Raw genomic sequence first — 108929 nt, forward strand, 5'->3', positions numbered from 1 at the left:
GGAAATTCTCAGGGGCACGTCACCGCCCTGGGCGACCCGCCGCGCCACCCGCATGACCGAGAAGTCGGCCGAGGGCGGGCGCAGATAGATCAGTTCGACCCGGTATCCGGCGGCCTTGAACCGGCGAATGCGCGGGGCGTGGGAGCGGGTGGCCAGGGTCGTCTCCAGCACCACGTCGGCCCGCTCGACGAACAGGGCGTCCAGCCGCTCCAGCACCAGCCGCCCCGCCGCCAGATCGCGCGCCGCGCCTTCCCCCGCCAGACCCCGCGCGACCTCGTCCGGGTTCACGAACCGAAACGCCTCCGCCCGCTGACGCAGGAAGCGGTTGATGAAGGTGGTCTTGCCGGCCCCGTTCGGTCCGGCGAGGAGGACGAGGGTGGGCATGGAGAGTTGCCCCAATCAGAAGCTGATTTCATCATCGACCCAAATGTCAACGGGTACATACTCGCTGTCATCTACGTCATCGTAGTCTGAAGTATATGCCTCGATAGCTCTCTTCGACTTGCCCGATTTTGAGAAAACGGCGGGCCCAGCCGACCAGTGGAAGAGAGATAGCTTTTTATCATGGAGAGCTCGGATAGCAGCCTCAGCGCCGGTGACTACCGATGCATTTGCGTTGGCTACATCGAGGTGCATGAGTTCCAAGCTGAGCGGCCAATAGGGTCCGCTGAAAGTGTTGCCCTCTACACGATCCCAAAGCGACTGGCCAATCGTCTTGTCGCTGGTAAGTCCGTTCGCAAACATATGCGCTAAGAATGCTAAGGTAAGCGCGTTGTTGTTCTGAATGATCGATTCACTCAGGATCTTCGGCAAGCGCGACTTTAGCTCTTTCAAAGCCCACAAACTCCAGAGCACTTCCGAGTCACGCCCCAATCCGCTTGCTCGGACGATTGATCGTCTAAAAATATCGATCCATAGCGGTCGATCGACGTCCATATCTGACCTGATGCGCCATGCAATGACCCGAGCAACGTAATCGAGGCTATGTGGAAATTGTACCGCACACTGAGCTAGGAAATGTTCCAAGACCTTCCATTGGACATCCCAGGATTTACGCTCATCGACCTTTTTGATGACATGACGAATGATACCTTCGTCTTCAGCGGAATTAGCTAGCTCTAGTATTCCTCCAAAAGTAGAAACTATGTCAGTATTGGCGTGCGGATATGGAACCAAAACCCGGTCGATTTCCCGAACGATTTCAACTGGCCATTTCTGCCCTAACACAGCGTCACATCTAACAATCTTTGTTTTTAGCTCATTGATATCGAGCTCATACGCGTTAAGTGCACGGCGAAGGCGTCTTAGTTGGTCTTCGGCATCTTCTACAGAATTTGCTCCAATCCAATAGTCATCGACGTGTCGAACGTAGGCCGATTTTGACGCGCTGTTATTTTTTAGAAATAGTTCATCCACAGCGCTAAGTACTATTTCCGATGTGACCCGGGATGTATCAGGCCCGATAGGCAGTCCCATTGTCTGACGATCTTGTGCTTGTCGGAAAGCGGCGTCGAGACGATTTGCGAATACTGTAGCCGATTGCGATTTTGTATCAGATTTCGACGCATCTTTTCCGTGAACCGCCCACGGTATGCTGTGCGTGTATATCGACGGAAAGCACCGCGACACATCAGCGACTAGACAAAACTTGTACCGCGATAGCTTTCGAAGGCGGATTGCAGGTAGTTCTGAGTGAGGCGTAATCCTTGTGGCTCGTGGCCCCGATGTCGGGAAGCTTGGTATCGACTGACTGCCTGGGGAGCGGCTAAAGAGCGGGACGATGTCGTTCCAGTTTTTTTCTAAGAAAGCCGCTTGCTCATACACAAAAGCTGGATGCGATAGCGCAAAACCCCGGCGCTGATTTCCTCGCTTGCTAGCATCATAAGGGGAAAGCCAACCGACGCACTTCTGGTTTAGAATGTATGCGCCGTTGTAGGCGCTAAAGTGCTGCCATAGGCCAGTCGATGAAATGACAGGTGGAAGGTTTTCGGGAAGCAAGCCGTAGCTGATGAATGGCTGAATCGTTGGGTTCGCTGTCATGTCATGCCATCAAGCTATCAATGAGCAACCAGAGCGCGAACGGATTAGCTTAGTCAAGCTTTGCCCAGCTCACACCTTCACCTCCACCACCCCACCCCCAGCCCGGAACTTCGCGCTCATCTCCGCCATGCCGGCTTCGGCTTCCGACAGGGAGGCGCCGGCGTCGTTCTGGGCGGCGGCGGCGTCGCGGATGTCCTGGCTGATCTTCATCGAGCAGAACTTGGGACCGCACATGGAGCAGAAGTGGGCGGTCTTGTGGGCCTCCTTGGGCAGGGTGGCGTCGTGGTATTTGCGGGCGGTTTCGGGGTCCAGGCCCAGGTTGAACTGATCCTCCCAGCGGAACTCGAACCGGGCGCGTGACAGGGCGTCGTCGTGCAGGCGGGCGGCGGGGTGGCCCTTGGCCAGGTCGGCGGCGTGGGCGGCGATCTTGTAGGTGATGACGCCGTCCTTGACGTCCTGACGATCGGGCAGGCCCAGATGCTCCTTGGGCGTGACGTAGCAGAGCATGGCCGTGCCGAACCAGCCGATCATGGCCGCGCCGATCGCGGATGTGATGTGGTCATAGCCCGGCGCGATGTCGGTGGTGAGCGGGCCAAGCGTATAGAAGGGCGCCTCGTGGCAGTGCTTCAGCTGCTCGTCCATATTCTGTTTGATCTTGTGCATCGGCACGTGGCCGGGGCCCTCGATCATGACCTGGCAGCCCTTGGCCCAGGCGATCTTGGTCAGTTCGCCCAGGGTGCGCAGCTCGGCGAACTGGGCCTCGTCATTGGCGTCGGCGATGGAGCCGGGGCGCAGGCCGTCGCCCAGGCTGAAGCTGACATCATAGGCGCGCATGATGTCGCAGATGTCCTCGAAATGCTCGTAGAGGAAGCTCTCCTTGTGGTGGGCCAGGCACCATTTGGCCATGATGGAGCCGCCGCGGCTGACGATGCCCGTCACCCGCTTGGCCGTCATCGGCACGAAGGGCAGGCGCACGCCCGCGTGGATGGTGAAATAGTCCACGCCCTGTTCGGCCTGTTCGATCAGGGTGTCGCGGAACACCTCCCACGTCAGGTCCTCGGCGACGCCGCCCACCTTCTCCAGCGCTTGATAGATGGGGACGGTGCCGATGGGGACGCTGGAGTTCCTGATGATCCAGTCGCGGATGTTGTGGATGTTGCGGCCCGTCGACAGGTCCATGACGTTGTCGGCGCCCCAGCGGGTGGCCCAGACCAGCTTGTCGACCTCGTCGTCGACGGAGCTGAGGACCGCCGAGTTGCCGATGTTGGCGTTGATCTTCACCAGGAAGTTGCGGCCGATGATCATCGGCTCGACCTCGGGGTGGTTGATGTTGTGCGGGATGATGGCGCGGCCGCGCGCGATCTCTTGCCGCACGAACTCGGGCGTGACGAAGTCGGGGATGGCGGCGCCGAAATCCTCGCCGTCGCGGATGCAGGGGCTGTTCTGCTCGCGGCGCAGGTTCTCGCGGATGGCGACATATTCCATCTCGGGGGTGATGACGCCGGCTTTTGCGTATTCGTACTGGGTGACCGGGCGACCCTCGACGCCCTTGAAGACGCAGTGGTTGGAGGTGTCGAAGCGCGGGGCCAGGTGGCGGCCGGACGCGTGGCCGTTGTCCTCGGGTTTGACCTCGCGCGGATTGGCGACCGGGGCGATGTCGCCGCGGTCCAGTTGCCAGCTGGATTTGACGTGGGGCAGGCCGCGCTTGATGTCGATGGTCACGGTCGGGTCGGTGTAGGGGCCCGAAGAGTCATAGATGGTCACCGGCGGCTCGTTGGCCGAGGGGTGGACGGCGACCTCGCGGAAGGGGACTCGGATGTCGGGATAGAGTTCGCCGGCGACATAGACCTTGCGGCTGCCCGCCCGTTCGCCGGTCGGGATGGTCCCGGTCTCCTTCATCACCTGTTCGCGCGCGTCCTTGAGGGCGAGCTCGATGTTTGGCTCTTCGGGCAGGGCGGGGGGCGTGACTTGGATGTTCATGGCGGCCTCAAACGGTTTGAGGTCCGCCGACGTCGGGCGCGAGGGGTCCTGTGACGTCAGGACCGATAGCGTTACTCATCCCTTCGCCGGCATGACCCGGATCAGGTTCGACGGGTCAGAGGAGAAACCTCAATCTCAGCCGCTCGATTGCGACCCCCCGGAGAACGCATGCAGGCTAACCCGCGTCGCGACGGATGTCGAGTTGTCCGGCGCCACACATAAGTCGTTGTAGGCGCGGCGGATTTATTGGGCTATGCGCAACGCCTGGGCCGGGCGCCGGCGTCGGCGGAGTGAAACGAGGATATGAGCCTGAACCTGGAACGCGTCCTCTACACCAGCCGCGCGCGGGGCAATTCGGACAGCTTGCTGATGCAGGTGGACATCCTGGCCACGTCGCAGCGGAACAATGCGCGCGACGAGCTGACCGGGGCGCTGCTGATCCACGACGGACGGTTCCTGCAGGTGCTGGAGGGCGCCGCGCAGGATCTGGACCGGCTGATGACGCGGCTGGCGGGCGATCCGCGCCATGACGAGGTGGTGGTGATCGAGCGCAAGCCGATCCCGGCGCGCGGCTTTTCCGGCTGGGCCATGGCCAGCGTGCGCGTGACTCCGGCGCTGGAGGAGACGCTTCGGGCCACGGTGGACGGCGCCGGCGCGCCCCAGCAGACGGTCGAGCGGATGCAGGACGCAGTGCTGGCCCAGGCGGCCTGAACGCCCCCTAGGGCGCCGACCAGCCCTTGACCGAGACGGCCGCTGCGCGCGGATCGGCGTCGAAGCGGAGGTAGGCCTTGGCGTGGCCGTGGCCGGGGACGTAGTCCAGGCTGGCGGTCGCCGTCTGGTCGCCCAGCACCCCTTCGATATCCACGGCGGCGGCGGTGTCGTCGCCGTCGTTCTGGACCCGGACAGTCGCGACCTGACCTGCGGCCGTGACGTCTACGGCGACGATGCGAGCGCTGAGCGCGGGCGGGGCCGTGGGCTGGAGCGCCTCCCACACTACGATGCCGATGGCGGTCAGGGTGATGACGGCGCCGAGCAAGGCCATGCCCCATTGCAACAGAGGGCGGGTCGTTGCGGCGGGCTTCTTCCTTGTGGGCATGGGTCAGACCAACAGACGGGCGGCGGCGGCGCCGATGGCGGCGGGGAAGCCCAGGACGACCATGGTCTGGACCACGCCGGCGACGGCATGGCCGTCGGTGCGGCCGAACAGGAACAGGGTGAACAGGCTGACGGCCAGGGCGATGGCGTAGCCGGGCAGGGTGAAATGCAGGAAGGCCTTGATCGGATGATCGGCCTCTTCCTGACCGGCGAAGCCCGCCTTGAAGACGATCAGGTGCAGCAGGAGGATGGACACGGCGATCAGGGCCAGGATGTGGGCGGGCGTCGCCTTGTAGGCGATCAAGATCATCTCCTCGGTCGGGGCCACGTTCAGGGCGAAGAACAGGGCGCCGGCCGCCATCAGGAACAGTTCGCCGAAATAGGAGGCCTGATCCTCATCCGTGTCGCCTCCGCCATCCCCGCTGAGCTGACGCCGGGCCAAAAGCGCGCCCATGGCGCCGGGAATGGCCTGAAGCGCGACCATGCCCAGGCCCTCGCGCGGCGGCGCGTCCCATTCGACGACGCCGAACAGGATCAGCAGCACCGAGGCGGTGATGAAGCCGACCGCCAAGGCCACGGCGGTGTCCAGCGCATCGTTGACCGGCCCGCGTCGCTTGGAGAAGCCGGCGTAATAGGCCAGGCCGTAAAGCAGCGGCAGGCCGGCGACAATGAAGGTCAGCAGCCGCCAGCGGTCCATGATCACGCCCTGCGCCCACATCTCCATCGTCATCAAAAGCGGGATGTTGAACACCAGGGCGCCGGCGAAGGCGCGGCCCAGATCGCGGACATAGGCGCGCTCGCGTTGCAGATCCAAGGGCGGCGCGGCGGCGGTCATGCGGCGGCAACGCTTGGACATCGGCTTTGGCTCCGGGCCGCTTGTCGAACGGCGTTCAGGCGGCGTTCATTCGCAGCCAAGCTTAGTCGCGTCATCGAGGGAGAGGGGACGATGAAACAGATCAAGACGACCGCCATCCTGGCGGTCATGGCGTGCGCGGGATTGACGGCCTGCGCCTCGGTGGAGGTCGGCGGCGAGCCGATGGCCCTGTCGCCCGTCATGGCCGAACAGGCACGGATCGGCAGCGTCACGACCACGACCGGCTGGCTGGATGCCGAGGACGACTTCGCCGACACCTTCAACGACGAGGTGCTGAACGAAATGGGGCTGTGCGCCGGCGGCCGGCATCGGCTGAACCTGAGCATCCATGTCGAGGCGCTGAGCCGGGCGCCGCGCCTGGCCATTCTGGCCGGCGATCGCGCCGAACACCGGATGCGGGCGACCGCCGAATTGCGCGATCCGGCCCAGGGCGGTCAGGTGGTCGGGCGTTATCCGCTGGTCGTGACCGTGGATGCGGGGGCCGGGGTGCTGGACGCCCTGATGGACCGGCAGGCGGTCACGTCCCACGCCTTCGCCCAGGCCCTGTGCGACGCCGCCTTCGTCGCGCCGACGCGGGTGGCCGAGGCCGGCGCGCCTGGCTGAGGCCGAGGGCGGGGCGAAGGGGCGGGCGGCCTGGGCCGGTGGGCTGGGCTGGCGCTTTTGAATGTCACGGGCGCGGGCTATCAAGACGGCGAACAGGAAACCGTCCCATGCATCTCGCCCGTTTCGCCCGCATCCGCCTGGCCCATCTGCCGACGCCGCTGGAGCCGCTGCCTCGGTTGTCGGAAGAGTTGGGTCTGGATCTGTGGATCAAGCGCGACGACTGCACCGGCCTGGCCGGCGGCGGCAACAAGACCCGCAAGCTGGAGTTCCTGCTGGGCGCGGCGTTCGAACAGGACGCCGACACCCTGGTGACGCAAGGGGCGGTGCAGTCGAACCATGTGCGCCAGACGGCGGCGGCGGCGGCGGCCCACGGTCTGGCCTGCGAGATCATTCTGGAAGAGCGGACGGGGTCCAGGGCGACGGACTATGTCGGCAACGGCAACGTGCTGCTGGACAGGCTGTTCGGCGCGACCCTGCGCACCGTGCCGGGCGGGACGGACATGGTCGCCGAGCTGGAGAAGACGGCGGCCGAGGTGCGGGCGCGGGGCGGCAAGCCCTATGTCATCCCCGGCGGCGGATCGAACCCGGTCGGGGCGCTGGGCTATGTCGATTGCGCGCGCGAGATCGTGGTCCAGGCCGACGAGATGGATCTGGAGGTGCACCGCATCGTGACGGCGACGGGCAGCGCGGGCACCCATGCGGGCCTGGTCGCCGGACTGGCGGTCATGGGGGCGGACATTCCCGTGCTGGGCATCGGTGTGCGGGCGCCCAAGGACAGGCAGGAGGCGAACGTCTTCAAATTGGCCGAAGAGACGGCCGCCCTGCTGGGCCAGCCGGGCCGGGTGACGCGCGAGATGGTGGTCGCCGACTGCGACTATGTCGGCGAGGGCTACGGCCTGATCGACCAGGGGGTGATCGACGCCCTGACCCTGGCCGCGCGTCTGGACGGGATCGTGCTGGACCCGGTCTATTCCGGCAAGGCGATGAAGGGGCTGATCGCCCTGGCGCGCGCCGGCCGGTTCAAGGGTGAGACGGTGGTGTTCCTGCACACTGGCGGAGCGCAGGGGCTGTTCGGCTATCAGACCGAGATCGAAGGGGCGCTGTAGGCGCGCCGTCCGTCATGGACGCGCGCGAGGCGACGCTGGCGCTGCTGGCCGCGCGGGCCGAGGACGCCACCGTCTGCCCCAGCGAGGTCGCGCGGGCGGTTGCGGGCGAAGACGGCGCCTGGCGCGAGGCGATGCCTGACGTTCACGCCGCAGTGGACGCCTTGGTGGACGAGGGCGCTGTGCGACTGAGCTGGAAGGGACGGCCGCTGGCGTTGCGTGCGGGGCCCTATCGGATCGCTAGGGCTCGAGGCGGTGAAGACGGGGGCGGCGGGTGACGGTGCGCGAGATCGAACCTGTCCCGCCGGCGCTGTCTTTGGCGGCGGTGTTTGTGCGGTTCTTGCGGTTCGGGCTGCTGGCTTTCGGCGGGCCGGTGGCGCAGATCGCGATGATCCGGCGCGAACTGGTCGATCAGGATCGGTGGATGTCCAGCGCGCGCTTCAACCGGCTGCTGGCGGTGTTGCAGGTCCTGCCGGGGCCGGAGGCGCACGAGCTGTGCGTGCACATGGGCATGCGGGCGCGGGGGCGGATCGGCGGCCTGCTGGCGGGGCTGGGGTTCATGCTGCCGGGGCTGATCCTGATGCTGGGGATCGGCTGGGCCTATGTGGCGCTGTCGCCGGTCGTGGGCCTGCTGGCCGGGGCGTTTCTGGGGGTTCAGGCGGCGGTGGTGGCGGTGATCGTGCGCGCCGTCTGCAAGATCGGATCGCATATTCTGGAGGATCGCTGGCTGTGGGCCGTCGCCGTCGTCGGCTTTGCGGCGACCCTGGCCGGGGCGGCGTTCTGGATCGTGCTGGCGGCGGGCGGGGCGGCCTATCTGCTGGTCCGGGCCGGGCGGGTCGGCCTGGCCGTCGGGGTCGTGGCGCTGGCGGTCCTCGCAGCCTTGGCGATGCACGGGCTAGGGGACGGCGGGCCGGTGTTTGGACAGACGGCGGGGCAGGGCGGCGACGGCGGCTGGGTCGCGATGTTCTGGACGGGGCTGAAGGCGGGGCTGCTGACGTTCGGCGGCGCCTATGCCGCCATTCCCTATGTGCGCGCCGATACGGTGGGGCGCGGGCTGATCGACGATGGGACGTTTCTGGACGGGATCGCCTTTGCGGGCGTGATCCCGGCGCCGCTGGTGATCTTTTGCACCTTCGTCGGCTTTGTGGTCGCGGGCTGGGGCGGGGCGCTGGCGATGACGGCCGGAGTGTTCGCACCGGCCTTCGCCTTTTCGATGATCTTCTATGAGCGGCTGGAGGCGGTGGTCGAGGACCGGCGGCTGCACGACGGTCTGGCCGGGGTGGCCGCCGCCGTCGTTGGGATCATCGCCGCGACCAGCGTGGAGCTGGGCTGGGCGACCTTGCAGCGGGCGCCGTCGATGGGGGCGGCCGTGGCGATCTTTGCGGTCGCCCTGGCGGTGGCGTGGGCCTGGAAGAGCCGCTACGCCGTGCCGGCAGTTCTGGCCGCCGCGGCGGTCGTGGGATGGGGCGTGATGCGATGAGCAAGATCCTGGGCGTGATCGGCGGCATGGGACCGGCGGCGACGGTGGCGTTTCTGGCGCGGGTGCAGGCGCTGACGCCGGCCGAGGGCGACGCCGATCACATCCGGGTGGTGATGGACCTGAACCCCCAGGTGCCCGATCGCAACACGCGGCCGGGCGAGGCCGAGGTGGTGCTGGGGCAGATGGCCGAGGGGCTGGTGGCGGCGGGGGCCGAGGTGATCGCCATGCCCTGCAACACCGCCCATGCCCAGGCGGGAGCCATCCGCGCGGCGTGCGAGGCGAAGGGCCTGGGCTTCATCGACATGATCGCGGCGACGGCGGATGCGGCGGCGGCCTCTGGAGTGAAGCGGATCGGCGTGCTGGCGACGCCGGGGGGCGAGCGGCTTTACACGCAGGCGCTGGCGGCGCGCGGTATCGAGACGGTGCTGCTGGAGGGCGCTGACCGCGAGGCCTTCATGGCGCTGGTCTATGGGGTCAAGCGCGGCGATGTCGGCGAGGCGGCGCGGGCGGGGATGTCGCGGCTGGCTCAGACCCTGGCGGACGCGGGCGCACACGGGCTGATCGCCGGCTGCACGGAGGTGCCGCTGCTGTTGAGGGCCGAAGATGCGCCGGTCCCCCTTACGGATTCGGCCGAGGTGTTGGCCCAGGCGTGCGTGACGGCGTGTCGGGTCTGAGGCGCGGTTGCGGCTTGCTCCGCGCGGCCCGCCTGCCTAGTCATGAGCTGTGTCTATTCAGTCCCTGATCATCGATTGCGACCCCGGCGTGGACGACGCTGTGGCGCTGTTTCTGGCCTTCGCCGCGCCCGAGCTGGAGCTGCTGGCCGTCACCACGGTCGGGGGCAATGTCCCCGCCGCCAAGACCCAGCGCAATGCGCGCATCATCCGCCAGATCGCCGGGCGCGAGGAGGTGCCGGTGTTCGGCGGGGCGGAGCGGCCGCTGAAACGTCCGCCGGCGGGGGCGAGCGAGTTTCACGGGGTCGAGGGTCTGGGCGATCTGGAGCCGTTCGAACCGACGGGGATCGTCGGCGACGGACCGGCCGCCAACGCCATCGTCGATCTGGTGATGAGCCGGCCCGAAGGTTCAGTCGCCATCGCCGTTCTGGGGCCGATGACCAATCTGGCGCTGGCGATGCGGCGCGAGCGGCGGCTGGCCGAACGGCTGGGGCCGGTGGTCGTGATGGGCGGGGCGCGGTCGGAAGGCGGCAATGTCACCGCATCGGCCGAGTTCAACATCTGGGCCGATCCCGATGCGGCGGCGGTGGTGTTCGGATCGGGGTGTCAGGTGGTCGCCTTCGGCCTGGACGCGACCCATCAGGTGCGCGCGACCGAGGCCCGGATCGCGGCGATAGAGGCCATCGACAGCGAGGCCGCGCGGGCGGCGGCGTCGACGCTGCGGTTCTCGCAGCGGGTGGAGCGCGAGATCGTGGGCTGGGATGCAGCCCCCTTGCATGACCCGTGTCCCATCGCCTGGCTGATCCAGCCTGATCTGTTCGAAACCAAGCCCTGCCGGATCGAGGTGGAGACGGGTTCGGACCTGACGCGCGGGCATACGGCGGTGGAGTTCCGGATCGATCCGGCGACGGCGCGGCATCGCTGGGCGGTCGCGGCGGACGCGCAAGGGGTGTTCGATCTGATCGTCGCCAAGCTGAAGGCCCAAGCTCTGGAGGCTGAGGCGCTGGAGGCCGGCGCATGAGGATCACCGTCGTCGGTTCGATCAACCTGGATCTGGTGGCCACCGCGCCCCAACTGCCGGCGCCGGGCGAGACGGTGACCGGGGCGACCCTGGCGCGGCATCCCGGCGGCAAGGGCGCCAACCAGGCGCTGGCGGCCGAGAAGCTGGGGGCCGAGGTCTGTCTGATCGGCCGGGTCGGCAACGACGCCATGGCCGGCGAGGCCCTGGCCCTGATGGAGGATCTGGGCGTCGATCTGGCGGGGGTGGAGGTGGATGTGGCGGCCCCGACGGGCGTCGCCCTGATCGCCGTCGATCCGACCGGCGAGAACCAGATCGTGGTCGCGGCCGGCGCCAACCACATGGTCACGCCCGAACAGCTGCCCCAGCGGATCGAGGGGGCGCTTATTGTACAGCTGGAGCTGCCGATCGAGACGGTCGAGGCGGCGGTGGGCCGGGCGACCGGCTTCGTCTGCGCCAATCTGGCGCCCGCCGCGCCGGTGTCGGAACTGCTGCTGCGCCGCGCCGACCTGATCGTCGTCAACGAGACCGAGGCGGCCTTCTACGGCGACGGTCTGCATCGGGGCGGCGGTCGAGTGGTGGTGACCAAGGGCGCGCGAGGCGCGGCCATGTATCAGCGCGGCGTCGAGATGGCCTGGGCGACCCCGCCCGCCGTCGAGGCGGTCGATGCGACGGGCGCAGGCGACGCCTTCGTCGCCGCCATCATGGTGGCTTTGCTGGAAGGCATGGACCCGGCCGAGGCCCTTCGCTTCGCCTGCGCCGCCGGAGCCTTCGCCGCGACCCGCCCGGGCGCGCAACCCTCGGCGCCGGAGCGCGATCAGGTCGAGGCGCTGCTCAACGCTCAATAGACGCGGGCGCTGACGGCGCCGCGTCGGCGCATGCCGGGATGAACCAGATTACCGCACGCCTTCACGAAACGGCTGCGCCAGGGTTCGGAAATTGTCGGCGCTGAAATGGTCTGGCCATCAAAGGTGAAGGCGATGGATGCGCCCTGCGCCAAGGGCTCCAAAATCTCGTCTGCGATCGAAAATGCGTATTCAAGGGCGGGATCGTCAGCATCGCCTTTCACCCGAGGTGAGCCTGTTCTGACCACCCCGTCGCCGACCCGCAGGTCCATTTCAGGTTGGGGCCATGCATCGCGGGGTGAAAATCCCCGCACGATGGCGGTCATGGATAGGCCTTTGCAGACTAGCATGACCTGCGGGGTCGCACTGTACGGTTTGGACGGATTGGGAACCAGGAAGGCGACGGCCGGGACGTTAGGGCTAAAGAATCCTCTCCATTCCTCCCCTCCAGAGCTATGCGCGGCCGACCCTAGCGGTGATGTGGGTTGAGAGGATGAGACAGCCGGATATTGAAACCTGCTGGTGACGAGGCCCGCCAATGCGGCCGCAAAAATTACTCCGAACGCCATCGCTGTTTTCCACAAACTGACCTTGCCGGTCGCTGCTCGATACGAGCCCGACCAGTGCCGCTCGGGCGTCTGGCGGCCAACACCGAATAGTTTGGGCCGAATTTCTTGTGGCGGCTGTGGAGCTTGATCGGCGAGACGGCGCGCCAACTCGCGGCTGCTGACTGCGCCGGTTTTACGCCGTGCCGATCGGAGCCTTTCGTTGACGCTATTGACCGACAGGCCCGTCAGATTGGCGATGGTCTTGGCGGTGTGACCCTGAGCCAGAAGACGCAGCAGGTCCTGTTCCTGGGCGGTGAGACGGTCGAGATTTAGAGACATGGAATGGCGCCGAACGGACATGCCTGTCGTTCCTAGGCAAAGGCGCCGAGAGCGGAAACTCCGAAGACGCCGCAGGCCGCTACGATTTTCTTGTGGCAGTCGAAATCGAGTCGATGCGCAACAAGGCCGAAAGAGGCACCGTTCACACGCAAACCTTCGGCGCGGCGACAGCTCGCCATATTTCCGCCAAGCACAACCTGCGATTTAAAGGAAATGGAGGGGCGAATGCTGACACGACGAGGATTAGGGCTGGCGGCCGTTGCGACGGGCGCGCTGGCTGTGCGACCTGCTTGGTCGCAGACGCCATTGAGCGCCGAGCAGCAGTTCATGGTCGAAGGGCGGTATCTGCCGCAGTACCTCGAGCTGAAGGCGCAGGCGGCCGCAGGCCGTCCGGCGGCGGGAGGCTTCCTGGCGCAGTATGCCGCCTTTCTTGGCGACGAGGCGACGGCGATCGGCGGCGATGAAGAGGATCGGCCGGCCGACGCCGAACTGCCAGACCTGTCGGATGCCGAGAGCCGCGATGCCCTGTACGCCATCGTCGAAGCCGCGACAGCCAGGCAGATCGTCATACTCAACGAGGCGCACAACATATCGGGCCATCGCGGTTTCGCGACGCGCGTCATGCGGGCGTTGAGACCGCTGGGTTTCGACACCTTCGCCGCCGAGACCTTCGTTCAGCCGCAGCAAGAGGCGGCGCCCACGATACGCAGATACAGGCGCGGCGATCCCTTCCATTCCGGTTTCGGATACTACATCGCCGACCCGGTCTATGCGGAGGCCGTAAGGGAGGCGGCGGCGCTCGGTTACACATTCGCGGACTACGAATGGCGCTGGGACCAAAGGCCGCCGGCGACGGTGTCAGGAGATGAGCAGATCGCCGCGCGAGAAGCGGCGCAGGCCAAAAATTTGGTCGAGACCGTGCTGAAAGACCGACCGGATGCGCGAATCTTCGTCTTGTGCGGCTATAGTCATGCCATGGAGCTTGAAGGGCGCGGGGGCCTGTGGTTCGCCGCTCGGCTGAAGGCGCTGACCGGCATCGATCCCCTGACGATCGAGCAGTCCTGGAACTGGCCTGCAACGCGGCCGCAAGCCGATGCGCCGCATGTCGCCGCTGTCTTGAAGCGCTTCCAGCCGACCGCGCCTATCGTTGTGTCGCGCAACGGGATCGCCTTCGCCAACAGCGATTTCGAAGGTCGAGTGGACCTGAGCGTCTTTCATCCGAGACTGGAGCGCGTGGCTGGACGGCCGGGCTGGCTTGCGGCTGACCCCCTGCGAAAGGCGGTCGAGGTCTCGATCCCGGCTTTTGAAGGCCCGGCCCTGGTGCAAGCGCTGCATATGCAGGAAGGCATGGTCATCCCGGCAGATCACTTTCTGCTGGAGGCGGGCCAGGCGCGGGGGACCATGATGCTCAGGCCCGGCGACTATGTTCTGCGGTTGGAAACGACGCGAGGGATTGAACCGGCGTTCGGGGAAATCGTCGTCTGATGCCGCCAGCGACCTAATGACCGCCTGACCCAAAACGGGTTGGCGCTGGCGCGCAGGCGGGGTTAGGTCTAGCCCACGGGTTTTGTGGGGACTTCAGACGATGATGATGCGTGGACGTGGGGTTGGGCTGGTTCTGGCGGCGGTGCTGCTGAGCGGCGTGGCGGGTGCGGCGTTGGCCCAGAACGCGGGGCCGGCTGCGGGACCGATGGTTTATCAGCAGCCGCCGGCGCCGATCGCGGACATCCTGGACGCCAAGCCGACGCCGTCGTCGATGCTGAGCCCGGATCGGCGGACGCTGGTGCTGATGGATCGGTCCAACCTGCCCAGCATCAAGGCCCTGGCCGAGCCGATGCTGCGGCTGGCGGGGACGCGGATCAATCCCAGGAACAACGGCGCGGCCGAAAGCCGGGTGGCGTGGCTGACGGGGCTGAGCCTGCAGGCGGTGGACGGCGGGCAACCTCGCGTCGTGGCCCTGCCCGACGGCGCGCGATTCACGGCGCCGCGGTTCTCGCCGGACGCCAAGTCGCTGGCCTTCGTGCTGGACCGGCCGACGGGGCTGGAGCTGTGGGTGGTGGATGTGGCCACGGCGCGGGCGCGTAAGCTGACCGATCCGGTGGTCAATATGACGGGCGGGACGGGTTATGAGTGGCTGCCCGACAGTTCGGGCCTGCTGGTCGAGGCGGTCCCGGCCGGGCGTGGTCCGGCGCCGGACGTGACGGCGGCGCCCACGGGGCCGAACATCGAGGAGACGGCCGGGCGGGTCGCGCCGGTGCGGACCTATCAGGACCTGTTGTCGAACCCCGGCGACGAGGCCCTGTTCGACCATTATTTCACCAGCCAGCTGACGCTGGTTCCGCTGAACGGCCGTGCACGGACGATCGGCGCGCCGGCGGTCTATCTGGATGCGTCGGTGTCGCCGGACGGCCAATACATCCTGCATGAGATCGCCAAGCGGCCCTATTCCTATGCGGTGCCGGACGACCTGTTCCCGACCGAGATTGTGGTGACGGATCTGAACGGTCGTGTGGTGCGCACGGTCGCCGACCTGCCGCTGCGGGACGACGTGCCGACCGCCTTCGACGCCGTGGCGCCGGGGCCGCGTTCGGTCGGCTGGCGCGCCGATGCGCCGGCGACCCTGACCTGGGTCGAGGCGCTGGACGGCGGGGACATTCGGCGTGAGGCCGAGTTCCGGGACCGGGTCTTCATGCAGGCCGCGCCGTTCACGAGCGAGCCGGTCAAGCTGATCGATTTGAAGGAACGGTATGGCGGGATCGTGTGGGGCCGGGACGACCTGGCCATCGTCAACAGCCGCTGGTTCAACACCCGGCACGAGACGCGCTTCGTGGTCGATCCGTCCAACCCCGGCGAGGGCCGGGTGTTGCTGGAGCGGAACTATCAGGCGCGCTACGACAATCCGGGTCAGCCGGTGACCCAGCCGAATGCTCAAGGGCGCTCGGTGATCCGCTTCGATCCGCAGGGGCGCATCCTGATGTCGGGCGCGGGGGCGACGCCGCAGGGCGAGTTCCCGTTCCTGGCCGCGATGGATCCGGCGACGGGACGCAGCGAACGGCTGTGGACCTCGGCCAATACGGATTACGAGGCGGTGGTCGGTTTCCTGGACGCGGACGGCAAGCGGGTGGTGACGCAGCGCGAGACGCGGCTGGATCCGCCCAACCTGCAAATCCGCGATCTGACGACGGGCCAGACGACGCGGCTGACCAACTTCCCCGATCCGGCGCCGCAGCTGGCCGAGGCGACGCGGCAACTGGTGACCTATGAGCGGGCCGACGGGGTCAAGCTGTCGGGGACGCTGTATCTGCCGGCCGGTTACGACAAGGACCGCGACGGGCCGCTGCCGATGCTGATGTGGGCCTATCCGGCCGAGTTCACCGACGCGGCGGTGGCGGGCCAGACGGTGGACGTGCAGAACCGCTTCGTGCGGCCGGGCGGGTCCAGCCATCTGTTCCTGCTGACCCAGGGCTATGCGATCTTCGACAACCCCTCCATGCCCATCATCGGCAAGGACGGGGCCGAGCCGAACGACACCTATGTCGAGCAGCTGACCGCCGACGCCCAGGCCGCCGTGGATGCGGTGGTGGCGATGGGGGTGGCGGATCGCGACCGGATCGCGGTCGGCGGCCACAGCTACGGCGCCTTCATGACGGCGAACCTGCTGGCGCACAGCGATCTGTTCCGCACCGGGATCGCGCGCTCGGGGGCCTATAACCGCACCCTGACGCCGTTCGGCTTCCAGTCGGAGCAGCGCAACTATTGGGAGGCGACCGAGGTCTATACCGAGATGTCGCCCTTCACCTATGCGAACAAGCTGAACGAGCCGATCCTGCTGATCCACGGCGAGGCGGACGACAACTCGGGCACCTTCCCGGTGCAGTCCGAGCGGTTCTATGCGGCGCTGAAGGGGCTGGGCGCGACCGCGCGTTACGTCACCCTGCCGCTGGAGGCGCACGGATACCGCGCGCGGGAATCGGTGGGTCACACCCTGTGGGAGATGACCCGCTGGCTGGACCAATATGTGAAGAACGCCCCGCCGAAGCCGGCGACGAACTGAGACGCCGCTCCAGGTCCGCTGAACTGCGTCATTCCGGGGCGTCCGAAGGACGAACCCGGAACCCAGGGGACTGTTTCCGGTGGCTGACGCGGCAGGCACCGCAGATGCTGACCTGGGTTCCGGGTTCCTCGCTCTGCTCGGCCCCGGAATGACGATCAGCGCCGGGTTTGTGAACAGGCCCGCGTCTCGTCACGGTCGTACGATCAGCCGCACCACCTCGCCGGCGTGGAGGCGGTCGAAGCCGGCGTTGATGTCGTCCAGAGCGATGACGCCGCTCATCAGGCGATCGACGGGCAGGCGGCCCTGGCGGTAGAGGGCGACGTAGCGGGGGATGTCGCGGCTGGGGACGCAGGTGCCGATGTAGGAACCCTTCAGCGTGCGCTCTTCGCCGACGAGGGAGACGACGTTGACGGCGAAGGCCGCGTCGGGCGGCGGCAGGCCGGCGGTGACGGTGGTTCCGCCGCGCCGGGTCATCTTCCACGCCGCCTCCAGCGCCCGGACCGAACCGGCCATTTCGAAGGCGAAGTCGGCGCCGCCGTTCGTCAGGGCGCGGACCTGATCGACCGCATCGGGGTCGGCGGCGTTGACGGTTTCGACCGCGCCGAGGGTACGGGCCAGGGCCAGCTTGTCCTCGGACAGGTCGACGGCGACGACGGGGGAGGCGCCGCTGGCCAGGGCGCCCAGCACGCTGGCCAGGCCCACGCCGCCCAGGCCGATGACGACGACGCTCTGACCCGCGCGGACCTGGGCGGTGTTCACCACGGCCCCGACGCCGGTCAGGACGGCGCAGCCGAACAGGGCCGCCTCCTCGAACGACAGGTCGGGATCGATCTTGACCAGGGAGCGGCGCGAGACGACGGCGCGCTCGGCGAAGGCGGAGCAGCCGAGGTGGTGGTTGACCGGCTCGCCCTGGCGGAAAATGCGCCGGGCGCCGGACAGAAGCTCGCCCCGGCCGTTGGCGGCGGCGCCGGGTTCGCACAGGGCGGGACGACCGCCGGCGCACGGATTGCAATGACCGCACGACGGCATGAAGACCATGACGACGTGATCGCCGACGACGAGATCGGTCACGCCGTCCCCGAGGGCCTCGACCACGCCCGCCGCCTCGTGCCCCAGGGCCATGGGCAGAGGACGAGGGCGGTCGCCGTTGATGACCGACAGGTCCGAGTGGCACAGGCCCGCCGCCTTGATCGCGACCAGCACCTCGCCGGGGCCGGGCGGGTCCAGCGTGACGGCCTGGACCGACAGGGGGCGGCTATCGGCGTAGGGGCGGGCGGCGCCCCTGTTGGACAGGACGGCGGCGCGAGTCGTGAGGATCATGTGGTCAAGCCTTCGTCATCAACAACCTACCGATAGGCGCTTGACCTAACGTCGTCCAAGCTAGAGCGTCGTCATCGAGAGCGACGGTTCGCGTCGCCGAGGGAGACGACGATGCCGAAACGAGACGAGGGCGCGCTGGCGCAACGGGCGACCTACAAGGCCTTTCACATGGTCTCCACCCGGTGGGCCGACAACGATCAATACGGCCATATCAACAACGCCAAATTCTACGAGTTCGTCGACTCGGCGGTGAACGCCCATCTGCTGATCGCCAATGCGCTGACGGAATCGATCGGCCTAGTGGTGGATTCGGGCTGTCGCTACACCTCGTCGCTGAAGTTCCCCGATGTGATCGAGGTCGGGATCAAGGTCGATGCGATCGGCACCTCCAGCGTCACCTACGGCTTTGCGGTCTTCAAGCGCAGCGTCGACGTCCCCGCCGCCATCGGCCATTTCGTCCACGTCTATGTCGACGCCGAAACCCGCCGGCCCAAGCCGCTGCCGGCGCGGCTGAGAAGCGTGGTGGAGAATCTTCGCGCGGGGTAGGGGCTTTCGCCTTTCGCCTGAAATCCAGCGCCTGTTCCCGTGATGCCAATGTCTTCCGACCCCGCCGATCTCGATGACGCCTTCTATCTGAGCCTTACGGAGGCGGATGCATCAACGACCGGGGACGATCCGCGCGGAAGCCTGGAACTGGTCGTGTCCATGCGCATCGCCTTCGTGGCCCGGGCGTGGATCACGCGGGCCAATGCGCTGTTTCGCGGCCGAGGCTATACGGCGGCGCAGCGCGCGCACCTGTATGTTCTGGCGTCCAAGCCCAAGGGGCTGACGCAGTCGGAGCTGGCGGCGATCCTGCGAATATCGGAGGCGTCGCTGTCACGCCGCATCAAGCTGTCGATCGAAGAGGGGCTTGTTTCGCGCCATCCGTTTTGCGGCGACGGACGCGCCAACCTGATCCGGCTGGAGCCGAAGGGACTGGACGCGCTGAACACCTCCGATCGTTTGGCGCGCGAGGATCGCACCCGACTGCTGGCCGGCGTCACCGACGAGGAACTGGCCATCACCGCCAAGGTGCTGAAACTGCTGACGGACCGTATCCCGCAGACGCCCGAACGGCCCGACGCCTAGTCGTGTGGATCAGTCGTCCAGACGGCCGATCAGGAACAGGGCGCCGACGGCGGTCAGGGCGCCCAGGGTGAAGGCGGTGACGATGGCGCCGGCGGCGACGGCGGTGGGGACGGTGACCGGGCGGGCTTCGTACCACTCGACGATGTCGGCCTCGTGCAGGTCCTCGTCCATATAGCCTTCGGCTTCATAGATGGTGTCGTCGGCGGTCATGACTTTACGCTCCGTCTGTCTCGCCCGGATCAATACGCCCAAACGGTCGAGGTTCCACCCCCGCTGCCTATCGTGACAGGATGACGCTCTTCGTTTAGGACCGCCCGCTCAGGTTCAGAACGCTCAAAGACGATCCCATGGCCGGCCACTCGAAATTCAAGAACATCATGCACCGCAAGGGGCGCGCCGATGCGCAGCGCTCCAAGCTGTTCTCCAAGCTGTCGCGCGACATCACCGTGGCGGCCAAGTCGGGCCTGCCCGATCCGGCCGCGAACCCGCGCCTGCGCCTGGCGGTCAACAACGCCAAGGCCGAAAGCCTGCCCAAGGACGTGATCCAGCGCGCGATCAACAAGGCCTCGGGCGGCGACGTCGATACGATGGAAGAGGTCCGCTACGAGGGCCGGGGTCCGGGCGGCGTGGGCATTATCGTCGAAGCTTTGACCGACAACCGCAATCGCGCGGCGTCCAACATCGGCGCGGCCTTCAAGAAGAACGGCGGCGCGCTGAGCGAGATGAACTCGGTCGCCTTCATGTGGGACAAGGTGGGCAAGATCACCTACGCCGCCGAGGCCGGTTCGGAAGACGCCGTGATGGAGGCCGCCATCGAGGCCGGCGCCCAGGACGTCGAGAGCGACCTGGTCAAGCCCGATATCTATGAGGACGCGCCGGGCCACACGATCTGGACCGCCTTCGAAGACCTGAACGACGTGGCCGAGGCCATGTCCAAGGTGCTGGGCGATCCCAAGTCCACCGCCATCGTCTGGAAGCCGCAGTCCGAAGTGCCGGTGACCGGCGAGGCCGTCGGCACGCTGTTCAAGCTGCTGGACGCGCTGGACGCCGAGGACGACGTGTCGGCGGTCTATTCCAACGAGGACATCTCCGACGAGGACGCGGCCAAGTACGCGGGCTGACGTCAGGCGGGTTCGGCCGTCGCCCTTGACGGCCGAACCGGCGACCGACGCGGCGGAACGCGTCTCCACGCCAGAACGAGCGCCGCCAGCGCCGCCGCCATCGCGGCGAGGGCGAAGGGGGCGACGGGCAGCGTGCTGAAGCCTACCGCGATCCGCGCCCAGGCCGTCGAGGCCCCGATGGTCTCGAACAGCAGGATATGGACCACCATGATCGCAGCGACGATCAGGAAGGGCCAGCGCCCGCGGGGTTCGACCCAGGCGGCTGCAAGCGCCACGGCGATGGCGCTCAGTTCGCCCGAATGGAAGAAGCGTGGGATCGGCAGGCGCGCGATCACCGGCGGCAGCACCAGGATCGCCGTCGAGAGCAGGCAGGCCGCGTGGACGGCGATGTTGCGGCGTCGCGCCATGGCGACAGACACGAAGCCGACCAGGGCGACGGTCGAGACGATGTCATGCAATCCCAGACGGGCGCCCAGGGCGGCGTAGAAGGGATCGGTCTTCAGCGCGAACTTGGTCGCCATACTGTGCAGCACAAGAACGGCCGCGCCGGCGAACAGGGGCACGACGGCGAACACGGCCAGACCCGCCGCGCGATGAAGCCGACGATCCGCGCGGTGCGCGCTCCAGCTTTGAAGGCCGATCAGGGCCAGCCAGACCGTCGCGGTCATGCCGTGGGCATGAAAGGCGAAGGAGGCGGACGGCAAGACGCCGAAATAGGCGGGCCAGAAGGCCAACAGCACGACCGGCGCCAGCAGCAGCATGGCCCATGCGGCATGACGATACGGCATTTCTCTTCCACCAGCTTCCGACGGAGGATGTCACGCAGACCGCTGTTCGCCAAGGCGACGGGCCACGCGAGTCGTTCGCACGGAACCGGGTCGTGCGCCGGGCGTAACGAGGCTTCACCGTTACGCCTGGAGCCCCCTATGGACATCACCCAGCTGATCCTCGACGACCATGCCGAACAGCGTCGACTGTTCGCGATCATCGAACAGATCGACCCCAAGGACACCGATGCGCTGAGCGCCGTCTGGTCGCGTTTGTCGGCGTTCCTGGATGTGCACGCCGAGGCCGAGGAGCGGTTCTTCTATCCCGAGCTGCTGAAGCAGGGCGAGGGCGCCAATGACGCCGAGGACGGCACGGTCGAGGGCGAGACCGAGGACGCCATCGAGGACCACAACAAGCTGCGCGACGCGGTCAAGGCGGTCGAAAAGCACAAGGTCGGGACCAAGGCCTGGTTCGACGCCGTGGGCGAGGCGAACGTCGTCAACTCCAAACACATGGGTGAGGAAGAGCGGCAGGGGCTGACCGATTTCCGTATGAACGCCGACGTCGAGACGCGCCATGCGCTGGCGGTCAAGTTCGCCGCCTTCGAGGCCGAGCACATCACCGGCGTCAAGCCGGTGAACAAGGACCCCGAGACCTATATCGAAAAGCACGGCTGAGGCGGCCGCTGCGACCACGATGTCGCAGCATCGTCCGTCCAAGGAACATCAGCGCCCGGCGCATCGTTGAGCGCGGATGAATCTGGGTAGTCTGGAAGGCGCCGTCCTGCCGATCCTCGGCGCGGTGATCGCGGGCGGGGTCATCGGCTTCGAGCGCGAATGGCGAGGCCGGGCGGCGGGCCTGAGAACGCATATCTTGGTCAGCCTGGCGTCGGCCCTGCTGATGCTGGCGGCCATGTCGCAGGCGGATTGGGCGTTCCGCGCCCTGCCCGACGAGAACATCGTCACAGACCCGACGCGGATGGCGCACGGCGTGCTGACGGGGATCGGCTTCCTGTGCGCCGGGGTCATCTTCCGCACCGGGTTTTCGATCCATGGGCTGACCACGGCGGCGTCGCTGTGGATCACTTCGGCGATCGGCATTCTGTTCGGGGCGGGCCTCTATGCGCTGGGCGCGGCGGCGACGGTGGTCACGGCCCTGATCCTGATCGTGCTGAAGCTGATCAGCGGGCGCTTGCCGGCGCGCACGGTGGTGGACGCCGAAGTGTGCTGGGAAAGGCGCGAGGCGTCGCCGGAGCCGGCGATCGAGGCGGCGCTGAAAGCCATCGATGCGGACGCGCGACACGACCGGTTCGAGCTGATCGATGGCCAGACCGTTCGACGGACTTGGCGTTTGAAGGCTGCCGAGGAAAGCCAGCTGAAGCGGCTGGCGGAACAGCTGTGCGCCATACCGGGCGTGGTCGCCTACAGCCTGGACCCGCGCGACGACTGAAAGCGTTCATTGCCCGATAACCCTCTTTGCGGCATGAGGGGAACGGATGGCGAACGAACCTGTCAGTATCATCGGCCTGGACCCCGGTCTGCGACGCACCGGATGGGGGGTGATCGCCTCGGACGGCGCGCGCCTGCGCTGGATCGCGCACGGGGTGGTGGCCCCGCCCGAGACCGCGCCGTTCAGCGAGCGGCTGCTGCATCTGTTCGAGGCGCTGGCAACGATCTGCGCCGAACACGGCTGCGAGGAGGCGGCGGTGGAAGAGGTCTTCGTCAATGTGAACCCGTCCTCGACGCTGAAGCTGGGTCATGCGCGGGCAGCGGTGATGCTGGCGCCGGCCAAGGCGGGTCTGACGGTGGCGGAATATTCGCCGAACCTGATCAAGAAGGCGGTGGTGGGCGCAGGCCATGCCGACAAGAGCCAGATCGCCTTCATGGTCAAACGGCTGCTGCCGACCGCGGGCGACGTGAAGGCGGATGCGGCCGACGCCCTGGCCGTCGCGATCACCCATGCGCAACTCAGGAAGCGGTCCCTGCTGGAAGCGATGCACCGGGGGACGGCGTGATCGGGCGGTTGAGAGGCGTGCTGGCCGAGGTCGGGGAGGCGGAATGCCTGATCGACTGCGCGGGCGTGGGCTATGTCGTGTCGTGCGGGGCGCGGACGCTGGGGCGACTGCCGGCGCCGGGCGACGAGGCGACGGTGCATGTCCATTCCCAGTGGAGCGAAGATGCGGGGCCGCGCCTGTATGGATTTCTGACGCGCGACGAGCGGCGGGCCTTCACGACCCTGCTGGCCATTCAGGGCGTGGGGCCCAAGGCGGCGCTGGCGGTGCTGGACGTTCTGCCGCCCGGCGAACTGGCGTCAGCGGTGGCGCGCGAGGACAAGGCGGCGGTGGCGCGGGCCAACGGCGTGGGGCCCAAGCTGGCGTTGCGGATCGTGACCGAGCTGAAGGGCAAGGCCTTGGGCGACGCCACCTTTGCGCCTGTCGCACCCGGCATGCACGTCGAGATCGCACCGCCCGTTTCGTCCATCACCGGCGAGGCCGTGTCGGCCCTGCTTGGACTGGGCGTCGCCGAGGTCAATGCGCGCCGGGCCGTGGATCAGGCGTTGATCCGTCTGGGCGAAGAGGCGGAGCTGTCGGCGGTGATCCGCGCGGCGCTGCAGGAGTTGGGGCGGTGATTGGAAGGGAGTGGCGAGTGGCGAGTGGCGAGTGGCGAGACGTGAGAAGTGCTAGTGAGCAAGAGGTGAACTGCGGCGCGTCTGCGGTCTTCCGGATCCGCTCACCCCTGCGCTCACTTCCCGGCTCACTCTTCACTCTTCACTCGCCACTCGCCACTCGCCACTCAACAGCCACTCGCCACTCGGGCCAGCCATGACCCGCGTCATCTCCCCCGAGGCCGAGACCGGCGAAGCCTTCGATCGCGCGCTGCGGCCGCAGACCTTGTCGGAATTCGTCGGCCAGTCGCAGGCCAAGGGCAATCTGAAAGTCTTCATCGATGCGGCGCGCGGGCGGGCCGAGGCGCTGGACCATGTGCTGCTGTTCGGACCGCCGGGACTGGGCAAGACGACGCTGGCGCAGATCGTGTCGCGCGAGCTGGGCGTGGGGTTCAGGGCGACCTCGGGACCGATCCTGGCCAAGGCGGGCGATCTGGCGGCGATCCTGACCAACCTTGAGCCGCGCGACGTCCTGTTCATCGACGAGATCCACCGCTTGAGCCCCCAGGTCGAGGAGATTCTGTATCCGGCCATGGAGGATCATGTGCTGGACCTGATCATCGGCGAGGGGCCGTCGGCGCGCTCGGTGCGAATCGACTTGGCGCCGTTCACGCTGGTGGGGGCGACGACGCGGGCGGGCCTGCTGGCCACGCCGTTGCGCGACCGGTTCGGCATTCCGCTGCGACTGGAGTTCTACACCCCCGACGAACTGACGGCGGTGGTGCGCGGCACGGCGCGCAAGATGGGCGCAGCCATCGACGAGGCGGGCGCGCGCGAGATCGCGTCGCGGGCGCGCGGCACCCCGCGCATCGCCGGGCGCCTGCTGCGCCGGGTGCGGGATTTCGCCTCGGCGGAAGGGGCCGAGACGATCTCGAAACTGGTGGCGGCGCGGGCCCTGGCGCGGCTGGAAGTGGACGAGGCCGGGCTGGACAGCCTGGACCGGCGCTTCCTGAAGGCGTTGATCGAGAACTATGGCGGCGGGCCGGTCGGGATGGACACCCTGGCGGCCGCCATCGCCGAGGCGCGCGACGCGGTCGAGGACGTGATCGAACCCTATCTGCTGCAACAGGGCTTCATCATGCGCACCCCGCGCGGCCGCATGGCCTGCGCCAAGGCCTATGCGCATCTGGGCCTCAGCGCGCCGACGCAACCCGCCGCCGGACCCGTGCCGGGCGACCTGTTCGAATGAAAGACGGCCTTTTCGAATATGATCCTGAAAAGGATGCAGCCAACAGGCTGAAGCACGGGCTGTCGCTGGAGGTCGCGCGTCGCATCGATTGGAACCACGTCACGGTCATACCGGACAGGCGTCACGACTATCAGGAGCCTCGGTACCAGATTTATGGTAAGGTGCTGGATAGGCTGCATGTGTTGATCGTCACGCCGAGAGGCGGCGTGTTGAGGATCATCAGCCTCAGAAAGGCTAATCGGCGCGAGGTAATCCAATATGGCTGATCCCAAGGACGACTGGCTGAACCCGGATCATTATGATGACGTCGATATCGACGATCCCGAGAACCCTGAACTAACCGAGGCGGATTTCGCCAAAGGGCGGCCGTTCCGGGACGTGTTCCCCGATATGTTCGCCAAATTGACATCGCAGGCCGTTGCACTCGAACTCTCTCCCGAGACCATCGCAGCCTTCGCCGAGGAAGGCGACGACTGGAAAGAGCGGATGGCGGCGACGCTTGCGGCAGCCGCTCAGGCCAAGCGAGCCGCCTAATCTCCGGTAGGCGGTTGCCAAGCGGGGCGGGCGGGGGTTTGCTGGGGGCGAACCGGAGCCGTCGTCCCATGATCCTGCGCACCCTGGCCATGATGGCGTTTGCGGTCGGCCTGACCGGTCTGGCGCCGCCTGCAAGAGCGGCGGCCCCTGTCTTCACCGACAAGGCCTGTCCCGGCGATTGGCCGACGGGTCTGCGCGAGGTGCGGTGCGGGACCCTGACGGTGGACGAGGCGCGCGAAGGCTCGGTCAGCAACCGGCGCATCGACATCGCGGTGGTCATTTTCAAGGCCAGCGCGCCCTACAAGGACGCCTCGGGCCAGGCGCTGCCGCCGATGGTGTTGTTCCACGGCGGGCCGGGCGGGGCCCTGACGCCGGGGGCGGGGCGGATGCTGGCGGCGCTGCGTCGCAATCCAGAAGCCTTTGCGGTGGATCAGGATGTGATCCTGTTCGACCAGCGGGGCGGCGGGGCGAGCAACCCGTCGATGGACTGTCCGGGCGTCGAACTGACCGATGCGGGGCCGCCGTCCGACAAGGACCGCGACGGGCTGATCGCCTGTCTGAAGGGCTATCAGGCGCAAGGGATCGACCTGAACCAGTACAACGCCGCCGCCATCGCCGACGATGTGAAGGACATGGCCCAGGCCCTGGGTCTGGCCAAGATCGATTTGTGGGGCGGATCGTACGGGCCGCGTATCGAGGCGGCGGTGATCACTCATCAGCCCCAGATCGTGCGCGCGGCCGTGATGGACAGCCCCTGGCCGCCAGAGGGCAACTGGGCCGTCGGCACACCTGAACAGGTGTCGGCGGCGGTGAAGATCATCCTGGCCAAGTGCGCGGCCCAGACGGCCTGCGCGGCGCAGCATCCGAACCTTCAGGCGCGGTTCGAGACCGAGGCGCGCAAATGGCTGGCCGGTCCGGTGACAGGCAAGGACCGGCGCACCTTCAACGTCGACGACCTGTCGGCCTTCCTGATGGACACGACCTATAGCGCGGCGGGGGTGCGCAGCCTGCCGGTCGATCTGGACAAGATCATCGCCGGCGACCTGACGCCGGTCGCCGAGATCGCCGAGGACCGGACCTATTATTTCGAGGGCCAGCACATGGCCCATCTGTGCAAGGAAGAACTGCCGTTCGAATCCAAGGCGCGGCTGGCGGCCGGGGCGGCGGGCGATCCGGTGGCTGAGGTGCTGGTCCCGTCGCTGTCGCGGCTGTTCGACGTCTGCGCGGCGGTGGGCGAACGGCCGGCGGCGCCGATCGAGAACCTGCCGGTCCAGACCGACATCCCGACCCTGTTCGTCGCCGCCGAGATCGATCCGAGCTGTCCGCCGCCGCTGACCGAGGCCGCCGCCAAGGGCTATGCGAACAGCCAGGTCGTGATCGTGACCAATGCGACCCACGGCGTCATCAACGCCAGCCCCTGCACGCGCAAGATGGCGCGCGACTTCCTGCGCGATCCGTCCAGGCCGGTGGATCGAACCTGCCTGCCCGCCGCCGACACGCCGCTGGACTTCACCCTGGAAGCGCCCGCCGCATGAGGGTGATGCGCCATCGCAGCCCGCTTCAGCAGCGTCTGATGATCGCGGCGGCGCTGGTTCTGGCCCTGTGCGCGGTCGGCGTCTGGGTGCTGATGCAGCCGGCGAACACCCCGTCGCCCGAGCCCGCCGATCCGCGGGTGATGCGCCAGATCCGCACCCAGGCGGGGCGCGGCGCCGAGCTGCGCTACGCCGAGAACGGCGAAAGGCGATCGGTGTGCGGCTATGTCGGGCGCGTCGCGGGCGGACCGGCGGTGGGCTTCGTCTCCATCCCCAACCGCATCCTGTTCAGCGACGACCCCCTGCCGACCGAGTTCCGCGAAATGCGCCAAAGCTACTGCCCCGGTTTCATGGCCGCGCCGAACCGCCAGCCGTGATCCGTCGTCGGTTGAAGGGGCCAGCACTCGCCCTGATCGCACAGATCACGGCGACGGCGGCGATCAGCCTGCTGGCGATCCGGGCGGCCGGGGCGGGGGCGGCGTCGGTCGTGGTCCAGGGCGCGGCGTTTCTGATCGGGGCCGTGGCGCTGTGGGCGGCGTCGCGGACGGCGCGGCCGGGCCGGGGTTCGAGGCTGATCTCGGCGGCCGCGATCCTGGTCGTCGCCGTCCTGATGCTGACGACGGGCGTGGAGATGCAGGGCGCGCGTCGCTGGCTGGCGCTGGGGCCGGTGCTGATCCATCCCGCCTCGCTGCTGGGCGCGCCGCTGCTCTGGCTCGTGGCGCAGGATGCAGACGATGTGTGGACGGCAGGCGTCGCCGCCCTGGCGATCCTGACGTTCGGCCTCGGCTTCGACGGGGCCGCCAGCCTGGCCTTTGCGGTGGGAACGACCGGGTTGCTGACGGCCGCGAGAAGGTCGTGGAAGACGCTGGCGCCGCTGGCGGCCCTGTCCTGGATTTTGGCGCTCTGGAGCCTGACGCGTCCGGAGGCCCTGCCGCGCGTTCCCCATGTCGAGGATGTCGTGCCGACGGTCTGGGCCGTGGCGCCGGTCCTCGGAGTGGCGGCGGGCCTGGCGTTAGTCGTGCTGTCGGCTCCGTTGCTGTGGATGGGATGGCGCACGCGCGGCGCCAGAGCCGCCGTCGGACTGGCCATGGCCGGCTTCTGGATCGGTCTGTCGGCGGCCAATCTGTTGGGCGCCTATCCGGCGCCGGTGGTGGGATATGGCGCTTCGCCCGTGATCGGATGGCTTGTCGCGGTCGGACTGGCTATGGCGTCTGCACGACGCACGAGGTTTCAGTGACCGCAATCTCCGACCAACCCACCGCCGGCCGTTTCGAAGGGCGCGATCACCTGTTGCCGGTGCGCGTCTATTACGAGGACACCGATTTCACTGGCCTGGTCTATCACGCCAACTATGTGCGCTATTTCGAGCGGGGGCGGTCCGATTTCCTGCGCGCCATCGGGGTGGGGCACGCCGATCTGCTGGAGGAGGCCGAGCCGCTGGCCTTCGTGGTGTCCGAGTTAAATATCAGATATCTGAAGCCCGCGCGGATCGACGACGCCCTGGTGGTGCGCACCGTCTACGAGCAGGTGAAGGGCGTGCGGCTGATCATCCGCCAGAGCGTGGAGCGGGCCGGCGAGGTGTTGTGCCGGGCCGAGGTGACGGCGGTGTGCATCCATCTGGACGGACGGCCGCGACGGCCGTCGAAGGGACTGGTCGAGAAGGTCACGCCGTGGCTGGCGGCCAGTGGAACCGCCGACTAGGATCGCGCCAACGAGGGGGAAACGTCATGGCCGCAGAAACCTACAAAATGTCCGCCAGCGCGGTGATCGTCACGATCCTGCTGTTCGTGCTGCTGATCGGCGGCGGGCTGGTGGGCTGTCCCTATTACAAGGTCTGGGAGCGCAAGATGGCGGGCCAGGCCGAGCTGCAATACCAGCAGGGGGCGCGCCAGGCCCTGATCGCGCAGGCCGCCGCCGAGGACGAGGCGGCGATCAAACGGGCCGAGGCGGCGACGCGCCGGGTCCTGGGCTGGACCGATGCGGCCAAGCGCGGCTGCGCCGAACTGGGCCGGGCGGGCGATCGCCAGTGCGAGGAGCAGCTGCTGAAGGACGCCGCCACCTATTCCATCGCCAAGGAAGGCCACGAGGGCGTCATCATCAGCGTCGGCGCCCCGGTCTCTGTCGCGGTCGATCCGAACGCGCGGCGGACGGCGTCCGAGTAACCTGCCGTTAACCCTTATGACGCGCCTGTCAGATGACGGGCGGACGGGTCGGGGCTAAACGGGCCGGACGCCACACAATGGTCACGTCCGCTCGGTCGAAGAGGGGACGTGACGATCTCGATTCCGCCCGGAGCGCCTGAATGACCACGCCTGTCGACGCCGCGATGATGAACCCGGTCGAGCTGTTCATGACCGCCGACTGGGTGGTCAAGAGCGTGATGATCGGGCTGGCGGCGGCCTCGATCTGGTCGTGGACGATCATCATCGACAAGGCGGTGCGGTTCACGGCGCTGAACAAGCGCGCCGATGAGTTCGAAAAGTCGGTTCAATCGGGCCGGTCGCTGGAAGAGGTGGCGTCGCAGGCGGGACCGGATCCGGACCACGCCCTGCCGCGCATGCTGGTGATCGCCCTGTCGGACTGGCGCGAGGCGCGTCAGCGCGGGGCGCTGAACGAGCACCAGGGCGAGCTGCTGCTGGTGCGGATCGACAAGGCGATGAACAGCCTGATCTCGCGCGAGGGCCAGCGGATCGAGAACGGCCTGGGCGTGCTGTCGGTGGTGGCGACGGCCTCGCCCTTCATCGGCCTGTTCGGCACGGTGTGGGGCATCATGAATGCGTTCGGGCGGATCGCGGCGGCGGGCAACACCAATCTGACCACGGTGGCGCCGGCCATCGCCGAAGCCCTGTTCGCCACGGCCATCGGCCTGGCGGCGGCCATCCCGGCCTATATCGCCTACAACAAGTTTTCGATCGACGCGGGCAAGTTCACGGGGCGCCTGGAAGCCTTCGCCGACGATCTGCAGGCCGCCGTGGCGCGCCGCCTGGGCAGCCCGTCGGCCCCGCCGCCTCCGCCCCCGCCGTCCAGCGACCTCAGCCTGAAGCGGGGCGTCTGAGCCATGGCCCTGGGCGGTGCTGCGAGCGGCGGCGGGCGCCGGGGACGCAGGGGGCGTAAAGGGCCTCTGACCGAGATCAACGTCACGCCCCTGGTGGACGTGATGCTGGTGCTGCTGATCATCTTCATGATCTCGGCGCCCCTGCTGACGGTGGGGGTGCCGGTCGAACTGCCCAAGACCGAGGCCAGCGCAGTCGAGATCAAGTCCGAACCCCTGTCGGTCAGCATCGACCAGCAGGGCGCGATCTTCGTCGGCGACAGCGAGACGGCGTTCGACGTCCTGTCCACGCGCCTGCTGACCGAGGCGGGCGGCGCCGACAAGGCGGCCGAGCGACCGGTGTTCGTGCGGGCCGACGGGCGCGCGCCCTATCAGGCGGTAGCGCGGGTAATGGCGCGGTTGAGCGCCTCGGGCTTCACCAAGCTGAACCTGATCACCGACACGGCGCCGGAGGCCTGAACCCTTTGCGTCGGCCGAGCCCCGCCATCCTCGGATCACTGGCCCTGCACGCCGGGGTGATCGCGCTCGCCTTCGTGACCTTTTCGCACAAGATGGACGAGGACGAGACGCCGCTGGTGGCCTCGGTGCCGGTGACCATCGTGTCGGAAGAGGTGATCCAGGCGGCGCCGGCGGACAATCCGCAGCCCGAACTTTCGCCTGACGACGCCGCAACCGCCCCGGTGCAGCAGCCCGATCCCGTGCCGCCGACGCCGGAACCGACGCCGCCGCAACCCCAGCCGCGCCCGACCCCGACGCCGCCGCGGCCCACGCCGCCGCGCCCGGCGCCGACGCCCACGCCAACGCCGAAGCCCACGCCGACCCCGACGCCGCCGCGTCCGACGCCTCGACCCCAGCCGCCAACGCCTGCGCCGCCGACCAAGGCCCAGCCGACTCCGCGCCCGGCGACGCCCGCGCCCGCCCGCCCGGCGCCCCAGCGCACAGAGCCGAGCCTGGATCTGGACGCCCTAGCCGGACCGACGCGCCCGACCAACAATCGCGGCCGACCGGCGACGGGGCAGCAGGGGGCGGGCGCCGCGTCCCAGGCCACGGGCCCGCAGCTATCCGCGCTTGCTGGTCAAGTAAGCCCGCACTGGAACATCAACTGTGAAATGCCGGGCATGGACAGAATGGTCATCAGGGTGACTGTTCGCTTGACGGCAGATGGAAATATTGTGGGTTCTCCCACTTTGCAGAATCCACAAAGTGATGCGTCGTGGCGTGCAGCATCGGACGCAATGCTCAGAGCATTGCGCGCTGCCTCTCCGTTTAGGGTGCCCGCAGGTTTTCAGGCACAAGAAGTGCCCTTCCGGTTTGAAACCGCTAGAAAATGCGGAAATCGATAGAGGTCAGGTAAAGAGGCCTGTTCCCGACCGAATGTCGCCCCAATCGCCATGAAGCTGGCGGTTGTCATAACGTCCGATGATAAGGGCGAGACTGTCTTTCCAATGCTTGGGAGCAAATTATGCGTCTGAACCTTTTGATGGCATCCGCCGCCGTCGCCCTAGTCGCTGGGCCAGTATCGCTTAATCCCTTAAACGCCCAAGCTGCGCCTCAGAACGCGCAGACGCAGGATGTGGTGGTTGATGACGGCGTGCTGCGTCCCCTTCAGATCGCGGTTGTGCCGTTCGCCGGGACGCACGGGTCGGACATCTCCAATGTGGTCAGCGCCAATCTGAAGCGGTCGGGCTTCTTCGAGCCGCTGAACCCGTCCAGCTTCATCGAGACCGGCCTGACCCTGGCCAATGCGCCGAACTTTCCCCAATGGACCCAGATCGGCGCGCAGGCGGTGCTGTACGGCGGTGTGACGACGCGCGGCGACGGGCGGCTGGACGTCGGCTTCCGGCTTTATGATCCCTATCGCCAGTGCCAGCTGGTCAGCTATCAGTTCACCGCGACCCAGGAGCAATGGCGCCGGATCGCGCACAAGATTTCCGACGTCATCTATCAGCGCATGACCGGCGAGGCCGGCTTCTTCGATTCCCGCGTGATCTTCGTGTCCGAGGAGGGCACGCAACTGAACCGGATCAACCGCCTGACCATCGCCGATCAGGACGGGTTCAACCCGACCTATCTGACGCAGGGCGACGAGGTGATCATGTCGCCGCGCTTCTCGCTGTCGCAGCCGGATGAGATCACCTATGTGGCGCTGGGCAAGGATTACAGCCGCATCTACCTGTATAATCTGACGACCGGCCGGCGCGAGAGCCTGGGCGAGTTCGACGGTCAGGTGCTGGCGCCGCGCTTCTCCAACGACGGCAACAAGATCGCGTTTTCGATCATCCGGGGCGGCAACACCGACGTCTATGTGATGGACCTGCGCAGCCGCCAGATCACGCGCCTGACCAGCGACCCGGGCATCGACACCTCGCCGTCGTTCAGCCCGGACGGCAGCCAGATCGTCTTCACCTCGGACCGTTCAGGTTCGGCGCGCCTGTATGTCATGCGGTCGGACGGATCGGGCCAGCGGCCGATCTCGCGCGGCGGCGGCATCTATACGGCCCCGTCGTGGAGCCCGACCGGCAATCTGATCGCCTTCACCAAACAGGGCGGCGGCCGGTTCTCGACCGGGGTGATGAACGCCGACGGCTCGGGCGAGCGCATCCTGTCGTCCAGCTATTTCGAGGAAGGCCCGAACTGGGCGCCGAACGGTCGTTACGTCATGTTCGCGCGCCAGACGCCGGGCGGCGACACGCGTCTGTGGACCGTGGACCTGTCGGGACGCGTGGTGTCGCAGGCGGGCTATAACGGACGCGGAACCGACCCGGCCTGGTCGCCGCTGCTCGATCGCGGCCCGAGCAATCTGGGCGTGAACCAGGGCGCCGACAGCTGCCCCGCCTAAACGCCGCACCGACACCGTCGGAGCCTTAAAGCTCAACTGTGCGTTATCGCCTCTAGCGTCGAAAAATCGGCCGAGGCAGACAGTAAAGCCAAGCTTGAGGCCCGCCCTTGCCAGAAACGATACGTCAGGAGACGACCCCATGAAGACTTCCCGCATTCTCAAATTGGCGATGGTCGGCTGCGCCGTCGCCGCCATGGCCGCCTGCACCCGAAAGCCCCCGGTCGAGACCGGCGTGCCCGGTCCGAACGACGGCACGACGCAACCGACGGGTCCGGCCTATCCGACCGCGCCCACCGGGCCGGTGACCGGCGGAAACATGGGTTCGGCCGCGCCGGGCACCGAACAGGACTTCGTCGTCAACGTCGGCGACCGCATCTATTTCGACCTGGATTCCTATGAGGTCCGTCCCGAGGCCATGCCGCGCCTGGACGCCCAGGCTCAGTGGCTGCAGCGCTATCCGTCCGTGACGGTCCGCATCGAAGGCAATGCCGACGAACGCGGCACGCGCGAATACAATCTGGCGCTGGGCGCCCGCCGTGCGGAATCGGTGCGCACCTATCTGATCAACCGGGGCATTCCGGCCGGCCGGATCGACACCATCAGCTTCGGCAAGGAACGGCCGATCGCGGAAGGCTCGAACGAAGACGCCTTCGCCCGCAACCGTAACGCCCACACCGCCATCGTCTCGGGCGCGCCGCGCTGACGACCGGCTGATCGGCTGATCTGAAGGAGGCGCCGGCCGCAGGGTCGGCGCCTCTTTTCGTTTCCGCGCTTGTCCTGACGCGGGGCTGGCGGCAGAACCGTCATCACAGGGATCGGGGGATCAGCGGATGGATATCGAAGGGGCGGGCGCCGTCGTCACGGCCGGACTGGTCGCAGGCGCGATTGAAAAGCCGACGGGCAAGGCCGGCGAGGCCCACGCCCACGGCGTCTGTTCCGACTGCGGGGCCGAAACGAGCGGCAACTTCTGCGCAAACTGCGGCCAGCCGACCCACGTCCACCGCAGCCTGCTGCACCTGGGCGAAGAGCTGCTGCACGGGGTCATGCATTTCGACGCCCGGATCTGGCGCACCCTGCCGCTGCTGTGGCTGAACCCCGGCCGGCTGACGCGCGAATGGGTCGAGGGCAAGCGCACGCGCTACGTCTCCCCGCTGGCGATCTTCCTGTTCACCCTGTTCGTGATGTTCTTTGCGCTCAGCTTCATGCCGCACCCGGAATCCAAGACCGAAGGCGCCGAGATGGCCGAACGGATCGCGTCCCAGCGTGTCGGTCTGGCCGAGGCGGAAAAGGCCCTGATCCAGATGCGGGCCGAAAGCGGCGCCCAGCCGGACCCGACGATGCAGATGGCGATCAACGCCGGACAAAAGCTGGTCGATGACCGCCGCGCGGCCCTGGTCCGGCTGGAGACCGAGCAGCGCGACGGTCGCGCCGACGGTCTGAAGCCCGGCAGCTGGCAGGCCGGGATCAAGGACATGGCGACCGAAGAGGCCGGCGAAACCAAGCTGAAAGTCATGGGCAAGGACGCCGAGAAGGAGGGGCACGGCATCGGCGCCACGGTCCTGAAGAAGCTACAGAACCCGGACCTGGCGGTTTATAAGTTCCAGCAGACGGTGTACAAGTTCGCCTTCCTGCTGGTGCCCTTGTCGATCCCGTTCGTGGCCCTGCTGTTCCTATGGAAGCGCGGCTTCACCCTGTACGACCACGGGGTGTTCGTTCTGTATTCGCTGACCTTCATGGCCATGCTGCTGATGCTGATGGTCATCGCCGGAACCTTCTGGGGGACATTCGGCCTGGTGGTGATCAATCTGGCGGCGCTATCGATCCCGGTGCACATGTTCGCCCAGATGAAGGGCGCCTATTCGCTGTCCTGGTTCTCGGCCCTGTGGCGGACGATCGCGCTGTTGGTGTTCTGCAACATCGTGGTCGGCCTGTTCATCGCGGCCATGGTCTATCTGGGGCTGGGCCACTAGCTCGGCCTTGCGGCGGCCCCAAATCGGTGAAAGCTAGACGCATGACCAAGCTCTCGATCTCTCGTGCTCATCTGCTCGCCGCCGCCGCCCTTGGGGGTGTCCTGATCGGAGGCGGCGCGGTCGCCCAGCAGGTCCAGCCCAACATCATGGAGCGGACCGAGTGGGACAATCGCCGCCTGGACCAGCTGGACCGCAATGTGCGCCGTCTGGAGCGGGCGCTGACCCAGAGGAACGCCGTCGGCCAGCCCGTGTTGGTCGAGCCGGACCCCGAGGTGGTGACGCTTCAGGGGCAGTTCGCCCTGATGGACCGACGCCTGGGCGACCTGGAGGCCACGGTGCGCCGGATCAACGGCGACAACGAGCGGCTGACCTTCGAGCTGGACGAGGCCACGCGCGAGAACGAGACGCTGAAGACGCGTCTGGCCGACGCCGAGGGCCGGTTGCAGAAGCTGGAAACCCAGGCCGAACTGAATGCGCCGATCGAGGCGACCTCGCCCACCGGCGACGCGACCCGCGATCTGGCGGCGGCGGTGGCCCTGCTGGCGACCGACAAGCCGCGCGGCGAGCGGGCGCTGGAGACGGTGATCGCGGCCTGGCCCGATACGCCGCAATCGCGTGAGGCCAACTCGCGTCTGGGCGACCTGCGGGTGGCGGCGAACGACAAGGCCGGGGCGGTGCCCTATTACGCCGCCGCGCTGAAGGATTGGCCGCGCATCGGCTGGGCGGCGGATACGACGCTGAAACTGGCCGACGCCCTGTTCGCGACGCAGCGGAAGCCGCAAGGGTGCGCGGCCCTGGCGGAGTTCACGCGCCGCTATGCGCCCGCCGCTTCTGACCCGCAAAAGGCGCGGGCGGCCCAGTTGAAGACGACGGGTTCCTGCGCCTGACGGCTGACCCGGATCTCAGAGCGCGAGCGTTCGCGCGGCTGGATGCGCGACTGACGCGGGACACAGGCCGGCCGCTGGCGCTGGCCCTGTCGGGGGGCGGGGATTCCATCGCTCTGTTGCGGCTGACGACGGAGTGGGCGCGGACGCGCAGGCGTTCGGTGCTGGCCCTGACCGTCGATCATCGGCTGAATGCGGACAGCGGTGGCTGGACCGAGTTTGCGGCCTGGGCGGCGAGGGACGCCGGGGCCGACTGGCGCGGGTTGAGCTGGAACGCGGACAAGCCCGCGGCCGGCCTGACGGCGGCGGCGCGGGCGGCGCGGCATGCACTGATTGCGGATGCGGCGCGCGAGGCGGGGGCGTCGGTCGTCCTGTTCGCCCACACCGCCGACGACATCGCCGAGGCCGATCTGATGCGAAGCGAAGGCTCGACTTTGGGGCGGGTGCGCGAATGGTCGCCGTCTCCGGCCTGGCCCGAGGGTCGAGGCCTGATGCTGTTGCGGCCGCTGCTGGGCGAGCGGCGGCGGGGCTTGCGCGACTGGCTGGCGAGGCAGGGGGGCGACTGGATCGAGGACCCCGCCAACGCCGATCCCCGCTTCGGGCGCAGCCGGGCGCGGCAGGCGCTGGCGGGCGCGGCGCCGCAACCGGTCGAGCAGGCGGCGGCGCAAACCGGGGCGCTACCGATGATCAAGGGCGAGGCCATGGTGCATGTGGACCGTGACGTGGGCGCGCGGGCGCTGGCGGCGGCCCTGGTCTGCGTCGGCGGCGGATCGACGCCGCCTCGTGGCGCGCGGTTGGAAGCCCTGATGGCGCGGCTGAAGGCGGGCGAGGATTTCGCGGCGACCCTGTGCGGGGCGCGGATCGAGGCTGTCGGCGCGGTGGTGCGGCTGATGCGCGAGGCCGGCGAGTTGCGCAGGCGGGACATTTCGCCGCTGGCGCTGAAGCCCGGCGTCGAGGCGGTTTGGGACGGGCGGTTCCTCTTCTGCGCCGATCGTCCAGGCTGGTCTGTGGTTCCGGCGCGGGGGCGGTTGGCCAGTCTGTCGGACGCCGACAGGGCCGAGATCAATCGGTTGCCGGCGGGGACGCGCGGGGCCTGGCCTGTGTTGATCAGGGACGGCGCTGTGGCTCCGGTTCTTGCAGGCGAAGGGGTCGAACGGCGCGGCCTTGTTACGGAACGGCTCAGGCTGGCGCTGGACGAAACGACGCACGAAGACGACCTGATTTCCGCCACCCGATAGCGTAACGCTGATTAAGCCCCTATTTTCCCAGACAGACACATCCAGACCGTCGATCCCACCGGGGTCGCGGACGACCGAGGACCTCAATGAACCTGCGTAATCTGGCGATCACCGGCGTGATCATTCTGGCGTTGCTGGCGGGCTATGCGGCGCTGTCGCAGGGCGGCGCCATGAACGGCGTGACGGGCCAGCCGGCCGGCAAGCCCGAGGCCATCAGCTATTCCCAGCTGGTGCAGCGTGTGAACGCGGGCGAGGTCAAACAGGTGACCATCCGCCTGGACAAGGTGAACGGCGAGCTGAAGAACGGCGAACGCTTCACCTCCACCACCGTCTATCCGAACGAACAGCTGGTGGCCCAGATGCTGGCCGCCAACGTCGAGATCGACGCCAAGTCGGGCGGCCAGTCGATCTGGATGAGCCTGCTGCTGGGCATTCTGCCGATCGCGCTGCTGATCGGCGTGTGGATCTTCTTCATGCGCCAGATGCAGGGCGGGGCGAAGGGCGCCATGGGCTTCGGCAAGTCCAAGGCCAAGCTGCTGACCGAGCACAAGGGCCGCAAGACCTTCGACGACGTCGCGGGCGTGGACGAGGCCAAGGACGAACTGCAGGAGGTCGTCGACTTCCTGAAGGATCCGGGCAAGTTCCAGCGTCTGGGCGGCAAGATCCCCAAGGGCGCCCTGCTGGTCGGCCCTCCCGGCACCGGCAAGACGCTGCTGGCGCGCGCGGTCGCGGGCGAGGCGGGCGTGCCCTTCTTCTCGATCTCGGGTTCGGACTTCGTCGAGATGTTCGTCGGCGTCGGCGCCAGCCGCGTGCGCGACATGTTCGAACAGGCCAAGAAGAATGCGCCCTGCATCATCTTCATCGACGAAATCGACGCCGTCGGGCGTCACCGCGGCGCGGGTCTCGGCGGCGGCAATGACGAGCGTGAGCAGACGCTGAATCAGCTGCTGGTCGAGATGGACGGCTTCGAGGCGTCCGAGAACATCATCCTGATCGCCGCGACCAACCGTCCCGACGTGCTGGACCCGGCCCTGCTGCGGCCTGGTCGTTTCGACCGCCAGGTGGTGGTGCCGAACCCGGATGTCTCGGGCCGCGAACGCATTCTGCGCGTCCACATGAAGGACGTGCCCCTGGCCGCCGATGTGAATGTGAAGACCATCGCGCGCGGGACGCCCGGCTTCTCGGGCGCCGACCTGGCCAATCTGGTCAACGAGGCGGCCCTGATGGCGGCGCGCAAGGACCGTCGCATGGTCACCCACCGCGACTTCGAAGACGCCAAGGACAAGGTGCTGATGGGTTCGGAACGCCGCTCCATGGCGATGAACGAGGAAGAAAAGCGTCTGACCGCCTATCACGAGGCCGGTCACGCCATCGTCGCCATGAACGTCAAGATGGCCGACCCGGTGCACAAGGCGACCATCGTCCCGCGCGGCCGGGCGCTGGGCATGGTGATGCAGTTGCCGGAAGGCGACCGCTATTCGATGAAGTATCAGCAGATGATCGACCGGATCGCCATCATGGCGGGCGGCCGCGTCGCCGAGGAGCTGATCTTTGGGCCGGAGAACATCACCTCGGGCGCCAGCTCGGACATCGAACAGGCGACCAAGCTGGCCCGCGCCATGGTCACCCGCTGGGGCTTCTCGGACAAGCTGGGCACCGTGGCCTACGGCGAGAACCAGGAAGAGGTGTTCCTGGGCCACTCGGTCGCCCGCAGCCAGAACATCTCCGAAGAGACGGCGCGCACCATCGACGAAGAAGTCCGTCGCCTGGTGACCTCGGGCTGGGACGAGGCGCGCACGATCCTGACCACCAAGGCCGAGGATCACGAGAAGCTGTCGCAGGCCCTGCTGGAATACGAAACCCTGTCGGGCGAGGAGATCAAGGACCTGCTGGAGAAGGGCGTCGCGCCGAACCGCGACGAGAACAACTTCCCCAACGCCGGGCCTTCGGTCTCGGTGCCGGTGACGCCGGTGTCGGACGGCACGGACATCGAGGTTCCGGTCGCCGCGCCGGCCGCGACGAGCGTGCCGACGGTTCACTGAACCCAGGCCTGATCTAAATGCGGGAATCCCGCCGGGAGAGCGATCTCCCGGCGGGTTTTTCTTTGGGCGTCTGGCTGATCCACTGGCCAGCGCAACAACCATTTCGACGAACAAGTTTGCATCACAAACATGTCTGTGAGATATGGCGGTCTCAATTGTGGGAGGGACGTCATGTTGATATCGAAAGCAGAGCAGGGGGAACGGCTGCACGGGCTGGATGCGTTGCGCGCCGGGGCGCTGCTGCTGGGGGTGGTGCTGCACGCCAGCCTGTCCTTTGTCCCGCCGCAGATCTGGATTGTGGCGGACGACAGCCGGTCGATCGGCGCCGCCTGGCTGTTCTTCGCCATCCATCTGTTTCGCATGACGGCCTTCTTCCTTATCGCGGGTCTGTTCGCGCACAGGATGCTGGCGCGGCGAGGTTGGGCCGCCTTCGCCAGGGATCGGGCGGTGCGGATCGCCGGGCCGCTGGCGGCCTTCTGGTTTCCGGTCATGGCGGGGATCGTCACGGCCCTGGTCTGGAATGCTCATGCCAATGGTCTGGTGACGCCCGGCGCGCCGCCGCCGCCGCCGACCTATGACTGGACCAACTTTCCGCTGACCCACCTGTGGTTTCTGTGGGTGCTGACCCTGTTCTACGCCGTCGTTCTGATCGTTCGCGCGGCGCTGGCTGTGCTGGATCGAAACGGACGGGCGGGGCCGGTGGTGGACAGGATCACCGGCGCGCTGATCGGCCCGTGGACGCCTGCCGTGCTGGCCGTTCCGCTCGCCCTGGTGCTGTGGCTGGATCCGAAGTGGATCGCCTTCTTCGCCGTGCCGACGCCGGACGCGGGCGTGATCCCGGACACCCCCGCCCTGGTCGGATTCGGCCTCGCCTTCGGCCTGGGCTTCGTGCTGGACCGGCGGCGTGATCTGCTGGCCCGTATCGCCAAATGGTCGCCGCTGTTCCTTTACGTGGCGCTGGTTTCGGGCGTGACGGCCTACATCCTTGCGGGCGGACCGAGCATCGCGCCGATGGGCGAGCCGACGGCCGGCAAGGCCCTGGCCGCCGCCGTCACGGCGGTCGCCGTCTATGCCTCGGCCCTGGCGGCCATGGGACTGTGCGTGCGGTTCGCCTCGGGCCACAGTCCGGTTCGGCGTTACCTCTCCGACGCCTCCTACTGGATCTATATCGTGCATCTGCCGCTGGTCATGCTGGCCCAGGTCTGGGTGCAGGATTGGGCTGGGCCGTGGTGGGTGAAGCTGATCGGCGTGTCGGCGGGCGTCTTCGCTGTGTGCCTGGCGTCCTACGAACTGCTGATCCGCCACAGCTTTATGGGGCGGTGGCTGAATGGCCGGCGCGTGCCGTGGCGCAACCGGCCTGCGCCTGCGCTGATCCCCGCCGAATAATTTGCAAACCCTTCCGGCGGCGTCCATCCGAGGGACGCGCCCGTCGCACAGGAATCACACAGCGATGTCCGACAAGTCCCGCACCGGCCCCGAAGCCGACCTGGCCTTCATGAAGGCCATTGTTCAGGGCGGCAATAATCCCAGGGCGACCCTGACGCTGGGCGTCGCCTATCTGGCGGGCGGCCTGCTCTATGGTCTGCAATGCCTGTTCCATATCGGTCAGGTGTGGGGGATCGTGCGCTGGCCGCCGCTGGGAAATCTCAGCTTTGTGGTCGCCATCACAGTCGCCTTCCTGATCGTCCTGACCTGGGCCGTGCGTGACGATCGCAAGACGGGGACGGCCGGCCCGATCGTCACCCGCACGCTGAATGCCGCCTTCAGCGGCGCGGGCATGGCCAATCTGGCGATCATCATCGTGTTCGGCGTGGGCGCGCGCCGCGATCAGGACTTCGCCGTCTGGCTCTATTATCCGGCGATGATCTTCGCGCTTCAGTCGGCGGCCTGGTTCGTGGCCTACAGTCTGAAGAAGAAGCCATGGATGCTGGCGACGTCGTTGGGCGGCTGGATCACGGCGGTCGCGCTGGGCGTCCTAGTGCGCGACGCGGTGATCTATCTCTATGTCTGCACACTCGCCCTGTTCGTGCTGTTCGCGGGACCGGGCTGGATCATGACGCGTGCGGCGCTGAAAGCCCGCGCCGTCGATACGGACGTCGGCTGATCCATGGGGCTGGACGCGCTCGGCAAGATCAACGAGGTCATCCACGGCCGGATGCGGCTGGGGATCATGGTCTATCTGGCCGACGCCGAGGCCGCCGACTTCACCGAGCTGAAGACGGTGCTGGAGGCGACGCAGGGCAATCTGTCGGTCCATATCAAGAAGCTGGAGGAGGCGGGATACGTGGCCGTGGCCAAGAGCTTCGTCAACAACAAGCCCCTGACCCGCGTGTCCATCACTCCGTCAGGGCGCAAGGCCTTCGCCGCCTATCTGGAGGCGCTGGGCGGTCTGATCGGGCGGTCGGCATGACTGTGCAGGTGATGGGCATCGTCAATGTGACGCCCGACAGCTTTTCGGACGGAGGACGATGGGCCTCGACCGAAGATGCGATTGATCAGGCGATGCGGCTGGTCGCGGACGGGGCCGATGTTCTGGACATCGGCGGCGAGAGCACCCGGCCGGGAGCCGAACCGGTAGGGGAGGCCGAGGAGATCGACCGGGTCGCGCCGGTCATCGCCGGCGTCCGCGCGCGGTGGGGCGGAGCGATCAGCGTCGATACGATGAAGCCCGCCGTCGCCCGCGCCGCCGTCGCGGCCGGGGCGACGATGTGGAACGATGTGACGGCGCTGAGCCATGCGCCCGACAGTGCGGCGGTCGCGGCCGAACTGGCTTGCGACGTGGTGCTGATGCACATGCAGGGCGAACCCCGCACGATGCAGGCGGACCCGCGCTATGACGACGTGGTGGGCGAAGTCCGGGATTATCTGCGTGGTCGGGCCGAGGCGGCGATGGCGGCGGGCGTGGCGCGCGAGCGGATCTGGCTGGACCCCGGCATCGGCTTCGGCAAGACCCTGGCGCACAATCTGGCGCTGACGGCGCGGTTGGACGCGCTGATCGATCTGGGCTTTCCGGTGCTGTACGCCGCCAGCCGCAAGCGCACGATCCAGGCCATCGATCCGACGGCGACCTTGGCGACTGACCGGCTGGGCGGATCGCTGGCCCTGGCGCTGGAAGGCGCGCGGCGCGGGGCGCGGATGGTGCGGGTCCACGACGTGCGCGAGACGGTGCAGGCGCTGAAGGTCCAGGCGGCGGTGATGGAGGCGGTGACAGCGGCGGAGTGAAGGCCCGCGACGGACGGGCGCAGCCGGTGTAGAGGGCAGATCTGCAACAGCCTTGGTCCGTCTATGCCCCTGACCGCCTACATCGCCCCCATCGTCATGCTGTGCCTGTCGAACGTCTTCATGACCTTCGCCTGGTACGGCCATCTAAAGTTCGATCACAAGCCGCTGTGGATCCTGGTCATCGCCAGCTGGGGCATCGCCTTCTTCGAATACTGGCTGGCGGTGCCGGCCAACCGGATCGGCATTCAGGTCTATTCGCCGGCTGAACTGAAGACGATGCAGGAAGTGATCACCCTGTTGGTCTTCGCCGGTTTCTCGATCCTGTATCTGGGCGAGAAGCTGACGGTGAACCATCTGGTCGGCTTCGCCTTCATCGCCCTGGGGGCCTTCTTCATCTTCAAGGGGCCGCTGGGCGGCTGATCGCGGCTTGCTCCGGACCGCGGCCTGTTCCATCTGGTCGCCATGTCCTGGGTGATGTCGATCAATCCGTGGGCGACGCTGGTCGTCGCCGGTCTGCTGGAGGTCCTGTGGGTCTCGGGCCTCAAGAACGTGGGCGTCAGCCGGCCGTGGACCTCGCTGGGGGTTGTGATCGCGCTGGCGGGCAGCATGATCCTGTTATGGGTCGCCACGCAGAAGCTGCCGATCGGCACGGCCTATGCGGTCTGGACCGGCATCGGGGCGGTGGGCGCGGCGGTGGTCGGCATCCTCGTTTATGGCGAGCCGGCGACGGCGGTCAGGGCGATGTGCATCCTGCTGATCGTGGCGGGCATCGTCGGGCTGAAACTGTTTTCTGGAGCGGCGGCATGAGCGCGCTTCATCAAGGTCGGGTGCTCATTCTGGCCGGGTCCGACAGCGGCGGCGGCGCGGGCATCCAGGCCGACATCAAGGCCGTGACGATGATGGGCGGGTTCGCCGCCACCGCCATCACGGCCATCACGGTGCAGAATACCCTGGGGGTGCACGGCGTCCATCCGCTGCCGCTGGATCTGATCGCCGCCCAGGCGCGGGCCGTGCTGGAGGACATCGGGACCGATGCGGTGAAAACCGGCATGCTGGGCTCGGTCGAGGTGGTCGAGACGGTCGCGGCCCTGCTGGACGAGGCGGACGCCCCGACGGTTGTTGATCCGGTCATGGTGGCCAAGGGCGGCCATCCGCTGTTGCCCGATGCGGCGGTCGAGGCGGTGAAGCAGCTGATGATCCCGCGCGCGGCCCTGCTGACGCCCAATGCGCCCGAGGCCGAGGCCCTGACAGGCCTTGCGGTCCACGACCTGGACGGCCAGAGGCGGGCGGGCGAGGCGCTGCTGGCCCTTGGGGCGCGGGCGGTGCTGATGAAGGGCGGCCATGTGTCGGGGCCGACGGTGATCGACCTGCTGATGACCGCAGACGGCGAGACGGTGCTGGAGGCCGAGCGGGTCGACACCCGCCACACCCACGGCACCGGCTGCACCCTGGCCAGCGCCTGTGCAGCCGGGCTGGCGATGGGGCGGCCGCTGGAGGTCGCGGTGGCCGAAGCCTGGGCCTATGTCGGCGAGGCGATCCGCCGCGCGCCCGGCCTGGGCGGCGGACACGGGCCGCTGGATCACGGCTGGCCGGTGCGGGGATGAGCGAGCTGGAGGCGGAACTGGCCGCCATCGTGCGCGCCGATGCTGGGTTGATGCATGTGCTGACGACCCTCCGGGCGCTGGACCTGCCCGACTGGCGGCTGGTGTCCGGGGCCGTCTATCAGGCCGTGTGGAACGCCCGGACAGGGCGGCCGGCGGGCTATGGGGTCAAGGACTACGACCTGGCCTATTTCGACGCGTCGGACCTGTCCTACGAGGCCGAGGACGTCGTCATCAAACGCGTCGCCGCCGCCTTCGACGAGCCGTTCCGCAGCCAGGTCGAGGTCCGCAACCAGGCGCGGGTGCATCTGTGGTTCCAGAACCGGTTCGGCGAACCCTATGCGCCGTTGCATTCGACCGACGAAGCGCTGGGACGGTTCGTGGCGCCGACCTTTGCGGTCGGGGTGCGGCTGGAGGCGGACGAAAGCCTCAGCGTCGCCGCGCCGTTCGGGCTGGACGACGTGTTCGCCCTGACGATCCGGCCCAACCCGAACCGGCCGACGGCCAGGGGCTGGGCCAAGGCCGTCGACAGCGCGCGGGCGCGCTGGCCCGAGCTGACGGTGATCGAGCCCTAGAAGGGTCCGTGCTTGCCGTTCGAGGAGAACTCGGGCGGGGCGGCCTTGTGGACATATTGTTCGGCGACCAGCCAGGCCTTGAAGGGGCGAAGGCAGCCCAGGCACAGGGCGACCAAGATGGGCAGGGTCACGACCAGATGCACCCAGATCGGCGGATGGACGGTGAAGTCGAACACCATCAGCAGGATCATCCCCACCACCCCGACGGCCGTCATGACGAAGAAGGCCGGGCCGTCCGCCGGATCGGCGAAGGCGTAGCTGAGCCCGCACGCCGGACATTCCGTCTGAAGCGTCAGATAGCCCTTGAACAGCGGACCCTTGCCGCAGCGAGGGCAGCGACAGGCCAGGCCGGTCTTCAGGGTGCTGAGGCGCGGATAATCGGTCATCTGGCGACTATGGGCGTTTAAAACGGCGCTGTCGCGTGGACCGGTTGTCCTAAGGCCATCCCTCATCACGGTGAACGGCGGTTAACCGCGATTAAAGGCCTTGTGCGGCATGGGTCGGGAGATATGTCCGGGGCCTCGCCGACAAAGCGCATCCTGAAGACGACCGTGGCCGCCGCCACGGCCGGCGCCGTCGTGTTCGCGCCGATGGCGCCGCTGGCCCAGGAAGTCGGCCGGTCGCGCGATCCGCTGTCCATCAATATCGGCGCCAACGCCGAGTTCACGCGGGTCGAGTTCGGCGGCGTGATCGGGGTGCGTTCGCGCGTCAGCCGCGAGGGCGACAAGGTCGTCGTCCGGCTAGGGACCACCGCCGCGCCCGACGTTTCGCGACTGAAGGTCGATCCGCCGGCGGGGGTGAAGTCGGTCGAGACGCGGCCGAGCCGGGGCGCGGGCGGCACGGACCTGATCCTGACACTGGAAGAGGGCGCGGATGCGCGCTCGGGCGTGGCGGACGGGGCGGTTTGGCTGAACCTGTATGCGCCCGGCAAGGCGCCGGAGGGCGGTGACGCCGCCAAGCCGCAGACGACCAAGGCCGTGGTGCCGGTGCGGGCCGAGACGGCCGGCGGCAAAACCGTCCTGACCTTCGACTGGGGCGCGCCGGTGGGGGCGGCCGTCTTCCGCCGGGGCGATGCGGTCTGGGTCGTGTTCGATACGGCCGCGCGCATGGATATGAGCGGCGCCAAGGCGCAGGGGTCGGCTAAGAACGCCCAGTGGGCGGCCGGGCCGGGCTATACGGCCCTGAGGATCGCCGAACCCGAAGGGCTGGGCGTCTCGGCGCAGGGTCAGGGCGGGACCTGGACCGTGACCTTGGGCGGCTCCGACGGGGCGGCGGGCGGGGTCGAGGTCGGCCGATCCGACGACGGCGCGCCGGTGCTGGTGGCGCAGATGGCCGGGGCGACCAAGGCGGTCTGGCTGACCGATCCGCTGGTTGGCGACCGGTTCGCGGCGGTGACGGCCCTGGCGCCCGGCAAGGGCTACGCCGGCGGACGGCGCACGGTCGATCTGAGCCTGATCCCGACGGCGCAGGGTCTGGCTGTGGAGACGGCGGCCGACGACCTGAAGATCGAGGCGGCCGGCGATCTGGTGACGCTGAGCCGGCCCAAGGGGCTGACGCTGTCGTCGCCGGCGGCCGGGCTGGAGACGGGCGACCACAATGCGGATGCGCCCAAACGGGCGGCCTATCCGGCGCTGATCGACGAGGCCTGGGCCGCGACGGGCGAGGCGGGATTCTCGGACCGCTATCGCCGGCTGCAGGATGCGGCCGGGCTGGAGACGATCGCGGCGGCCGACAATCCACGCGCGCCGATCGAGGCGCGGATGGCGCTGGCGCGGTTCCTGGTCGGGTCGGGCCTGAACTATGAGGCCATCGGGGTGCTGAACGCCCTGATCGCCAAGGCGCCCAACCTGCAAGGCGAGCCCGAAGTGCGCGGCCTGCGGGGCGTGGCGCGTGTCGGCGTCGGGCGCTTGGAGGAGGCCCAGGTCGATTTCGCGGGCGCGGCCCTGGCCAACGATCCGGCGACCAAGGTCTGGCTGGGCTATATCGCCTCGGAAATGGGCGACTGGGAGGGGGCGCGTCGCAACTTCGCCGCCGGCGCCCCGGCCATCGACAGCTTCCCCAAGGAATGGCGCGCGCGTTTCGGCGCGGCCCACGCCATGGCCGCGATCCAGTTGAATGATCTCGCCGCCGCCCAGCAGTTGTTGGCCTATGTCTTCAGCCAGGATGCGCCGGCGGTCGATCAACTGACCGCGCGTCTGGTGCAGGCCCGGATGTTCGAGCTGAACGGCGACAAGAACCGGGCGCTGGCGGTCTACAAGGCCGTGGCGCGCGCGCCGCTGGACGGGATCGCGACGCCGGCCAAACTGGGCGCCGTCAGCCTGGAGCTGGACAAGGGTGCGATCACGCCGGATCAGGCGACGGCCCAGCTGGAACAGCTGAAATGGCGCTGGCGCGGGGATGCGACCGAGATGGCGGTCGTGCGCAAACTGTCGGGCATCTATCTGCAGCAGGGGCGATACCGCGAGGCTCTGGACGCTCTGCGCGGCGCGGGCAAGCGGATGGCGGGCGTGCCGGGCGCGGCCGAGGTGCAGGCGGATCAGGCCAACGCCTTCCGCGCCCTGTTCCTGGACGGCGCGGCGGACGGTTTGCAGCCGGTGCAGGCGCTGGCGTTGTTCTATGACTTCCGCGAACTGACCCCGATCGGGGCGGATGGCGACGAGATGGTGCGGCGTCTGTCGCGCCGGCTGATCGACGTGGATTTGCTGGACCAGGCCGCCGAACTGCTGAAGCACCAGGTGGACGAGCGTCTGGATGGGGTGGCCAAGGCCCAGGTCGCGACCAATCTGGCCACCGTCTATCTGATGGACCGGCAGCCGGAGAAGGCGTTGCAGGCCATCTGGGGCTCGCGCACCACCCTGTTGCCCAATGCGATGAACAGCGAACGCCGGGCGCTGGAGGCGCGCGCCCTGATGGATTTGGGTCGGTTCGACCATGCGCTGGAAGTGCTGGACCGGGATCAGTCGAACCCGGCGCGCGAGGTACGGGCCGACATCTTCTGGAAGCAGCAGAAGTGGGGCGAGGCGGCGCCGATCTATGAGGCGCGGCTGGGCGATCGCTACAAGACCGCGACCACGCCGCTGACGCCGGCCGAGGAAAGCTGGCTGATCCGGGCGGGCGTCGGCTATTCGCTGGCGGGCGATCGGGCCGCGCTGCAGCGGCTGAGCGGGCGCTTTGGGCCGATGGTTCCCGGCGCGCGCTCGGCGGCGGCGCTGCGGGTCGCGCTGGACGACAATCTGTCGGGCGTGGCGGGGACGGGCGACTTCGCCAATCTGTCCAGCCAGGCCGACACCTTCGTCGGCTGGGTCAACAGCGCCAAACAGGCGTTCAGAAAAGAAGCCGACGCCAAGAGCGCCGCCTGAAATTGAAACGGGCGGAGATCGCGTCGCGACCCCCGCCCGTCGAGCATTGCCGGTCCTGCATCGCAGGACCGAAAAGGCTTAGCCGTTGACGGCGTCCTTCAGCGGCTTGGAGACGCGGAAGCGCACGGCCTTGGAGGCGGCGATCTTGATGGTCGCGCCGGTGGCCGGGTTGCGGCCTTCGCGCTCGGCGCGGTCGGCGGTGTCGAAGACGCCCAGGTTCGAGATGCGGATGTCGCCGCCCGACTTCAGGGTCGAGTGGATGTTTTCGACGATCGCGGTCAGCACCTTGCCGGCGTCGGCCTGCGAAACACCGGCGTCCTTGGCGACGGCGGCGATCAGTTCGGCTTGAGTGGTCATAAGAAGCGTTTCCAGTGTTAGTCGCCCGATTCCGAGCGAGGACCGGGGGATCAACACGGATTTCCCTATGCTTTGCAAGCGCCGATGACGCTTGAAGCCATATGGGGCGGGGGATTATCCGGTACCGGACGCCCGTTGGAAGCTCTCGACCAGGCTTCCGGCGACCAATCGCCAGCCGTCCACCAGCACGAAAAAGATCAACTTGAAGGGGAGGGAGACGACCACCGGAGGGAGCATCATCATGCCCATGGACATCAGCACGCTGGCCACCACCAGATCGATCACAAGAAACGGAACGAAAAGGAGAAATCCGATTTCGAAGGCCTTCTTCAACTCGCTGATCATGAAGGCCGGGGTGACCACGCGCAGGGGCAGGTCCTGGACGTTCTGGGGCGGGTCGATCTTCGACAGCCGGGTGAACAGGGCGAGGTCCCCGCGGTCCACCTGGGCCAGCATGAAGGTTTTTACGGGTTCGGACGCCTGATCGAAGGCCTGGGGCAGTTCGATCTGCTGATCCATCAGCGGACGGATGCCCGAATCATAGGCGTCCTGCCAGGTCGGGGCCATGACGATGGCGCTGAGGAATAGCGACAGGGACACCAGGACGGCGTTCGGCGGTGACTGTTGCAGGCCCAGCGCCGTGCGCAGCAGCGACAGGACCACGATGATCCGCACGAAGCTGGTCGTCATGATGACGATCGACGGCGCCAGGGACAGGACGGTCATCAGACCGACCAGCTGGACCACGCGCTGGGTTAGGCCGGCTCCGGTGCCGAGATCGATGTTCAGGGCCGAGCCGCTTTGCGCCGCCTGCTGGGCCAGGGCCGCGACGGGCCAGGCCAGACAGACCAGGGTGGTGAAAAGCGACAGCAGGGCTGCGCGTTTCAGCTCGGCGCCGGTCGGCTTCACGAAGACGGCGGGCTTCACTGGCCTAGCCCCTGCTGACGCGGTTCGATCAGTTCGCGGCCTTCGCCCAGCAGGATCAGCCGTTCCTCGTCATCGACGCGGACCAGAACGAGGCGACGGGCGGGGTCCAGCACCAGGGTCTCGACGACCTGAAGCCGGCGCTCGCCGCGCTCCGCATTCAGCCGGGCCAGGATTTGCGGCGCATAGCGCCGCGCAGCCCAGGCCGCGATCCCGATCAGGCCGAGGGTGAAGGCCAGGCCGAAGACCGCCCGGGCGAGATCGAGGAAATTCATGACGCTGCAAAGGCCCCGCGCAGTCCGCGCTTAAGCTGCGAATGTTAACCACCACGGTTAACGACCCGTTGAGATAACCCCCTATTAACCATCCAGGCGGCATTTTCTGCCCATCGCGCGCATCCGCGTCGCACGGGAGACCGCCATGGGCGTCGCCGACATACCGCTGCTGGGGCAGATCAAGGGCCGGCTGGGCTGGCTGGACGCACGCCAGCGGGTCATCGCCGAGAACGTGGCCAACGCCGATACGCCGGGCTACGTCGGACGCGACCTGAAACAGCCGACCGACTTCGCCGCGGCCATGCGCTCGGGCGGGGGTCTGCAGATGGTGCGCACCAATGCGGCCCATATCGCGCCGGCCGGTTCGCCGGTGCGGTTCGCTCCGACCAAGGCGCCCGATTCGGAGACCACGCTGGACGGCAACTCGGTGGTGGTCGAAGAGCAGATGCTGAAGATGGCCGAGAGCCGCATGGCGTATGACGCCGCCATTGGCTTCTACCAGAAATCCATGTCCATGATCCGCATGGCCGCCAAGCGGCCGGGCGCCTGAGCCGATGGCCGAGAAGGACTGACCCATGCCTGATCCCATCCCCCCTTCGAACAGCGCCATGGCGGTGGCGGCCTCGGCCCTGAAGGCGCAGCAGTCGCGCATGCGCGTGATCGCCGAGAACATCGCCAACGCCCAGTCGACGGCGCGCACGCCGGGCGGCGAGCCCTATCGCCGCCAGATCCCGGTCTTCCAGGCGCGCGAGGTCGATGGAGCGACCGGCGTCACCCTGGCCGAGGTCCGGCCCGACCAGGGCGACTTCAAGATGGACTATGACCCGTCGCACCCGGCCGCGAACGCGCAGGGCTATGTGATGCGGCCCAATGTCGACACCCTGGTCGAGGCAATGGACATGCGCGAGGCGCAGCGCGCCTATGAGGCCAATCTGAACGTCATCGAGACGGCGCGGTCGATGGACAGCCGCACCCTCGACATCATCAAACGCTGAGGACTAGGCCATGAATCCGATGATGGCCGCCAAGGCCTATGCCGCCGTCCAGGGCGGCGCCATGCCGACCGCAGCCCAGGCGCCGGGCGTCGGGGACGGCGGCTTCGCCGACCTGGTCAAGAACGCCATGACCGACATGACCCAGCAGTCGCGAGCGGCCGAAACCCAGATGACCCGCTCGGTCCAGGGCCAAGGCAATCTGATCGACGTTGTCACGGCGCTGAGCTCGGCCGAGGCGTCGCTGGAGACGGTGATCTCGGTCCGCGACCAGGTGATTTCCGCCTATAAGGAAATCATGGCGATGCCGATCTGACGGCGGGTCAGAAGTAGCGTTCGCCGATCCGCAGGGTGTCGCCGGGCGAAACACGCGCATCGGCGGTCAGCGGCTGGGCCTCTTCGGTCTGTGATCCGGCGCGACGCACGAAGACGCGGCGCGTGTTGGCGCGATAGGTGAAGCCTTGCGCCGTCGCCACGGCGTTCAGCACCGTCAGGTCCGGCAGATAGGGGTATTCTCCCGGCCGGTTGACCTCGCCCAGGATGTAGATCGGCCGATAGGTCAGGACCTGAACGGTGACGCGCGGCTGGTTCAGATAGCCCTGGCTCAAGGCTTGAGCGACGGCGTCCTGAAGCTGGGCGCCCGTCAGGCCGGCAGCCTGGATCTCGCCGATCAGGGGCAGGGCGATCCGGCCGTTGGCGTCGATCACGAACTCGCCGCCCAGCGCCGCCTCGCCGAAGACGTCGATGCGCACCTTGTCGGCGGAGGCGAGCCGATAGTCCGACACGCTCTGAGGCGCAAAGGCGGTCAGGCCCAGAGACAGGATCGCCACCAGCAGGCCGATGCCTGTCCTTGCCCCCATGTCATCGCCCCCGATCGTTTCGGGTGTAAAGGCTAAACGCGTCGGTTGTTTCGGTCTAGGGGCGGTCCGACAGGATACGGGCGGCGAGATCGCGGGCCTGGCCGCGCAGGTCGGGCACGGCCGTCATCTCCCAGAAGGCGCCGCGCGTCAGGGGGCCGATGGCGTGAAGGCCGCGCGCGGGTGCGCCTGCGCCGTCCAGCAGACCGCCCTCGTCATCGACCTGCAGGCCCAGGCCCAAGGGGTCGGGGCGACCGTAACCCTTGTCCAAGATGTCGCTGATCATCGGTTCGGTGCTCTTTGAGATCACGCCCAGCGGCCCGGTGCAGTTCACGACCAGATCGAACCGCGCCTTGATGGCGCGCTTCTTTCCGCGCGGACGCCACGAGACCTCGATGACGTCGGTGGCCTTCAGCTCTGTCAGCTTGCCGGCCAGGATCGTCAGCTCGCCGCCGGCCAGCATGGAATGGATGTCACGGGCCGGGCCGGGCGACAGGCGGTGACGATGCACGTCCCACAGGGGGCGCAGATGGCGCAGGAAGCGGCTGCGCTCAACCCGCGACCAGCGGCGCCAGATGTCGCGCGCGCAATGACGCAGGCGATCAAACACGGCGCGCCAGTCCGCCTCGGCCGTCGCAGCGCGGATCTGACGCAGGATTTCGGCGGGGCTGCCCGAAAAGGCGCCGACATAGGGCGTGGGCGGAACGGTGGCGTGGGCGCGGGGCAAAAGCCCGTGACGCGACAGGGCGGTCAGGCGGCGTCCGGGTCGGCGCAGGGTGATGGCTGCATCCACCATCGTCAGGCCCGAACCGATCAGCAGGACATTGCGGGCGTCGCGCGCCGTCTGGGGATCGAACCGCCAAGGGTTTTCGACATAGGCGGGGGAGGCGCGCACCGCGTCCTCGACGCCAGGGGGCGAGGCGGGCTCCAGATTGCCTAGCGCCAGCACGACCTGATCGGCCGCAACCTCTCCGTCGCTGGTCACGATGCGCCAGCCGTCGTCCCGGCGATCGATGGACTGCGCCTCGGCGCCGATCAGGGTCAGGCGGTCGGGCGCGTCGTCTAGCGCCTCGTCCAGAAGGGCTTGAAGATAGTCGCCATAGACGCCGCGGGTGATGAAGCCGTCCTGGGCGCGCCACGACGGCTGTTCGGCCAACCAGTCGGCAAGGTGACTGGGCTGGTCGGGAAAGGCGCTCATATTGTCCAGGCGGACGTTCAGCAGATGGCCGGGGTTGCCGGTGTCATAGGCGGTGCCTGGACCGAAAACGCCGCGCCGTTCGATCAGGGTGACGCGCACGTCGCGCGAGGCCTTCAGCAGATTGACAGCGGTCAGCAGGCCGCTGAAACCCGCGCCGACGATGGCGACATGCGGTCCATTCTGCTGCGGCACGCGCACCCCCGTTTCCCGTTTCCGTCGCTGTCGATAACACGCGGCGGTCCAGAGAGATCATGGCGATAAATATCTATCTGGCCAGTAGGAATAACGTGATCAGCGGTTGCGACCCCTGGCCTTGCGGATGTCGCGCAGGGCCAGTCGGGAGAGCGTCCAGGGCTCGACGCAGTAGCGGACGAACAGCCGTTTGGGGTCGTGCAGCAGGCGATAGGCCCATTCGACGCCCGCGCGTCCCATCCAGCGTGGGGCCGCGCTTTGAACCCCCGCCTCATAGTCGAAGGCGGCGCCGACCGACAGGATGACGCAATCGGGCAGGCGCTCGAAGTTTTCGGCGATCCAGAGCTCCTGGCGCGGCATCCCCATGCCGACGAACAGGATGTGGGGCTTAAAGGCCGTGATCCGATCCAGGACGGCGGCGTTCTCGGACGAACCGGGCCGGGCGTCGAAGAATCCGTGGTGGATCGCGATGTCGGCGTCCGGATAGCGGAGCTTCAGACGGCGGGCCGCCTCGTCGCCGACGCCGGGCGCGCCGCCGACGGATAGGACCCGCCAGCCCTGACGGTTCGCCACGCTCCAGAAATGGCCGCGCCAGTCCAGATAGGTGCAGCGGTGAAAGCCCCGACTGTGCAGGCCCAGGGCGCGCGAGAAGGCCAGCAGCGGCGTCGAATCGACCTCGATCAGATCGGCCCTATCGTAGAAGGCGCCGAGTTCAGGCCGCTTCTGCATCAGATACAGGCTGTGCAGATTGTGATTGGCGATGAGACTTTTTTCGCCCTGTTGCACCGCCTGCTGAATGTGGTGCAGCACCTCTTCCGGCTTCACCAGATCCATCGGTTGCCCCAGGATCGTGACCCGCTCGCGGGCGCGGCGTTTCTGGCGGAACGGCGCGCGCGGCCGGGCGCGACGCTCTGTGGCGAAGCGCTCCGGCGCAGAGGGGCTGAAAGACGGGTCCGCCATGCGGCGCTTCTAGGCGAGCTGGCCTCAAGACGGGGTTAGAAAACAGGCTTAGCGCCCATTAAGTCGCCACCGAACGCGGATCGAAAACGAAGTGCGGCCAGGCTTGCCGCGCTGCGTGCGCAAGAAATCTCGCAAAGGCGAAAAATCCTTGTTGACCCCGCCCGGAGCCTCCCTTAGAGGTCCGCGCCTTCCCGATGGAAACGCCGCAAGGCGCTGCCGACGGGGCCCAGATGGCGGAATTGGTAGACGCGCTGGCTTCAGGTGCCAGTGGCTTAACGGCCGTGGAGGTTCGAGTCCTCTTCTGGGCACCATCTTTCAGAAAGCGTCGCACCGAACGGTGCGGCGCTTTCTTTGTTTTGGCCTATCGGAATGCGCGCGGCGCATTCCTGCTTGAGGCCGTTTCGTGAATAAGCTTGCCCGTTTCGCGCGCCGTGTTCGCCGTGTAAGAGCCTGAGCATGACCGTTTACCTGCATGAGGGCGACCTGCCCGACGATCTGGACCTGGGGTCCGAGGTCGCCATCGATTCCGAGACGATGGGTCTGCGTTTTCGCCGCGATCCGCTGTGCGTGGTGCAGCTGTCGTCGGGCGACGGAAACGCCCATGTCGTGCGGCTGAACCGGCCCGCCTACGACTGTCCGAACCTGAAGCGGGTGCTGACCGATCCGGCGGTGACCAAGATCTTCCATTTCGGCCGGTTCGACATCGGCATGTTCCTGCTGCACCTCGGCGTCGAGACGCGGCCGGTCTATTGCACCAAGATCGCCTCCAAGCTGGCGCGCACCTACACTGACCGGCACGGGCTGAAGGACGTGGTGCGCGAGACGGTGGGTGTGGACCTGTCCAAGGCGCAGCAGTCCTCGGACTGGGGCGCCGAGACGCTGAGCCAGGCGCAGCTGGACTATGCGGCGTCGGACGTTCTTTACCTGCATGCGGCCAAGGCCAAGCTGGATATGATGCTGGCGCGCGAAGGGCGAACCGATTTGGCTGCCGAATGTTTCGACTTCCTGCCGACGCGGTCGGCGCTCGACCTGGCCGGCTGGGACGAGACCGACATCTTCGCCCACAGCTGAGGCGCGCTTGACCGAACACGGCGAACAGTCCCGCATCGAGGCCGACGAGGCCAGGGTCGCCCTGGCCGGCGCGCGCTGGCGTGCACGCTCGCGGCGGGTGAAGCTGTATCGCCGCGTTCTGCCGATCGTCATTCTGGTGCTGGCGGGCGGCGCCCTGACCTGGACCGTGTTCCGCACCGTTATGTCGGGGGTGGAGCGCAAGGCCAGCCAGAGCCAGGAAGTCCGCCTGGACGCCCCCCTGTTCCACGGTCAGGACGCGCAAGGCCGCGCCTTCACCGTCGGCGCGCAGGGCGCGGTGCGCGACCCCAATACCGGCAAGTTCAAACTGATCGGCCCGGCGCTGAAGCTGAACCTGGGCGGGCGCAAGGTCACCGAACTGACCGCCGACGGCGGCATCTATGACGAGCAGGCCAAGACGGTGACGATCGGTCCGAACGTGCGCATTTCGGACGGCGGGACGGGCTTCGTCCTGACCACGCCCGAGGCGGTGGTCGACACCTCGACCGGAAACGTCACCGGTTCAAAGGGCGTTCAGGGTTCCGGCCCTATTGGAACCATCAACGCATCGTCCTATGCGATCTACGATCAGGGACAGCGCGTCGTGTTCGACGGCGCAGGCGACAACAAGGTGAAGGGCGTTCTGACGCCCAAGGGGTCAGGCGGATGATCGTGACGAAGATTTCGAAGACGCTGGCCGTCGTCGCGGCGGCGGCCGTCGTGGGCATGCCGGCCCTGGTGGATGCCCAGGCCCAGGCGACCAATCAGCCTGTCGCCTATGGCGCGGACTCGGTCGAATACGCGCCCAACCGCATCATCCTGCGCGGCCGGGCCGAGGCGACGCAGGGCGGCAATCGCTTTCGCGCCGACACCCTGACCCTGGTCAGCGGCGAGGGCGGCGATCTGCAACGCGCCGAGGCCAGCGGGACGGTCTATTTCGTGACGCCGGACCAGTCGATGCGCGGCGACCGCGCCGTCTATAATCTGGGCAATGGCGAGATCGTGGTGACGGGCAACGTCATCCTGACCCAGGGCAAGAACGTCCTGACCGGCTCGCGCCTGGTCTACAACATCAACACCGAGACCGCCCGCATGGACGGCGCGCCGCGCGGCGCCGCCGGAAGCCGCGTGCAGGGCGTCTTCTATCCCAACTCGAACTGAGGCCGTCTGGCCGTCACGGACCTGAGCATTTGGCGCGCAAGGAACTGTCAGCCCTGAACCTGGACGAGCGGCCGCAACCGGCCGCCGTGGCGCCCGCGCCTGCGGAAAAGGGCCTGCGGGTGATGAATCTGGCGCGGTCGTTCGGCCAGCGTCAGGTCGTGCGCGACGTGTCCCTGACGGTGCAGCGCGGCGAGGTCGCGGGCCTGCTGGGTCCCAACGGCGCCGGCAAGACCACCTGCTTCTACATGATCACCGGCCTGATCCCGCCGGACTCGGGCGCAATCTGGCTGGACGGCGAGAACATCACCGGCCAGCCGATGTATCAGCGCAGCCGCATGGGCCTGGGCTATCTGGCGCAGGAAGCCTCGATCTTTCGCGGCATGACGGTCGAGCAGAACGTCAAGGCGGTGGTCGAGCTGAACTATCCGCGCGACCAGATCCGCGCCGAGACCGACCGGCTGCTGAACGAGCTGCACATCGACCATCTGCGCCATGCGCGGGCGACGGCGCTGTCGGGCGGCGAGCGTCGGCGGGTGGAGATCGCGCGGGCGCTGGCCGGACGGCCGTCCTTCATGCTGCTGGACGAACCCTTCGCCGGCATCGATCCCCTGGCCATCGCCGACATCCGCACCGTGATCCGTTATCTGGCCAGCCAAGGCATTGGCGTGCTGATCACCGACCACAATGTGCGCGAGACCCTGGACATCACCGACCGGGTATCGATCATCTCGAACGGCGCGGTGCTGTTCGAAGGCACGTCCGACGAGGCGATCCACGACGCCGAAGTGCGCCGGGTGTATCTGGGCGAAAACTACATCTGATCTGCGGGTGTCGTCATCCTCCGGCGAGCGTAGCGAGACCGGGGGGCCAGCGGCGCGCGACAGCGCGAACCCGTCGCAGACTAGGATTTTCCAACATCGTGCGGCTGAAGCATCGCCTGCGGCGCCGCTGGGTCCCCCGGTCTGCGCCGCGAAGACGCGGCTTGCCGGAGGATGACGAAAGGGTCTGAGGCCGCGTTCGTCTCGCGTTAACCGGTTCGGCGACATTCTGTCCCAGCAAGTTCCGGGCCACTCGGCGGCCGGGCGGGAAGATTTCGGACGTGATTGGGCAAAGGTTAGAGGTCAGGCAGGGGCAGGGGCTGGTCATCACGCCCCAGCTGCAGCAGGCGATCAAGCTGCTGCAACTGTCGAACCTCGAGCTGGAGGACTTCGTCGAGGCCGAGCTGGAACGCAATCCGCTGCTGCAACGCGAGGAGCCGGAAAGCGAGACGCCCGAACCGGTCGAGCGCGTCGAGGCGGCTTCGGACAGCGAAATGTCCTTCGGCGACGGGGTCGCGGACGCAGCGGCGTCCTCGATGGACGCCGGTTCCGACGACGTCTATGGCGACGCGGCGCCCGGCGAGCGCACCAGCGACCGGATGACCGACGAGGCCCAGCCGGGGCTGTCGGACTGGTCCAGCGCCGGCAAGGGCGGCCAGATGTTCGAAGGCGAGGGCGAGCGGCCCGACGCGCACGAGCTGACCCTGTGGGAACATCTTCAGGCCCAGGCGTCGAGCGCGGGTCTGTCGCCGGCCGACCACGGGATCGCCCTGACCCTGATCGATGCGACGGACGAGGGCGGCTATCTGCGCGGAGAGCTGGCCGAGTTCGCCGATCGGCTGGGCGTGCCGCTGGAGCGGATCGAAGCGGTGCTGGGCGTCTGTCACGGCTTCGAGCCGACCGGGATCATGGCGCGGTCGGTGCCGGAATGCCTGAAGCTGCAGCTGATCGAGCGCAATCGGTTCGATCCGGCGATGGCGGCGCTGCTGGACAATCTGGACCTGCTGGCCAAGCGCGACCTGGCAGGCCTGCGCCGCGTCTGCGAGGTCGATGGCGAAGATTTGACCGACATGATCGCCGAACTGCGGGCGCTGACGCCGCGTCCGGGCGCAGGCTTCGGCGGCGAGCCGGCGCAGACGGTCGTGCCCGATGTGCATGTGCGGCCAGACCCCGCCGGCGGCTGGCGGGTCGAGCTGAACGCCGACACCCTGCCGCGCCTGTTGGTCGACAAACGCTATCACGGCCTGGTCCAGGCCGGCGCGCGCTCGGATACCGAAAAGACCTTCGTCGCCGACTGCGCCGCCCAGGCCAACTGGCTGGTCAAGTCGCTGGATCAGCGGGCCAAAACCATTCTGAAGGTCTCATCCGAGATCGTGCGCCAGCAGGACGCCTTCCTGGCCTTCGGCGTCGAGTTTCTGAGGCCGCTCAATCTGAAGACCGTCGCCGACGCCATCGGCATGCACGAATCGACCGTCAGCCGCGTCACCTCGAACAAATATATCGCCACGCCGCGGGGCGTGTTCGAGCTGAAATTCTTCTTCACCGCCGCCATTCAGTCGGTGGACGGCGCCTCAACCCATTCGGCCGAAGCCGTCCGTCACAAGATCAAATCCATGATCGACGGCGAGGGGCTGGAGGGCGACGTTTTGTCCGACGACCGGATCGTGGAAATCCTGAAGGAAACGGGCATCGATATCGCCCGCCGCACCGTGGCCAAATATCGGGAAGCCTTGAGGATTCCGTCCTCGGTCGAACGTCGCCGGATGATGAAGACGGGCTGAAATCCACAGCCAAGCGTGACCACAAATCGGTGATCTGGATTGACACCAAATCGGGTCGGGCGCGTTCTATCGGCATGCAAGTCCAAGTCAGCGGCAAGCAAGTGGATGTCGGCGAAGCGTTAGGCTCGCGCATCTCCCAGGAACTCGAAGACGGGGTCGGAAAATACTTCGCCCGAGGCGGTGAAGACGCCGAGGTCGTGGTGTCCAAGGACGGCCACAACTTCAAGGTGGACTGTTGGGTCCGCCTCGCGTCGGGCCAGACCCTGGTGACGACCGGCATGGGCGGCGACGCCCACTCGGCCTTCACCGAGGCGCTGGATCGGCTCGAAAAGCGGGTTCGTCGCTACAAGCGCCGGCTCAAGGATCACCACATCGGACCCAAGGGTCTGTCGCCCGAGAAGACCGAAAACGCCGCCCGCGAAGTCGCACGCAGCATCGTGCTGCGTGACCCCGACAGCGTGGAAGACGATGTCTTCGGCGACGCGAGCGAGAACGACGGCCCGCCGCCGGTGGGCATGGTCATCGCCGAAACCGAGCACGAAATCCGCACCATCACGGTCGGACGGGCCGTGCTGGAGCTGGATATGACGGGCTATCCGGTCGTGCTGTTCCGCAATGCGGCGCACGGCGGTCTGGCGGTCGTCTATCGTCGCCCGGACGGCAATGTCGGATGGATCGATCCCGAACGGACGGCCAAGACCAACGGTTCGGTGAACTAAGCCTCAGTTTGACTTCGGCGCGGTTGTCTCTAAACGGGCGGCCGCGCCGTTGTCTGCTGCGTGTATCGAGGTTGTGTAATGGACATCGGTGATCTGCTCGCGCCCAAGGGCGTGGTGCTGCGCAGCGGCGCGTCGTCCAAGCGACAGGCGTTGCACGCGCTGGCCGAGGCGGCATCGCATGCGCTGGGCCTCGACGAAGCCCGTATCTTCGACGCCTTGATGGAACGCGAGACGCTGGGATCGACCGGGCTAGGATCCGGGGTCGCAGTGCCGCACGCGCGTCTCACCGAGGTCGAGAAGGTGACGGCGGTGTTCGTGCGCCTGGATACGCCTGTCGCCTATGACGCGGTGGACGACCGGCCGGTCGATCTGATCGTCGGCCTGTTCGCACCGCCCAAGGCGGGCGCCGAGCATCTGCGCGCATTGGCCGCGGTGTCGCGCGCGCTGCGGTCGCCCGAACTGCGGGAGCAACTGAGACAGGCGCGCACGACCGATGCGATCCGGGCCCTGTTCGTCAAGGACGCCACGGCCGCGACAGCGGCCTGAACTTCGGCGTGAACGGCGGCGCCTGCGCGCCGCCATGCATCAGATCAGTGAACGGAAACCGGCTCCAGCTCGTGTGCTACGGCGGCGGCGAAGGCGGTGTCGCGGTCGATCATGACCGCCAGACGCTCGCCGTCGGCGCTGTGGACGGCATAGAGCATCTGGCCGGGGTTCAGATCCACGTCCTTAATCTCGACCGCCTCTTCAAGCAGGTCCGAGGCCTTGATCTCGCGCACATACACCAGGTCGGGGGCGCCCAGTCCGGCAAAGTCTTCCTTAGTCATCGTCATCGGCGTCATTAGGACCGCCTCCTTCAGTTTTGACAACGCCCGGATCGCCGGGCGGTTCGAATGGTCGTGGTTTTCAGCCGGTCGTGATTGGAATACGTCGCACCTGGCGCTCCGCCTCGGGCCGGATCAGATCGACGTGGAGCAGGCCATGCTGCAGCCGGGCGCCCTCGACCTCCAGCCCGTCGGCCAGGACGAAGTTGCGGACGAAGCCGCGCGCCGCGATGCCGCGATGCAAAAAGGCCTGTTCGCCCCTGCCCGCATCGTCGCGCTTGCCGGCGATGGTCAGCTGGCGGCCGTCCAGGGTAATGGCCAGTTCGTCGGGCGCGAACCCGGCGACGGCCAGGCTGATGCGGACGCCCGCATCGCCGATCTGTTCGACATTGTAGGGCGGATAGGTTTCGGCCGCGGCCTTGGCGGCTCGGTCGATCAGGGCGCGGGTGTGGTCGAAGCCCAGCAGAAAGGGGCTGTCGAACAGGAGGGTGCGCGTCGTCGTCATCTGGGGTCCTTGCATCAGCGACCGAGCGGTCGGTCTCCCGCAATCGGCAAGACCGTCCGTCACAGATGAAGATGGGGGCTGGCGAGGGCGGGATCAACCGGCAGCGCCTGTGGGGTCAGTGGATGGCCTCGCCGTGCTGGGTATAGTCCAGCCCCTCGACCTCTTCGTCCTTGGTGACGCGCAGGCCCGTGGTGAACTTGCAGATCATCAGGACGACGAAGGTGCCCGCCGCGCTCCAGGCCATGACGCCGACCAGGCCGACAGCCTGTTTCCACACGGTCGCCCCCTCCGACAGGGCGTTGACGGTCGTGGTGGCGAAGACGCCGGTCAGCAGGGCGCCGACGATGCCGCCGACGCCGTGAACCCCGAAGGCATCCAGGCTGTCGTCGTATTTCAGCGCGTGCTTCAGCCAGACCGCGCCCGCATAGCAGGCCGGGCCGCCGATCAGGCCGATGAAGAAGGCGCCCTTGGGATCGACGAAACCGGCGGCGGGGGTGATGGCGACCAGACCGCCGACGACGCCCGACAGCAGGCCCAGCAGGGTCGGGCGCTTGCGATCGAACCATTCGAGGGTCATCCAGCCCAGAGCCGCTGCCGCAGCGGCCAGGATGGTGTTGAAGGCGGCGGTGGCGGCCAGCGCATCCGCCGCTCCCGCCGACCCCGCGTTGAAGCCCAGCCAGCCGACCACCAGCAGGCCGGTGCCGATGGCGCTATAGACCAGGTTGGCGGGGGCCATGTTGTCGCGCCCGAAGCCGTGACGCGGCCCCAGCACCAGGGCGCAGACCAGGCCTGCGATCCCGGCGTTGACGTGGACGACCGCGCCGCCCGCGAAGTCGAGCACGCCCAGCCCGCCCAGCCAGCCGCCGCCCCACACCTGATGGCAGATCGGCGCATAGACGATCAGGTGCCACAGGGCGAAGAACAGCAGGCTGGCCGAGAACTTCATCCGCTCGACGAAGGCGCCCGCGATCAGGGCCGGGGTAATGATGGCGAACGTCATCTGGAAGGCGACGAACAGCAGTTCGGGCAGGCCGGGCAGCAGGCTGTGGGCCGTCCGAGCGGTGACGCCGTTCAGGAAGGCCGCCTGCACGCCGCCGATGAAGCCGTTAACCGCCTCCGGCCCCTTGCCGAAGGAAAGGCTGTAGCCGACCAGGAACCACAGGACCGAGACGATGGCGAAGGCGGCCGCCGACTGGGCCACGACGCTGATGATGTTCTTCTTCCTGACCATGCCGCCGTAGAACAGGGCCAGGCCCGGCAGGGTCATCAGCAGCACCAGCGCTGTCGAGGTCAGGATCCAGGCCGTCGCCGCCGTGTCGATGACCAGCGGCGCCTGATGCGCCAGCAGGGCCGGGTCTGCCAGGGTTGGGGCCGCCAGGGCCGGTGAGGCCAAGGCCGCCGCCCCGGCGACGAGCGTGACGGCGAGGGCGGCGGATCGGGTCATGGCGGCTTTCTAGGGCAGGCGGTTCGGTGTCAGGCGGAGGTCTTCAGGCGTTCCGTGCGGGCGACGATGTCGGTCAGGGGCACGATGCGGACGAAGCGGTTCAGGCTGTTGTCCCAATCCGCCAGCAGACGCCGCGCCAGGGGCGAGGCGGTCGCCGCCAGATGCGCCTCGATCAGCGCACGCAGCCGGTCGGCCGCATCCGCGTCGATGTCGGCGACACCCGCCAGATCGCCGTTCAGAGCCCGCTCGGCATGGCCCGGCTGGTCCAGCACGAACAGCTCGCCGCCGCTCATGCCCGCCGCCAGGTTCCAGCCGACCGAGCCCAGGACGACCACGCGCCCGCCGGTCATATATTCGCAGCCGTGCGCGCCCAGGCCCTCGACCACGGCTTCGGCGCCGGAGTTCCTGACCGCGAACCGCTCGCCCGCCGCGCCGGCGACGAACAAGCGGCCGGAGGTCGCGCCATACAGGGTGGTGTTGCCGCAGATCAGCTGATCCTCGCGCCATTCCGGCGTGCGGATCGAGATTTCGGCGCCCGACAGCCCCTTGCCGACATAGTCGTTGGCCTCGCCGGTCAGATGCAGTTCCAGACCCTTGGCCGCAAAGGCGCCGAAGCTCTGGCCCGCGATGCCTTCCAGCCGCAGCTTCAGGCGGCCCGCCGGACCGTGCGCGCCGAAGCGGCGCACGATGGCCGAGGACAGGGCCGCGCCAACCGTGCGCTGGGTGTTGTTCAGCGGATAGGACAGTTCCAGCGTCTGGCCGCGATCCAGGAAGCGCACGGCGTCCTTCAGCACGGCGGCGTCCAGGCTGTCGGCGATGGGCTTGCGGGTCGTCTTGTCGGCCCATTTGCCGGCCGCTCCCTCGTCCACCTGAACCAGCAGCGGGTTCAGGTCCAGGTCGTCCAGGTGCGAGCCGCCGCGACGGACCTGACGCAGCAGGTCGGTGCGGCCGATGATCTCGTCCATCGTGCGCGCGCCGATGGAGGCCAGGATCTCGCGCGTCTCCTCGGCGATGAAGGTGAACAGGTTCACGACCTTGTCGGGCGTGCCGGTGAACTTCTCGCGCAGCCGCTCATCCTGGGAGCAGACGCCGACGGGACAGGTGTTGGAATGGCACTGGCGCACCATCAGGCAGCCCATGGCGATCAGGGCGGCGGTGCCGACGCCGTATTCCTCGGCGCCCAGCATGGCGGCGATGACCACGTCGCGGCCGGTGCGGACGCCGCCGTCTGTCCTCAGCGTGACCGAGCCGCGCAGATTGTTCAGCGTCAGCACCTGATGGGCCTCGGCCAGGCCGATCTCCCACGGCAGGCCGGCGTGCTTGATCGAGGTCTGGGGCGAGGCGCCGGTGCCGCCGTTGTGGCCGGCGATCAGGATGGCGTCGGCGTTGGCCTTAGCCACGCCCGAGGCGATGGCGCCGATGCCCGAGGCGGACACCAGTTTCACCGTCACCCGCGCATCGGGATTGATGGCCTTCAGGTCGTAGATGAGCTGAGCCAGATCCTCGATCGAATAGATGTCGTGGTGCGGGGGCGGACTGATCAGGGTCGTGCCGGGCACGGCGTGGCGCATCCGGGCGATGAACTCGGTGACCTTGAAGCCGGGCAGCTGTCCGCCCTCGCCGGGCTTGGCGCCCTGGGCCACCTTGATCTCGATCTCGCGACACTGGTTCAGATATTCGGCCGTGACGCCGAACCGGCCCGAGGCCACCTGTTTCACCGCCGAGTTGGCGTCGTCGCCATTAGGACGCGGGTGATAGCGTTCGGGATCCTCGCCGCCCTCGCCCGAGACCGAGCGGGCGCCGATGCGGTTCATGGCGATGTTCAGCGTCTCGTGCGCCTCTGGCCCCAGGGCGCCCAGCGACATGGCCTGGGTCAGGAAGCGGCGGCGGATGTCCGACACGCTCTCGACCTGGTCCAGCGGAATGGGCGCGCCTTCGCGGAAGTCTAGGAGGTCGCGCAGGGACAGGTCGGCCTGGGCGCGGACGACCTCGGAGAACTGCTTGAAGCGGCGATAGTCGCCGCGATTGCAGGCGTCCTGCAGCAGGTGGATGGTCTTAGCCTCGTGGGCGTGGGCCTCGCCGCCCGAACGGATCTTGAAGAAGCCGCCGATGGCCGGAGAAGGGACAGCCTCGCCCCAGGCGATCCGGTGCCGCTTCATCGCCGCCTGCTCCAGACCGGCCAGGCCGATGCCGGAGATGCGCGACGGGGCGCCGGGGAAGAACTCGGCGGTCAGCGCCCGAGACAGGCCCAACACCTCGAACTCGCAGCCGCCGCGATAGGCGGAGATGACGCTGATCCCCTTGCGGGCCAGGGTCTTCAGCAGCCCCGCCTCGATGCCGGCCTTGTAGTTCAGACAGGCGTCGCGCAGCGTCAGGCCGGGATACAGGCCCCGATCCAGACGCTCCTGGAACAGGTCCTGGGCCAGCCAGGCGTTGACGGTGGTGGCGCCGACCCCGACCAGGACGGCGAACCCGTGTGGGTCCAGCGTCTCGGCGGTGCGAACCACGATCGAGCAGTAGGAGCGCAGGCCTGCCTTGGTCAGGCGGCCGTGGACCCCGGCGGTGGCCAGGATCATCGGCGCGGCAAGACGATCCGCCGACCCGGCCTGGTCGGTCAGCACGATCAGGGCGGCGCCGTCGCGGGCGGCGGCCTCGGCCTCGTCCATGATGCGGTCCAGCGCGGCGCGAAGACCGGCGCCGAGGCGGGCGTCGTCGGACGGCAGGGCGTAGCTGCAGTCGATGACCACGGTCGAACCGGCGCCGACCGTGTCGATCATCCGTTCGTACATGCCGTTGGTCAGGACGGGGCTGTCCAGCACGAAGACGTCGGTCTGGGCCTCTTCCTCAGCCAGGATGTTGCCCAGGTTCTTGAACCGGGTCTTCAGGCTCATGGCGCCCGCTTCGCGCAGCGGGTCGATGGGCGGGTTCGTGACCTGGCTGAAGTTCTGGCGGAAGTAATGCGACAGCGGCCGGGGCAGGGCCGACAGCACCGCGGGCGGAGCGTCGTCGCCCATGGAGCCGACCGCCTCCTTGCCGTCGCGGACCAAGGCGTCCAGCAGCAGGTCCAGGTCCTCGCGGCTGTAGCCGGCGGCGATCTGGCGGCGGGTCAGGGCCTCGCCCGAGGCCGAGCGCGGCTCGGGTCCGGGGCCGATGATGGGCTCCAGATCGACCATGTTATCCAGCCACGCCTCGTAGGGGTGGGCGGCGGCTAGGGCGTCGACGGCCTCGTGCTCGTCATAGACCCGGCCGTGCTTCATATCGACGGCGATCAGCTTGCCGGGACCGATGTGAAGGCGGCGCTTCACCCGGCTCTCGGGAATGGGCACCAGACCGGCCTCGGAGCCCGCCATCAGCAGGCCGTCGACCGTCTCGACGGCGCGCAGGGGACGCAGGCCGTTGCGGTCCTTGCCCGCCACGATCCAGCGGCCGTCCGCGGCGCAGATGGCGGCCGGGCCGTCCCAAGGCTCCATCACCGCATTGCAATAGGCGTAGAAGGCCCGGTGTTCGGCGGGCATGACCACGTCGTCCTTGGCCCAGGCCTCGGGGATCAGCAGGGCCTTGGCCATCGGCGCGGGGCGACCGGCGTGGACCAGCACCTCCATGACATTATCCAGGGCGGCGGAGTCCGATCCGCCCGGCTGGACCACCGGCTTGACCTCGCCGTCGCGGTCGCCGAAGGCGCCGGCCGCCATGCGGATCTCGTGCGACTTCATCCAGTTCAGATTGCCCTTCAGCGTGTTGATCTCGCCGTTGTGGGCCATCATGCGGAAGGGTTGGGCCAGCTTCCATTCCGGGAAGGTGTTGGTCGAATAGCGCTGGTGGAAGACCGCATAGGCCGAGACGAAGCGTGGGTCCTCCAGATCGGGATACAGGTCGCCCAGCAGTTCGGCCCGCACCATGCCCTTGTAGGCGATCGAGCGCGCGGACAGGGTGCAGATATAGACGCCGGCCAGGTTCTCGGTCTTGACCGTCTTCTCGATACGGCGGCGGCACAGATACAGTTCGCGTTCGAGCGCCTCGCCGTCCAGCGGTTGGCCCGCGTCGTCCAGCGGCGGGGCCAGCATGATCTGTTCGATCTCGGGCCGGGTCGCGCCGGCCTTGGTCCCGACGACCGACAGGTCGATGGGCGTCTGGCGCCAGCCATAGATCCAGAAGCCGGCGCGCAGGGCCTCGGTCTCGACGATGGCGCGGGCGCGGTCCTGTGCGCCCAGGTCGGTGCGCGGCAGGAAGACCTGGCCGACGCAGATGGGCCCAGGACGCAGGGACTGGCCGATGGAGGCCACCTGTTCGGCGAAGAAGCCTTGGGGCAACTCCGCCATGATGCCGGCGCCGTCGCCCGACAGGCCGTCGGGATCGACCGCGCCGCGGTGGGCCACGGCCTTCAGGCTGCGGATCGCATATTCGACCACGTCACGGCGGGGGGTGCCGTCGATGGAACAGACCAGGCCGACACCGCAGGCGTCGCGTTCCGAGCTGCGGTCATAGGCGTTTCCGGCTTCCATCCGGTCGCGGGTGTCGTTGTACTTGTCTAACCAGGTCATGCCGCGACCTCCTCGGTGCGGGTCTTGAAGTAGCGGTCGATCTCAGCGGCGGCGTCCTGGCCTTCGCGCACGGCCCAGACGACCAGCGAGGCGCCGCGCACCGCGTCCCCGGCGGCGAAGACGCCGGGCAGGCTGGTGGCGAAACTGACCGAGCCCACCTTGATCGTGCCGTCATCACGCAGGCGCAGGTTCGGCTCATGCGCCGCGAACGGCTCGGGCGAGAAGCCCAGGGCCTCGATGACGAGGTCGGCCGGCACGTCGAAGTCGGCGCCGGGCACCGGCACGATGTCGCGACGCTGGCCGGGCAGGCCCTCCGTCAACTGCATGCGCGCGGCGCGCACGCCCGTGACCTGATCGCCTTGCGACAGCAGAGCCTTGGGCGCAGCCAGCCATTCGAAGACGACGCCTTCTTCCTCGGCGTTGACGACTTCGCGGGCCGAGCCCGGCATGTTCTCTCGGTCGCGACGATACAGGCAGGTGACGCTGGCTGCGCCTTGCCGGACGGCGGTGCGAACGCAGTCCATCGCGGTGTCGCCGCCGCCGATGACGACGACCCGCTTGCCGCGCGCCTCGTGCCAGCCGTCCTGTTCGGCGTCGCCAAGGTCGCGACGGTTCTGATGCGTCAGATAGGACAGGGCGGCGACGGTTGAATCCGGCCCGCGACCGGGCGCCGACAGGGTGCGGGGCTGATAGACGCCCATGGCCAGCAGGACGACGTCGTGGCGCTCGCGCAGCTCGGTCAGGGTCACGTCCTTGCCGACCTCGCAGCCCAGCACGAACTGGACGCCGCTGTCGATCAGCCGGTCCACGCGGCGCTGGACGACGTGCTTCTCCAGCTTGAAGCCGGGGATGCCGTAGATCAGCAGGCCGCCGGCGCGGTCGTGACGGTCATAGATCGTAACCTGATAGCCCTCGCAGCGCAGGCGGTCGGCGGCGGCCAGACCGGCCGGACCGGCGCCGACGATCCCGACCGTTTCGCCGCGTTCGGCCGCCGGGCGGATCGGCTCGACCCAGCCGTTGGCGAAGGCCTGGTCGCCCAGCCAAGCCTCGACCGAGCCGATGGTCACGGCGTCCCAGCCGGACTGGTTCAAGGTGCACGACCCTTCGCACAGTCGGTCCTGCGGGCAGATGCGGCCGCAGATTTCGGGCATGGTCGAGGTCAGGGACGCGACGCGCCAGGCCTCGCGCGGCTCGTTCTCGGCCGACAGGCGCAGCCAGTCGGGGATGTTGTTCTGAAGCGGGCAGGCGTTCTGGCAGAAGGGCACGCCGCAGTCGGTGCAGCGCGACGCCTGTTTTTCGGCCGTCTCCGTGGACGGCGGAATCGTGATCTCGCCGAAACCGCGCGCGCGCAGTTCGGCCGAGGCCTTGGACAGGCGGCGAGGTTCGACGACGAATGTCCCGCCTTGCTTCAGGGTCTTATGCATATCTCGCATATGCCGCAAACGAGGCGTTAGAGGCAAATATTATTGCAATGAGGCGTTCTCAGCGGACCAAAAAGAATAAATCATCCAATCGGGCGCGTTTCGTCGTCAAAAGTTGCTGATGATGGCCGTTTGCGCCGCAACAGGATTTTGTTCCAGGGGTGCGACAATAGGAACCGGCCCGGCCTCGGGGCGTTCAAAAGACGGATTTCAGCAGACAACAGAGAGTGCGCCCATGCCCCGATGGACAACCCCGACCGGCCTGGGGGGATGGCTGACGTTGCTGCTCGGGGTGCTGCTGGCCGTGATCGGTCTGGTGCTGACGGTCGGCGGCGTTCAGCTCGCGATGCTGGGCGGCTCTTGGTATTATCTCATTGCAGGCCTGGGGCTGATCGTCTCGGGCCTTCTGCTTGTCTGGCGCGACGTGCGCGGAGCCTGGCTCTATGGCGCGGTCTTCGTCGCCACGGTGATCTGGGCGCTGTGGGAGAAGGGCCTGAACGGCTGGGCCATGATCCCGCGCCTGGTCGGGCCGCTGGTCCTGATGTTCCTGGTGTTGGCGACGCTGCCGGTGCTGCGGTCGCGCGGCGGCGGCAAGACGGCGGGCCTCGGCGCGCTCGGGCTGGCGATCCTGACGGTCGTGTTCGGCCTGGTGGTCGGTCAGATCAATGCGCCCGGCATCGACAGCCCGGTGCCCGGCGCGCGCGGGCCGTTCGGCGATCCCGCCCTGATCAAGGCCGGCATGGACTGGCCCGCCTATGGCGGATCGGACGCCGCCCAACGTTATTCGCCGCTGAACCAGATCAACAAGACCAACGTCGGCCAGCTTGAGCGGGCCTGGACCTTCCGCACCGGCGACCTGCCCGGCGAACGGTTCGGCGCCGAGACCACGCCGCTGAAGATCGCCGACACCGTCTATCTCTGCTCGGGTCGCAACAAGATGTTCGCCCTGGACGCCAATACCGGCCGGCAGAAATGGGCTTATGATCCCAAGGTGGCGGACGAACAGATCCCCTACACCGCCGCCTGCCGGGGCGTGACCTATTACGCCGCGCCCAACGTCGATCAGGCCCAGCCCTGCGCGACCCGCATCATCGAGGGCACGCTGGACGGCCGCATTATCGCGGTCGATGCGCGCACCGGCGTGCCTTGCCCCGCCTTCGGAACCAACGGCGCCGTGAGCATCAAGGAAGGGATGGGCAATCCCTATCCCGGCATGGTGTCGATCACCTCGCCGCCCGTCGTCGTGCGCGGCGTCATCGTCACGGGCCACCAGGTGCTGGACGGCCAGAAACGCTGGAACGCCTCCGGCGTGATCCAGGGTTATGACGTCGTCACCGGTCAGCTGCGCTTCGCTTGGGACATGATGCGTCCCGACATCACCGCCGCCCCACCGGCCGGCCAGACCTATACGCCGGGCACGCCGAACATGTGGACGACGGCGACGGGCGACGAGGCTCTGGGCCTGGTCTATCTGCCGATGGGCAACTCGGCCGCCGACTACTATTCGTCGCTGCGCCGGCCGCAGGAGAACCAGTATTCCAGCGCCCTGGTCGCGCTGGACGTCACGACCGGCAAGCCGCGCTGGAGCTATCAGACCGTGCGTCGCGACGTCTGGGACTACGACCTGGGTTCGCAGGTGACGCTGGTCGACATGCCGACCGCAGGCGGCGTGACGCCGGCGGTGATCCTGCCGTCCAAGCGCGGCGAAATCTTTGTGCTGGATCGGCGCACGGGCCAGCCCCTGCACGGCGTTCAGGATCGTCCGGCCCCGCGCGGCGGCGTCGAACCGGCCCAGCGCGCGGCGACCCAGCCGTATTCGCTGTTCAACACCCTGGCCAAGCCCGATCTGCGCGAAGTCGATATGTGGGGCATGTCGCCGATCGATCAGATGATCTGCCGCATCCAGTTCAAGAAGGCGTCGTATCAGGGTCAGTTCACGCCCCCGACCGCCGACCGTCGCTTCATCGAATATCCGGGCTACAACGGCGGTTCGGACTGGGGCAGCGTGGCGCTGGATCCGCGTCGCGGCGTGATCATCGCCAACTATAACGACATGCCCAACTATAACCGTCTGGTGCCGCGCGCCGAGGCGAACAAGCGGGGCTGGTTCCCCCGCGACGACCCTCGCTATCAGGCCGAGACGAACGGCGAGGGCGCCAAGGCCGAGGGCGCGGGCGATCCGCAGATGGGCGTGCCCTATGCGATCGACGTCAACGCCGGCTGGCGGATGCCCTTCACCGGCCTGCTGTGTAAGGAGCCTCCGTACGGCGGCATCCGGGCCATCGACGTGCAAAGCGGCAAGACTCTGTGGGATCGTCCGTTCGGCACGGCGCGCAAGAACGGGCCGTTCGGCATCCCCTCGATGCTGCCGCTGGAAATCGGCACGCCGAACAACGGCGGCTCGGTGGTCACGGCGGGCGGTCTGATCTTCATCGCCGCCGCGACCGACGACCTGATCCGCGCCATCGATATCGAGACGGGCAAGACCGTCTGGTCCGATGTCCTGCCCGCCGGCGGGCAGGCGAACCCGATGATTTACGAGCAGAACGGGCGCCAGTATCTGGTGATCGTCGCCGCCGGCCATCACTTCATGGAAACGCCGGAGGGCGATTACGTGATCGCCTATGCTTTGCCCAAGGGCAAAGCATAGCCTTTTTCGCTGGGCCTATCGCGCTTCGCGCTACCTGAGGCCGAAAGGGCGTGAACGTTAGAGGTTGGCGCGGATAGCCTGCATCGTTCGCGCCAACCGCTCATCGTCGATGCGGCCAAGGCGAGTTGCGACAGCGGCGTCAATGGTGGCGATCTTGGCCGGACGGATGACGGACGGGGCGGGCAGGCCAGCTTCGGCATAGCTCTCGCCAAACGGCACGTCGTCCGCCCACGGTCGGTTGTCGGCGCTGGTGATCATCACGACCCACAACAGCCGGTCGCCATCGCCTACCTGCCCATCTGACACGACCAAGGCTGGGCGATGCTGGCGGGTGCTGCGATCGGTATAAGGGAAGGGGACGCGGACGACGTCGCCGCGCTCAAAGTCCGGCATAGGCCTTGCGGTCCGCGTCGCTGTCCCATTCGTCGAACGCAGCGAACGGATCTTCCGCCGGCGCCCGGCGGGCCTTGCTCAGAATCACTCGGTCGCCGTCCAGATCGTATTGCAGTTCATCGCCGTCCTGCAGGCTCAGCGCGGCGCGCACGGCCTGGGGGATGGTCGTCTGGGCCTTCGATGTCAGGCGGCTTTTGATCATGGCTTTACGGTAAGGAATTTCCTTACCGGCGGCAAGTGAGGCTTCAGGGCCTAATCTGCCCTTGGCCGCGAACGACATATTTGTAGGTGGTGAGTTGCTCCGCCCCCACCGGCCCCCGCGCGTGCAGGCGGTTGGTGGAGATGCCGATTTCGCCGCCGAAGCCGAACTCGCCGCCGTCGGCGAACTGGGTCGAGGCGTTGATCAGGACGATGGCGCTGTCGACCTTCGACGCGAACCTTTCGGCGGCCTCGGCGTCGGTGGTGACGATGGCCTCGGTGTGGCCCGAGCCGTAGCGGGCGATGTGATCGGTGGCGGCCTCCAGATCGTCGACGATGCGGACGGCGAGGATCGGGGCCAGATATTCGGTGGTCCAGTCGGCCTCGGTCGCGGGCATCATGGCGGGGACCAGGGCGCGGGCGTCGGCGTCGCCGCGCAGTTCGCAGCCGGCGGCGATCAGGTCGGCGGCGACGGGGGGCAGCAGGCGCTGGGCCGCGGCCCGATCCACCAGCAGGGTTTCGGTCGCGCCGCAGACCGAAACGCGGCGCATCTTGGCGTTCAGGACGATGGCGCGGGCGGCGTTGAGGTCGGCGGCCTCATGCAAATAGGTGTGGTTCAGGCCCTCCAGGTGGCTGAGCACCGCCGTCCGCGCCTCGGCCTGGACGCGGGCGACCAGGCTCTTGCCGCCGCGCGGGACGATGACGTCGATGGCGCCGTTCAGCCCGGTCAGCATCAGGCCGACCGCCTCACGGTCGGGCGTGTCGACCAGCTGCACCGCATCAGCGGGCAAGCCGGCCTCGGCGAGGGCTTCCGCGATCAGGGCGGCGATGGCCAGAGAGGACTGAAGGCAGTCGGAGCCGCAGCGCAGGATGGCCGCATTGCCTGAGCGAATGCAAAGGGCGGCGGCGTCGGCGGTAACGTTGGGGCGGCTCTCGTAAATGACGCCCAGCACGCCGATGGGGGTGCGGACGCGGGCGATGTCCAGGCCGTTGGCGGGGGTCCAGCGTTCGGTCTCGACGCCCAGCGGATCGGGCACGGCGGCGATGGTCGCGACCGCCTCGGCCATGCCGGCGATGCGGGCGGTGCTCAGCGACAGCCGGTCGATCAGGGCCTCGGTCATGCCGTTCATGCGGGCGGCCTCCACATCGCGGGAGTTGGCGGCGAGCAGGGCGGGCTCGGCGGCCTTCAGCCTTGCGGACAGGATTTCCAGCGCGCGGGTGCGGGCGGCGGCCGGGGCGTCGCGCAAGAGCATGGCTGCGGCGCGGGCGCGCTGGCCCAGGTCGAGCATTCGGGTCTTGAGGTCGGTCATCGGTCGTCCAGCACCATGTCGTCGCGGTGGATCAGGACCGAGGCCCCGCGATAGCCCAGCAGGGTCTCGATCTCGTCCGAGCGGCGGCCGCGAAGGCGCGCAGCGTCGTCGGCGGCGTAGGCGGCCAGACCCACGCCGACGGCGCGACCGGCGGGGTCGATCAGGCGCACGCAGTCGCCCTTTTCGAAGCCGCCGGACACGCCCGTCACCCCGGCCGGCAGCAGGCTCTTGCCCGCCTTCAGCGCCGTGACGGCGCCGGCGTCCAGCGTCAGGAACCCCGTCGGCGACAGGCTGCCGGCGATCCACTGCTTATAGGCGGCCATCGGCCCGTCCGGGGCGGCGATCAGGGTGGCGCGCGCGCCGTCGCGGATGCCGCTGAGCGGCGATAGGGTCTGGCCCGAGGCGATGATGGTGGCGCAACCGGCCGAGCGGGCGATCTGGGCCGCCGCCAGCTTGGTCGCCATGCCGCCTGTTCCGACGCCGGCCTCGGCGTTGGCGCCGCCGCCCATGGCCAGGATGTCGGGGCTCAGCGTTTCGATCAGGGGCAGATGGGCGGCGGTCCGATCGCGGCGCGGATCGGCGGTATAGAGGCCGTCCACGTCCGACAGCAGGATCAGCAGATCCGCCCGCGCCAGCTGGGCCGTGCGCGCCGCCAGCCGGTCGTTGTCGCCGTAACGGATTTCCTCGGTCGCCACCGTGTCGTTCTCGTTGACGATGGGGATGACGCCGTGGGTCAACAGGGCCTCGACGGTCGCTCGGGCGTTCAGCCACCGCCGGCGGCGTTCGGTGTCGTCGCGCGTCAGCAGAACCTGGCCCGCGATCAGACCGTGCGGGTCCAGCGCCCCGGACCAGGCCGCCATCAGCAGCGACTGTCCGACCGAGGCCGCCGCCTGCTTGTCCTCCAGCCGTGCGCCCAGCGCGGGCAACCGGCCCCGGCCGAGGGCGATCGAGCCGGACGAGACGACGATGACTTCGCGCCCCTCGGCCTTCAGCGCCGCCAGGTCCGAAGCGACGGCGGCCAGCCAGTCGCGCGTCGGCTGACGCGTGGCCGCGTCGATCAGCAGGGAGGATCCGATCTTGACCACGACCCGCCGGGCGGCGCCCAGCGCCGACGCAGCGTTCGGGCCGACGGGGAGGGCGGCGCGCTGGGACATGAAGCTTTCTGTAACGCCACGGTTCGGGCTTGTCTCTTGCCGCGTCGCGCCGCAATGCAGACGGATGATGGAATCGCTTTCCCCCATCGCCGCAGGCGGTCTGGGCAGTCTGGCGGCGGGCATGATGACGGCGGTGGGCGCCGTGCCGCTGCTGTTCTTCCGCAAGGCGGGGGTGCAGACCCAGAGCGCCCTGCTGGGTTTCGCCGCCGGGGTCATGCTGGCGGCCTCCTTCTTCTCGCTGATCATTCCCGGCGTCGACGTGTTGCAGGCGGGCGGGGCCAGTCAGGCGGCGGCGGCCGGCGTCATGGGGGCGGCGGTGTTGATCGGGGCGACGGTGATCGGCCTGATGAACCGGTTCGCGCCAGTGGACATGCTGGCCATCGGACCGGCGGGTTCGCGCGACCTGTCGCGGCGCATCTGGCTGTTCATCATCGCCATCACCCTGCACAACTTCCCCGAGGGCGCGGCCGTGGGCGTCAGCTTCGGCGGCGGCGACATGCATCAAGGGCTGTCCACGGCGCTCGGCATCGGCATCCAGAACATGCCGGAGGGTCTGGCGGTGTCTGCGGCGATGGCGACCCTGGGATACGGTCGCTGGCCGGCGTTTGCGGCGGCGCTGGCCTCAGGCCTGGTCGAGCCGGTCGGGGGTCTGATCGGCGCCAGCGTGGTCGATCTCTTGCCCGGCGCCCTGCCGTGGGGGCTGGGCCTGGCGGCCGGAGCCATGATCTATGTCGTCACCGCCGAGATCATTCCCGAGACCCGCGAGAAGTCCAAGGGCGAGGGGTCAATGATCGGCCTGATGATCGGCCTGGTGGGAATGATGTTCCTGGATATCGCCCTGGGATGATGCGGGCGAAACGCGGCGTGACCGCGCAGCGGGGCGTTACATCGATTTACATGGCAGGCGGGGGTTGAAGCCGTCGGGGCCGAGAGGCTAGGCCTCTCGCTTCGCTGCTCGATTGTCCCCCGAAAGGAGCGCCAGCCTAAATGACGCGACCTCTCAAGCCTGCGGCTTCCCGTAGAAATTTCTTGTCTGGCCTGGGGCTTTTGGCCCTGATGGGCGCCGGAGTGTTCCCCATGCCTGTTTCCGCCCAAGCGTCCCGCACCGTCGCCCGCCACCGCCAGAAGATCGAGGATCTGATCGCGGCCATGACGGTCGAGGAGAAGGCGGGCCAGCTGAACTTGCTGGCAGATCCGTTCCGCTGGATGCCGACGGCGGTGAACCCGCTGGACGGCACGGGCGATCCCGCGCGCGTCACGGCCCTGATCCGCGAAGGCAAGGTCGGCAGCCTGTTCAACGGCATCGGCGCCGAGGCGGGCCGTCGCATCCAGCGCGTCGCGATGGAGGAAAGCCGGCTGAAGATCCCGCTGCTGTTCGCGGCGGACGTGATCCACGGCCTGTCGACCATCTTCCCGGTGCCTCTGGCCGAGGCGGCGGCCTTCGACACCGAACTGGCGCGGCGCACGGCGCGGGCGGCGGCGGTCGAGACGGCGGCGTCGGCCGTTCACCAGACCTACGCCCCCATGGTGGACGTGGCGCGCGACCAGCGCTGGGGCCGCAACGTCGAGGGCGCGGGCGAGGATGTTCTGCTGAACAACCTGCTGGCCGCCGCCCGCGTGCGCGGCTTCCAGGGCGAAAAAGGTCTGGACGACCGTGACGCGGTCCTGGCCACCGCCAAACACATGGCCGCCTATTCCGCCGCCGTCGGCGGGGTCGAATACAACACCACCGACATGAGCGAGCAGACGCTGCGCGGGGTCTTCCTGCCGCCGTTCAAGGCCTCGGTGGACGCCGGCGCCCTGTCGATCATGAGCGCCTTCAACGACGTCAACGGCGTGCCGGCCTCGGGCAGCCGCAAGCTGCTGACTGACATCCTGCGCGGCGAATGGGGCTTCGAGGGCTTCGTCGTCTCCGACTACACCTCCGAGCAGGAACTGGTGGCCCACGGCTTCGCCGAGGACGGCCGCGACGCCGCCCGCCTGGCCTTCAACGCCGGGGTCGATGTGTCGATGGTGTCGGGTCTGTATCTGGAACATCTGCCCAGCCTCGTCGCCTCGGGCGAGGTGTCGATGGCGCGTCTGGACGAGGCGGTGCGCCGCGTCCTGAACACCAAGGCGGCGCTGGGCCTGTTCGACGACCCCTATCGCGGCACCGATCCGGTGCGTGAAAAGGCGGTGGTCGGCTCGCGCGAGCACGTCGAGCTGTCGCGTGAGGCGGGCCGCAAGTCGGTCGTGCTGCTGAAAAACGATAACGGCCTGCTGCCGTTGAAGAAGAGCCAGAAGATCGCCCTGGTCGGCCCGTTCGCCGACGACGTGGACAATGTCTGGGGGCCGTGGACCATCTGGGGCGCGCCCGAGCGACGCGTGTCGCTGGAGGCCGGCTTCCGCGCGGCCATGAGCGATCCGCAGAACCTGACCGTCGCACGCGGTTCGGGCGTCGAGACGCCGCTGGACGGCGGGATCGAGCAGGCCGTCGCCGCCGCCCGCGACGCTGAGGTCATCGTCCTGGCCATCGGCGAAGCGACCAACATGTCGGGCGAGGCCCAGTCACGCACCGAGATCGTGGTGCCCGCGCCGCAGGTCGCCCTGGTCGACGCTATGGCGGCGCTGGGCAAGCCCATGGTCATCCTGCTGAGGAACGGCCGGGCTCTGGCGCTGGAAGGCAATGTGAAGAACGCCCAGGCCATCGTCGTGACCTGGTTCCTGGGCGAACAGCTGGGTCATGCCGTCGCCGACGTCCTGTTCGGCGATCACGGCCCGTCGGCGCGCCTGCCGGTCAGCTTCCCGCACAAGTCGGGCCAGCAGCCCTATTCCTACGACCGCAAGACCACCGGCCGCCCGGCCAATCCCGATCTGGCGAGCGAGGAATACAAGGCCCGCTATCGCGAGACGACGAATACGGCGCTGTATCCCTTCGGCTATGGCCTGACCTATGGCGCGATCAGCTATGGGCCGGTCGAGATGGAGAGCGACAAGCTGGCCTGGGCCGGCACGCTGGATCTGGCCGTGACCGTGACCAACACCGGGTCGCATCCGGCCGAGGAGCTGGTTCAGCTCTATATCCACGACCGGGTCGCCAGCCTGACCCAGCCGGGCCGATTGCTGAAGGACTTCAAGCGCGTGTCGCTGAAGCCGGGCCAGAGCACGAAGGTGACCTTCACCCTGAACGCTCGCCAACTGGGCTTCATCGGCGCGGACGAAACCTGGCGCATCGAGCCCGGTCTGTTCGACGTCTGGCTGGCGCCGCACGCCCAGGGCGGGGCCAAGGCGACGTTCCAGCTGATCGGTCCGGCGTCGATCACCGACGGGCGGTGACGCGCGCCACGTTGACGGGGCAGGCGGCAGGGCTTAACGACGCCGCCGTTTGCCTTCGGCCTTCGTATCGGCCGGATTCGATTTTAGGAGCGCGCCCATGACGACGAAGATTCTTCCGGGCGCCACCGGCGTTCTCGCGCTCGCGGACGGCACGATCCTGCAGGGCGTCGGCGTGGGCGCCGTCGGCTCGGCCCTGGGCGAGGTGGTCTTCAACACCGCCATGACCGGCTATCAGGAAATCCTGACTGATCCGTCGTACATGAGCCAGATCCTGGCCTTCACCTTCCCGCACGTCGGCAATGTGGGGACCAATGTCGAAGACATCGAGCAGATGGGCGGCGGGTCCGACACCTCGGCGCGCGGCGCCATCTTCCGCGACGTTCCGACCGATCCGGCCAATTATCGCTCGGACGCCAGTTTCGACGACTGGATGAAGCGGCGCGGCGTCGTGGGTCTGGCCGGGGTGGACACCCGCGCCCTGACCAAGATCATCCGCGACAAGGGCGCGCCACACGCCGTCATCGCCCACGACCCGGACGGAAACTTCGACCTGGAGGCCCTGGTCGCCCAGGCCAAGGGCTGGACCGGGCTGGTCGGTCTGGACCTGGCCAAGCCCGCCTCGACCCTGCAGGCGTTCGAATGGAACGAGGGTCTGTGGGACTGGCCGGAAGGTCATCCGAAGACCGAGGGCCGCAAGGACGTGGTCGTCATCGACTACGGCGTGAAGCGCAACATCCTGCGCGCCCTGGCCTCGACTGGCGCGCGCATCACCGTGGTCCCGGCGACGACGACGGCGGAAGAGGTTCTGGCCCGCAATCCCGACGGCGTGGTTCTGTCCAACGGTCCGGGCGATCCGGCTGCGACAGGCGAATACGCCGTGCCTGAAATCCAGAAGCTGGTCGCCAGCGGCAAGCCCTTGATGGGCATCTGCCTGGGCCACCAGATGCTGGCCCTGGCCCTGGGCGCCAGGACGGTGAAGATGGATCAGGGCCACCACGGCGCCAACCATCCGGTCAAGGATCTGACCACCGGCAAGGTCGAGATCGTGTCGATGAACCACGGTTTCACCGTCGATCGCGACAGCCTGCCCGACGCGGTGACCGAGACCCACGTCAGCCTGTTCGACGGCACCAACTGCGGCATCGCGGTCAAGGACAAGCCGATCTTCAGCGTCCAGCACCACCCTGAGGCCTCGCCCGGCCCGACCGACAGCCTGTATCTGTTCGACCGGTTCGCCGATCTGATGGGCGATCGCTGACGCCATGAAACAGGGGGCGGTTCGGTCGGACTATCTGGACTGGCTGGCCGAGGCGTTCGAGGTCGCTCGCCGGTTTACGCCCCTGCCGGACGGTGATGTCGTCGTCGGCTACGCCACCGGATACGACGCGGCCGATATCGCGCCCTTCGTCCTGTCGCTGCGGGCCGTGTTCGAGGGTCCTGTGGCTCTCGTCGTCGATGCTGAACCGGCCCTGCGCGCCTTTCTGGCCCAGCATCGGGTGACCGCCGTCGATGCGCCGGTCTGGCGCGGATGGGCGCCGCATCCGGTGATGCAGCGGTTCGTGGCCTTCGCTGGTTTGCTGGGCGAGCGGCCCGGCGCGGCCCTGGCCTGCGACGTGCGCGATGTGATCTTCCAGGCGCCGCCCTTCGATCCGGCGCCGAAGGAGCTTGAGGCCTATGTCGAGGCCGAGACGCCGCTGGCCGATCATGCCTTCAACATGAAGTATCTGCGCGCCCTGTTCGGGGAGGCCCAAGCGCGGCAGCTGGCCGACAAGGCCTGTCTGTGCGTCGGCACCCTCGTCGGGCCACGCGCGGAGGTCTCGCGGCTGTCGCGACTGATCCTGTCGCTGGCGGCGACGCCGCGGTCCGAGATCGGCGGGGCGTTCGGCGCCGATCAGGCGGCCTTCAACATGGCGATCCATCAGGGTCTGACGGCGATGACCGTTCGTCCCAACTACGGGCGCGTGGCGACCCTGGGCCTGACGCCCGGCGAGATGCTGAGGTTCGAGGGGGGCAAGGTCGTCAATCCGGACGCCAGCGTCAGCCCCATTGTCCATCAGCATGATCGCCATCCGCATCTTGAAGCGCCGGTCCATGCGCTGTGGGGTGGCGGGCTGGAGCTGCGTCGGCGGGTAAGGCCCAAGTCGGCGGGGCAGAAGTTCGAAAAGCTGAAAGCCTCGCTGCGCCGCCGGATGCCCGAACTGCGCTGAGCTGGCTGTGCCAGGCCCAGGCGCTGGCGACGATGGAGGACAGGTCCGACTGACGTGGCGCAAAGCCCAGGGCCTGGCGCGCCACGGTGATGTCCGACACAAGATGCGGCGGGTCGCCCGCGCGGCGCGCGCCTGCTGCGTCTGGCAGACGAAGGCCGCTGTGGGCCATGATCGTTTCCAGCACCTGCCGTACCGAATGGCCGCGACCGGCGCCCAGATTACAGGCGAAGAAACCGCGTCGATCGCCGAGCAACTGGGTCAGGGCGGCGAGATGGCCCTGGGCCAGGTCGCAGACGTGGACATAGTCGCGCACCGCCGTGCCATCGAGCGTCGGGTAGTCGGTCCCATGAACGGCGAAGTCGTCGATCTGGCCGCGTAGGGCCATCATGGCGCGCGGGATCAGATGGGTCTCAACCGGCCGATCTTCGCCGATCAGGCCTGACGCCGAGGCGCCGCCGGCGTTGAAATAACGCAGCGCGATCACATTCAGCCCGTGCGCGGCGCTGGCGTCCGACAGGATCTGCTCGCAGCCCAATTTGGAACGGCCATAGGGGGTGACGGGCGCCAGCGGCGTCGCCTCGGTGATCGGATCGTCGCCAGGATCGCCGTAGACGGCGCAGGTGCTGGAAAAGACCAGCCTGTTCACGCCCGCCGTTCGCATCCCGCCCAACAGGCCGAACAGACCGCCGACATTGTTGCGGTAGTAATCCAGCGGCGCGCGCACCGATTCCGGGACCACGGACGAGCCGGCGAAATGCATGACGGCGCAGATGTCGTGGGCGATCAGGGTGTGGCGCACCTTGTCCGCGTCCCAGACATCGCCCTCGACCAGCGGTCCCCAGCGCACGAACCGGCGACGGCCGGTCGACAGGTTGTCATAGGTGACGGGCCGATAGCCGGCGGCCGCCAGGGCCTCGCACACATGAGCGCCGATATAGCCCGCGCCGCCTGTGACCAGGATCGCCTTCGCAGATGTCAGCGCCGATCCGACTTCGCCCATTCGCACTTGTCGGATACCGAGGGTCGGTAAATCAACCCCAAATCACCATCGTGGGTATTCAGGCGTGTGAGACGACTATCAGGGGATCGGCGAGAAACTATGCTCTTCGCGCAGGGCGCTGGCTTTCCGGACGGCGATCGGCGCGGCATGCAGCCAGTAGTCGGCGTCTTCGAGACGCTGCTCCCTGCGGCGCTCCAGTCCACGCAGGCGGCGCAGGGCGGCGTTCTGGAGGAGGCGCGCATGCAGGGCGCGGGGCGACAGTTCGGCGATGGCGGGAGAGCCGGGGACGGCGACGGCGTCGGGGCCTTTGGGCTCCACCGCCGGACGGGCGATGGCGATAAACATGAGGATCTCGGTGCAGGAGGGAGAGGCGCTTCTGCGCCGGCTAACGAGGGGTTAACCACAGTCCCTGTGGATAGTTCCTGACTGCGTCCGAAAAAAGTCCATGAATCGAAAGGCTTACTGCCCGTTTCCGAACAAAATGGTTACCAAAATCTTAATCCGGGATCGGAGCGTTCGCTCGACGATGTTCGGGAAGGGCGCTGCAAATGCGCCGCCGGTGGCAGTCCCTAGGGGAGTCGAACCCCTCTTTTCAGGTTGAAAACCTGACGTCCTAACCGATAGACGAAGGGACCGCAGCCGGGGCGGCGCATGTGCCCCGGTTCGGCTCCTCCTGCAAGCAAAAAGTTACGCGGCCGCGGCGGTTGCGGGCACAAGCGCGTCCAGCGCCGGGAACAGGTCGGCGATCAGGTCCTCGACATGCTCCAAACCCACCGACAGGCGCACCAAGCCATCGCCGATGCCGGCCGTGGCGCGCTGTTCCGGCGTCATGGCGGCGTGGGTCATGGTGGCCGGGTGGGCGATCAGGCTTTCGACGCCGCCCAGCGATTCCGCCAGGGTGAATATCTCCAGCGTCTCGACCAGATCGCGCACGGCGTCCGTGCCGCCTTGCAGTTCGAAGCTGAGCATGGCGCCGGGGCCGGCCTGCTGGGCCGCGACCAGGGCGTGGTTGGGGTGCGACTTCAGGCCGGGATAGTGGACGGCCTTGACCGCCGGGTGGGCGGCCAGCTTTTCGGCGATCTTGCCGGCCGTGGCCTGTTGCCGCTCGATGCGCGCGAACAGGGTGCGCACGCCGCGCAGGGTCAGGTAGGCGTCGAAGGGCGAGCCGGTCACGCCGGTGCAGTTGGCCCACCAGGCCAGGGTCTGGTGATCCTCGGCGTCGGCCGAGATGACGGCGCCGCCGACCACGTCGGAATGGCCGTTAATGAACTTGGTGGTGGAGTGGACCACGAAATCGGCGCCCAGCTTGATCGGGTTCTGCAAGGCCGGCGACAGGAAGGTGTTGTCGCACACGACCTTGGCGCCCGCCGCATGGGCGCGGGTGCAGATGTCGGCGACATCGACCAAGCGCAGCAGGGGGTTGGAGGGGGTCTCGACCAGCACCAGCTTGGGCTTCAGGGCCAGGGCGGCCTCGAAGGCGACGGGGTCGCCCTGATCGACCAGCAACAGTTCGAAATGCCCCTTCTTCGCGCGGGCGTTCAGCAGGCGACAGGTGCCGCCGTAACAGTCGTGCGGCGCGATCAGCAGGTCGCCCGGCTCCAGCAGGGTCAGGGGCAGGTCGACCGCCGCCATGCCGGTGGCGGTAATGACGCAGCCGGCGCCGCCCTCCAGCTCGGTCAGGGTCTCGGCCAGCACGTCGCGGGTCGGATTGCCGGAACGGCTATAGTCGTACTTCCGCTTCTGATCGAAGCCGGCGAAGGAATAGTTCGACGACAGATACAGCGGCGGCATGACCGCGCCGTGGGCCGTGTCCGTATCCACGCCCGTGCGGGCGGCGATGGTGTGCGGATTGGCGATACGGGTCATGCTTTGATGTCCTTCAAGGCGGCGCGGAGGATGTCGCCGACGAAGGCGTCCTCCTTCAGAAAGGCGTCGTGGCCATAGAGCGAGGGCGCCTCGACGAAGCGCCACAGGGTCGGCAACCGCGCGGCCAGTTCGCGGATGTCGTCGATCGGCACCAGCCGGTCGGAGGTGAAGCCGATCAGGGTGACGGGGGTGGTGATGGCTTCCGGCGTCACGCTGTGGCGGTCCAGCGAGTCGGACATCGACAGCCAGCGCGCCGGGGTGGTGTGGGTCCGGTAGGCCTGGCCCCGCGCCGTCAGATAGTCGCATACGGGATAGGCGCCGCCGACCGCGCTGGGCGCCGTGGTGTCGAAGCGGTCGTCGAACTCCTCGGCCGTGCGATAGGTGGTCATGGCCAGTTCGCGGGCCAGGGCGACGCCGTCCTCGGGACGGCCGGCGGCGACGGCGAACTGCAGGATGCGGCGCTGGATGCCGCGCCAGGCGGTGGCCTGGGGATGGGCGCGATGGGCGGCCGACACGATGATCAGCTGCTCGGCCCAGTCGGGGAACAGTTCGGCGAAGGCCAGGCCGACCATGCCTCCGTATGAGCAGCCGACGAAGGCGGCGACGCGCTCGATCTTCAGATGGTTCAGGACCAGGGCCAGCAGGCGGGCCTGGTCCTGGGTGGTGATGGTGATGGCCTTGTCCAGGAACTCGGTGCCGGGGGCGAAATCGACGGCCAGAACTTGCAGGCGGCTCAGGTCGATGGGCCCGCGCACCGATACAGCGCCCGACCACCAGCCCAGGCCGTTGGTCTCCGTCCGGTGGACGAAGCGGCCGGCCGAGATGCCGCCGGCGACCACGACGACCGGCGCGCCGATCCGGCCATGCAGGCGGCCGACGATATTGGGCTGGTTCAGCTTTTCGCCCGAGGCGAGGCGGAAATCGGCGGGAATGGGAACGATGACGTCGCGGGCGCCGCCGCGCTCACGCGTCGGTTCGCGGACAGGGGTGAGGGCTGTCGCGCGGCGACAGTCGGGGTCTTCGAGCAGGGTGGTTTCGGCCAGTGTCATCTTCGTTCCGCATCGTTCTCGCTCAGCAAGTCTCGATGCGGTGACAGAGCGTGGAGCGTCGTCTCGTCGATGCTCCACTCATCTCTCGCGACCCCGAAGGACCCCGCAGGAGTTGGCACCGTTTCGAGCTGTGAGACCCGATGGTTGCCCCAGCGTCAAAGGGCCTAATCCCTCGGCTGGTCTTGATGAGTGACTTTACGTTGATGATCCGGGCGGTGCCGGTCAAGCGAAAAATTCAACCTCATTGATGACGGTCGGCCACCTCACGGGGGTGAAAACGCATCATAAGCGCCCTCTCTTGAAAAAATCATTCAATGCGACTTGACAGAGTCACGGTCGTCCGATCACCCTAGGCTCAGATTTCAACCGGACCTGCCCTGTGCAACAGCGCTCGCTCATCGCCGAAGTTTCGACCGTCGCCGGCCTCGCCGCGACGCGTTTCGGCATGATCCTCGGCGGCACGATTATCGGCGGTACGACCGGCACCACCACCATGCCCGAACGGGCGGGACGAGTTTAGCGCGCCGAACCCCGGCAACCGCAGAACCCGAACCCCGCCCGGTCCGCCAGGCGGGGTTTTTCTTTTCACCCCACCCCATCCCGACCTTTCCCGAGAACCCCGATGTCCGCCCAACTCGCCGTCGTAGAAAAATCCGAAAGCCTCGACCCCAGCAATCAGCCATCACCCGAGGTGGTGGTGTTGAAGTTCGGCTCGTCCATCCTGCGCAGCCCGGCGGAGGCGCCGCTTGTCGCCTCGGCCGTCTATGGCCATGTGAGGGCGGGCCGAAAGGTGGTGGCGGTGGTCTCGGCCTTCGGCGGGGCGACGGACCGACTGTTGGGAGAGGCGAGGGCGCTGGGTCTGGCCCATTCCAACGACCTGCTGCCCGGCTATGTGGCCCTGGGCGAGGAGAAGTCGGCGGCGCTGGTGGCCATCGCCTGCGACCGGATCGGCCTGGACGCCTGCGCCCTCTCGGTGCGCGAACTGGGCATCGTGGCGGAGGGCGAGCCGGAGCATTCGCGCCCCTGCGGCCTGAGACCCGATCATCTGAAACAGGCGCTGGATCGGCACGAGGTGGTGGTGGTGCCGGGCTTCGGCGCGGTGCGGCCGGACGGCAAGGTGGCCCTGCTGGGACGGGGCGGATCGGACCTGACGGCGGTGTTCCTCGCGGCCGAGTTGGGGCTGAAGAAGGTGCGATTGGTCAAGGACGTGGACGGCCTCTATGACCATGACCCCAACGACAAGACGGCCCCGGCCCTGCGCTATCGCCGCGCATCGTGGGACGTGGCGCGCAAGCTGGGTGGGGCGCTGGTCCAGCATGACGCCATCGACCTGGGCGAAAGCCGCGGGGTCGAGATCGAGGTGGCGGCGCTGGATCGCGCCGATGGCACGGTCATCGGCGACAAGTCGGCGCCGCCCGGTCCCGCGCCCACCTTGCCGCCGCTGAAGGTCGCGGTCGCCGGGTGCGGCGTGGTCGGCGGCGGCGTGCTGGCCAAGCTGCTCGATGATTCCCGCTACGAGGTCGTGGGCGTGCTGGTGCGCAATCCGAAGAAGGCCCGCGACGTGGACTGTCCGGCCTCGTTGTTCACCTCCAACCCGGCGGACCTGTGGGCCAAAAAGCCCGACATCGTGCTGGAGGCTCTGTCGGAAGGCGAGGCGGGCCACGCGGTGATCCGCGCCGCGCTCGAGGCCGGCTGCGATGTCGCCAGCGCCAACAAACAGGCGGTCAGCCGCGATCCGGGCGGGCTGCAAGAACTGGCGAAAGCCAATGGCCGACGCATCTTCTGGTCGGCCTCGGTCGGGGGCGGATCGCCGATGATCGAGACGGTGCGCGCGGCCCGTGCGGCCGGCGAGGTGGTCGGCTTCGAGGCGGTGCTGAACGGCACAGTCAACTTCATGCTGGAACGGCTTGGCGACGGGGCGGCCTTCAACGAAGCCTTGGCGGACGCCCGCGCGGCGGGATTCGCCGAGGAGGATCCGTCCTCGGATCTGGAAGGCCTGGATGCGGCGGCCAAAGTGCGGCTGCTGTGCCACGAGGCGTTCGGTCGCTCGCCCGATGGCGATGTGCCGCGCGATCACCTGACCGAAGCGACCTCGGCCGCCGGCGGGGTGCGCCAGATCGGCGCGGCTCATCTGAAGGACGGGGTGATCCGCCCGTCGGTGTCGCTGAACGCCGACCATGGCGACCCGCTGTTCTCGACCCTGCGCGGCGAGGGCAATGCGTTGAAGGTCTATGGCGCCGACGGCCGCGTGTGGCGCTGCCGGGGCCGGGGCGCCGGGCGTTGGGCCACGACAGAGAGCATCATGGCGGACCTGGCCGAGATCGTGCGTGCACGCCGCGCCGATGCGGGCCTAAACTAGGGCCATGGCCGTCTTCACCCCTGTCTCTATCGCCGACGCCGAGGCGTTCCTGGCCGGCTACGACATCGGCGAGGTGGTCGAACTGACGGCCATCGCCGAGGGGGTGGAGAACACCAACTATCGACTGGACACGACGCGCGGCCGGTTTGTGCTGACCCTGTTCGAGGGGCGAACGGACGAGGCGTCGCTGCCTTTCTGTCTGGGGCTGACGGCGCATCTGGCGTCACGCGGCTTTCCTTGCCCGACGCCGATCGAGGACCGGTCGGGGGCATGGCTTGGACGACTGAACGGCCGGGCGGCGGCGGTGATCGAATGGAAGACCGGCGCCTGGCTGCGCACGCCGTCATCAGCCGATCAGGCGGCGGCGGGCGCGGTGCTGGCGCGACTTCACCTGGCTGCCGCCGACTTCGATCTGAAACGCGCCAATCCGGTCGGGCCGGCGATGTGGCGTCGGCTGGTCGATCGGTGCGTCGAGGGAGAAGCGCGGGCGTCCGACGCGGATCGCGCGCTGCTGAGACAGGTCCAGGCGACGCTGGCGCGCTTGGGCGATCCCTTTACGACCGCTCTGCCGGGCGGGGCGATCCATGCCGACTATTTCCCCGACAATGTGCTGTTCGAGGACGGCGCCGTTTCGGCGGTGATCGACTTCTATTTCAGCTGCACCGGCGCCTTCGCCTATGACCTCGCCATCGCCCTGTCGGCTTGGGGCTTCGACGTCGAGGGGCGGGCCATGCCGGACGCCCTGGCGGCGTTCCAGCGCGGCTATGAGTCCGTGCGGCCGCTGAACGCCGCCGAGCGGGAAGCCTTGCCGCGTCTGGGCGAAGCGGCGGCCCTGCGGTTCACCGTGACACGGCTGCATGACCGCATTTTCCACGATCCCGCCAATCTGGTGACGCCCAAGGATCCGGCGGTCTTCCTGCGTCGGATGGACCACTGGCGCGCGACCGAACCGGCCTGAGGCGCCTGCGCGGCTTCGTCGCTGGAACCGAAGGCTTGGCCGGGATTTTGATGGTGCAACGGCGAAGTCCGCCGCTCCCCGAGGACGAAGATCATGACTGACGAAACCATCAACGGCGCCGCCTCGCAGGCGCAAGGCAAGTTCCAAAAAGGCGTTGGCAAGCTGGTCGGCGACCAGAAGATGCAGGTCGAAGGCGCCTACAACGACGCCAAGGGCCGCTCGCTGGAAACCTTCGGCAAGGCGATGGATTCGGTCGATCGCCTGGTCGAAAAGGTCCCCGTCGACTACCGCGACAAGGCCCGCACCGTCGCCGCCGAGGCGCGCAAGCGTCCGCTGGTCACGACCCTGTCGGTCGCCGGCGTCGGCCTGCTTCTGCTGCGCGCCCTGACCGGCGGCGGTCGTCGCTAAGACGTTTTAGTGGCGGCCGGAAAAGGCCGCCACGGCGTCACGCGTCGCGTCCATCGTCCCATCGACGATCGTCAACCGCTCGGGCTTGTCGCCCAGGGCGGCGATGACGTTTGCGGGTTCGGGTTCGAAGCCGAGGACGTTCGAGACGAATTCGCCGAACTTGGACGGATGGGCGGTGGCCAGGGCGACGACGGGGCCTTTCGAGCGGTCCTGGCGACGCGCGGCGGCCAGCGCCACGGCCGTGTGCGGGCAGACGACGCGGCCCCAGGTCTCATAGGCGTGGGCGATCTCGGCGCGCGTCTCGTCCTCGTCGATGGACACCGCCGAGACCTGGTCGCGCAAGGCGGTGAGAAGGTCCGGATCGAAGGCGACGGCGCCGTCGCGGGCGAAGGTTTCGAACACCCCGCGCGTCGCCTCGGCGTCGCGGCCCGTCGCCTCGAACACCAGCCGCTCGAAGTTGGACGGCGCCTGAACATCCATGGAGACGCTGCCGCTTTCGACCGCCGGACGGCGTGAATACAGGCCGTCGTTCAGCGCGCGGGCCAGGGCGTCGTTCTGGTTCACGGCCGCGACGAAGCCGTTGGACGGCAGGCCCATTTTCGTAGCGGCGATGCCGGCGAAGGCGTCGCCGAAATTGCCGGTCGGCACGACGAAGGTCGCAGCCCCGCCCAGCTGGGCCGTGGCGGAGACATAGTAGGGAATCTGGCCCGCGAGCCGCGCCCAGTTGATCGAATTGACCGAGGACAGCCGGCCGCGTTCACGCAAGGCCTCGTCGGCCAGCAGGCCCTTCACCAGGCGCTGGCAGTCGTCGAAATCGCCACGCACGGCCAGGTTCAGGACATTGTCGGCCTCGACCGTCGTCATCTGCCTGCGCTGAACCGGCGAGACGCGGTCCAGCGGGTGGAGCACGACCAGATCGACCGACTTGGCGCCGGCGAAGGCGCGCACGGCGGCGGCGCCGGTGTCGCCCGAGGTGGCGGTCAGTATGGTCAGGCGCTCGCCAGAGGCGGCCAGGGCCTCGTCAGTCAGGCTGGCGACCAGCTGCATCGCCAGGTCCTTGAAGGCGGCGGTCGGGCCGTGGAACAGCTCCAGCGCGAACAGGCCCGGCTCCAGCTCGACCAGAGGCGTAACCAACGGATGGTCGAACCCGGCGGTCAGTCGGTCCAGCGCGCGGTCCAGCGCGCCGTCGGGCAGGGCGTCGCCGATAAAGGGGGCGATGGCTTGCAGTGCGATCGCCTTATAGTCGGCCGTTCCGGTCCAGGCGGCGGGCGACAGGCTGGGCCAGGCGGTCGGCATATAGAGGCCGCCGTCGGGCGCGATGCCGCGCAGCAGGGCGTCGGCGAAACCGGTTTCGGAAGATTGGCCTCGGGTCGAGACGTAGCGGGCGCTGGAGGTGCTCATGACGCCGATGGTCGTAGCCAGACGAGGCGGCGGCGTCACCCGCTTTCTGGATGATTTTGTCGGGTTTTCGCGGGCTGTGGCCCGACTATCCGCATCGGGACGTTGCAGTGGCGGTTTAGGCGCACATTTTTGCCGCTTCAGGGCAATGTCGTCGGTCCTGCAAGAGGGGTTGCGACATCGCCCCGCTAGCGCGGATCGCTGCGACGGTCCATGTCAGGGACCATGAGACGACGCGATCTTCTGATCCGGCTGGGGCTGGTCGCCGGCGGCGTGGGCGGAGCCTGGTGGCTGCGCGACCATGTGGTCTGGCGCGGGCCAACGGTCGTCTTCGCCGCGAACGGCTCCAGCGGCTGGCTGCCCTATGCCGAGCCCCGCGCGCCGACCCCGACGGTCGAGGTGACCGTGAACGGACAGCCGGTGCGGGCCCTGATCGATTCCGGGGCGCAATATTCGGTCATCGACCGGTCGCTGGTCGAGCGGCTGGGCCTGACCAACGTCTTCAACATCCCGATGGTGGCTTACGGCGTCGGCGGCGACGCCCAGGTCGGACGGGGGACGACGCTGGACGTGGCGATCGGCGGCTTGCGGCTGACCGGATTGCGCGCGGCGATTCTCGGCCTGGGGCCGCTGGCCAGCGATCAGGGATTGGGCGCGGCGCTGATCCTGGGACAGGACGTGCTGCGCGAACTGGTGCTGGAGCTGGACACGGCCGAGCATCGGGTCCGGTTCCTGTCGCGCGAGGGCTGGACGCCGCCATCGTCGCTGAAGGCCGTGCCGGTGACGCGGGCCGGCAAGGCCTTGCAGGCGGGCATCACCCTGGAAGGCGCGACGGTCAATGCGGTGATCGACACCGGCGCCTCGGCCGTGCTGGCCGTCACGCGCGAGACGGCCGAGGCCGCCGGACTGCTGGACGGGCGCGAACGCACGCCGGGTCAAAGCATCGTCCTTGGCGGCACGGTGCGCGCCGAGACGGTCGTCGTGCGCACCCTGACCATCGGCGACGAACTGTATCGTCAGGCAGCGGTCGCCATCTATGACGACGTCGCGGTGCCCGGCTTCCCCAAGGCCCTGGTCGGCATGGCCGCGTTCGAGAACCGGCGTCTTGCGCTGGACCTGGACGGCCCCGGCCTGTTCGTCGAACGACCGATGGAGATCACGGTCGGCTAGGCGATCAGCCCGCCAGCGCCGTGGCCACCACCGCCTTGGCTTCGGTTTGCACCTGGGACAAGTGGTCGGGGCCGAGGAAGGATTCGGCGTAGATCTTGTAGACATCCTCGGTGCCCGAGGGGCGGGCGGCGAACCAGGCGTCGGCGGTGACGACCTTCAGCCCGCCGATGGCCTCGCCGTTGCCGGGAGCCTGGGTCAGGATGTCGGTGATCGGCTGGCCGGCCAAAGTGGTGGCGGACACGTCCGAGGGGCTGAGCGCGGCAAGCCGGGCCTTTTCGGTTCGATTGGCCGGGGCATCGACACGGGCGTAGGCGGGGGCGCCGTATTCGTCGGTCAGGCCCGCGTAGAGCTGGCTGGCGCTCTGGCCCGCGCGGGCCTGGATTTCGGCGGCCAGCAGGCACAGCAGGATGCCGTCCTTGTCGGTCGTCCACACCGTGCCGTCGTGGCGCAGGAAGGAGGCCCCGGCTGATTCCTCGCCGCCGAAGCCGACGGTTCCGTCCAAGAGGCCGGGCACGAAATGTTTGAAGCCGACGGGAACTTCCAGCAGGCGGCGACCCAGGCCGGCGACGACGCGGTCGATCATCGACGATGAGACCAGGGTCTTGCCCACCGACACATCTGCGCCCCAGTCGGGGCGGTTGGCGAACAGATAGGCGATGGCGGCGGCCAGAAAATGGTTGGGGTTCATCAGGCCCGCGTCGGGCGTGACGATGCCGTGGCGATCCGCATCGGCGTCGTTGCCGAAGGCGACGTCATAGGCTGAGCCGCCCTTCATCATGCCGATCAGACCGGCCATCGCGCTAGGAGACGAGCAGTCCATGCGAATCTTGCCGTCGGCGTCCAGCGGCATGAAGGCCCAGTGCGGATCGACGGCGTCGTTGACGACGGTCAGCTCCAGTCGGTGGCGCTCAGCGATCGCGCCCCAATAGGCCACGGCCGCGCCGCCCAGCGGATCGGCGCCGATCCGGACGCCGGCGTTGCGGATGGCGTCCAGGTCCAGAACGCTGGGCAGGTCGTCGATATAGGCGGCGAGGTAGTCGAACCGACCCGCCGCCGCATGCGCCTGGTCGAAGGGGAGGCGACGGACCTCGGTCAGGCCGTTCTCGATCAACTGGTTGGCGCGGGCGGCGATGGCGGAGGTCGCCTCGCCGCCGGCCGGGCCGCCGGAGGGCGGATTGTATTTGATGCCGCCGTCGCGGGGCGGGTTGTGCGACGGGGTGATCAGGACGCCGTCCGCCTGCCGGCTGTTCGTGCGGTTGTGGGTCAGGATGGCGTGCGAAACGGCTGGCGTGGGGGTAAAGCCGTCGCGGGCGTCGATCAGCACCTCGACCCCGTTGGCGATCAGCACCTCCAGCATCGTGCGGAAGGCGGGCTCCGACAGGCCGTGGGTGTCGCGACCGAGGAACAGCGGGCCATCAACGCCCTGGGCCGCGCGGTATTCGGCGATCGCCTGGGCGATGGCCAGGATGTGAGCCTGGTTGAAGACGCCGTCCAGGCTGGATCCCCGGTGGCCCGAGGTGCCGAAGACGACCCGCTGCTGAGGATCGCCCATGTCGGGCCGGGTCGTCTCATAGGCGCCGAGCAGGGCGTCGAGGTCGATCAGGTCTTCGGGGCGTGCGGTCGTGCCGGCGCGGTCATGCATCGTCAGTCAATCAATCGTTTTGAAGGATAGCGGTGGTCAGGCGCCGCTGAAGGTGTCGCAGGACGCCGGGTCGCCCGACTGATAGCCGCGCTGCAGCCATTCGACGCGCTGAGCCGAGGATCCGTGGGTGAAGCTTTCGGGCGAGACGCGACCGCCGCTGCGCCGTTGCAGGGTGTCGTCGCCGATGGCCTGGGCCGTCTTCATACCCTCTTCGATATCGCCGGGCTCGAGCGCGACCTGACCGTTGGAAACGGCAGAGGCGTTCCGGGCCCAGACGCCGGCGTAGCAGTCGGCCTGAAGCTCCAGCGCCACCGAATACTGATTGGCCTCGGCCTGACCGGAGGCGCGCTGCTGGGCCTGGCGAACCTGATCCGAAGTTCCGGTCAGGGTCTGGACGTGATGGCCGAACTCGTGGGCGATGACATAGGCGCGGGCGAAGTCGGCGCCGGAGGCCCCGAGTTGGTTCTCCATCTCCTGCCAGAAGCCGAGGTCGAGATAGACGGTCTTGTCGGTCGGGCAGTAGAAGGGACCCATGGCCGACTGGCCATAGCCGCAGCCGGTGGGCGTGCCCTGTTCGTAGATGACGACGTTGGGTCGCTGATAGCCCTCAAGCTTCTGCGACCAGACATCATCGATGTTGGCACCGATGACATCGACGAAGCGGCCGGCCTGATCTTTCGGCGTACCGACTTGACCCTGCTGCTGCTCGGCGCCGACGCCGCCGAACTGGCTGGCGAGCTGGGTCGTGGTCGAAGGATCGATGCCGAAGACCAGATAGCCGATAAGGGCCAGAACGCCGACGCCCAAGCCGCCGCCAGCGATGGCTCCGCCGCCGAGACCCCGTCGATCCTCGACGCCGCCGCCCGTCCGTCCACCCTGCCAGCGCATGCCCTATCCTCCGCCCGATCCTGGTTAAGCTAGGCAGGAACGCGGGTGCAAGGGAAGGGATGCGTCAGTTCGGACGCTTCATTGGGGGCGGGCAAGCCAGTTGTCGATCTGGCTCATGCCCTGGGCTGTCTGCTGGCGGCGTTCGGCGGCGGACTGGCGCAGGGCCCGCTCCTGCTCGGGGCTGTAGAGCGGACGGGGCGGCAAGGGCTGAACAGCCGTTGGTTCGCGTGCGCCTTCGATGGCGCGCAGGCGAAGCTGGGTCTCGATCTGCAGTTGACGCGCTTGGTCCGCGTTCGACTGCGCCTGAGAACGCAGGCGGTCGTTCTCATAGCGGTGCTGGTCGGCGATGGCGGCGGGGACGCCCCCCGGATAGGCGCCATAGGGGCGGCCGGCCTGCGGATAGGTCTGGGCCAAGGCCGGCGTGGCGGCAGCGGCCAACAGGGCGGTCAGGGTCAGGAGCGATCGCATGGACACGATGTGGGGACGCGGGTTGTCGTCGCCAAGCGGAGCCGCAACCCTTTGAGTTTTTGTGGGTTCATCCCGCCGAACCCCCTTCACGAATGGAGCATTCCTCATGGCCCAATCCCTTTCCGGCAAGACCGTCGCCATCCTGGCGACCGACGGCGTCGAGCTGGTTGAACTGAATGAACCGATGAAGGCGCTGAAGGATGCGGGCGCGGTGGTCGAGATCGTGTCGCTGAAGGCCGGCGAGTTCCAGGGCTTCGACCATCTGACGCCGGGCGACAAGGTCATGGCGGACAAGGCGGTGGCGGCGGTCGACGCCTCGACCTATTCCGCCCTGCTGCTGCCAGGCGGCGTCGCCAACCCGGATTTGCTGCGCGCGGACGAGGACGCCGTGAAGTTCGTACAGGCCTTCTTCGACGCCGGCAAGCCGGTCGCCGCCATCTGTCACGCGCCCTGGCTGCTGATCGAGGCGGGCGTGGTCGAGGGGCGCACGATGACCTCGTTCGAAAGCATTCGCACCGACCTGAAGAACGCCGGGGCCAATGTGGTCAATGAGGCGGTGGTGGTGGATCAGGGCCTGGTGACCAGCCGCTGCCCCGACGACATTCCGGCCTTCAACGCCAAGATGATCGAGGAGTTCGCCGAAGGCCGCCACGAGGGGCAGGCCGCCGCTTAAAGGAGGCCGCCGCCTTAAGGCATCGCCCAGACGGAGGACCGCTTGATCTCCTGGTCCTCCAGCTCGCGCGACGTCGGGACGCGGTATTCGGCCAGAAAATCCAGGCCCGTGCGCGGGAAATAGGTGCGTCCCGGATCGCCGATCAGGACCCGCGTTCCCCTGGCGCGGGCCTGGGCCAGCCAAGAGAGCACGGCGTCAGTCATCGGACGCTCATAGCAGATATCGCCTGCGCAGATGACGTCCACATCCGGCGGGGCGGCCTCCAGCAGATTGGTCTGGGTGAAGTCCAGCGTCACGCCGTTCGCCGTCGCATTGGCGGCGACGGCGGCCTGACAGAAGGGATCGATGTCGGCGCACAGGACATGGGTCGCCCCCGCCTTCATCGCCGCCACGCCGACCAGACCCGAACCGGCTGCGAAATCCAGCACACGCTTGCCCGCGACCTCCTGCGGATGATCCAGCAGATACCGGCTCAGCGCCTGTCCGCCGGCCCAGGCGAAGGCCCAGAAGGGCGGCGGCACCCCCATTTCGCCCAGCTCTTCTTCCGTCAGCCGCCAGATCGGCGTGATCTCGTCCGCCAGCCACAAGGAAATCTCCGACGCGTGCGGCACGGGCTGAAGCCGGGTGTTGTCGCGGATGAAGGCGGCGGGATCGAGAACGGTCATTCCGGCTGGCGCGTAACAGTCTTCAGCACGCTGGCATAGCCCATGATGCGGCTGGGATGATTACCTTGCCGCGCGCAACGTCTCTCTCTCGCAGATGACGCTAAAATGTTCGGCGTTCCTGACAAAAAGTCAGGTTGACATGACATTCGTCTGGTGTCAGGTTGTCCTTACAGAGGGAGACAAGACATGATGAAGGCATGGAATAGCGGCACGCCGGCCTATCGGCGCTATCTTATCCGCACGATGGCGTTCACGGCGCCTTACGTCGCGATTTGCGTGGCGATGATGACCACAGACGCCTTCGATGATCTGATGGGCAAGCCGGCGGCCTGGATCCTGGCGGCGGCGGTGGCTGCGCCGGTGATCGGTCAGATATGGGCGACATTGGCGCTGATGCGCGAGAGCGACGAGTTCGTGCGCGGCGTCACCGCCAAACAGTTTATCGTCGCCGCAGGACTGGCGATGGCCGTCGCCGCCTTCTGGGGCTTCGGCGAGAGTTTCGCCGGGGCGCCGCATATGCAGACCTGGCTGATCGTGCCGGTGTTCTGGGCGCTCTACGGCCTCGTTTCGCCCTTCATCCGGAGCAGCCGATGAAGAACCGTCTGAAGCTTCTACGTGTCGAACGCGGCTGGACCCAGGAACAGATGGGCCAGGCGCTGGGGGTCTCGCGCCAGGCGGTGATCGCCCTGGAGACCGAGCGGCACGATCCGTCGCTGGACCTCGCTTACCGGATCGCCGCCGTGTTCGAGCGGCCGGTCGAAGAGATTTTCGAAAACCCGCACGCGGGCTGACCGAAAAGTCAGAATAACCTTACAATTGGAGACTGTAATGTCGAACTTCATTCGCCCTTGCCGGGGCGTCTTCGCCCCGTCGCGCCTTGCCGTCATCCTGGGCGTCGTGATCGCCTGCGCTGTGGCCAGCGATCAGGCCCGCGCCCAAGCCGCGCCCCCTGTGGCGTCCGCCGCCGCGCCCTTCACCTCCGACCGGCTGTCGGTCGAGGTGGTGGGCCAAGGCCCTGACGTGATCCTGATCCCCGGACTGGCGTCTTCGCGTGAAGTGTGGCGCGCGACAGCGGATCGGCTGAAGGCGACGCACCGCGTGCATCTGGTGCAGTTGGCCGGGTTCGCCGGCGAACCCTGGGCGCACGGCGACGGCGCCTTCGTCCAGCCCGAGGTGGATGAACTGGCGCGCTACATCCGCCAGGCGCGGCTGGATCGGCCCGCGGTGATCGGCCATTCGATGGGCGGTCTGAGCGGACTTCTGCTGGCGCAACAGCAGCCGGATCTGGTCGGGCGGGTGATGACGGTCGACTCGCTGCCCTTCTACAGCGCCATGTTCGGGCCGACGGCGACGCCAGAGAGCGCAAAGCCTTTCGCGGATCAGGCGGCCAGCATGATCCTGTCAGCAGACACGGCGAGCTTCCGCACCCAGCAGGAGGCGATGGCGCAGGGCCTGTCGCGCACCCCGTCGGAACAGGCGCGGATCGTGGCGTGGTCGCTGGCGACCGACCGTCATGCGATGGCCTCGGCGATGAAGGATGTGATGACCACCGATGCGCGGCCGGGGCTGGCGGCCATGACGACGCCGGTGACGGCGCTTTACGCCGCCGATGCCGACGGCGGCGCGCCGGCGGCGATGGCCGATGCGATGTGGACGCGAGAGTATGCAGCCTTGCCCGGCGTGACCCTGATCCGCGTCGATGGCTCCCGACACTTCATCATGGCCGATCAGCCCGAGCGGTTCGCCGAACTGATCGACACGTTTCTGGCGAAGTGAGCCTTGAAGATCCTCCCCCGGAAACGGGGGAGGATTGAATCAGCCGTTCTTCGGCGTCACGTCGCCGGCCTTGACCGGGGCGCCGTCGAACTGGTCGGCGTAGGCGGGGTTGAGCAGGGCGCGGAAGACGCTCTGCGGCAGGGCGATCCAGTAGGGGCCGTCCGAATAGGGGCCGATCTGGTACGGCCCCATCAGGAAGGTCACGCCGCCCGCCTTGCCCGGCGTCGAGCCCGGCGTCAGGACGAACGGGGTCGAGACGGCCTTGGGGCAGGTCCACATCTTGCCGTCCAGGGTCGCGGCCTCCGAGCCCGGCGAGCGGGCCTGTTTGGCGGCGTTGGCGGCGGCGCACAGGGCCTTGTCCAGAACCGACAGGTCGGCGCCCGGCCGGAACAGATCGGCGAAGCCCAGCCGCTTGTTGGTCGTCTTGTCCCAGATCACGGCGTCGAAGCTGGTGTTGGGATGGGCGCCGCCGGTGAACTCGAAATCGGTGCGCGCCAGGCTGACCAGCTTTCCGGTCTCGGCGCCGGGTGCGAAGGCGGTGGTCTTTTCATAAGGGTTCGGGCCGCCGCCGGCCTCGCTGAGATCGGCCTGGGCGCCTTCCTCGAACTGCTTCAGGTCGCGCACGGTGTCGGCATAGAGGGCGGCGTGCAGGGCGGGCGTGGTCTTGATCGTCTGGGGCAGGGTCAGTTTGACGGCGGCGTAGGGGGTCTTGCTGTCATAGCCGACGGGAGTGTTCGACACGGCGGGCGCCGCGGCTGGAGCCGGCGCGGCCGGCGCCTGGGCCTTGTCTTCCTTGCGCTGGCAGGCGGACAGAGATGCACAAAGCGTGGCGGCGACAGCAGCGGACAACAGCAGGGTGCGGGCGGTGCGCGACATGGGAAACTCCATCATCGGGGGATCACAGGGGGATCGAGCCAAGCGCGATGGCGGCCAGCAGGATCAGGCCGGCCTCGCGATTGGACTTGAACAGTTTCAGCGCCAGGGCGCCGTCGTTGCGGTCCAGCCGGATGACCTGACACGCCAGATGGACGGCGTAGGCGATCAGGCCGATCCAGAACAGCAGACCAAGCCCTGCCGCGATGCCGGTCAGGGCGGCAAGGATTACGGTCAGACCATAGAAGACCGCTACGCCCGGCCGCACGGCCGAGGCCAGGCGGCGGGCCGAGGATTTCACCCCGATCATGGCGTCGTCCTCGATGTCCTGAAGCGCGTAGAGGGTGTCATAGCCCAGCGTCCAGAAGACGCCGCCGATCCATAGCAGGACGGCGGGAATATAGGCCTGCCACGCCAGGGCGATCGCATGACCGCTGCTGCCGGCGGGCGACCACAGGAAGGGCTGGAACTCGCCGGCGAGATCGGCGGGCAGCAGCAAGCCGGCCGCCGCCAAGGGCAGGGCGGCGGCGAACCCCATCAGGGCGCCCCAGTTGAACGTCAGGCCCAGCCAGGCCTGGGGCCACCAGGTGATCCGCTTCATGAAGGGATAGGCCGCAACCAGGCCCAGCGATCCGACGCCCAGCAGAATGGCGACGGTCGGCAGGGTCAGCAGGATCAAAAGGCTGATTAGGCTGCAAGCGACGACGAAGGCCCAGGCCTGCTTGACCGAGATGCGGCCGGACGGAATGGGGCGCTGGGCGGTGCGGGCGACCTGGGCGTCGAAATCCCGATCGACGATATCGTTGAAGGCGCACCCCGCCGCTCGCATCAGACAAGCGCCGATGCCGAAGCCGATAAACAGCCACAGATCATAGAGACCCGGCGCCTGCCGATACTGCGCCAAGGCCAGGGCGATCCCCTGCCAGCCGGGCAGCAGCAGCAACCAGATGCCGATGGGCCGATCGAACCGCCCCAGCTTCAACCACGGCTTCAGCCCCTCCGGCGCATGCCGATCGACCCAGTTGTCGCCGGCGTCGGGGAGGGGAGCGAAAGTCATGCCGGCTGACTTAGCGCGTAGGGCCCGAGGGGTGAAGGCGTGACCCCTTCTTTCGTCATCCTCCGGCGAGCACAGCGAGACCGGGGGACCCAGCGGCGCGCGGCAGCGCGAACCTGTCGAGCAATCCCTGTTTAACGAGAGTGCAGCAGAAGCATCGCCTTCGGCGCCGCTGGGTCCCCCGGTCTGCGCCGCAAGCGGCTTGCCGGAGGATGACGAAAGAAAAAGGGGCTGGTGAACCCAGCCCCTTTCCACGGTGGTCGTTGTGACCGTCAGTCCTGATAGACGTCGCCGGAGCCGGAGACCGTGCTGTTCAGGTTGGCGGGGCGGGTGGCCAGGGCCACGTCGCCGGAGCCGGCGATGGCGACTTTGACGTCGCCGGTCGGGGCGATGCGGGCGTCGCCGGAGCCGGCGACGTCCACCCAGGCGTCGCGGGTCGCCAGATCGCCGAGGGACGCATCGCCCGAGCCGGCGATGTCCAGCTTCAGCTCGTCGGTGCGACCCGAGGCGGTGACCTCGGCCGAGCCGGCGATGTCGAGCGTCAGCGACGGCTGGTCATAGCCGGTGATCTGCAGGTCGCCCGAACCCTTGGTGTTGAAGCGGTTCACCTTGGGCGCGGTGATGACGACCTTCAGTTCGTCGCGCTCGGAGCGGGCGGAGAAGTTGCCGTTGTCCCAGCCGAACACGACCCGCTCGTCGCCGTCGCCCAGATCGAGGCGGCCGTCGACCAGACGGACCCGGTCGGTCAGACCCTTGGGGCCGGTGATGACGACGGTGTTGGCGTCACCCTGGACATAGTCGACGTCGATGCTGGAATCGACGGTCAGGGTCTCGCCGCCGGTCCAGGGCAGGGTGCGGGTGGTCAGAGGGCCGAGATCGTCGGTCCCGCCGCCCTTGACCCGCTCGAAGCGGATGGTCTCACCGTCCTGGTCCTTGATGGTCCAGGCCCAGCCGTGGCGCTGGAGGTCGTGGCCGCCGATCGCCAGCGCGCCGCCGACGGTGACCAAGCACAGCACCAGGGCGGCGCCGGCGATGATGAACAGGGTGCGGATCATGCCGAAGCTCCCGAGGTCGAGGTGGATTGAACGCTGGTCGGCTCAAGCGCCGGCTTCAGCAGGCGGTAGTGCAGGCGGGCGAACCAGACGACGCCGTTGACCAGCCAGATGGTGAAGATGGTCAGCAGGGCGCCGATGAAGACGGCGCCGGCCATCAGGCCCAGCCCCATCAGGATCGCCGCGAACGGCCCGCCGGGGAAGCCGGCGAAGGGGCCCGCGACCATGATCACGCCGCCTGCGATGAACAGGCCGATGGCGGCGAGGAAGAAGCCGAACACGGTCCCGATCACGCCCATCAGCAGGGGCAGAAGGATCAGGATGTCCAGCGCCCCCAGGCCCAGGACCGCAAAGACGGCGCCGGCGGCGGCGGAGGGGTTCTTCTCCTGATGCCAGCGCTGGATGCCGGCTTCGGCTTTCAGTTCGCGAGCCAGGCGGACCGGATCGCCGAGCGCGGAGGCGACCTCGGCCTCGGTGCGGCCGGCGGCGATGCCGTCGTCGAAGTGGGTCTGATAGTCGGCTATGATGTCGTTGGCGGTCGTGGTCGGCAGGCCGACGAGGCCTTCCTTCAGACGATCGATGAATTCGGCGCGCGTCATTGAGCGGCTCCCTGATCGGCGTCGTTCGCCACGATGGCGTCGACGGCCTTGGTGAAGGCGGACCATTCGGCAGTCTGGGCGGCGAGGGCCCCCCGGCCCGCTTCGGTCAGTCGATAGTATTTGCGTGACGGCCCGGCGGAGGATTCGACCAGATAGGTCTCGACCTGTCCTTCGGACTGCATGCGGCGCATCAGGGGGTAGATCGTGCCTTCCCCCATATCGATCGCGTCCGACAAACGGCTGGCGATCTCGTAGGCGTAGCTGTCCGCCCGGTTCAGAAGGGCCAGGACGCAAAGCCCCAACACGCCCTTCTTCAGCTGTATCTCGATAGTTTCTGGCACCTCGGCTCTCCCGTTGATGACCATTGACTACGGCAAGGTATCTTGTGACGCAAGGTAGCTATCGAAACATGACAGCGATTTAATCGAGGCCGGCTGAAGGCGGCTTTGCGGCGTGGGCGCCGTTGATCGCTTGGCAAGCCGAAAGCGATCCGATAGGTGACCGAGAACGCCGGGCGTGGGAATCGCGCCAGCGTGATCTCTTGCGAGCCATTCGCAAGTATCTGCTGCATAACGGTTTTATGGGGAAGTCTCATATGCGGATGGGCAAGCGAGCCCAAGGGACGTTGAAGCAGGCCGCGACTTGCGCGTCCTCCATCGTTCTGGGCGCCGGACTGGCGATGTTCGCTGCGGCGCCGACGTGGGCGCAGGACCTGATGGGTCAGCCGACCCCGGGCGGCATCACGCTGCAACCGGCGGCGTCGCCGCTGAAGCATGATGCGCACTTCTTCCACGACGTGATCCTGATGCCGATCATCACGGCCATCACCCTGCTGGTGCTGGGCCTGCTGGCGTGGATCGTGTTCCGCTACAACAAGAAGGCCAATCCGACGCCTGCGCGCTGGAGCCACAACACCACGATCGAGATCATCTGGACCGTGCTGCCGGTGCTGATCCTGGTCTTCATCTCCCTGTTCTCGTTCCGCCTGCTGTTCGCCTATCACGACATGCCGTCGCCGGACCTGACGGTGAAGGTGACCGGCAACCAGTGGAACTGGGCCTATGAGTATCCGGACCAAGGCGTCGCGGAATACATCTCCAACATGCTCCCGGAAGAGGAAGCCAAGGCCAAGGGCGTGCCCTATCGCCTGGCCGCGACCGAGCCGATGGTCGTGCCGGTCGGCAAGACGGTCCAGCTGGTCATCACCGCCTCGGACGTCATCCACGCCGTCGCCCTGCCGGCGTTCGGCCTGAAGACCGACGCCGTTCCCGGCCGCATCAATACCACCTGGTTCAAGGCCGAGCGCACCGGCGTCTTCTATGGCCAGTGCTCGGAACTGTGCGGCGTCGACCACGCCTTCATGCCGCTGGAGATCCGGGTCGTGACCCAGGCCCAGTTCGAACAGTGGATCGCCTCCAAGGGCGGTTCGATGACGCCCAAGGTCGCCGCGCCCGCCGCAGCCGCCGCTCCGGTCGCAGCCGCGCCTGCGCCCGCCGCCGACGCCGCGACCCCGGTCGCCGCCCCCGTCGGCGCCACCGCCGACCAACCCGTTCCCGCCGCGGCGTCCGCCGCGCCGGCCGCCCAGTAAGAGGCGAACAGAGACACATGGCTGACGCTACCGTTACCCGCGACGCGACCCACATCGGTCACGCTCACGACGACCACCATCACGACCACAAGCTGGGCTTCTTCACCCGCTGGTTCCTGTCCACCAACCACAAGGACATCGGCACCCTGTATCTGATGTTCGCCATCATGGCGGGCATCGTGGGCGGCGCCCTGTCCGGTCTGATCCGCTGGGAACTGGCCGAGCCGGGCATCCAGATCTTCAAGGAAGGCTCGTCCATCCAGCTGCTGGGTCTCGTGGAGCAGTCCAAGCACGGCTATAACGCCGTCGTGACGGCCCACGCCCTGATCATGATCTTCTTCATGGTCATGCCCGCCATGATCGGCGGCTTCGGCAACTGGTTCGTGCCGATCATGATCGGCGCGCCGGACATGGCCTTCCCGCGCATGAACAACATCTCGTTCTGGCTGCTGGTCGCCGCCTGGTGCCTGCTGATCCTGTCGATGTTCACCGACGGCGGACCGGGCAAGGGCTTCGGCGGAGGCTGGACGGCCTATCCGCCGCTATCGACCACGGGCCACGTCGGCCCCGCCTTCGATCTGGCCATCTTCGCCCTGCACGTTGCGGGCGCCAGCTCGATCCTGGGCGCGATCAACTTCATCACCACCATCCTGAACATGCGCGCGCCGGGCATGACGCTTCACCGGATGCCGCTGTTCGCCTGGTCGGTGCTGATCACCGCCTTCCTGCTGCTGCTGTCGCTGCCCGTGCTGGCCGGCGCCATCACCATGCTGCTGACGGACCGCAACTTCCACACCCACTTCTTCGATCCCGCCGGCGGCGGCGACCCGATCATGTACCAGCACCTGTTCTGGTTCTTCGGTCACCCGGAAGTGTACATCCTGATCCTGCCGGGCTTCGGCATCATCAGCCACATCGTCTCGACCTTCAGCCGCAAGCCGGTGTTCGGATATTTGGCCATGGCCTACGCCATGGTGGCCATCGGCTTCGTCGGCTTCATCGTGTGGGCCCACCACATGTACACGGTCGGCATGAGCATCAATCTGCGCGCCTATTTCATCGCCGCCACAATGATCATCGCGGTGCCGACGGGCGTGAAGATCTTCAGCTGGATCGCCACCATGTGGGGCGGCTCCATCAGCTTCAAGACGCCCATGCTGTGGGCGATCGGCTTCATCTTCCTGTTCACCGTCGGCGGCGTGACCGGCGTGGTCCTGTCGAACGCCGGCATCGATTACAGCCTCCACGACACCTATTACGTGGTGGCGCACTTCCACTATGTGCTGTCGCTAGGCGCCGTCTTCGCCATCTTCGCGGGCTTCTACTACTGGTTCGAGAAGATGTTCGGGGTGAAGTACAACGAGTTCCTGGGCGCGACCCACTTCTGGATCATGTTCGTGGGCGTGAACCTGGTGTTCTTCCCGCAGCACTTCCTGGGTCTGCAGGGCATGCCGCGTCGCTACATCGACTATCCGGAAGCCTTCACCCTGTGGAACCACGTCTCATCGATCGGCTATGCCGTCACCGTCGTCGGCGTGATCGTCTTCCTGATCATGCTGGTCGAGGCGGCGATCCGTCGTCGCCCGGGCGTCGCCAATCCGTGGGGCGAAGGCGCCACGACCCTGGAGTGGACCCTGTCCTCGCCGCCCCCGGCCCACCAGTTCAACGAACTGCCGGTCATCAAGGCGGAAGAGCACTAAGCCTTTCCAGCGATATGAAATCGAAGGCCGCTCTTTCCGTCGGAAGGGGCGGCCTTCTTCATTTGGGTATGCTATGCGGCCCTCACCGATGACCGAAGTTCAGACCCGCCCCGCCATCTCGACCGCCCAGCCGGAGGATTTCTTCCAGCTGCTGAAGCCGCGCGTGATGTCGCTGGTGGTGTTCACCGCCGCGACCGGGCTGATCGTTGCGCCCGGATCGGTCAATCCGCTGGTCGCGGCCATCGCCATCCTGTGCATCGCCGTGGGCGCCGGGGCGGCCGGGGCGCTGAACATGGCGCTGGAGGGCGAGACTGACGCCCTGATGCGGCGCACGCGCGGCCGGCCGGTGGCGGCGGGGCGTGTGCGCAAGAACGACGCCATGGCCTTCGGCGTCATCCTGAGCCTGTTTTCGGTCATGCTGCTGGGGATGAATGCGAACTGGCTGGCGGCGGGTCTGCTGGCCATGACCATCGTCTATTACGCCGGCTTCTACACTCTGCTGCTGAAGCGCCGGACGCCCCAGAACATCGTCATCGGCGGGGCGGCGGGCGCCTTTCCGCCGGTGATCGGCTGGGCGGCGGCGACGGGCCATGCGCCGTGGCAGGCGTGGCTGCTGTTTCTGATCATCTTCCTGTGGACGCCGCCGCACAGCTGGGCGCTGGCGCTCTATTCGGCCGGCGACTACGCCAAGGCGGGCATTCCGATGATGCCGGTGGCCAGGGGCGCCAAGTCCACGCGGTTGCAGATCCTGCTCTACACCCTGGTCTTCGTGCCGGTCGCGATCGCCCCGGCCTTCGCGGGCCTGGGGGGGATCATCTATCTGGTCGTGTCGGTCGCGGGCGGCCTGGGTTTCCTGGGACTGGCGGTGCGTCTCTATCGTTCGCGCGCGGGCGACGAGCCGGACAAGGCCGAGGCCGTGGGACGCGAGGCCGCATTGTATGACGTCAAGGTCCAGGCCAAACCGGCGCGGGACCTGTTCGCCTTTTCCATCCTCTATCTGATGGCGCTGTTCTCGGCGCTGCTGGTCGAGGCCCTGTCCGGTCTGGGAGCGTAAAACCATGCGTCTGACGCCTGAGGAACTTCGCGCGCGCAAGCGTCGCAACGTCTGGATCGCCTCGGCGCTGGTGGCCTTCATCGTGCTGGTCTTCGCCACCACGGTGCTGCGCCTGCAACAGAACCAGGCGGCCGAGCGGGCGCTGGCTACGGCGGTGGAGACGTCCCAACCATGAAGGCGGGCCGCAAGAATCTGATCGCCATCATCTGCGTCTTCGGCGTGATGGGCATGACCGGGGCGGCGTTCGCGGCGGTGCCGCTCTATCGGATGTTCTGTCAGGTCACGGGTTTCGGCGGCACGACGATGAAGGCCGACAAGGCCTCCGACACCGTTCTGGACGAGACGGTCCTGGTGCGGTTCGACACCAATGTGCGCGGCGTGCCGATGACCTTCCGCGCCGAACAGTCGACCCAGCGGGTGCGGATCGGCGAGACGGGCCTGGCCTATTTCGACGTGACCAACACCTCGGACAAGCCGATCCAGGTGCGCGCCAGCTACAATGTCTCGCCCGAGCAGACGGGGCCGTATTTCCAGAAGCTGCAATGCTTCTGCTTCACCGACCAGACGCTGGCGGCGGGCGAGACGCGCCAGTTCCCGGTCCAGTATTTCATCGCCCCCGAACTGGCCACGGACCGTGAGGCCAAGGGCGCGCGCGACATCACCCTGAGCTACACCTTCTATCCGTCCGTGGACGCGCCCAAGGCGTGACTTCGAAGCCGGGCGTGGAATTTCCCGGCGTCGGCTGCGGCCTGGTGATCCAGCACGCCGACGGGCGGGTGTTGCTGTGCAAGCGGCTGAAGGCGCCCGAGGCCGGGTTCTGGAATATCGTCGGCGGCAAGGTCGACCTGATGGAGCGCTCCATCGACGCCGCGCGACGCGAGGCCGAAGAGGAGAGCGGGCTCAAGATCGGCGCGGTCGATTTCCTGTGCCTGGCCGAAGAGATCATTCCCGCCGACGGCCAGCACTGGGTGTCGCTGATCTATGTCACCCGCGACTTCACCGGCGAGCCGACGCTGACCGAGCCGGACAAGCTGTCGGAGATCGGCTGGTTCGCGCTGGACGACCTGCCCCAGCCGCTGTCGGCCTTTTCGGCCAAGGCGTTCAGAGCCTTGAACAAGGCGGAATAGCGGCACGGCTCTGGCGTCGGTGAAAATCGAACGCTATAGCCGCTATAACAACCGACTCTGGCCGACGAAGAGACGCGATTCATGGCTGACGCCCACGCCACTCCGCAGCACGACTACCACCTGGTGGCGCCCAGCCCCTGGCCCCTGGTGTCCTCGGTCGCTGCGACCATCATGTTCATCGGCGCGGTGATCTGGATGAAGGGCCTGGCCCCGGCGGACGGCGGCCCGATCGCCGCCAACTTCCTGGCCGAAGGCAAGCCGGGCGTCTTCTTCGCCGGTCTGGCCGGCGTGCTGATCTCGGCCTTCTGCTGGTGGGCGGACGTCATCAAGGAATCTAAGGCGGGCGACCACACGCCGGTCGTGTCGCTGGGCCTGCGCTACGGCATGATCCTGTTCATCGCGTCGGAGGTGATGTTCTTCGTCGCCTTCTTCTGGATGTTCTTCGACATGGCCCTGTTCCATGAATCGCGGGTGCTGACGCCAGAAGTCGGCACCTGGGCCGATACCGCCAAGGCCTGGTCGACCTGGCCGCCGAAGGGCGTCGAGGTCCTATCGCCGTGGCAGTTGCCGCTGCTGAACACCGTGACCCTGCTGCTGTCGGGCTGCACCGTCACCTGGGCCCACCACGCGATCCAGGTCGGCGACCGCAAGGGCGCCAAGATCGCCCTGATCATCACCGTGGCCCTGGGCGTGCTGTTCACCTGCGTCCAGGCCTATGAGTACAACCACATCCTGCACGAGAAGCTGTTCTTCAACGAAGAGGCCGTGAACTCGGGCCTGTACGGCTCGATCTTCTTCATGGCGACGGGCTTCCACGGCTTCCACGTCCTGATCGGCACCATCTTCCTGGCGGTCTGCCTGATCCGCCTGCTGAAGGGCGACTTCACCCCTCAGAAGCATTTCGGCTTCGAAGCGGCGGCCTGGTACTGGCACTTCGTGGACGTGGTCTGGTTGTTCCTGTTCGCCTTCGTCTATGTCGTCTTCGGTTGATCCAAGACGGCCCTGAAGACATCGCAGCGGCGCGGGACGAGCCATCGTCCCGCGCCGTCGTCGTTTTCGATACGCCGGTTCGCTGGGCGCTGCGGGGGCGGTGTCCCCGGTGCGGCCAGGGCGCGCTGTTCGCGGGCTTTCTGAAGGTGGCGCCCGGTTGCACGGCCTGCGGTCTGGACTATTCCACCATCCAGACGGGCGACGACCCCGCCAGCTTCATCATGCAGATCGCCGGCTTCATCGTCGGCTTCTCGGCCCTGTTCGTCGAAATCAAATACCATCCGCCCATGTGGGTGCATCTGATCGTCTGGCTGCCGCTGGTGGTCGCCTTGTCGCTGGCCCTGATGCGGCCGGGGCGGGGACTGATGATCGGCCTGCAATATCGGAACCAGGTGGATGGATCCTCCCCTGCGGAGCGGGGGAGGGGGACCACGCCTCGCGTGGTGGAGGGGGCGACCCCAGACTCGGTGCGAGGGTCCGCCCCCTCCACCGCTTCGCGGTCCCCCTCCCCCGTTCCGCTGCGCTACACGGAGGAGGATCTATGAAGCGTTTCCCCTGGATCCTGACCGTGCTGACGGTGCTGGGCCTGATCCTGCTGATCGGGCTTGGCGTGTGGCAGGTCGAGCGGCTGAAGTGGAAGGAAGGGCTGATCGCGGCGGCCGATGCGGCGGCGGCGAAATCGCCCGCGCCGCTGGAGCAGGTGCTGGCGGAAGGGAATCTGGAGTTCAGGAAGGCGTTGATCGTCTGTCCCGGCCTGGCCAGCGCGCCCTTCGTCGAGCTTCAAAGCATCCATGACGGCGAGGCCGGGGTGCGGCTGATCTCGGCGTGCAAGTCGGCGGGGGCGGATTTCACCCTGCTGGTCGATCGCGGCTTTATCGGCGACGGCGTGACGGCGCGTCCGCGCGTGGTGGAGACTACCCTGCCGCTGGTGATGGTCGGCGAGTTCCGCACCTTCGACAAGCCCGGCGCCATGAGCCCGGCGCCGCGCGACGGCCGCTTCTACGCCCGCGACACGGCGGCGATGGCCAGGGCGCTGAACGTCACTGGGACGGTCCGGCCTGAGGCCGTGTTCGCCATCACCGCCGTCAATCCCGAGTTCCCGGCGCTCAGGCCCTCCGCGCCGCCTGCGGCCTTTTCCAACAACCATTTCGGATACGCCCTGACGTGGTTCGGACTGGCGATCGCGCTTGCGGGTTTCTATGTGGCCCTGCTTCGCCGTCGAATGAAGAAAGACGGTCCTCAAGCCGCCGCGCACCGCGTGCGCGGCGATAGGAAAGACTAAAGTCCTGACTTCCCTGCACACCCTGTCCAACGGCGTTCGCGTCATCTGCGATCCGATGCCGGGGCTGAAGACCCTGGCCGTCGTCGTCACCGTCAAGGGCGGGGCGCGGTGGGAGCCGCTGGATCGGTCCGGCTGGTCGCACCTGCTGGAACATCTGGTGTTCAAAGGCGCCGGCGACATGGCCGCGCGCGAGATCGTCGAACGGATCGAGGCCGAGGGCGGCACGATCAACGCCTCTACCGGCTATGAGCGGACCAGCTTCGAGGTGCGGGGGCTGGACGGCTCGCTGCCGCTGGCGATGCAGGTCCTGTCGGACCTGGTGTTCCGGCCCATCCTCGATCCCGCCGAGATCGAGCGCGAGAAGGACGTGGTGGCCCAGGAGATCGCCGAGGCTTTCGATACGCCCGACGACCATGTGTTCGAGATGGTGCAGACGCGCGCCTTCGCCAAACAGCCGCTGGGTCGCCCCATCCTGGGCTCTGTCGCCAGCCTGAAGCCGGCCGACAAGGCGTCGGTCGAGGCGTGGCGCGCGCGGCTGTATTCGCCCGACCGGATGGTGGTGTCGGTCTCAGGCGCGGTGGACGAGACCGAACTGCTGGCCCTGGCCGAGCGCTGGTTCGGCGATGCGGTGGCGACCCCGGCCGATGCGCCCGCGCCGGCCGCCTTCGTCGGCGGCCATGCCAAGCTGACGCGCAAGATCGAACAGGCCAATCTGGTGTTCCAACTGCCGGCCCTGTCCGCGACCGATCCGGCGCTTTCGGCCATGCGGCTGTTCGGCGAGATTCTGGGCGGGGGCATGGCCTCGCGCCTGTTCCAGAGCGCGCGCGAGGAGCGGGGTCTGGCCTACGCCATCGACGCCTATCAGGAGCCGTACGAGGATACGGGCGTGCTGGGCATCTACGCCGGGGCGGCGGCGGATCGGGCGAAAGAACTGGCCGAGGTTTCGGCGGCCGAGGTGCGGGCCCTGGCCGAGGTCGGCCCCACCGAAAAGGAGCTGTCGCGGGCCAAGGCGGTAATGAAGGCCGGCCTGTGGATGTCGGACGAAAACCCGATGAGCCGGGCCGGCCGCAACGCCGCCCAAACCCTGATCTTCGGCGCCCCGCGCTCCAGCCTGTCGATGACCGAACAGCTGGAAGCCCAGACGATCGAGGACGTTCGCGCGGTCGGCGGCCGTGTGCTGGCCTCGGGCCAGGCGGCCAGCGCCGTCCTGGGCCCGAAGTCGGCGGGACCGGCGGGCGAGGCGTTCGCGACGGCCCTGTTCGGGGGGTAGGGTTCGGCTGTTTGGGTCGCTTCCGTCGCTCTCGCGCGGAGGTTCAGCGGCAGATTATCCCAGCGGCGGCCGTCTGAATGTGCGGACCAGGGCACGAGGCAAACTTCTCTTCACGACCCGTTGCGGACATCCAATCGGAAAAGCATCATTGGTGAATGTCAGCGCCAGACTACAACGATCCTAGGTCCAGACTTAAGCCTAAGCTGCGCTTGAGGCCGATGCGCGGCTCAGGCCCCATCACCGCGCTAGCCGCTGGGCTGTTCATGTACGCCGCCATTCTCTGCATGATCGCATTTCTGGCTAGCTTTCTTCCCGGTGTCGAAGGCGCCGGCAGTCCGTTCTGGTTCCTCGCTGGAGCGGCAGCCTTTGCCATCGGCGCTGCCATCTTTTACGCGGCCCACAAGTTCTTTCGACGCTTCCGCTGACCACCCTGAGCTGACATCGACCGCGACCGTTTTCCGGCCTGAAGGCCACCGTCCGCTCTCGGCCGTGAAGCCCATGACTGAAATCGACCCGTTGCGGACATTAGTGTGGGTTGAGTTGGAGGAATTGCGCGAAGGACTGTAAGGCCGATTGCATGACGACGAACGTAGGCCCTCAGGCCCCCTTCCTATCTCTCCTGGCGGCCTGCGGAGGCCTGCTGACCATTGGTTGCTCCTCAGTGTCGGGATTAGATCAGTGTCGGTCAAAAGCAGCGTTGGTAGGAGTGGTTATAGGTGAACCAACAACGGTAGATGCTGTCAGACCGGCTGCTGGAGCCGAGTTCACAGAGTATCAATGGCGTCAGCCCGGCGCGATGGGGTTCGCCTGTCGGGTCGCCGGAAATCGTCTGATCGGCGTTGCTGCACTCCCGATCCCAGACGACACCGACGATGTCCGCTAACCACCCCTAACAGCCCTTCGCAACGTCCGCTTTGTGCGCAGGTGATCCGCGGCCGGCCTAACGGAACATCCGGCCGCAGCGGTCGGTTATGCTGGCGCTTGAACCCGTCCAGCCCCGGAGACCTTTCATGACCGTCCGCGTCGCCCTGATCGTCGGCAGCCTGCGCAAGGGCTCCTATTCGCGCG

117 protein-coding genes, 2 tRNA genes, 1 pseudogene and 2 riboswitches (1 of these 122 running past the window's edge) are annotated in these 108929 nt (G+C 67.7%); of the genes and pseudogenes, 79 read left to right on the plus strand and 41 right to left on the minus strand.

Translation table 11 applies throughout. From position 1 onward, the window contains the following. From VH88_RS01425 to thiC, 3 genes are all read right to left on the minus strand, one after another. Window positions 1–384 (minus strand): zeta toxin family protein (locus tag VH88_RS01425; protein ID WP_045809675.1); only part of this gene is annotated, 384 nt, incomplete at its 3' end. A 15-nt stretch (window positions 385–399) separates the two neighbouring features. Then, entirely contained in the window at window positions 400–2040 is a 1641-nt protein-coding gene (locus VH88_RS15515) for an RNA-directed DNA polymerase (RefSeq protein ID WP_082064330.1), read from the minus strand. A gap of 69 nt (window positions 2041–2109) precedes the next feature. Then, window positions 2110–3939, minus strand: coding sequence for a phosphomethylpyrimidine synthase ThiC (gene thiC, locus VH88_RS01435; RefSeq protein ID WP_082064346.1), 1830 nt, complete (start codon window positions 3937–3939; stop codon window positions 2110–2112). Between the two features lie 141 nt (window positions 3940–4080). Next, window positions 4081–4190, minus strand: a riboswitch (TPP riboswitch). 133 nt (window positions 4191–4323) lie between these two features. On the opposite strand from thiC, the gene VH88_RS01445 reads away from it, so the two are divergent. Beyond that, window positions 4324–4731: a BLUF domain-containing protein gene (locus VH88_RS01445; RefSeq protein ID WP_045809679.1), complete on the plus strand. Its 408-nt coding sequence runs from the start codon at window positions 4324–4326 to the stop codon at window positions 4729–4731. A 7-nt stretch (window positions 4732–4738) separates the two neighbouring features. On the opposite strand, the gene VH88_RS01450 is transcribed toward VH88_RS01445, so the two are convergent. After that, the gene (locus VH88_RS01450; protein WP_045809680.1) at window positions 4739–5116 is read right to left on the minus strand and encodes a hypothetical protein; all 378 of its coding nucleotides are present in this window, start codon (window positions 5114–5116) and stop codon (window positions 4739–4741) included. Between the two features lie 3 nt (window positions 5117–5119). Further along, window positions 5120–5971: a TIGR02587 family membrane protein gene (locus tag VH88_RS01455; RefSeq protein WP_231576547.1), complete on the minus strand. Its 852-nt coding sequence runs from the start codon at window positions 5969–5971 to the stop codon at window positions 5120–5122. A gap of 90 nt (window positions 5972–6061) precedes the next feature. On the opposite strand from VH88_RS01455, the gene VH88_RS01460 reads away from it, so the two are divergent. The 7 genes from VH88_RS01460 to VH88_RS01490 all read left to right on the plus strand — a co-directional run bounded on the left by VH88_RS01460 (window position 6062) and on the right by VH88_RS01490 (window position 11712). Beyond that, a complete protein-coding gene (locus tag VH88_RS01460; RefSeq protein WP_052689449.1) occupies window positions 6062–6592 on the plus strand; it encodes a hypothetical protein in 531 nt (176 codons plus the stop codon). Between the two features lie 107 nt (window positions 6593–6699). Continuing rightward, complete coding sequence (locus VH88_RS01465; protein ID WP_045809681.1) at window positions 6700–7698, plus strand: D-cysteine desulfhydrase; 999 nt, start codon at window positions 6700–6702, stop codon at window positions 7696–7698. Window positions 7699–7712: 14 nt separating this feature from the next. Continuing rightward, window positions 7713–7973, plus strand: a complete 261-nt coding sequence (locus VH88_RS01470; RefSeq protein ID WP_045809682.1) for a DUF3253 domain-containing protein — start codon at window positions 7713–7715, stop codon at window positions 7971–7973. 2 nt (window positions 7974–7975) lie between these two features. Further along, window positions 7976–9175 carry a chromate efflux transporter gene (gene chrA, locus VH88_RS01475; RefSeq protein WP_156146724.1) on the plus strand — a complete coding sequence of 400 codons (1200 nt, stop codon included), beginning with the start codon at window positions 7976–7978 and terminating at the stop codon, window positions 9173–9175. Next, window positions 9172–9849 (plus strand): aspartate/glutamate racemase family protein, encoded by a 678-nt coding sequence (locus VH88_RS01480; protein ID WP_045809683.1) that lies wholly within the window; start codon window positions 9172–9174, stop codon window positions 9847–9849. Before chrA ends, VH88_RS01480 begins: the two co-directional genes overlap by 4 nt. Before the next feature lie 49 nt (window positions 9850–9898). Further along, a complete protein-coding gene (locus VH88_RS01485) occupies window positions 9899–10867 on the plus strand; it encodes a nucleoside hydrolase (protein ID WP_045809684.1) in 969 nt (322 codons plus the stop codon). Next, window positions 10864–11712, plus strand: coding sequence for a ribokinase (locus VH88_RS01490; protein WP_045809685.1), 849 nt, complete (start codon window positions 10864–10866; stop codon window positions 11710–11712). Before VH88_RS01485 ends, VH88_RS01490 begins: the two co-directional genes overlap by 4 nt. Here VH88_RS01490 and VH88_RS15520 read toward each other — a convergent pair. Further along, complete coding sequence (locus tag VH88_RS15520) at window positions 11706–12617, minus strand: helix-turn-helix transcriptional regulator (RefSeq protein WP_231576548.1); 912 nt, start codon at window positions 12615–12617, stop codon at window positions 11706–11708. The two genes, VH88_RS01490 and VH88_RS15520, sit on opposite strands and share 7 nt — an antisense overlap. A 204-nt stretch (window positions 12618–12821) precedes the next feature. On the opposite strand from VH88_RS15520, the gene VH88_RS01505 reads away from it, so the two are divergent. Then, window positions 12822–14081 carry a hypothetical protein gene (locus tag VH88_RS01505; protein ID WP_045809688.1) on the plus strand — a complete coding sequence of 420 codons (1260 nt, stop codon included), beginning with the start codon at window positions 12822–12824 and terminating at the stop codon, window positions 14079–14081. Between the two features lie 100 nt (window positions 14082–14181). After that, complete coding sequence (locus tag VH88_RS01510; RefSeq protein ID WP_082064332.1) at window positions 14182–16650, plus strand: prolyl oligopeptidase family serine peptidase; 2469 nt, start codon at window positions 14182–14184, stop codon at window positions 16648–16650. Between the two features lie 189 nt (window positions 16651–16839). Here the strand turns inward: VH88_RS01510 and VH88_RS01515 are convergent, their stop codons facing one another. Then, window positions 16840–17970, minus strand: a complete 1131-nt coding sequence (locus VH88_RS01515; RefSeq protein WP_045809690.1) for a zinc-dependent alcohol dehydrogenase family protein — start codon at window positions 17968–17970, stop codon at window positions 16840–16842. A 111-nt stretch (window positions 17971–18081) separates the two neighbouring features. Between VH88_RS01515 and VH88_RS01520 the strand changes: the two genes are divergently transcribed. Both VH88_RS01520 and VH88_RS01525 read left to right on the plus strand, forming a co-directional pair. Further along, window positions 18082–18516, plus strand: coding sequence for a thioesterase family protein (locus VH88_RS01520; protein ID WP_017506452.1), 435 nt, complete (start codon window positions 18082–18084; stop codon window positions 18514–18516). 48 nt (window positions 18517–18564) lie between these two features. Continuing rightward, the gene (locus VH88_RS01525; RefSeq protein ID WP_045809691.1) at window positions 18565–19098 is read left to right on the plus strand and encodes a MarR family winged helix-turn-helix transcriptional regulator; all 534 of its coding nucleotides are present in this window, start codon (window positions 18565–18567) and stop codon (window positions 19096–19098) included. Between the two features lie 9 nt (window positions 19099–19107). Here the strand turns inward: VH88_RS01525 and VH88_RS01530 are convergent, their stop codons facing one another. After that, window positions 19108–19308 (minus strand): hypothetical protein, encoded by a 201-nt coding sequence (locus VH88_RS01530; RefSeq protein WP_039246185.1) that lies wholly within the window; start codon window positions 19306–19308, stop codon window positions 19108–19110. Window positions 19309–19445: 137 nt separating this feature from the next. Here VH88_RS01530 and VH88_RS01535 point away from each other — a divergent pair, with 137 nt between their 5' ends. Beyond that, window positions 19446–20219 (plus strand): YebC/PmpR family DNA-binding transcriptional regulator, encoded by a 774-nt coding sequence (locus tag VH88_RS01535; protein ID WP_045809692.1) that lies wholly within the window; start codon window positions 19446–19448, stop codon window positions 20217–20219. A gap of 2 nt (window positions 20220–20221) precedes the next feature. Here the strand turns inward: VH88_RS01535 and VH88_RS01540 are convergent, their stop codons facing one another. Continuing rightward, window positions 20222–21007, minus strand: coding sequence for a hypothetical protein (locus VH88_RS01540; RefSeq protein WP_045809693.1), 786 nt, complete (start codon window positions 21005–21007; stop codon window positions 20222–20224). A 138-nt stretch (window positions 21008–21145) separates the two neighbouring features. Between VH88_RS01540 and VH88_RS01545 the strand changes: the two genes are divergently transcribed. From VH88_RS01545 to VH88_RS01610, 14 genes are all read left to right on the plus strand, one after another. Next, window positions 21146–21664 carry a hemerythrin domain-containing protein gene (locus VH88_RS01545; protein WP_017506442.1) on the plus strand — a complete coding sequence of 173 codons (519 nt, stop codon included), beginning with the start codon at window positions 21146–21148 and terminating at the stop codon, window positions 21662–21664. 76 nt (window positions 21665–21740) lie between these two features. After that, window positions 21741–22436, plus strand: coding sequence for an MgtC/SapB family protein (locus VH88_RS01550; RefSeq protein ID WP_045809694.1), 696 nt, complete (start codon window positions 21741–21743; stop codon window positions 22434–22436). A gap of 46 nt (window positions 22437–22482) precedes the next feature. Then, window positions 22483–23001 carry a crossover junction endodeoxyribonuclease RuvC gene (ruvC, locus tag VH88_RS01555; RefSeq protein ID WP_045809695.1) on the plus strand — a complete coding sequence of 173 codons (519 nt, stop codon included), beginning with the start codon at window positions 22483–22485 and terminating at the stop codon, window positions 22999–23001. After that, window positions 22998–23615, plus strand: a complete 618-nt coding sequence (gene ruvA, locus VH88_RS01560; protein WP_045809696.1) for a Holliday junction branch migration protein RuvA — start codon at window positions 22998–23000, stop codon at window positions 23613–23615. The genes ruvC and ruvA overlap by 4 nt, the downstream gene beginning before the upstream one ends. Window positions 23616–23808: 193 nt before the next feature. Further along, on the plus strand, window positions 23809–24840 hold the full coding sequence (ruvB, locus tag VH88_RS01565; protein WP_045809697.1) for a Holliday junction branch migration DNA helicase RuvB: 1032 nt from the start codon (window positions 23809–23811) through the stop codon (window positions 24838–24840). Beyond that, window positions 24837–25106: a BrnT family toxin gene (locus VH88_RS01570; RefSeq protein ID WP_045809698.1), complete on the plus strand. Its 270-nt coding sequence runs from the start codon at window positions 24837–24839 to the stop codon at window positions 25104–25106. Before ruvB ends, VH88_RS01570 begins: the two co-directional genes overlap by 4 nt. Further along, a complete protein-coding gene (locus tag VH88_RS01575) occupies window positions 25099–25374 on the plus strand; it encodes a BrnA antitoxin family protein (protein ID WP_052689450.1) in 276 nt (91 codons plus the stop codon). The genes VH88_RS01570 and VH88_RS01575 overlap by 8 nt, the downstream gene beginning before the upstream one ends. A 68-nt stretch (window positions 25375–25442) precedes the next feature. Next, window positions 25443–26909, plus strand: coding sequence for an alpha/beta hydrolase (locus VH88_RS01580; RefSeq protein WP_045809699.1), 1467 nt, complete (start codon window positions 25443–25445; stop codon window positions 26907–26909). A gap of 5 nt (window positions 26910–26914) precedes the next feature. Beyond that, window positions 26915–27283, plus strand: coding sequence for a hypothetical protein (locus VH88_RS01585; protein ID WP_045809700.1), 369 nt, complete (start codon window positions 26915–26917; stop codon window positions 27281–27283). Then, on the plus strand, window positions 27280–28143 hold the full coding sequence (locus VH88_RS01590; RefSeq protein WP_045809701.1) for a hypothetical protein: 864 nt from the start codon (window positions 27280–27282) through the stop codon (window positions 28141–28143). The genes VH88_RS01585 and VH88_RS01590 overlap by 4 nt, the downstream gene beginning before the upstream one ends. Before the next feature lie 5 nt (window positions 28144–28148). Further along, window positions 28149–28607, plus strand: coding sequence for a tol-pal system-associated acyl-CoA thioesterase (gene ybgC / locus VH88_RS01595; RefSeq protein WP_045809878.1), 459 nt, complete (start codon window positions 28149–28151; stop codon window positions 28605–28607). Between the two features lie 26 nt (window positions 28608–28633). Continuing rightward, complete coding sequence (locus tag VH88_RS01600) at window positions 28634–29068, plus strand: hypothetical protein (RefSeq protein WP_045809702.1); 435 nt, start codon at window positions 28634–28636, stop codon at window positions 29066–29068. A gap of 140 nt (window positions 29069–29208) precedes the next feature. Continuing rightward, complete coding sequence (gene tolQ, locus VH88_RS01605; RefSeq protein ID WP_045809703.1) at window positions 29209–29961, plus strand: protein TolQ; 753 nt, start codon at window positions 29209–29211, stop codon at window positions 29959–29961. A gap of 3 nt (window positions 29962–29964) precedes the next feature. After that, complete coding sequence (locus VH88_RS01610) at window positions 29965–30417, plus strand: ExbD/TolR family protein (RefSeq protein WP_045809704.1); 453 nt, start codon at window positions 29965–29967, stop codon at window positions 30415–30417. Here the strand turns inward: VH88_RS01610 and VH88_RS15330 are convergent. Continuing rightward, the gene (locus VH88_RS15330) at window positions 30392–30898 is read right to left on the minus strand and encodes a hypothetical protein (RefSeq protein ID WP_052689451.1); all 507 of its coding nucleotides are present in this window, start codon (window positions 30896–30898) and stop codon (window positions 30392–30394) included. The genes VH88_RS01610 and VH88_RS15330 overlap by 26 nt on opposite strands. 522 nt (window positions 30899–31420) lie before the next feature. On the opposite strand from VH88_RS15330, the gene tolB reads away from it, so the two are divergent. The 14 genes from tolB (at window position 31421) to VH88_RS01685 (ending at window position 44329) form a co-directional block, all read left to right on the plus strand. Next, a complete protein-coding gene (gene tolB / locus VH88_RS01620; protein ID WP_045809705.1) occupies window positions 31421–32797 on the plus strand; it encodes a Tol-Pal system beta propeller repeat protein TolB in 1377 nt (458 codons plus the stop codon). Window positions 32798–32936: 139 nt separating this feature from the next. Then, complete coding sequence (pal, locus tag VH88_RS01625) at window positions 32937–33500, plus strand: peptidoglycan-associated lipoprotein Pal (protein WP_039246161.1); 564 nt, start codon at window positions 32937–32939, stop codon at window positions 33498–33500. Between the two features lie 127 nt (window positions 33501–33627). Then, a complete protein-coding gene (locus VH88_RS01630; protein ID WP_045809706.1) occupies window positions 33628–34767 on the plus strand; it encodes a DUF3667 domain-containing protein in 1140 nt (379 codons plus the stop codon). Window positions 34768–34808: 41 nt separating this feature from the next. Beyond that, window positions 34809–35654 (plus strand): tol-pal system protein, encoded by an 846-nt coding sequence (locus tag VH88_RS01635; RefSeq protein ID WP_045809707.1) that lies wholly within the window; start codon window positions 34809–34811, stop codon window positions 35652–35654. 116 nt (window positions 35655–35770) lie between these two features. Continuing rightward, window positions 35771–36889 (plus strand): ATP-binding protein, encoded by a 1119-nt coding sequence (locus VH88_RS01640; RefSeq protein ID WP_052689452.1) that lies wholly within the window; start codon window positions 35771–35773, stop codon window positions 36887–36889. An 86-nt stretch (window positions 36890–36975) separates the two neighbouring features. Next, window positions 36976–38931: an ATP-dependent zinc metalloprotease FtsH gene (ftsH, locus tag VH88_RS01645; RefSeq protein ID WP_039246156.1), complete on the plus strand. Its 1956-nt coding sequence runs from the start codon at window positions 36976–36978 to the stop codon at window positions 38929–38931. Between the two features lie 171 nt (window positions 38932–39102). Continuing rightward, complete coding sequence (locus VH88_RS01650; RefSeq protein ID WP_045809709.1) at window positions 39103–40317, plus strand: acyltransferase family protein; 1215 nt, start codon at window positions 39103–39105, stop codon at window positions 40315–40317. Window positions 40318–40381: 64 nt separating this feature from the next. Next, a complete protein-coding gene (locus VH88_RS01655; protein ID WP_045809710.1) occupies window positions 40382–41035 on the plus strand; it encodes a hypothetical protein in 654 nt (217 codons plus the stop codon). A gap of 3 nt (window positions 41036–41038) precedes the next feature. Continuing rightward, complete coding sequence (locus VH88_RS01660) at window positions 41039–41341, plus strand: transcriptional regulator (RefSeq protein WP_045809711.1); 303 nt, start codon at window positions 41039–41041, stop codon at window positions 41339–41341. Beyond that, a complete protein-coding gene (gene folP, locus VH88_RS01665) occupies window positions 41338–42153 on the plus strand; it encodes a dihydropteroate synthase (protein ID WP_045809712.1) in 816 nt (271 codons plus the stop codon). Before VH88_RS01660 ends, folP begins: the two co-directional genes overlap by 4 nt. A gap of 63 nt (window positions 42154–42216) precedes the next feature. Continuing rightward, on the plus strand, window positions 42217–42573 hold the full coding sequence (locus tag VH88_RS01670) for a DMT family protein (protein WP_045809713.1): 357 nt from the start codon (window positions 42217–42219) through the stop codon (window positions 42571–42573). A 42-nt stretch (window positions 42574–42615) separates the two neighbouring features. After that, the gene (locus VH88_RS01675) at window positions 42616–42960 is read left to right on the plus strand and encodes a multidrug efflux SMR transporter (protein ID WP_045809714.1); all 345 of its coding nucleotides are present in this window, start codon (window positions 42616–42618) and stop codon (window positions 42958–42960) included. Then, window positions 42957–43757, plus strand: a complete 801-nt coding sequence (thiD, locus tag VH88_RS01680) for a bifunctional hydroxymethylpyrimidine kinase/phosphomethylpyrimidine kinase (protein ID WP_045809715.1) — start codon at window positions 42957–42959, stop codon at window positions 43755–43757. Before VH88_RS01675 ends, thiD begins: the two co-directional genes overlap by 4 nt. Then, window positions 43754–44329, plus strand: a complete 576-nt coding sequence (locus VH88_RS01685) for a nucleotidyltransferase family protein (protein WP_045809716.1) — start codon at window positions 43754–43756, stop codon at window positions 44327–44329. Before thiD ends, VH88_RS01685 begins: the two co-directional genes overlap by 4 nt. Here the strand turns inward: VH88_RS01685 and VH88_RS01690 are convergent. Continuing rightward, on the minus strand, window positions 44326–44715 hold the full coding sequence (locus VH88_RS01690; protein WP_039246144.1) for a DUF983 domain-containing protein: 390 nt from the start codon (window positions 44713–44715) through the stop codon (window positions 44326–44328). The two genes, VH88_RS01685 and VH88_RS01690, sit on opposite strands and share 4 nt — an antisense overlap. 123 nt (window positions 44716–44838) lie before the next feature. On the opposite strand from VH88_RS01690, the gene VH88_RS01695 reads away from it, so the two are divergent. Beyond that, window positions 44839–47688 carry a lipopolysaccharide assembly protein LapB gene (locus VH88_RS01695; protein ID WP_045809717.1) on the plus strand — a complete coding sequence of 950 codons (2850 nt, stop codon included), beginning with the start codon at window positions 44839–44841 and terminating at the stop codon, window positions 47686–47688. A gap of 78 nt (window positions 47689–47766) precedes the next feature. Here VH88_RS01695 and VH88_RS01700 read toward each other — a convergent pair whose 3' ends face one another. The 3 genes from VH88_RS01700 to VH88_RS01710 form a co-directional block, all read right to left on the minus strand. Next, window positions 47767–48045 carry an HU family DNA-binding protein gene (locus VH88_RS01700; protein WP_017506838.1) on the minus strand — a complete coding sequence of 93 codons (279 nt, stop codon included), beginning with the start codon at window positions 48043–48045 and terminating at the stop codon, window positions 47767–47769. Between the two features lie 114 nt (window positions 48046–48159). Then, on the minus strand, window positions 48160–48972 hold the full coding sequence (gene fliP, locus VH88_RS01705) for a flagellar type III secretion system pore protein FliP (RefSeq protein WP_039244769.1): 813 nt from the start codon (window positions 48970–48972) through the stop codon (window positions 48160–48162). Beyond that, window positions 48969–49244, minus strand: coding sequence for a flagellar biosynthetic protein FliO (locus VH88_RS01710; RefSeq protein WP_045809718.1), 276 nt, complete (start codon window positions 49242–49244; stop codon window positions 48969–48971). The genes fliP and VH88_RS01710 overlap by 4 nt, the downstream gene beginning before the upstream one ends. 145 nt (window positions 49245–49389) lie before the next feature. On the opposite strand from VH88_RS01710, the gene flgB reads away from it, so the two are divergent. From flgB to VH88_RS01725, 3 genes are read left to right on the plus strand one after another with little or no spacing between them, the layout of a single operon-like run. Continuing rightward, window positions 49390–49794, plus strand: a complete 405-nt coding sequence (gene flgB / locus VH88_RS01715; protein ID WP_045809719.1) for a flagellar basal body rod protein FlgB — start codon at window positions 49390–49392, stop codon at window positions 49792–49794. Window positions 49795–49819: 25 nt separating this feature from the next. Then, window positions 49820–50239 carry a flagellar basal body rod protein FlgC gene (gene flgC, locus VH88_RS01720; RefSeq protein WP_369796239.1) on the plus strand — a complete coding sequence of 140 codons (420 nt, stop codon included), beginning with the start codon at window positions 49820–49822 and terminating at the stop codon, window positions 50237–50239. Between the two features lie 10 nt (window positions 50240–50249). Beyond that, the gene (locus VH88_RS01725) at window positions 50250–50552 is read left to right on the plus strand and encodes a flagellar hook-basal body complex protein FliE (RefSeq protein WP_045809720.1); all 303 of its coding nucleotides are present in this window, start codon (window positions 50250–50252) and stop codon (window positions 50550–50552) included. A 7-nt stretch (window positions 50553–50559) separates the two neighbouring features. Here the strand turns inward: VH88_RS01725 and VH88_RS15525 are convergent, their stop codons facing one another. The 3 genes from VH88_RS15525 to VH88_RS01740 all read right to left on the minus strand — a co-directional run bounded on the left by VH88_RS15525 (window position 50560) and on the right by VH88_RS01740 (window position 53443). Next, entirely contained in the window at window positions 50560–51096 is a 537-nt protein-coding gene (locus VH88_RS15525; protein WP_197070962.1) for a polysaccharide biosynthesis/export family protein, read from the minus strand. 55 nt (window positions 51097–51151) lie between these two features. Further along, a complete protein-coding gene (locus VH88_RS01735) occupies window positions 51152–52483 on the minus strand; it encodes an FAD/NAD(P)-binding protein (protein WP_045809881.1) in 1332 nt (443 codons plus the stop codon). 99 nt (window positions 52484–52582) lie between these two features. Continuing rightward, on the minus strand, window positions 52583–53443 hold the full coding sequence (locus tag VH88_RS01740; protein WP_045809721.1) for a WecB/TagA/CpsF family glycosyltransferase: 861 nt from the start codon (window positions 53441–53443) through the stop codon (window positions 52583–52585). Window positions 53444–53667: 224 nt separating this feature from the next. Here VH88_RS01740 and VH88_RS01745 point away from each other — a divergent pair. From VH88_RS01745 to ptsN, 8 genes are all read left to right on the plus strand, one after another. Then, a tRNA-Leu gene (locus VH88_RS01745) sits at window positions 53668–53754 on the plus strand. A gap of 145 nt (window positions 53755–53899) precedes the next feature. After that, complete coding sequence (locus VH88_RS01750) at window positions 53900–54514, plus strand: ribonuclease D (RefSeq protein ID WP_045809722.1); 615 nt, start codon at window positions 53900–53902, stop codon at window positions 54512–54514. 7 nt (window positions 54515–54521) lie between these two features. Further along, the gene (lptC, locus tag VH88_RS01755) at window positions 54522–55181 is read left to right on the plus strand and encodes an LPS export ABC transporter periplasmic protein LptC (protein WP_045809723.1); all 660 of its coding nucleotides are present in this window, start codon (window positions 54522–54524) and stop codon (window positions 55179–55181) included. Continuing rightward, window positions 55178–55672: an LptA/OstA family protein gene (locus VH88_RS01760; RefSeq protein ID WP_045809724.1), complete on the plus strand. Its 495-nt coding sequence runs from the start codon at window positions 55178–55180 to the stop codon at window positions 55670–55672. The genes lptC and VH88_RS01760 overlap by 4 nt, the downstream gene beginning before the upstream one ends. Window positions 55673–55701: 29 nt before the next feature. Then, the gene (lptB, locus tag VH88_RS01765) at window positions 55702–56493 is read left to right on the plus strand and encodes an LPS export ABC transporter ATP-binding protein (protein ID WP_174087076.1); all 792 of its coding nucleotides are present in this window, start codon (window positions 55702–55704) and stop codon (window positions 56491–56493) included. A 278-nt stretch (window positions 56494–56771) separates the two neighbouring features. After that, a complete protein-coding gene (gene rpoN, locus VH88_RS01770) occupies window positions 56772–58271 on the plus strand; it encodes an RNA polymerase factor sigma-54 (protein WP_045809725.1) in 1500 nt (499 codons plus the stop codon). A 74-nt stretch (window positions 58272–58345) separates the two neighbouring features. Next, complete coding sequence (gene hpf / locus VH88_RS01775) at window positions 58346–58990, plus strand: ribosome hibernation-promoting factor, HPF/YfiA family (RefSeq protein WP_045809726.1); 645 nt, start codon at window positions 58346–58348, stop codon at window positions 58988–58990. Window positions 58991–59068: 78 nt separating this feature from the next. Next, the gene (gene ptsN / locus VH88_RS01780; RefSeq protein ID WP_039244754.1) at window positions 59069–59536 is read left to right on the plus strand and encodes a PTS IIA-like nitrogen regulatory protein PtsN; all 468 of its coding nucleotides are present in this window, start codon (window positions 59069–59071) and stop codon (window positions 59534–59536) included. A gap of 44 nt (window positions 59537–59580) precedes the next feature. Here the strand turns inward: ptsN and VH88_RS01785 are convergent, their stop codons facing one another. The 5 genes from VH88_RS01785 to VH88_RS01805 form a co-directional block, all read right to left on the minus strand. Beyond that, a complete protein-coding gene (locus VH88_RS01785) occupies window positions 59581–59832 on the minus strand; it encodes a DUF1150 domain-containing protein (RefSeq protein WP_017506777.1) in 252 nt (83 codons plus the stop codon). 64 nt (window positions 59833–59896) lie between these two features. After that, complete coding sequence (locus tag VH88_RS01790) at window positions 59897–60319, minus strand: Hsp20 family protein (protein ID WP_045809727.1); 423 nt, start codon at window positions 60317–60319, stop codon at window positions 59897–59899. A gap of 115 nt (window positions 60320–60434) precedes the next feature. Then, window positions 60435–61763: an ammonium transporter gene (locus VH88_RS01795; protein WP_045809728.1), complete on the minus strand. Its 1329-nt coding sequence runs from the start codon at window positions 61761–61763 to the stop codon at window positions 60435–60437. A 29-nt stretch (window positions 61764–61792) separates the two neighbouring features. Next, on the minus strand, window positions 61793–66304 hold the full coding sequence (gene gltB, locus VH88_RS01800) for a glutamate synthase large subunit (RefSeq protein ID WP_045809729.1): 4512 nt from the start codon (window positions 66302–66304) through the stop codon (window positions 61793–61795). Then, window positions 66301–67728 carry an NAD(P)-dependent oxidoreductase gene (locus VH88_RS01805; RefSeq protein WP_045809730.1) on the minus strand — a complete coding sequence of 476 codons (1428 nt, stop codon included), beginning with the start codon at window positions 67726–67728 and terminating at the stop codon, window positions 66301–66303. The genes gltB and VH88_RS01805 overlap by 4 nt, the downstream gene beginning before the upstream one ends. Before the next feature lie 232 nt (window positions 67729–67960). On the opposite strand from VH88_RS01805, the gene VH88_RS01810 reads away from it, so the two are divergent. Then, window positions 67961–70375, plus strand: a complete 2415-nt coding sequence (locus VH88_RS01810) for a membrane-bound PQQ-dependent dehydrogenase, glucose/quinate/shikimate family (RefSeq protein ID WP_045809731.1) — start codon at window positions 67961–67963, stop codon at window positions 70373–70375. A gap of 57 nt (window positions 70376–70432) precedes the next feature. Here VH88_RS01810 and VH88_RS01815 read toward each other — a convergent pair whose 3' ends face one another. The 4 genes from VH88_RS01815 to proB are packed head-to-tail and all read right to left on the minus strand — an operon-like array spanning window position 70433 to window position 73430. Beyond that, the gene (locus VH88_RS01815) at window positions 70433–70768 is read right to left on the minus strand and encodes a type II toxin-antitoxin system PemK/MazF family toxin (RefSeq protein ID WP_045809732.1); all 336 of its coding nucleotides are present in this window, start codon (window positions 70766–70768) and stop codon (window positions 70433–70435) included. Then, window positions 70755–71048, minus strand: a complete 294-nt coding sequence (locus VH88_RS01820) for an AbrB/MazE/SpoVT family DNA-binding domain-containing protein (RefSeq protein ID WP_231576549.1) — start codon at window positions 71046–71048, stop codon at window positions 70755–70757. The genes VH88_RS01815 and VH88_RS01820 overlap by 14 nt, the downstream gene beginning before the upstream one ends. After that, entirely contained in the window at window positions 71014–72276 is a 1263-nt protein-coding gene (locus VH88_RS01825; protein ID WP_045809734.1) for a glutamate-5-semialdehyde dehydrogenase, read from the minus strand. The genes VH88_RS01820 and VH88_RS01825 overlap by 35 nt, the downstream gene beginning before the upstream one ends. Further along, window positions 72273–73430 carry a glutamate 5-kinase gene (proB, locus tag VH88_RS01830; protein WP_045809735.1) on the minus strand — a complete coding sequence of 386 codons (1158 nt, stop codon included), beginning with the start codon at window positions 73428–73430 and terminating at the stop codon, window positions 72273–72275. Before proB ends, VH88_RS01825 begins: the two co-directional genes overlap by 4 nt. A gap of 67 nt (window positions 73431–73497) precedes the next feature. Between proB and VH88_RS01835 the strand changes: the two genes are divergently transcribed. From VH88_RS01835 to VH88_RS16370, 4 genes are all read left to right on the plus strand, one after another. Next, window positions 73498–74277, plus strand: a complete 780-nt coding sequence (locus VH88_RS01835; protein ID WP_045809883.1) for a ZIP family metal transporter — start codon at window positions 73498–73500, stop codon at window positions 74275–74277. 230 nt (window positions 74278–74507) lie between these two features. Then, window positions 74508–76745, plus strand: coding sequence for a glycoside hydrolase family 3 N-terminal domain-containing protein (locus tag VH88_RS01840; RefSeq protein WP_045809736.1), 2238 nt, complete (start codon window positions 74508–74510; stop codon window positions 76743–76745). 97 nt (window positions 76746–76842) lie between these two features. Beyond that, on the plus strand, window positions 76843–78003 hold the full coding sequence (gene carA, locus VH88_RS01845) for a glutamine-hydrolyzing carbamoyl-phosphate synthase small subunit (RefSeq protein ID WP_045809737.1): 1161 nt from the start codon (window positions 76843–76845) through the stop codon (window positions 78001–78003). A 4-nt stretch (window positions 78004–78007) separates the two neighbouring features. Beyond that, window positions 78008–78952 (plus strand): hypothetical protein, encoded by a 945-nt coding sequence (locus VH88_RS16370; protein WP_231576550.1) that lies wholly within the window; start codon window positions 78008–78010, stop codon window positions 78950–78952. Window positions 78953–78962: 10 nt separating this feature from the next. On the opposite strand, the pseudogene galE reads toward VH88_RS16370, so the two are convergent. The 5 genes and pseudogenes from galE to VH88_RS01870 all read right to left on the minus strand — a co-directional run. Then, window positions 78963–79952, minus strand: a pseudogene (gene galE / locus VH88_RS01850) (UDP-glucose 4-epimerase GalE); the annotation flags it as partial. A gap of 78 nt (window positions 79953–80030) precedes the next feature. After that, window positions 80031–80297, minus strand: coding sequence for a hypothetical protein (locus VH88_RS01855; protein ID WP_045809738.1), 267 nt, complete (start codon window positions 80295–80297; stop codon window positions 80031–80033). A gap of 215 nt (window positions 80298–80512) precedes the next feature. After that, a tRNA-Glu gene (locus VH88_RS01860) sits at window positions 80513–80587 on the minus strand. Between the two features lie 52 nt (window positions 80588–80639). Continuing rightward, complete coding sequence (metB, locus tag VH88_RS01865; RefSeq protein ID WP_045809739.1) at window positions 80640–81818, minus strand: cystathionine gamma-synthase; 1179 nt, start codon at window positions 81816–81818, stop codon at window positions 80640–80642. Continuing rightward, entirely contained in the window at window positions 81815–82867 is a 1053-nt protein-coding gene (locus tag VH88_RS01870) for a homoserine O-succinyltransferase (protein WP_045809740.1), read from the minus strand. Before VH88_RS01870 ends, metB begins: the two co-directional genes overlap by 4 nt. 75 nt (window positions 82868–82942) lie before the next feature. Continuing rightward, window positions 82943–83059: riboswitch (SAM riboswitch) on the minus strand. 187 nt (window positions 83060–83246) lie between these two features. On the opposite strand from VH88_RS01870, the gene VH88_RS16205 reads away from it, so the two are divergent. The 4 genes from VH88_RS16205 (at window position 83247) to VH88_RS01885 (ending at window position 86592) form a co-directional block, all read left to right on the plus strand. Then, entirely contained in the window at window positions 83247–83387 is a 141-nt protein-coding gene (locus VH88_RS16205) for a hypothetical protein (protein ID WP_017505697.1), read from the plus strand. A 102-nt stretch (window positions 83388–83489) separates the two neighbouring features. Next, the gene (locus VH88_RS01875; RefSeq protein WP_045809741.1) at window positions 83490–85226 is read left to right on the plus strand and encodes a Gfo/Idh/MocA family oxidoreductase; all 1737 of its coding nucleotides are present in this window, start codon (window positions 83490–83492) and stop codon (window positions 85224–85226) included. A gap of 4 nt (window positions 85227–85230) precedes the next feature. Beyond that, window positions 85231–86184: a homoserine kinase gene (thrB, locus tag VH88_RS01880; RefSeq protein ID WP_045809742.1), complete on the plus strand. Its 954-nt coding sequence runs from the start codon at window positions 85231–85233 to the stop codon at window positions 86182–86184. A 93-nt stretch (window positions 86185–86277) separates the two neighbouring features. Continuing rightward, window positions 86278–86592, plus strand: coding sequence for a CsbD family protein (locus tag VH88_RS01885; RefSeq protein WP_045809743.1), 315 nt, complete (start codon window positions 86278–86280; stop codon window positions 86590–86592). Between the two features lie 6 nt (window positions 86593–86598). On the opposite strand, the gene thrC is transcribed toward VH88_RS01885, so the two are convergent. Further along, on the minus strand, window positions 86599–88032 hold the full coding sequence (thrC, locus tag VH88_RS01890) for a threonine synthase (protein ID WP_231576551.1): 1434 nt from the start codon (window positions 88030–88032) through the stop codon (window positions 86599–86601). Window positions 88033–88215: 183 nt separating this feature from the next. On the opposite strand from thrC, the gene VH88_RS01895 reads away from it, so the two are divergent. Beyond that, the gene (locus tag VH88_RS01895; RefSeq protein ID WP_045809744.1) at window positions 88216–89160 is read left to right on the plus strand and encodes a retropepsin-like aspartic protease; all 945 of its coding nucleotides are present in this window, start codon (window positions 88216–88218) and stop codon (window positions 89158–89160) included. Between the two features lie 4 nt (window positions 89161–89164). On the opposite strand, the gene pgm is transcribed toward VH88_RS01895, so the two are convergent. The 3 genes from pgm to VH88_RS01910 all read right to left on the minus strand — a co-directional run bounded on the left by pgm (window position 89165) and on the right by VH88_RS01910 (window position 92158). Then, window positions 89165–90802, minus strand: coding sequence for a phosphoglucomutase (alpha-D-glucose-1,6-bisphosphate-dependent) (gene pgm, locus VH88_RS01900; protein WP_045809745.1), 1638 nt, complete (start codon window positions 90800–90802; stop codon window positions 89165–89167). 36 nt (window positions 90803–90838) lie between these two features. Continuing rightward, window positions 90839–91690 carry a neutral zinc metallopeptidase gene (locus VH88_RS01905; protein WP_045809746.1) on the minus strand — a complete coding sequence of 284 codons (852 nt, stop codon included), beginning with the start codon at window positions 91688–91690 and terminating at the stop codon, window positions 90839–90841. Window positions 91691–91768: 78 nt separating this feature from the next. After that, on the minus strand, window positions 91769–92158 hold the full coding sequence (locus tag VH88_RS01910) for a hypothetical protein (protein WP_045809747.1): 390 nt from the start codon (window positions 92156–92158) through the stop codon (window positions 91769–91771). A gap of 106 nt (window positions 92159–92264) precedes the next feature. Between VH88_RS01910 and VH88_RS01915 the strand changes: the two genes are divergently transcribed. Next, window positions 92265–92831 (plus strand): type 1 glutamine amidotransferase domain-containing protein, encoded by a 567-nt coding sequence (locus VH88_RS01915; RefSeq protein ID WP_045809748.1) that lies wholly within the window; start codon window positions 92265–92267, stop codon window positions 92829–92831. Between the two features lie 14 nt (window positions 92832–92845). Here VH88_RS01915 and VH88_RS01920 read toward each other — a convergent pair whose 3' ends face one another. Continuing rightward, window positions 92846–93496, minus strand: coding sequence for a methyltransferase (locus VH88_RS01920; protein WP_045809749.1), 651 nt, complete (start codon window positions 93494–93496; stop codon window positions 92846–92848). A gap of 186 nt (window positions 93497–93682) precedes the next feature. Between VH88_RS01920 and VH88_RS01925 the strand changes: the two genes are divergently transcribed. From VH88_RS01925 to VH88_RS01935, 3 genes are read left to right on the plus strand one after another with little or no spacing between them, the layout of a single operon-like run. Further along, window positions 93683–94090 carry a hypothetical protein gene (locus VH88_RS01925; RefSeq protein WP_045809750.1) on the plus strand — a complete coding sequence of 136 codons (408 nt, stop codon included), beginning with the start codon at window positions 93683–93685 and terminating at the stop codon, window positions 94088–94090. Then, on the plus strand, window positions 94087–94287 hold the full coding sequence (locus VH88_RS01930) for a helix-turn-helix transcriptional regulator (protein WP_039244155.1): 201 nt from the start codon (window positions 94087–94089) through the stop codon (window positions 94285–94287). Before VH88_RS01925 ends, VH88_RS01930 begins: the two co-directional genes overlap by 4 nt. Before the next feature lie 37 nt (window positions 94288–94324). Further along, window positions 94325–95272 (plus strand): alpha/beta fold hydrolase, encoded by a 948-nt coding sequence (locus tag VH88_RS01935; RefSeq protein ID WP_045809751.1) that lies wholly within the window; start codon window positions 94325–94327, stop codon window positions 95270–95272. 39 nt (window positions 95273–95311) lie between these two features. Here VH88_RS01935 and VH88_RS01940 read toward each other — a convergent pair whose 3' ends face one another. From VH88_RS01940 to VH88_RS01960, 5 genes are all read right to left on the minus strand, one after another. Further along, on the minus strand, window positions 95312–96148 hold the full coding sequence (locus tag VH88_RS01940; RefSeq protein WP_045809886.1) for a DUF3298 and DUF4163 domain-containing protein: 837 nt from the start codon (window positions 96146–96148) through the stop codon (window positions 95312–95314). Between the two features lie 22 nt (window positions 96149–96170). Further along, a complete protein-coding gene (locus VH88_RS01945) occupies window positions 96171–97202 on the minus strand; it encodes a UbiA family prenyltransferase (RefSeq protein WP_045809752.1) in 1032 nt (343 codons plus the stop codon). A 269-nt stretch (window positions 97203–97471) separates the two neighbouring features. Beyond that, window positions 97472–98254, minus strand: coding sequence for a GIN domain-containing protein (locus VH88_RS01950; protein ID WP_045809753.1), 783 nt, complete (start codon window positions 98252–98254; stop codon window positions 97472–97474). Beyond that, the gene (locus VH88_RS01955) at window positions 98251–98850 is read right to left on the minus strand and encodes a DUF1700 domain-containing protein (RefSeq protein ID WP_045809754.1); all 600 of its coding nucleotides are present in this window, start codon (window positions 98848–98850) and stop codon (window positions 98251–98253) included. Before VH88_RS01955 ends, VH88_RS01950 begins: the two co-directional genes overlap by 4 nt. Beyond that, window positions 98847–99191: a PadR family transcriptional regulator gene (locus tag VH88_RS01960; RefSeq protein ID WP_039244893.1), complete on the minus strand. Its 345-nt coding sequence runs from the start codon at window positions 99189–99191 to the stop codon at window positions 98847–98849. The genes VH88_RS01955 and VH88_RS01960 overlap by 4 nt, the downstream gene beginning before the upstream one ends. 239 nt (window positions 99192–99430) lie before the next feature. Here VH88_RS01960 and coxB point away from each other — a divergent pair, with 239 nt between their 5' ends. The 12 genes from coxB to VH88_RS02015 all read left to right on the plus strand — a co-directional run. Further along, entirely contained in the window at window positions 99431–100438 is a 1008-nt protein-coding gene (gene coxB / locus VH88_RS01965) for a cytochrome c oxidase subunit II (protein ID WP_369796241.1), read from the plus strand. Between the two features lie 17 nt (window positions 100439–100455). Beyond that, the gene (ctaD, locus tag VH88_RS01970; RefSeq protein ID WP_017505719.1) at window positions 100456–102138 is read left to right on the plus strand and encodes a cytochrome c oxidase subunit I; all 1683 of its coding nucleotides are present in this window, start codon (window positions 100456–100458) and stop codon (window positions 102136–102138) included. Between the two features lie 88 nt (window positions 102139–102226). Next, a complete protein-coding gene (cyoE, locus tag VH88_RS01975; RefSeq protein WP_039244888.1) occupies window positions 102227–103192 on the plus strand; it encodes a heme o synthase in 966 nt (321 codons plus the stop codon). A 4-nt stretch (window positions 103193–103196) separates the two neighbouring features. Beyond that, window positions 103197–103367, plus strand: a complete 171-nt coding sequence (locus VH88_RS16210; protein WP_017505721.1) for a hypothetical protein — start codon at window positions 103197–103199, stop codon at window positions 103365–103367. Next, complete coding sequence (locus VH88_RS01980) at window positions 103364–103900, plus strand: cytochrome c oxidase assembly protein (protein ID WP_045809756.1); 537 nt, start codon at window positions 103364–103366, stop codon at window positions 103898–103900. The genes VH88_RS16210 and VH88_RS01980 overlap by 4 nt, the downstream gene beginning before the upstream one ends. A 14-nt stretch (window positions 103901–103914) precedes the next feature. Continuing rightward, entirely contained in the window at window positions 103915–104319 is a 405-nt protein-coding gene (locus tag VH88_RS01985) for an NUDIX domain-containing protein (protein ID WP_156146726.1), read from the plus strand. An 81-nt stretch (window positions 104320–104400) separates the two neighbouring features. After that, window positions 104401–105309 (plus strand): cytochrome c oxidase subunit 3, encoded by a 909-nt coding sequence (locus VH88_RS01990; RefSeq protein WP_045809758.1) that lies wholly within the window; start codon window positions 104401–104403, stop codon window positions 105307–105309. Beyond that, on the plus strand, window positions 105306–105854 hold the full coding sequence (locus VH88_RS16670) for a DUF983 domain-containing protein (protein ID WP_045809759.1): 549 nt from the start codon (window positions 105306–105308) through the stop codon (window positions 105852–105854). The genes VH88_RS01990 and VH88_RS16670 overlap by 4 nt, the downstream gene beginning before the upstream one ends. Continuing rightward, the gene (locus VH88_RS02000) at window positions 105851–106591 is read left to right on the plus strand and encodes an SURF1 family protein (RefSeq protein ID WP_045809760.1); all 741 of its coding nucleotides are present in this window, start codon (window positions 105851–105853) and stop codon (window positions 106589–106591) included. The genes VH88_RS16670 and VH88_RS02000 overlap by 4 nt, the downstream gene beginning before the upstream one ends. Before the next feature lie 55 nt (window positions 106592–106646). Next, window positions 106647–107861 (plus strand): pitrilysin family protein, encoded by a 1215-nt coding sequence (locus VH88_RS02005; protein WP_045809761.1) that lies wholly within the window; start codon window positions 106647–106649, stop codon window positions 107859–107861. A gap of 263 nt (window positions 107862–108124) precedes the next feature. Further along, window positions 108125–108286, plus strand: coding sequence for a hypothetical protein (locus VH88_RS02010; protein WP_156146727.1), 162 nt, complete (start codon window positions 108125–108127; stop codon window positions 108284–108286). A gap of 585 nt (window positions 108287–108871) precedes the next feature. Beyond that, on the plus strand, window positions 108872–108929 hold the 5' portion of the coding sequence (locus VH88_RS02015) for an NADPH-dependent FMN reductase (protein WP_045809763.1). Its footprint extends 497 nt past the window's final position; 58 of the gene's 555 nt are visible here — the first part of the coding sequence; its start codon is at window positions 108872–108874; its stop codon lies beyond the right edge, outside the window.

This window comes from Brevundimonas sp. KM4 (genome assembly GCF_000964075.1).
In the GTDB taxonomy this organism is placed as follows: domain Bacteria; phylum Pseudomonadota; class Alphaproteobacteria; order Caulobacterales; family Caulobacteraceae; genus Brevundimonas; species Brevundimonas huaxiensis.

Excerpts from the sequence above, each read along its gene's own strand:
- VH88_RS15515 (WP_082064330.1), bottom strand. The coding sequence starts at position 2,040 with ATGACAGCGAACCCAACGATTCAGCCATTCATCAGCTACGGCTTGCTT.
- thiC (WP_082064346.1), bottom strand. The coding sequence starts at position 3,939 with ATGAAGGAGACCGGGACCATCCCGACCGGCGAACGGGCGGGCAGCCGC.
- VH88_RS01445 (WP_045809679.1), top strand. The coding sequence starts at position 4,324 with ATGAGCCTGAACCTGGAACGCGTCCTCTACACCAGCCGCGCGCGGGGC.
- VH88_RS01450 (WP_045809680.1), bottom strand. The coding sequence starts at position 5,116 with ATGCCCACAAGGAAGAAGCCCGCCGCAACGACCCGCCCTCTGTTGCAA.
- VH88_RS01455 (WP_231576547.1), bottom strand. The coding sequence starts at position 5,971 with ATGTCCAAGCGTTGCCGCCGCATGACCGCCGCCGCGCCGCCCTTGGAT.
- VH88_RS01460 (WP_052689449.1), top strand. The coding sequence starts at position 6,062 with ATGAAACAGATCAAGACGACCGCCATCCTGGCGGTCATGGCGTGCGCG.
- VH88_RS01465 (WP_045809681.1), top strand. The coding sequence starts at position 6,700 with ATGCATCTCGCCCGTTTCGCCCGCATCCGCCTGGCCCATCTGCCGACG.
- VH88_RS01470 (WP_045809682.1), top strand. The coding sequence starts at position 7,713 with ATGGACGCGCGCGAGGCGACGCTGGCGCTGCTGGCCGCGCGGGCCGAG.
- VH88_RS01480 (WP_045809683.1), top strand. The coding sequence starts at position 9,172 with ATGAGCAAGATCCTGGGCGTGATCGGCGGCATGGGACCGGCGGCGACG.
- VH88_RS01490 (WP_045809685.1), top strand. The coding sequence starts at position 10,864 with ATGAGGATCACCGTCGTCGGTTCGATCAACCTGGATCTGGTGGCCACC.
- VH88_RS15520 (WP_231576548.1), bottom strand. The coding sequence starts at position 12,617 with ATGTCCGTTCGGCGCCATTCCATGTCTCTAAATCTCGACCGTCTCACC.
- VH88_RS01505 (WP_045809688.1), top strand. The coding sequence starts at position 12,822 with ATGCTGACACGACGAGGATTAGGGCTGGCGGCCGTTGCGACGGGCGCG.
- VH88_RS01510 (WP_082064332.1), top strand. The coding sequence starts at position 14,182 with ATGATGATGCGTGGACGTGGGGTTGGGCTGGTTCTGGCGGCGGTGCTG.
- VH88_RS01515 (WP_045809690.1), bottom strand. The coding sequence starts at position 17,970 with ATGATCCTCACGACTCGCGCCGCCGTCCTGTCCAACAGGGGCGCCGCC.
- VH88_RS01520 (WP_017506452.1), top strand. The coding sequence starts at position 18,082 with ATGCCGAAACGAGACGAGGGCGCGCTGGCGCAACGGGCGACCTACAAG.
- VH88_RS01525 (WP_045809691.1), top strand. The coding sequence starts at position 18,565 with ATGTCTTCCGACCCCGCCGATCTCGATGACGCCTTCTATCTGAGCCTT.
- VH88_RS01530 (WP_039246185.1), bottom strand. The coding sequence starts at position 19,308 with ATGACCGCCGACGACACCATCTATGAAGCCGAAGGCTATATGGACGAG.
- VH88_RS01535 (WP_045809692.1), top strand. The coding sequence starts at position 19,446 with ATGGCCGGCCACTCGAAATTCAAGAACATCATGCACCGCAAGGGGCGC.
- VH88_RS01540 (WP_045809693.1), bottom strand. The coding sequence starts at position 21,007 with ATGCCGTATCGTCATGCCGCATGGGCCATGCTGCTGCTGGCGCCGGTC.
- VH88_RS01545 (WP_017506442.1), top strand. The coding sequence starts at position 21,146 with ATGGACATCACCCAGCTGATCCTCGACGACCATGCCGAACAGCGTCGA.
- VH88_RS01550 (WP_045809694.1), top strand. The coding sequence starts at position 21,741 with ATGAATCTGGGTAGTCTGGAAGGCGCCGTCCTGCCGATCCTCGGCGCG.
- ruvC (WP_045809695.1), top strand. The coding sequence starts at position 22,483 with ATGGCGAACGAACCTGTCAGTATCATCGGCCTGGACCCCGGTCTGCGA.
- ruvB (WP_045809697.1), top strand. The coding sequence starts at position 23,809 with ATGACCCGCGTCATCTCCCCCGAGGCCGAGACCGGCGAAGCCTTCGAT.
- VH88_RS01570 (WP_045809698.1), top strand. The coding sequence starts at position 24,837 with ATGAAAGACGGCCTTTTCGAATATGATCCTGAAAAGGATGCAGCCAAC.
- VH88_RS01575 (WP_052689450.1), top strand. The coding sequence starts at position 25,099 with ATGGCTGATCCCAAGGACGACTGGCTGAACCCGGATCATTATGATGAC.
- VH88_RS01580 (WP_045809699.1), top strand. The coding sequence starts at position 25,443 with ATGATCCTGCGCACCCTGGCCATGATGGCGTTTGCGGTCGGCCTGACC.
- VH88_RS01585 (WP_045809700.1), top strand. The coding sequence starts at position 26,915 with ATGCGCCATCGCAGCCCGCTTCAGCAGCGTCTGATGATCGCGGCGGCG.
- VH88_RS01600 (WP_045809702.1), top strand. The coding sequence starts at position 28,634 with ATGGCCGCAGAAACCTACAAAATGTCCGCCAGCGCGGTGATCGTCACG.
- tolQ (WP_045809703.1), top strand. The coding sequence starts at position 29,209 with ATGACCACGCCTGTCGACGCCGCGATGATGAACCCGGTCGAGCTGTTC.
- VH88_RS01610 (WP_045809704.1), top strand. The coding sequence starts at position 29,965 with ATGGCCCTGGGCGGTGCTGCGAGCGGCGGCGGGCGCCGGGGACGCAGG.
- tolB (WP_045809705.1), top strand. The coding sequence starts at position 31,421 with ATGCGTCTGAACCTTTTGATGGCATCCGCCGCCGTCGCCCTAGTCGCT.
- pal (WP_039246161.1), top strand. The coding sequence starts at position 32,937 with ATGAAGACTTCCCGCATTCTCAAATTGGCGATGGTCGGCTGCGCCGTC.
- VH88_RS01630 (WP_045809706.1), top strand. The coding sequence starts at position 33,628 with ATGGATATCGAAGGGGCGGGCGCCGTCGTCACGGCCGGACTGGTCGCA.
- VH88_RS01635 (WP_045809707.1), top strand. The coding sequence starts at position 34,809 with ATGACCAAGCTCTCGATCTCTCGTGCTCATCTGCTCGCCGCCGCCGCC.
- ftsH (WP_039246156.1), top strand. The coding sequence starts at position 36,976 with ATGAACCTGCGTAATCTGGCGATCACCGGCGTGATCATTCTGGCGTTG.
- VH88_RS01650 (WP_045809709.1), top strand. The coding sequence starts at position 39,103 with ATGTTGATATCGAAAGCAGAGCAGGGGGAACGGCTGCACGGGCTGGAT.
- VH88_RS01655 (WP_045809710.1), top strand. The coding sequence starts at position 40,382 with ATGTCCGACAAGTCCCGCACCGGCCCCGAAGCCGACCTGGCCTTCATG.
- VH88_RS01660 (WP_045809711.1), top strand. The coding sequence starts at position 41,039 with ATGGGGCTGGACGCGCTCGGCAAGATCAACGAGGTCATCCACGGCCGG.
- folP (WP_045809712.1), top strand. The coding sequence starts at position 41,338 with ATGACTGTGCAGGTGATGGGCATCGTCAATGTGACGCCCGACAGCTTT.
- VH88_RS01670 (WP_045809713.1), top strand. The coding sequence starts at position 42,217 with ATGCCCCTGACCGCCTACATCGCCCCCATCGTCATGCTGTGCCTGTCG.
- VH88_RS01675 (WP_045809714.1), top strand. The coding sequence starts at position 42,616 with ATGTCCTGGGTGATGTCGATCAATCCGTGGGCGACGCTGGTCGTCGCC.
- thiD (WP_045809715.1), top strand. The coding sequence starts at position 42,957 with ATGAGCGCGCTTCATCAAGGTCGGGTGCTCATTCTGGCCGGGTCCGAC.
- VH88_RS01685 (WP_045809716.1), top strand. The coding sequence starts at position 43,754 with ATGAGCGAGCTGGAGGCGGAACTGGCCGCCATCGTGCGCGCCGATGCT.
- VH88_RS01690 (WP_039246144.1), bottom strand. The coding sequence starts at position 44,715 with ATGACCGATTATCCGCGCCTCAGCACCCTGAAGACCGGCCTGGCCTGT.
- VH88_RS01695 (WP_045809717.1), top strand. The coding sequence starts at position 44,839 with ATGTCCGGGGCCTCGCCGACAAAGCGCATCCTGAAGACGACCGTGGCC.
- VH88_RS01700 (WP_017506838.1), bottom strand. The coding sequence starts at position 48,045 with ATGACCACTCAAGCCGAACTGATCGCCGCCGTCGCCAAGGACGCCGGT.
- VH88_RS01710 (WP_045809718.1), bottom strand. The coding sequence starts at position 49,244 with ATGAATTTCCTCGATCTCGCCCGGGCGGTCTTCGGCCTGGCCTTCACC.
- flgB (WP_045809719.1), top strand. The coding sequence starts at position 49,390 with ATGGGCGTCGCCGACATACCGCTGCTGGGGCAGATCAAGGGCCGGCTG.
- flgC (WP_369796239.1), top strand. The coding sequence starts at position 49,820 with ATGCCTGATCCCATCCCCCCTTCGAACAGCGCCATGGCGGTGGCGGCC.
- VH88_RS01725 (WP_045809720.1), top strand. The coding sequence starts at position 50,250 with ATGAATCCGATGATGGCCGCCAAGGCCTATGCCGCCGTCCAGGGCGGC.
- VH88_RS15525 (WP_197070962.1), bottom strand. The coding sequence starts at position 51,096 with ATGGGGGCAAGGACAGGCATCGGCCTGCTGGTGGCGATCCTGTCTCTG.
- VH88_RS01740 (WP_045809721.1), bottom strand. The coding sequence starts at position 53,443 with ATGGCGGACCCGTCTTTCAGCCCCTCTGCGCCGGAGCGCTTCGCCACA.
- VH88_RS01750 (WP_045809722.1), top strand. The coding sequence starts at position 53,900 with ATGACCGTTTACCTGCATGAGGGCGACCTGCCCGACGATCTGGACCTG.
- VH88_RS01760 (WP_045809724.1), top strand. The coding sequence starts at position 55,178 with ATGATCGTGACGAAGATTTCGAAGACGCTGGCCGTCGTCGCGGCGGCG.
- hpf (WP_045809726.1), top strand. The coding sequence starts at position 58,346 with ATGCAAGTCCAAGTCAGCGGCAAGCAAGTGGATGTCGGCGAAGCGTTA.
- ptsN (WP_039244754.1), top strand. The coding sequence starts at position 59,069 with ATGGACATCGGTGATCTGCTCGCGCCCAAGGGCGTGGTGCTGCGCAGC.
- VH88_RS01785 (WP_017506777.1), bottom strand. The coding sequence starts at position 59,832 with ATGACGCCGATGACGATGACTAAGGAAGACTTTGCCGGACTGGGCGCC.
- VH88_RS01790 (WP_045809727.1), bottom strand. The coding sequence starts at position 60,319 with ATGACGACGACGCGCACCCTCCTGTTCGACAGCCCCTTTCTGCTGGGC.
- VH88_RS01795 (WP_045809728.1), bottom strand. The coding sequence starts at position 61,763 with ATGACCCGATCCGCCGCCCTCGCCGTCACGCTCGTCGCCGGGGCGGCG.
- gltB (WP_045809729.1), bottom strand. The coding sequence starts at position 66,304 with ATGACCTGGTTAGACAAGTACAACGACACCCGCGACCGGATGGAAGCC.
- VH88_RS01805 (WP_045809730.1), bottom strand. The coding sequence starts at position 67,728 with ATGCATAAGACCCTGAAGCAAGGCGGGACATTCGTCGTCGAACCTCGC.
- VH88_RS01810 (WP_045809731.1), top strand. The coding sequence starts at position 67,961 with ATGCCCCGATGGACAACCCCGACCGGCCTGGGGGGATGGCTGACGTTG.
- VH88_RS01815 (WP_045809732.1), bottom strand. The coding sequence starts at position 70,768 with ATGCCGGACTTTGAGCGCGGCGACGTCGTCCGCGTCCCCTTCCCTTAT.
- VH88_RS01820 (WP_231576549.1), bottom strand. The coding sequence starts at position 71,048 with ATGTCGTTCGCGGCCAAGGGCAGATTAGGCCCTGAAGCCTCACTTGCC.
- VH88_RS01825 (WP_045809734.1), bottom strand. The coding sequence starts at position 72,276 with ATGACCGACCTCAAGACCCGAATGCTCGACCTGGGCCAGCGCGCCCGC.
- proB (WP_045809735.1), bottom strand. The coding sequence starts at position 73,430 with ATGTCCCAGCGCGCCGCCCTCCCCGTCGGCCCGAACGCTGCGTCGGCG.
- VH88_RS01835 (WP_045809883.1), top strand. The coding sequence starts at position 73,498 with ATGGAATCGCTTTCCCCCATCGCCGCAGGCGGTCTGGGCAGTCTGGCG.
- VH88_RS01840 (WP_045809736.1), top strand. The coding sequence starts at position 74,508 with ATGCCTGTTTCCGCCCAAGCGTCCCGCACCGTCGCCCGCCACCGCCAG.
- carA (WP_045809737.1), top strand. The coding sequence starts at position 76,843 with ATGACGACGAAGATTCTTCCGGGCGCCACCGGCGTTCTCGCGCTCGCG.
- VH88_RS16370 (WP_231576550.1), top strand. The coding sequence starts at position 78,008 with ATGAAACAGGGGGCGGTTCGGTCGGACTATCTGGACTGGCTGGCCGAG.
- VH88_RS01855 (WP_045809738.1), bottom strand. The coding sequence starts at position 80,297 with ATGTTTATCGCCATCGCCCGTCCGGCGGTGGAGCCCAAAGGCCCCGAC.
- metB (WP_045809739.1), bottom strand. The coding sequence starts at position 81,818 with ATGACCCGTATCGCCAATCCGCACACCATCGCCGCCCGCACGGGCGTG.
- VH88_RS01870 (WP_045809740.1), bottom strand. The coding sequence starts at position 82,867 with ATGACACTGGCCGAAACCACCCTGCTCGAAGACCCCGACTGTCGCCGC.
- VH88_RS01875 (WP_045809741.1), top strand. The coding sequence starts at position 83,490 with ATGTCCGCCCAACTCGCCGTCGTAGAAAAATCCGAAAGCCTCGACCCC.
- thrB (WP_045809742.1), top strand. The coding sequence starts at position 85,231 with ATGGCCGTCTTCACCCCTGTCTCTATCGCCGACGCCGAGGCGTTCCTG.
- VH88_RS01885 (WP_045809743.1), top strand. The coding sequence starts at position 86,278 with ATGACTGACGAAACCATCAACGGCGCCGCCTCGCAGGCGCAAGGCAAG.
- VH88_RS01895 (WP_045809744.1), top strand. The coding sequence starts at position 88,216 with ATGAGACGACGCGATCTTCTGATCCGGCTGGGGCTGGTCGCCGGCGGC.
- pgm (WP_045809745.1), bottom strand. The coding sequence starts at position 90,802 with ATGCATGACCGCGCCGGCACGACCGCACGCCCCGAAGACCTGATCGAC.
- VH88_RS01905 (WP_045809746.1), bottom strand. The coding sequence starts at position 91,690 with ATGCGCTGGCAGGGTGGACGGACGGGCGGCGGCGTCGAGGATCGACGG.
- VH88_RS01910 (WP_045809747.1), bottom strand. The coding sequence starts at position 92,158 with ATGCGATCGCTCCTGACCCTGACCGCCCTGTTGGCCGCTGCCGCCACG.
- VH88_RS01915 (WP_045809748.1), top strand. The coding sequence starts at position 92,265 with ATGGCCCAATCCCTTTCCGGCAAGACCGTCGCCATCCTGGCGACCGAC.
- VH88_RS01920 (WP_045809749.1), bottom strand. The coding sequence starts at position 93,496 with ATGACCGTTCTCGATCCCGCCGCCTTCATCCGCGACAACACCCGGCTT.
- VH88_RS01925 (WP_045809750.1), top strand. The coding sequence starts at position 93,683 with ATGATGAAGGCATGGAATAGCGGCACGCCGGCCTATCGGCGCTATCTT.
- VH88_RS01930 (WP_039244155.1), top strand. The coding sequence starts at position 94,087 with ATGAAGAACCGTCTGAAGCTTCTACGTGTCGAACGCGGCTGGACCCAG.
- VH88_RS01935 (WP_045809751.1), top strand. The coding sequence starts at position 94,325 with ATGTCGAACTTCATTCGCCCTTGCCGGGGCGTCTTCGCCCCGTCGCGC.
- VH88_RS01940 (WP_045809886.1), bottom strand. The coding sequence starts at position 96,148 with ATGTCGCGCACCGCCCGCACCCTGCTGTTGTCCGCTGCTGTCGCCGCC.
- VH88_RS01945 (WP_045809752.1), bottom strand. The coding sequence starts at position 97,202 with ATGACTTTCGCTCCCCTCCCCGACGCCGGCGACAACTGGGTCGATCGG.
- VH88_RS01950 (WP_045809753.1), bottom strand. The coding sequence starts at position 98,254 with ATGATCCGCACCCTGTTCATCATCGCCGGCGCCGCCCTGGTGCTGTGC.
- VH88_RS01955 (WP_045809754.1), bottom strand. The coding sequence starts at position 98,850 with ATGACGCGCGCCGAATTCATCGATCGTCTGAAGGAAGGCCTCGTCGGC.
- coxB (WP_369796241.1), top strand. The coding sequence starts at position 99,431 with ATGGGGAAGTCTCATATGCGGATGGGCAAGCGAGCCCAAGGGACGTTG.
- ctaD (WP_017505719.1), top strand. The coding sequence starts at position 100,456 with ATGGCTGACGCTACCGTTACCCGCGACGCGACCCACATCGGTCACGCT.
- cyoE (WP_039244888.1), top strand. The coding sequence starts at position 102,227 with ATGACCGAAGTTCAGACCCGCCCCGCCATCTCGACCGCCCAGCCGGAG.
- VH88_RS16210 (WP_017505721.1), top strand. The coding sequence starts at position 103,197 with ATGCGTCTGACGCCTGAGGAACTTCGCGCGCGCAAGCGTCGCAACGTC.
- VH88_RS01980 (WP_045809756.1), top strand. The coding sequence starts at position 103,364 with ATGAAGGCGGGCCGCAAGAATCTGATCGCCATCATCTGCGTCTTCGGC.
- VH88_RS01990 (WP_045809758.1), top strand. The coding sequence starts at position 104,401 with ATGGCTGACGCCCACGCCACTCCGCAGCACGACTACCACCTGGTGGCG.
- VH88_RS02000 (WP_045809760.1), top strand. The coding sequence starts at position 105,851 with ATGAAGCGTTTCCCCTGGATCCTGACCGTGCTGACGGTGCTGGGCCTG.
- VH88_RS02005 (WP_045809761.1), top strand. The coding sequence starts at position 106,647 with ATGCCGGGGCTGAAGACCCTGGCCGTCGTCGTCACCGTCAAGGGCGGG.
- VH88_RS02010 (WP_156146727.1), top strand. The coding sequence starts at position 108,125 with ATGTACGCCGCCATTCTCTGCATGATCGCATTTCTGGCTAGCTTTCTT.